The 114,742-nt window shown below is 60.3% G+C and carries 105 protein-coding genes and 3 pseudogenes (2 of these 108 cut by a window edge); 46 read left to right on the top strand and 62 right to left on the bottom strand.

The window, feature by feature from the left end; translation table 11 throughout:
• The 10 genes and pseudogenes from AGR2A_RS23690 to aztA all read right to left on the bottom strand — a co-directional run.
• Window positions 1–1,166: pseudogene (locus AGR2A_RS23690) on the bottom strand (TRAP transporter large permease); it reaches 115 nt to the left of the window's first position.
• A 3-nt stretch (window positions 1,167–1,169) separates the two neighbouring features.
• Window positions 1,170–1,721 (bottom strand): TRAP transporter small permease, encoded by a 552-nt coding sequence (locus tag AGR2A_RS23685; RefSeq protein ID WP_072492974.1) that lies wholly within the window; start codon window positions 1,719–1,721, stop codon window positions 1,170–1,172.
• 129 nt (window positions 1,722–1,850) lie between these two features.
• Entirely contained in the window at window positions 1,851–2,846 is a 996-nt protein-coding gene (locus AGR2A_RS23680; protein ID WP_072492975.1) for a DctP family TRAP transporter solute-binding subunit, read from the bottom strand.
• A 22-nt stretch (window positions 2,847–2,868) separates the two neighbouring features.
• Window positions 2,869–3,771 (bottom strand): NAD(P)-dependent oxidoreductase, encoded by a 903-nt coding sequence (locus tag AGR2A_RS23675; protein ID WP_072493415.1) that lies wholly within the window; start codon window positions 3,769–3,771, stop codon window positions 2,869–2,871.
• 12 nt (window positions 3,772–3,783) lie between these two features.
• A complete protein-coding gene (locus AGR2A_RS23670) occupies window positions 3,784–4,086 on the bottom strand; it encodes a putative quinol monooxygenase (RefSeq protein ID WP_034497555.1) in 303 nt (100 codons plus the stop codon).
• Window positions 4,087–4,103: 17 nt separating this feature from the next.
• Window positions 4,104–5,462: an NAD(P)H-dependent oxidoreductase gene (locus tag AGR2A_RS23665; protein ID WP_072492976.1), complete on the bottom strand. Its 1,359-nt coding sequence runs from the start codon at window positions 5,460–5,462 to the stop codon at window positions 4,104–4,106.
• Window positions 5,463–5,720: 258 nt separating this feature from the next.
• Window positions 5,721–6,734, bottom strand: coding sequence for a LacI family DNA-binding transcriptional regulator (locus AGR2A_RS23660; RefSeq protein ID WP_006700382.1), 1,014 nt, complete (start codon window positions 6,732–6,734; stop codon window positions 5,721–5,723).
• 357 nt (window positions 6,735–7,091) lie between these two features.
• Window positions 7,092–8,117 carry a zinc ABC transporter substrate-binding protein AztC gene (aztC, locus tag AGR2A_RS23655; protein WP_072492977.1) on the bottom strand — a complete coding sequence of 342 codons (1,026 nt, stop codon included), beginning with the start codon at window positions 8,115–8,117 and terminating at the stop codon, window positions 7,092–7,094.
• A 27-nt stretch (window positions 8,118–8,144) separates the two neighbouring features.
• Window positions 8,145–9,011, bottom strand: a complete 867-nt coding sequence (gene aztB, locus AGR2A_RS23650; RefSeq protein WP_072492978.1) for a zinc ABC transporter permease AztB — start codon at window positions 9,009–9,011, stop codon at window positions 8,145–8,147.
• Window positions 9,004–9,816, bottom strand: coding sequence for a zinc ABC transporter ATP-binding protein AztA (gene aztA, locus AGR2A_RS23645; RefSeq protein ID WP_004445037.1), 813 nt, complete (start codon window positions 9,814–9,816; stop codon window positions 9,004–9,006). Before aztA ends, aztB begins: the two co-directional genes overlap by 8 nt.
• Window positions 9,817–10,155: 339 nt before the next feature.
• Here aztA and zigA point away from each other — a divergent pair, with 339 nt between their 5' ends.
• A complete protein-coding gene (zigA, locus tag AGR2A_RS23640) occupies window positions 10,156–11,361 on the top strand; it encodes a zinc metallochaperone GTPase ZigA (protein WP_072492980.1) in 1,206 nt (401 codons plus the stop codon).
• A gap of 157 nt (window positions 11,362–11,518) precedes the next feature.
• Here zigA and AGR2A_RS23635 read toward each other — a convergent pair whose 3' ends face one another.
• The 3 genes from AGR2A_RS23635 to AGR2A_RS23625 form a co-directional block, all read right to left on the bottom strand.
• Entirely contained in the window at window positions 11,519–11,956 is a 438-nt protein-coding gene (locus AGR2A_RS23635; RefSeq protein ID WP_072492981.1) for a YqaA family protein, read from the bottom strand.
• Between the two features lie 96 nt (window positions 11,957–12,052).
• Complete coding sequence (locus tag AGR2A_RS23630; protein ID WP_037093066.1) at window positions 12,053–12,322, bottom strand: hypothetical protein; 270 nt, start codon at window positions 12,320–12,322, stop codon at window positions 12,053–12,055.
• Window positions 12,319–13,434, bottom strand: coding sequence for a CobW family GTP-binding protein (locus AGR2A_RS23625; RefSeq protein WP_167378242.1), 1,116 nt, complete (start codon window positions 13,432–13,434; stop codon window positions 12,319–12,321). Before AGR2A_RS23625 ends, AGR2A_RS23630 begins: the two co-directional genes overlap by 4 nt.
• Before the next feature lie 328 nt (window positions 13,435–13,762).
• Here AGR2A_RS23625 and ugpB point away from each other — a divergent pair, with 328 nt between their 5' ends.
• The 4 genes from ugpB to AGR2A_RS23605 all read left to right on the top strand — a co-directional run bounded on the left by ugpB (window position 13,763) and on the right by AGR2A_RS23605 (window position 17,944).
• The gene (gene ugpB / locus AGR2A_RS23620) at window positions 13,763–15,073 is read left to right on the top strand and encodes a sn-glycerol-3-phosphate ABC transporter substrate-binding protein UgpB (RefSeq protein WP_185933334.1); all 1,311 of its coding nucleotides are present in this window, start codon (window positions 13,763–13,765) and stop codon (window positions 15,071–15,073) included.
• A 69-nt stretch (window positions 15,074–15,142) separates the two neighbouring features.
• Window positions 15,143–16,024, top strand: coding sequence for a sn-glycerol-3-phosphate ABC transporter permease UgpA (gene ugpA / locus AGR2A_RS23615; protein ID WP_004445049.1), 882 nt, complete (start codon window positions 15,143–15,145; stop codon window positions 16,022–16,024).
• Between the two features lie 10 nt (window positions 16,025–16,034).
• On the top strand, window positions 16,035–16,883 hold the full coding sequence (gene ugpE, locus AGR2A_RS23610; protein ID WP_004445050.1) for a sn-glycerol-3-phosphate ABC transporter permease UgpE: 849 nt from the start codon (window positions 16,035–16,037) through the stop codon (window positions 16,881–16,883).
• Window positions 16,883–17,944, top strand: a complete 1,062-nt coding sequence (locus AGR2A_RS23605) for a sn-glycerol-3-phosphate import ATP-binding protein UgpC (RefSeq protein WP_072492983.1) — start codon at window positions 16,883–16,885, stop codon at window positions 17,942–17,944. The genes ugpE and AGR2A_RS23605 overlap by 1 nt, the downstream gene beginning before the upstream one ends.
• Before the next feature lie 59 nt (window positions 17,945–18,003).
• On the opposite strand, the gene AGR2A_RS23600 is transcribed toward AGR2A_RS23605, so the two are convergent.
• From AGR2A_RS23600 to odc2, 9 genes and pseudogenes are all read right to left on the bottom strand, one after another.
• Window positions 18,004–18,747, bottom strand: a complete 744-nt coding sequence (locus AGR2A_RS23600) for a class I SAM-dependent methyltransferase (protein WP_072492984.1) — start codon at window positions 18,745–18,747, stop codon at window positions 18,004–18,006.
• A gap of 312 nt (window positions 18,748–19,059) precedes the next feature.
• Window positions 19,060–19,503, bottom strand: a complete 444-nt coding sequence (locus AGR2A_RS23595; RefSeq protein ID WP_004445058.1) for a glyoxalase superfamily protein — start codon at window positions 19,501–19,503, stop codon at window positions 19,060–19,062.
• 208 nt (window positions 19,504–19,711) lie between these two features.
• Window positions 19,712–20,410, bottom strand: coding sequence for an OmpW/AlkL family protein (locus tag AGR2A_RS23590; RefSeq protein ID WP_004445064.1), 699 nt, complete (start codon window positions 20,408–20,410; stop codon window positions 19,712–19,714).
• 277 nt (window positions 20,411–20,687) lie between these two features.
• Window positions 20,688–20,996 (bottom strand): annotated as a pseudogene (locus AGR2A_RS23585) (MFS transporter); the annotation flags it as partial.
• 305 nt (window positions 20,997–21,301) lie between these two features.
• The gene (locus tag AGR2A_RS23580; RefSeq protein ID WP_072528851.1) at window positions 21,302–22,468 is read right to left on the bottom strand and encodes an IS110 family transposase; all 1,167 of its coding nucleotides are present in this window, start codon (window positions 22,466–22,468) and stop codon (window positions 21,302–21,304) included.
• A 69-nt stretch (window positions 22,469–22,537) separates the two neighbouring features.
• Window positions 22,538–23,536, bottom strand: a pseudogene (locus tag AGR2A_RS23575) (MFS transporter); the annotation flags it as partial.
• Between the two features lie 87 nt (window positions 23,537–23,623).
• Window positions 23,624–24,025, bottom strand: a complete 402-nt coding sequence (locus AGR2A_RS23570; RefSeq protein WP_034496674.1) for a MarR family winged helix-turn-helix transcriptional regulator — start codon at window positions 24,023–24,025, stop codon at window positions 23,624–23,626.
• Window positions 24,026–24,168: 143 nt separating this feature from the next.
• Complete coding sequence (locus AGR2A_RS23565; RefSeq protein ID WP_072492986.1) at window positions 24,169–24,738, bottom strand: GNAT family N-acetyltransferase; 570 nt, start codon at window positions 24,736–24,738, stop codon at window positions 24,169–24,171.
• A 191-nt stretch (window positions 24,739–24,929) separates the two neighbouring features.
• Window positions 24,930–26,063, bottom strand: coding sequence for an ornithine/lysine decarboxylase (gene odc2 / locus AGR2A_RS23560; protein WP_004445074.1), 1,134 nt, complete (start codon window positions 26,061–26,063; stop codon window positions 24,930–24,932).
• A gap of 537 nt (window positions 26,064–26,600) precedes the next feature.
• Between odc2 and AGR2A_RS23555 the strand changes: the two genes are divergently transcribed.
• Entirely contained in the window at window positions 26,601–27,494 is an 894-nt protein-coding gene (locus tag AGR2A_RS23555) for a LysR family transcriptional regulator (RefSeq protein ID WP_004445076.1), read from the top strand.
• A gap of 240 nt (window positions 27,495–27,734) precedes the next feature.
• On the opposite strand, the gene AGR2A_RS23550 is transcribed toward AGR2A_RS23555, so the two are convergent.
• The 9 genes from AGR2A_RS23550 to AGR2A_RS23510 form a co-directional block, all read right to left on the bottom strand.
• A complete protein-coding gene (locus tag AGR2A_RS23550; protein ID WP_080823386.1) occupies window positions 27,735–28,688 on the bottom strand; it encodes a substrate-binding domain-containing protein in 954 nt (317 codons plus the stop codon).
• Window positions 28,689–28,760: 72 nt separating this feature from the next.
• Entirely contained in the window at window positions 28,761–29,762 is a 1,002-nt protein-coding gene (locus AGR2A_RS23545; RefSeq protein WP_004445079.1) for an ABC transporter permease, read from the bottom strand.
• A 50-nt stretch (window positions 29,763–29,812) separates the two neighbouring features.
• On the bottom strand, window positions 29,813–31,336 hold the full coding sequence (locus AGR2A_RS23540) for a sugar ABC transporter ATP-binding protein (protein WP_072492995.1): 1,524 nt from the start codon (window positions 31,334–31,336) through the stop codon (window positions 29,813–29,815).
• Between the two features lie 201 nt (window positions 31,337–31,537).
• Window positions 31,538–32,158 (bottom strand): TetR family transcriptional regulator, encoded by a 621-nt coding sequence (locus AGR2A_RS23535; protein ID WP_072492996.1) that lies wholly within the window; start codon window positions 32,156–32,158, stop codon window positions 31,538–31,540.
• A 100-nt stretch (window positions 32,159–32,258) separates the two neighbouring features.
• Entirely contained in the window at window positions 32,259–35,393 is a 3,135-nt protein-coding gene (locus tag AGR2A_RS23530; RefSeq protein ID WP_004445085.1) for an efflux RND transporter permease subunit, read from the bottom strand.
• 11 nt (window positions 35,394–35,404) lie between these two features.
• Window positions 35,405–36,595, bottom strand: coding sequence for an efflux RND transporter periplasmic adaptor subunit (locus AGR2A_RS23525; protein ID WP_080823466.1), 1,191 nt, complete (start codon window positions 36,593–36,595; stop codon window positions 35,405–35,407).
• 267 nt (window positions 36,596–36,862) lie between these two features.
• A complete protein-coding gene (locus AGR2A_RS23520) occupies window positions 36,863–38,368 on the bottom strand; it encodes a sensor domain-containing diguanylate cyclase (protein WP_072492998.1) in 1,506 nt (501 codons plus the stop codon).
• 170 nt (window positions 38,369–38,538) lie between these two features.
• Window positions 38,539–39,363 carry a bifunctional allantoicase/(S)-ureidoglycine aminohydrolase gene (locus AGR2A_RS23515; protein WP_072492999.1) on the bottom strand — a complete coding sequence of 275 codons (825 nt, stop codon included), beginning with the start codon at window positions 39,361–39,363 and terminating at the stop codon, window positions 38,539–38,541.
• An 89-nt stretch (window positions 39,364–39,452) separates the two neighbouring features.
• Complete coding sequence (locus AGR2A_RS23510; RefSeq protein ID WP_006700367.1) at window positions 39,453–40,499, bottom strand: class I SAM-dependent methyltransferase; 1,047 nt, start codon at window positions 40,497–40,499, stop codon at window positions 39,453–39,455.
• Between the two features lie 314 nt (window positions 40,500–40,813).
• Between AGR2A_RS23510 and AGR2A_RS23505 the strand changes: the two genes are divergently transcribed.
• Window positions 40,814–42,808: a putative bifunctional diguanylate cyclase/phosphodiesterase gene (locus AGR2A_RS23505; RefSeq protein WP_064263419.1), complete on the top strand. Its 1,995-nt coding sequence runs from the start codon at window positions 40,814–40,816 to the stop codon at window positions 42,806–42,808.
• Between the two features lie 26 nt (window positions 42,809–42,834).
• On the opposite strand, the gene AGR2A_RS23500 is transcribed toward AGR2A_RS23505, so the two are convergent.
• The 11 genes from AGR2A_RS23500 to AGR2A_RS23445 all read right to left on the bottom strand — a co-directional run bounded on the left by AGR2A_RS23500 (window position 42,835) and on the right by AGR2A_RS23445 (window position 53,626).
• Complete coding sequence (locus tag AGR2A_RS23500; protein WP_072493000.1) at window positions 42,835–43,911, bottom strand: Ldh family oxidoreductase; 1,077 nt, start codon at window positions 43,909–43,911, stop codon at window positions 42,835–42,837.
• Between the two features lie 116 nt (window positions 43,912–44,027).
• Window positions 44,028–45,074, bottom strand: coding sequence for a LacI family DNA-binding transcriptional regulator (locus AGR2A_RS23495; RefSeq protein ID WP_072493001.1), 1,047 nt, complete (start codon window positions 45,072–45,074; stop codon window positions 44,028–44,030).
• Between the two features lie 196 nt (window positions 45,075–45,270).
• A complete protein-coding gene (locus tag AGR2A_RS23490) occupies window positions 45,271–46,056 on the bottom strand; it encodes a TIM barrel protein (RefSeq protein ID WP_072493002.1) in 786 nt (261 codons plus the stop codon).
• 8 nt (window positions 46,057–46,064) lie between these two features.
• Window positions 46,065–47,075 carry a Gfo/Idh/MocA family protein gene (locus AGR2A_RS23485; RefSeq protein WP_072493003.1) on the bottom strand — a complete coding sequence of 337 codons (1,011 nt, stop codon included), beginning with the start codon at window positions 47,073–47,075 and terminating at the stop codon, window positions 46,065–46,067.
• A gap of 10 nt (window positions 47,076–47,085) precedes the next feature.
• Complete coding sequence (locus AGR2A_RS23480) at window positions 47,086–47,982, bottom strand: sugar phosphate isomerase/epimerase family protein (RefSeq protein ID WP_064263424.1); 897 nt, start codon at window positions 47,980–47,982, stop codon at window positions 47,086–47,088.
• Window positions 47,983–48,028: 46 nt separating this feature from the next.
• On the bottom strand, window positions 48,029–48,937 hold the full coding sequence (locus AGR2A_RS23475; protein WP_072493004.1) for a sugar ABC transporter substrate-binding protein: 909 nt from the start codon (window positions 48,935–48,937) through the stop codon (window positions 48,029–48,031).
• Window positions 48,938–49,088: 151 nt separating this feature from the next.
• Complete coding sequence (locus AGR2A_RS23470; RefSeq protein WP_131258881.1) at window positions 49,089–49,271, bottom strand: hypothetical protein; 183 nt, start codon at window positions 49,269–49,271, stop codon at window positions 49,089–49,091.
• A gap of 280 nt (window positions 49,272–49,551) precedes the next feature.
• Window positions 49,552–50,580, bottom strand: a complete 1,029-nt coding sequence (locus tag AGR2A_RS23465) for a LacI family DNA-binding transcriptional regulator (protein ID WP_004445104.1) — start codon at window positions 50,578–50,580, stop codon at window positions 49,552–49,554.
• 430 nt (window positions 50,581–51,010) lie between these two features.
• Window positions 51,011–52,216: a 3-oxoadipyl-CoA thiolase gene (gene pcaF / locus AGR2A_RS23455; protein ID WP_072493005.1), complete on the bottom strand. Its 1,206-nt coding sequence runs from the start codon at window positions 52,214–52,216 to the stop codon at window positions 51,011–51,013.
• Between the two features lie 10 nt (window positions 52,217–52,226).
• Window positions 52,227–52,922, bottom strand: a complete 696-nt coding sequence (locus tag AGR2A_RS23450; protein WP_072493006.1) for a CoA transferase subunit B — start codon at window positions 52,920–52,922, stop codon at window positions 52,227–52,229.
• A complete protein-coding gene (locus tag AGR2A_RS23445) occupies window positions 52,919–53,626 on the bottom strand; it encodes a 3-oxoacid CoA-transferase subunit A (RefSeq protein ID WP_037092253.1) in 708 nt (235 codons plus the stop codon). Before AGR2A_RS23445 ends, AGR2A_RS23450 begins: the two co-directional genes overlap by 4 nt.
• 138 nt (window positions 53,627–53,764) lie before the next feature.
• Between AGR2A_RS23445 and AGR2A_RS23440 the strand changes: the two genes are divergently transcribed.
• Window positions 53,765–54,526 (top strand): IclR family transcriptional regulator, encoded by a 762-nt coding sequence (locus tag AGR2A_RS23440; RefSeq protein WP_072493007.1) that lies wholly within the window; start codon window positions 53,765–53,767, stop codon window positions 54,524–54,526.
• Here the strand turns inward: AGR2A_RS23440 and AGR2A_RS23435 are convergent.
• A complete protein-coding gene (locus AGR2A_RS23435; RefSeq protein WP_072493008.1) occupies window positions 54,496–55,419 on the bottom strand; it encodes a helix-turn-helix domain-containing protein in 924 nt (307 codons plus the stop codon). The genes AGR2A_RS23440 and AGR2A_RS23435 overlap by 31 nt on opposite strands.
• Before the next feature lie 117 nt (window positions 55,420–55,536).
• On the opposite strand from AGR2A_RS23435, the gene pobA reads away from it, so the two are divergent.
• A complete protein-coding gene (gene pobA, locus AGR2A_RS23430) occupies window positions 55,537–56,709 on the top strand; it encodes a 4-hydroxybenzoate 3-monooxygenase (protein ID WP_072493009.1) in 1,173 nt (390 codons plus the stop codon).
• Window positions 56,710–56,907: 198 nt separating this feature from the next.
• Here pobA and pcaQ read toward each other — a convergent pair whose 3' ends face one another.
• Window positions 56,908–57,849: a pca operon transcription factor PcaQ gene (gene pcaQ / locus AGR2A_RS23425; protein ID WP_072493010.1), complete on the bottom strand. Its 942-nt coding sequence runs from the start codon at window positions 57,847–57,849 to the stop codon at window positions 56,908–56,910.
• A gap of 93 nt (window positions 57,850–57,942) precedes the next feature.
• On the opposite strand from pcaQ, the gene pcaD reads away from it, so the two are divergent.
• The 11 genes from pcaD to aroQ all read left to right on the top strand — a co-directional run bounded on the left by pcaD (window position 57,943) and on the right by aroQ (window position 66,539).
• Entirely contained in the window at window positions 57,943–58,740 is a 798-nt protein-coding gene (pcaD, locus tag AGR2A_RS23420) for a 3-oxoadipate enol-lactonase (protein ID WP_072493011.1), read from the top strand.
• Window positions 58,741–58,743: 3 nt separating this feature from the next.
• Window positions 58,744–59,178 carry a 4-carboxymuconolactone decarboxylase gene (gene pcaC, locus AGR2A_RS23415; protein WP_072493012.1) on the top strand — a complete coding sequence of 145 codons (435 nt, stop codon included), beginning with the start codon at window positions 58,744–58,746 and terminating at the stop codon, window positions 59,176–59,178.
• Entirely contained in the window at window positions 59,175–59,915 is a 741-nt protein-coding gene (pcaH, locus tag AGR2A_RS23410) for a protocatechuate 3,4-dioxygenase subunit beta (protein WP_072493013.1), read from the top strand. The genes pcaC and pcaH overlap by 4 nt, the downstream gene beginning before the upstream one ends.
• A gap of 2 nt (window positions 59,916–59,917) precedes the next feature.
• On the top strand, window positions 59,918–60,538 hold the full coding sequence (gene pcaG / locus AGR2A_RS23405) for a protocatechuate 3,4-dioxygenase subunit alpha (protein WP_072493014.1): 621 nt from the start codon (window positions 59,918–59,920) through the stop codon (window positions 60,536–60,538).
• Window positions 60,539–60,606: 68 nt separating this feature from the next.
• Entirely contained in the window at window positions 60,607–61,695 is a 1,089-nt protein-coding gene (locus tag AGR2A_RS23400) for a 3-carboxy-cis,cis-muconate cycloisomerase (RefSeq protein ID WP_072493015.1), read from the top strand.
• Window positions 61,696–62,036: 341 nt separating this feature from the next.
• Window positions 62,037–62,705, top strand: coding sequence for an amino acid ABC transporter permease (locus AGR2A_RS23395; RefSeq protein WP_004445120.1), 669 nt, complete (start codon window positions 62,037–62,039; stop codon window positions 62,703–62,705).
• Between the two features lie 12 nt (window positions 62,706–62,717).
• On the top strand, window positions 62,718–63,368 hold the full coding sequence (locus AGR2A_RS23390; protein WP_004445121.1) for an amino acid ABC transporter permease: 651 nt from the start codon (window positions 62,718–62,720) through the stop codon (window positions 63,366–63,368).
• Window positions 63,369–63,410: 42 nt separating this feature from the next.
• Window positions 63,411–64,250, top strand: coding sequence for a transporter substrate-binding domain-containing protein (locus tag AGR2A_RS23385; protein ID WP_004445123.1), 840 nt, complete (start codon window positions 63,411–63,413; stop codon window positions 64,248–64,250).
• Between the two features lie 13 nt (window positions 64,251–64,263).
• Window positions 64,264–65,025 carry an amino acid ABC transporter ATP-binding protein gene (locus AGR2A_RS23380; RefSeq protein ID WP_004445125.1) on the top strand — a complete coding sequence of 254 codons (762 nt, stop codon included), beginning with the start codon at window positions 64,264–64,266 and terminating at the stop codon, window positions 65,023–65,025.
• Window positions 65,026–65,229: 204 nt separating this feature from the next.
• Window positions 65,230–66,099 carry a shikimate dehydrogenase gene (locus tag AGR2A_RS23375; RefSeq protein WP_034497559.1) on the top strand — a complete coding sequence of 290 codons (870 nt, stop codon included), beginning with the start codon at window positions 65,230–65,232 and terminating at the stop codon, window positions 66,097–66,099.
• The gene (aroQ, locus tag AGR2A_RS23370; protein WP_004445128.1) at window positions 66,096–66,539 is read left to right on the top strand and encodes a type II 3-dehydroquinate dehydratase; all 444 of its coding nucleotides are present in this window, start codon (window positions 66,096–66,098) and stop codon (window positions 66,537–66,539) included. The genes AGR2A_RS23375 and aroQ overlap by 4 nt, the downstream gene beginning before the upstream one ends.
• Here the strand turns inward: aroQ and AGR2A_RS23365 are convergent.
• Complete coding sequence (locus AGR2A_RS23365) at window positions 66,511–67,206, bottom strand: TetR/AcrR family transcriptional regulator (RefSeq protein WP_004445131.1); 696 nt, start codon at window positions 67,204–67,206, stop codon at window positions 66,511–66,513. The genes aroQ and AGR2A_RS23365 overlap by 29 nt on opposite strands.
• Window positions 67,207–67,327: 121 nt before the next feature.
• Between AGR2A_RS23365 and AGR2A_RS23360 the strand changes: the two genes are divergently transcribed.
• Window positions 67,328–69,229: a bifunctional sugar phosphate isomerase/epimerase/4-hydroxyphenylpyruvate dioxygenase family protein gene (locus AGR2A_RS23360; protein ID WP_072493418.1), complete on the top strand. Its 1,902-nt coding sequence runs from the start codon at window positions 67,328–67,330 to the stop codon at window positions 69,227–69,229.
• A 63-nt stretch (window positions 69,230–69,292) separates the two neighbouring features.
• On the opposite strand, the gene AGR2A_RS23355 is transcribed toward AGR2A_RS23360, so the two are convergent.
• Window positions 69,293–69,595 carry a putative quinol monooxygenase gene (locus AGR2A_RS23355; protein WP_080823464.1) on the bottom strand — a complete coding sequence of 101 codons (303 nt, stop codon included), beginning with the start codon at window positions 69,593–69,595 and terminating at the stop codon, window positions 69,293–69,295.
• Between the two features lie 480 nt (window positions 69,596–70,075).
• On the opposite strand from AGR2A_RS23355, the gene AGR2A_RS23350 reads away from it, so the two are divergent.
• From AGR2A_RS23350 to AGR2A_RS23330, 5 genes are all read left to right on the top strand, one after another.
• Window positions 70,076–71,896 carry an ABC transporter ATP-binding protein gene (locus AGR2A_RS23350; RefSeq protein WP_072493017.1) on the top strand — a complete coding sequence of 607 codons (1,821 nt, stop codon included), beginning with the start codon at window positions 70,076–70,078 and terminating at the stop codon, window positions 71,894–71,896.
• Between the two features lie 41 nt (window positions 71,897–71,937).
• On the top strand, window positions 71,938–73,473 hold the full coding sequence (locus AGR2A_RS23345) for an ABC transporter substrate-binding protein (protein ID WP_022562725.1): 1,536 nt from the start codon (window positions 71,938–71,940) through the stop codon (window positions 73,471–73,473).
• Between the two features lie 76 nt (window positions 73,474–73,549).
• A complete protein-coding gene (locus tag AGR2A_RS23340) occupies window positions 73,550–74,473 on the top strand; it encodes an ABC transporter permease (protein WP_004445138.1) in 924 nt (307 codons plus the stop codon).
• A 6-nt stretch (window positions 74,474–74,479) separates the two neighbouring features.
• Window positions 74,480–75,328, top strand: coding sequence for an ABC transporter permease (locus AGR2A_RS23335; protein ID WP_004445140.1), 849 nt, complete (start codon window positions 74,480–74,482; stop codon window positions 75,326–75,328).
• A gap of 5 nt (window positions 75,329–75,333) precedes the next feature.
• Window positions 75,334–77,067, top strand: coding sequence for a M14 family metallopeptidase (locus AGR2A_RS23330; RefSeq protein ID WP_072493018.1), 1,734 nt, complete (start codon window positions 75,334–75,336; stop codon window positions 77,065–77,067).
• A gap of 26 nt (window positions 77,068–77,093) precedes the next feature.
• Here AGR2A_RS23330 and AGR2A_RS23325 read toward each other — a convergent pair whose 3' ends face one another.
• The gene (locus tag AGR2A_RS23325) at window positions 77,094–77,468 is read right to left on the bottom strand and encodes a hypothetical protein (RefSeq protein WP_072493019.1); all 375 of its coding nucleotides are present in this window, start codon (window positions 77,466–77,468) and stop codon (window positions 77,094–77,096) included.
• 340 nt (window positions 77,469–77,808) lie between these two features.
• Here AGR2A_RS23325 and AGR2A_RS23320 point away from each other — a divergent pair, with 340 nt between their 5' ends.
• The 11 genes from AGR2A_RS23320 (at window position 77,809) to AGR2A_RS23270 (ending at window position 90,643) form a co-directional block, all read left to right on the top strand.
• Window positions 77,809–78,981 carry an ABC transporter substrate-binding protein gene (locus AGR2A_RS23320; RefSeq protein WP_072493020.1) on the top strand — a complete coding sequence of 391 codons (1,173 nt, stop codon included), beginning with the start codon at window positions 77,809–77,811 and terminating at the stop codon, window positions 78,979–78,981.
• Between the two features lie 90 nt (window positions 78,982–79,071).
• Window positions 79,072–79,935 carry a branched-chain amino acid ABC transporter permease gene (locus AGR2A_RS23315; RefSeq protein ID WP_004445147.1) on the top strand — a complete coding sequence of 288 codons (864 nt, stop codon included), beginning with the start codon at window positions 79,072–79,074 and terminating at the stop codon, window positions 79,933–79,935.
• Between the two features lies 1 nt (window position 79,936).
• Window positions 79,937–80,944: a branched-chain amino acid ABC transporter permease gene (locus AGR2A_RS23310; RefSeq protein ID WP_004445148.1), complete on the top strand. Its 1,008-nt coding sequence runs from the start codon at window positions 79,937–79,939 to the stop codon at window positions 80,942–80,944.
• Window positions 80,941–81,705, top strand: coding sequence for an ABC transporter ATP-binding protein (locus AGR2A_RS23305; protein ID WP_004445150.1), 765 nt, complete (start codon window positions 80,941–80,943; stop codon window positions 81,703–81,705). Before AGR2A_RS23310 ends, AGR2A_RS23305 begins: the two co-directional genes overlap by 4 nt.
• Window positions 81,686–82,402, top strand: a complete 717-nt coding sequence (locus AGR2A_RS23300; RefSeq protein ID WP_004445152.1) for an ABC transporter ATP-binding protein — start codon at window positions 81,686–81,688, stop codon at window positions 82,400–82,402. The genes AGR2A_RS23305 and AGR2A_RS23300 overlap by 20 nt, the downstream gene beginning before the upstream one ends.
• A gap of 273 nt (window positions 82,403–82,675) precedes the next feature.
• On the top strand, window positions 82,676–83,491 hold the full coding sequence (locus tag AGR2A_RS23295; protein ID WP_004445154.1) for a MurR/RpiR family transcriptional regulator: 816 nt from the start codon (window positions 82,676–82,678) through the stop codon (window positions 83,489–83,491).
• Window positions 83,492–83,696: 205 nt separating this feature from the next.
• Window positions 83,697–85,613 (top strand): bifunctional 5-dehydro-2-deoxygluconokinase/5-dehydro-2-deoxyphosphogluconate aldolase, encoded by a 1,917-nt coding sequence (locus AGR2A_RS23290; RefSeq protein WP_072493021.1) that lies wholly within the window; start codon window positions 83,697–83,699, stop codon window positions 85,611–85,613.
• Window positions 85,610–87,436, top strand: a complete 1,827-nt coding sequence (gene iolD / locus AGR2A_RS23285) for a 3D-(3,5/4)-trihydroxycyclohexane-1,2-dione acylhydrolase (decyclizing) (RefSeq protein WP_072493022.1) — start codon at window positions 85,610–85,612, stop codon at window positions 87,434–87,436. Before AGR2A_RS23290 ends, iolD begins: the two co-directional genes overlap by 4 nt.
• Before the next feature lies 1 nt (window position 87,437).
• Complete coding sequence (gene iolE / locus AGR2A_RS23280) at window positions 87,438–88,346, top strand: myo-inosose-2 dehydratase (protein WP_072493023.1); 909 nt, start codon at window positions 87,438–87,440, stop codon at window positions 88,344–88,346.
• Window positions 88,347–88,551: 205 nt separating this feature from the next.
• Window positions 88,552–89,364, top strand: coding sequence for a 5-deoxy-glucuronate isomerase (gene iolB, locus AGR2A_RS23275; protein WP_072493024.1), 813 nt, complete (start codon window positions 88,552–88,554; stop codon window positions 89,362–89,364).
• 151 nt (window positions 89,365–89,515) lie between these two features.
• On the top strand, window positions 89,516–90,643 hold the full coding sequence (locus AGR2A_RS23270) for a Gfo/Idh/MocA family protein (protein ID WP_072493025.1): 1,128 nt from the start codon (window positions 89,516–89,518) through the stop codon (window positions 90,641–90,643).
• 162 nt (window positions 90,644–90,805) lie between these two features.
• Here AGR2A_RS23270 and AGR2A_RS23265 read toward each other — a convergent pair whose 3' ends face one another.
• The 3 genes from AGR2A_RS23265 to AGR2A_RS23255 form a co-directional block, all read right to left on the bottom strand.
• The gene (locus AGR2A_RS23265) at window positions 90,806–91,768 is read right to left on the bottom strand and encodes a 2-hydroxyacid dehydrogenase (RefSeq protein WP_072493026.1); all 963 of its coding nucleotides are present in this window, start codon (window positions 91,766–91,768) and stop codon (window positions 90,806–90,808) included.
• A 339-nt stretch (window positions 91,769–92,107) separates the two neighbouring features.
• Window positions 92,108–93,130 (bottom strand): LacI family DNA-binding transcriptional regulator, encoded by a 1,023-nt coding sequence (locus tag AGR2A_RS23260; RefSeq protein WP_003505469.1) that lies wholly within the window; start codon window positions 93,128–93,130, stop codon window positions 92,108–92,110.
• Window positions 93,131–93,264: 134 nt separating this feature from the next.
• Entirely contained in the window at window positions 93,265–93,774 is a 510-nt protein-coding gene (locus tag AGR2A_RS23255) for a MarR family winged helix-turn-helix transcriptional regulator (RefSeq protein WP_022562734.1), read from the bottom strand.
• Window positions 93,775–93,853: 79 nt separating this feature from the next.
• On the opposite strand from AGR2A_RS23255, the gene AGR2A_RS23250 reads away from it, so the two are divergent.
• From AGR2A_RS23250 to AGR2A_RS23235, 3 genes are all read left to right on the top strand, one after another.
• Window positions 93,854–94,654 (top strand): creatininase family protein, encoded by an 801-nt coding sequence (locus AGR2A_RS23250; protein WP_072493027.1) that lies wholly within the window; start codon window positions 93,854–93,856, stop codon window positions 94,652–94,654.
• A gap of 113 nt (window positions 94,655–94,767) precedes the next feature.
• Entirely contained in the window at window positions 94,768–95,886 is a 1,119-nt protein-coding gene (locus AGR2A_RS23245) for a CobW family GTP-binding protein (protein WP_072493028.1), read from the top strand.
• A 481-nt stretch (window positions 95,887–96,367) separates the two neighbouring features.
• Window positions 96,368–97,360, top strand: coding sequence for a WD40 repeat domain-containing protein (locus AGR2A_RS23235; RefSeq protein WP_034496759.1), 993 nt, complete (start codon window positions 96,368–96,370; stop codon window positions 97,358–97,360).
• A 221-nt stretch (window positions 97,361–97,581) separates the two neighbouring features.
• Here AGR2A_RS23235 and AGR2A_RS23225 read toward each other — a convergent pair whose 3' ends face one another.
• From AGR2A_RS23225 to AGR2A_RS23215, 3 genes are all read right to left on the bottom strand, one after another.
• Window positions 97,582–98,763, bottom strand: coding sequence for an MFS transporter (locus tag AGR2A_RS23225; protein ID WP_072493030.1), 1,182 nt, complete (start codon window positions 98,761–98,763; stop codon window positions 97,582–97,584).
• A 291-nt stretch (window positions 98,764–99,054) separates the two neighbouring features.
• A complete protein-coding gene (locus AGR2A_RS23220) occupies window positions 99,055–99,702 on the bottom strand; it encodes an outer membrane protein (protein ID WP_072493031.1) in 648 nt (215 codons plus the stop codon).
• A gap of 517 nt (window positions 99,703–100,219) precedes the next feature.
• Entirely contained in the window at window positions 100,220–100,507 is a 288-nt protein-coding gene (locus AGR2A_RS23215) for a hypothetical protein (RefSeq protein ID WP_004433441.1), read from the bottom strand.
• A 251-nt stretch (window positions 100,508–100,758) separates the two neighbouring features.
• Here AGR2A_RS23215 and AGR2A_RS23210 point away from each other — a divergent pair, with 251 nt between their 5' ends.
• The 3 genes from AGR2A_RS23210 (at window position 100,759) to AGR2A_RS23200 (ending at window position 103,749) form a co-directional block, all read left to right on the top strand.
• The gene (locus tag AGR2A_RS23210) at window positions 100,759–101,958 is read left to right on the top strand and encodes a hypothetical protein (RefSeq protein WP_072493032.1); all 1,200 of its coding nucleotides are present in this window, start codon (window positions 100,759–100,761) and stop codon (window positions 101,956–101,958) included.
• Window positions 101,959–102,064: 106 nt separating this feature from the next.
• The gene (locus AGR2A_RS23205) at window positions 102,065–102,706 is read left to right on the top strand and encodes a DUF1007 family protein (RefSeq protein WP_004445173.1); all 642 of its coding nucleotides are present in this window, start codon (window positions 102,065–102,067) and stop codon (window positions 102,704–102,706) included.
• Complete coding sequence (locus AGR2A_RS23200) at window positions 102,700–103,749, top strand: nickel/cobalt transporter (protein ID WP_004445176.1); 1,050 nt, start codon at window positions 102,700–102,702, stop codon at window positions 103,747–103,749. Before AGR2A_RS23205 ends, AGR2A_RS23200 begins: the two co-directional genes overlap by 7 nt.
• Here AGR2A_RS23200 and AGR2A_RS23195 read toward each other — a convergent pair.
• From AGR2A_RS23195 to AGR2A_RS23180, 4 genes are all read right to left on the bottom strand, one after another.
• Complete coding sequence (locus tag AGR2A_RS23195; RefSeq protein ID WP_006700244.1) at window positions 103,740–103,988, bottom strand: hypothetical protein; 249 nt, start codon at window positions 103,986–103,988, stop codon at window positions 103,740–103,742. The genes AGR2A_RS23200 and AGR2A_RS23195 overlap by 10 nt on opposite strands.
• Window positions 103,975–104,667: a GNAT family N-acetyltransferase gene (locus AGR2A_RS23190; protein ID WP_072493033.1), complete on the bottom strand. Its 693-nt coding sequence runs from the start codon at window positions 104,665–104,667 to the stop codon at window positions 103,975–103,977. Before AGR2A_RS23190 ends, AGR2A_RS23195 begins: the two co-directional genes overlap by 14 nt.
• A gap of 323 nt (window positions 104,668–104,990) precedes the next feature.
• Window positions 104,991–105,686 (bottom strand): tellurite resistance TerB family protein, encoded by a 696-nt coding sequence (locus AGR2A_RS23185; RefSeq protein ID WP_072528502.1) that lies wholly within the window; start codon window positions 105,684–105,686, stop codon window positions 104,991–104,993.
• Between the two features lie 108 nt (window positions 105,687–105,794).
• Entirely contained in the window at window positions 105,795–106,433 is a 639-nt protein-coding gene (locus AGR2A_RS23180) for a 2-dehydro-3-deoxy-phosphogluconate aldolase (protein WP_072493036.1), read from the bottom strand.
• A 171-nt stretch (window positions 106,434–106,604) separates the two neighbouring features.
• Here AGR2A_RS23180 and AGR2A_RS23175 point away from each other — a divergent pair, with 171 nt between their 5' ends.
• The 3 genes from AGR2A_RS23175 to AGR2A_RS23165 all read left to right on the top strand — a co-directional run bounded on the left by AGR2A_RS23175 (window position 106,605) and on the right by AGR2A_RS23165 (window position 109,221).
• Complete coding sequence (locus tag AGR2A_RS23175) at window positions 106,605–107,093, top strand: CYTH domain-containing protein (RefSeq protein ID WP_004445188.1); 489 nt, start codon at window positions 106,605–106,607, stop codon at window positions 107,091–107,093.
• A complete protein-coding gene (locus tag AGR2A_RS23170) occupies window positions 107,077–107,985 on the top strand; it encodes a CHAD domain-containing protein (RefSeq protein ID WP_072493037.1) in 909 nt (302 codons plus the stop codon). The genes AGR2A_RS23175 and AGR2A_RS23170 overlap by 17 nt, the downstream gene beginning before the upstream one ends.
• A 291-nt stretch (window positions 107,986–108,276) precedes the next feature.
• Complete coding sequence (locus tag AGR2A_RS23165) at window positions 108,277–109,221, top strand: rhodanese-related sulfurtransferase (RefSeq protein ID WP_004445192.1); 945 nt, start codon at window positions 108,277–108,279, stop codon at window positions 109,219–109,221.
• A 102-nt stretch (window positions 109,222–109,323) separates the two neighbouring features.
• On the opposite strand, the gene AGR2A_RS23160 is transcribed toward AGR2A_RS23165, so the two are convergent.
• The 5 genes from AGR2A_RS23160 to AGR2A_RS23140 all read right to left on the bottom strand — a co-directional run.
• Window positions 109,324–111,567: a bifunctional diguanylate cyclase/phosphodiesterase gene (locus tag AGR2A_RS23160; RefSeq protein ID WP_034496788.1), complete on the bottom strand. Its 2,244-nt coding sequence runs from the start codon at window positions 111,565–111,567 to the stop codon at window positions 109,324–109,326.
• A 195-nt stretch (window positions 111,568–111,762) separates the two neighbouring features.
• Entirely contained in the window at window positions 111,763–112,542 is a 780-nt protein-coding gene (locus AGR2A_RS23155; RefSeq protein WP_006699526.1) for a MetQ/NlpA family ABC transporter substrate-binding protein, read from the bottom strand.
• A 33-nt stretch (window positions 112,543–112,575) separates the two neighbouring features.
• Entirely contained in the window at window positions 112,576–113,244 is a 669-nt protein-coding gene (locus AGR2A_RS23150; RefSeq protein WP_006699527.1) for a methionine ABC transporter permease, read from the bottom strand.
• The gene (locus AGR2A_RS23145) at window positions 113,234–114,274 is read right to left on the bottom strand and encodes a methionine ABC transporter ATP-binding protein (protein WP_072493038.1); all 1,041 of its coding nucleotides are present in this window, start codon (window positions 114,272–114,274) and stop codon (window positions 113,234–113,236) included. Before AGR2A_RS23145 ends, AGR2A_RS23150 begins: the two co-directional genes overlap by 11 nt.
• A gap of 367 nt (window positions 114,275–114,641) precedes the next feature.
• A protein-coding gene (locus tag AGR2A_RS23140) for an NAD(P)H-dependent oxidoreductase (protein WP_004445205.1) crosses the window boundary here: on the bottom strand, window positions 114,642–114,742 show its 3' end. 529 nt of this gene lie beyond the right edge of the window; the window shows 101 of its 630 coding nt (coding positions 530–630); the start codon falls outside the window, past its right edge; its stop codon occupies window positions 114,642–114,644.

Below are 114,742 nucleotides of genomic sequence, written 5' to 3'. Positions count from 1 at the left end.
TCGATCTTCATGTTCGCGACCTGGGCTGCGGCAAACAGGCAGACCCCGACTGGCGGCGTCACCAGCCCGAGCGTCAGCGTCATGACAGTGACGATCAGGAAATGGATCGGATCGATACCGAGCGCTTCGACCGGCGGCATCAATACCGGAATGAGGATGAACATGGCGGGGATCGCTTCCATGAAAATGCCGATGATCAGCAGGAACACGAAGATCACGAGCATGCCCGTCATCGGCCCGAGGTTCATCGCCTTCAAGAGTTCGGCGACCTGTTCCGGCAGGCCGTCAAAGGTGAAGACCCAGGCAGCCAGCTGCGAAGTGGCGGCGATGAACAGGATGGTTCCGGAAATGCGTGCCGTCGAGATGAGGATTTCCGGCAGTTCGCGCACCGGCAGCGTGCGGTAGACGATGACGCCGAGCACCGCGACATAAACGACCGCGATGGCAGCGGCTTCCGTCGGCGTGAACAGGCCGCTGGCGATGCCGATGATGAGGATCAGCGGGGTGAGCATCGGCAGGATGGCGCGAAGTCCGGTGATGACAACCAGACGGAAGTTGAAGGGGGTCGGCGGGTTATATCCGTAGTGCACGGAATAGAAGTGATTGAAGACCAGGAAGGCGAAGGCGATGAAGAGGCCGGGCACGAGGCCCGCGATCAGCAATGTGCCGATGGACACGTTGGCGATGGAGCCGGCAATGACGATCAGGATCGACGGCGGAATGATCGAGGAGAGCGTGGAGGTGCAAAGCGTCATGCCGACGGCATAACCCTTCGGGAAGCCATGCCGCTCCATCGCCTTGATCTCGATGGCGCCGACAGAGGCGATGTCGGCGACGGACGAGCCGGAGACACCGGAAAAAATCACCGAGGAGATGACGTTGACGTGACCGAGGCCGCCGGGCAACTAGCCCACCATGGCCTCGGCGAAATCGAAAATGCGCTCCGCAACACGCCCCCGCTCCATGACGGTGCCGACGAGGATGAACAGCGGCACGGCGACGAGCAGGAAGGAGTTCATGGACGAGAACATCGTCTGCGACAGCAGGTCCATCGGCATGGAGGTAAAGAGCCAGAGCGTGCCGACGCTGGCGAGCGCCAGCGCAATGGCAAGCGGTACACCGAGCATGCTGAGACCGAAAAAGGCGACGAGAAGAAAGACCGACATGGATCAATGTCCTGCTGAAATGGAGATGTCGGCGTGTGCGATCTCGTCCGCCGGCAGGCCAAGCTCGGGAAGCGCGATGAGCTCCCGGCGGCTGCACAGCGATTCGACGATGGCGAGCACGGCGATGATGGCGGAAACCGGCAGAACGATGCCGATGGTCCACATCGGGATGGGAAGCGTGGCGGCGGTTTCGTTCATCATGACCTGCTGGCGCACCATGGTCAGGCCCGTCCAGCCCATCATGCCGAAGAAGAACACGGATGAACCGACGTAGATCGGCACCGCGAGCCGCCGGAAGAAGCGGTGAAACAGCACGAGAAACACCACAACACGGGCGCTTTCAACGGTGCGGAAGCCGGCGGCGAGGCCCAGAAACACCATCCAGATAAAGAGAAAGCGGGTCGCTTCCTCGGTCCAGGGGAGAGGACTGCCGATGAGGCGGCCAATGACCTGGAGGAGCACGACGATGAGAATGCCGGCGCAGGCCGCGCCTGCGGCCACATCGGCGATGAGTCTTACGATGGTGCCGAGCACCGAAGGTTTCGTATCGTTCATGACAATACCCTTCCACTGCTGAAACCGGATATCCGGTAAAACGAATGCCACCCTGCCCTCACGGCAAGACGACCCTGCCTGACATTTGGGAAGGCCGGATCGAAACCCGGCCGTCCGTTTGCGGAAAGGTCAGTTCGTCTTGAGGAACGCCTGCGTCTTGTCGAAGAAGGCCTGATCCTTCACCAGAGCGGAGAATTTCGCCGAAAGGCCGGCCGCCACGGCCACGAAAGCCTTGCGCTCGTCATCGGTCAGCGCGTTCACCTCCATGCCGTTCTTTTTCAGCGTTTCCAGTGACTTGTCGATATCGGCAGCGTCGTTCTGCGCCTTCCAGGCCTCCGTTTCCACGGCAGCCTCCTTGAGCGCGGTCTTGAAGTTCTTATCAAGACCTTCAAAACGGGCAGGATTCATGCCCAGCACCCAGGCGTCGGCGATGTGGTTGCTGATCGTCAGGTATTTCTGCACCTCGTAGAGCTTGGCGCTGACCGGCACATTGACCGGATTTTCCTGCCCGTCGACCACCTTGAGCTGGAGGGCATTATAGACTTCGGCAAAAGCCATCGGCGTCGGGGCGGCCCCCATGGCGCCGAAGAATTCAACCCAGAGCGGATTGTTCGGCACCCGCAGCTTCATGCCCTTCAAATCGGCTGGGGATTTGATCGGCGCCCTCGAATTGGTGATCTGGCGCAGCGGCCGTGACCAGAGATCGAGCCCGAGAATGCCGATCTTGCTCAGATCGCTGGAAAGCTCCTTGCCGAGATCGCTGTCGAGATAGACCCGGAGCTGGTCGATATCGCGGAACTGGTAGGGAATGGCGATAGCTGTGAATTTCGGGTTGAACGTCGCGTAGAGCGATGTCGAATTCAGGAGCATGTCAAGCGAGCCGCCGGCCAGCTGCTTGACGCCCGCCGAAGGATCGCCGCCATAAAGCGTACCGTTGGGGAATACCTTGATCTTGAGTTTGCCGTCGGTCTTTTTTGAAACCAGTTCCGCGAACTTGTTGGCGGAAAGCGTGATTTCGGAATTGTCTGCATCCGGCGTCGACAGCGTCAGCGTCTCGGCCCGTGCAATCGATGCGACCAGCATGGTGGCGGCAAGGGCCAGCCCGTAAAGTTTTGAAATTTTCATGTGTTCCTCCCTTTGTTGTGTCTTAAACAGTTTCGAGCGTTCCTCCGAACGCATTCATGCGCTTAATTTCAAGGATCACACCGCTGTGATCAAGCTCGCCCGCGCCATGCTCGACCATGGAGCGAAACAGCCGGTCAACCTCCTCGCTGACCGGTAATGTCAGGCCGCGGCTTCTGGCGAAGGCCAGCGCCGTGGACGTATCCTTGACCTGATATTTCGCCGGCCCGCCGGGGCGGAAATCGCCCTCAACCATGCGTTTTCCGTGCTGACGGAAGACGGTGGAATCGGCAAATCCGCCAAGCAGGGCGTGGCGCACCTGTGCCGGGTCCGCTCCCCCTTCTTCCGCAAGGGTGAGAGCTTCGGCAACGGCGCAGATTGTCGAGGCGACGATCAGCTGATTGGCAAGCTTGGCCAGAGAGCCGCAGCCCACCGGCCCTACGTGCGTGACGCGGCCAAGACAACCGAGGAGCGGCCGCAGCGCATCCACATCCCGCTGTTCACCCCCGGCCATGATGGCGAGCGTTCCTTCGATCGCTCCCTTTTCACCGCCGGACACGGGCGCATCGACATATCTGACGCCGCATGCCATGGCGGCTTCAGCCTGTTCCATCGCAATTTCAACGGGAATGGAACTCATGACCAGCAGAACCGCACCGGGCTTCATGGCTGAAACGATGCCCGGCGAACCGAGCAGAACATCGTTGCAGACCGGCCCGGAACTCAGCATGCAGAGCACCACATCCGCTTCGGCCGCAGCCTCGGCAGCCGTTACGGTCGGCTGGACGCCCTTCTCCGCCAGAACCGCAGCCTTGTCGGCACTGCGGTTCCAGGCCTTGACGGAAAACCCGGCCTCTGCCAGGCGCGCCGCCATGGGTGCGCCCATGATACCCGTACCGATAACGGCGACCTGGCGGATGTCTGCCATCGTTTCCATCCTTCAAAGCCATTGCCGGTTCAGGAAGCGCACCGGCAGTTCTTCTTCGATAAGCGCCGGAAACGCCTCGCGGAAGCGGTCGAGATGCGGTGTCTTCAGGTGGTCGTCAAAAGCCTGTTTGTCGTCATAGACCTCGTAGAACACCACATTGTTTCCCGTTTCCGGCCGCACCACGTCGAATTGCCGGCAACCCGGTTCATCACGAACCGAATGGGTGGCGTCATCACGCGCAGCGTCGAGAAAGGCCTCCATCGCGTCGGGCTTGACCCGAAATTCCGCTATCACCACGAAGGCCCCCTTCGACATGTCCTGATCCCCGCCCGTCACGCCGCAGCGTCCTTTTGCGGGCGGAAGCGGTTTTCCATGTCCTGACGCAGCTTCACCACGTCGAGATCGTTGACCAGCTCCACATCGTCGAAGCTGACGATCTGGTCTTTCCTGATGGCGCGCTTCAGCTTGACGTTATGGGCGAGGCCGATCGGCAGCGCTTTCATGTCCAGGCTGCGGGTCGCTGGAATGGCGTTCGCCCAGACCGCATAACCGCCCTCACCGTCCAGCATTTCGCCGGGCTGCATGTCCTTCTTGGCGGTGGCGACGGCATCGCCGCGGAACTCCTTCGAGCAGCCGGTTGCCTCGTTTCGCAATACGGCAGAGAGCACGCTGATCGAGGTTTCGAGTCCGATGATATGGAACGGACGCCACATGGAGGCATACCAGCCGGACGGATCGGTCAGCAGGCCATATTGCTTGAAGCAGGCGCGGGCATATTCATTATGCGCCTTGAACGTGACGAAGACGCCGTAACGGATGTTGTTGAACACCTCGCGTCCATCCGGCTCCTGGCTCGCGGCGATATCCACCAGGCCTGAACGGGCCATGCGGCCGCCATCGGCGGCGGGACGGAAAACACGGGCGAGATCGTGCAGGCCGGCGGGCGGGAAAGCCAGACCGTCATCCGGGCAATCCAGCCCCGTACCATTGGCGACAGCCGCCATTTCGATGGCTGCCTTGGTGCCATCGGTGAAGGAATTATACATTTTCGGATTGAAGTCGCCCTTGGCCACTTCCTCGTCCGTCCAGCCGAAATAACCCCAGACCGTGTCCGGCGTCGAATAACGGTAACGCGGCTCGAAGTTCATGCCCTTGCCGGCGGAAACGACCTCGAAGCCGGTGGCGCGCGCCCAGTCGACAAGCTCGCAGATCAACGCCGGCTGGTCGCCGTAACCCATGGAATAGATCAGGCCCTTGGCGCGGGCCTTTTCGGCAAGGATCGGGCCGACCATGACGTCGGCTTCGACATTGACCATGACGACGTGTTTGTTGTGGTCGATGGCACCCAACGCGTGGCGGGCACCGGCCAGCGGATGGCCGGTGGCCTCGATGACGCATTCGATCTCACCGCAGGCGAAAAGCTCGTTCACGTCGTCGGTCACATAGGTCTTGCCGCTCTTCAGCGCCTCGGCGCAGCTCTTCGCATCGTAGCGTTCCTTCGGCCAGCCGACGCGATCCAGCGATTCCTTCGCCTTTCCGACATTGAGGTCCGCAACGGCGACCATGTGGAAACCGGCGATGCGCTGCGCCTGCGCCAGCACCATGGAGCCGAACTTGCCCGCGCCGATGAGACCGACGCGGACAGGCCTGCCGCCGGCCGCACGTTCTGACAGAAGAGAATAGAGGTTCATGTTTCATCATCCTTCGCTGGGGAAATTGCTGGCGAGAATGTCCAGTCAGCCCGGCGAAAACCATGCGATACCGCGGCTGCGAGGCTCCCCTCACGGCACTGGAGACTTGGCAATCTGACGTTCCTCCCGAAGCCCGGCACACCTGTGCGCCGGCTCTCGCGGTCGCCTCCCAAAGCAACCTTGAGAACAGAGTAGGAGCGTTCAAATATTAGTTCTATTTAGAGAATCACATTTTTATTTTAGTTTTTCTAACGATCCTCAGGCCGATTTCCGCAGCATCAGATCGGCGCTGAGCAGGATGCGCTCCCGCATTCGGGTGGCATCGTCTGCCTCCTCGTTCAGTTTCTGAAACAGCAGCTCGATCGACAGCCTGCCGATCTCGTTGTAGTTCTGCGCCACGGTGGTGATGGGCGGGCAGGCATAACGCGCCAGCGGATGATCGTCGTGGCCAGCGACCCTCAGATCGTAATCGGCGCCGTGGCCGACCCTGATGCCCTTCTGAAAAGCCGCGGCGATGACGCCGAAGGCGATGCGGTCATGGGCGCACAGGATCGTCCGCGACGGCAGAAGCGTGCGCCGTTCCAGAAGCCGGCCTGCTTCCTCGAAAGCAAACCGTTCAAACTCCCATGTGATGTCGCCCGGGACGTTAATCACATGTGGCTCGAAGCCGAGCTGTTGCATGGCCTCCACATAGGCCGTGCGACGCGTGGCGGCATTGGTATTGACCTGCGGCATGTCGAAGAAACAGGGCGGTTCTCCCGACCGGCAGAGATAATCCACCATCAGTCCCACGCTCTGCCGGTTATCTGTGCCGACAAAGGCAGACGTCTCGTCGAGTGGCGAATCGACATAGACGATCGGGACAGTGGCCGCGAGTTGCTCTAGCGTAGCGCGATGGGATTTGACGCCAAGCGGCGCGATGATGGCACCCGCCACGTTCATCGACTTGAAGGTGCGGATGGCGCGGTCTTCGATTTCGGGCTTGCCGTCCGATGAAAGCACGAAGGCCAGAAACCCGGCTTCGCTGGCGATGAGCTCGATACGGCTCGTGAGCGCCATATAAAAGGGGTCGGTGGAACTCGGGATGATGATGCCGATGATGTTGGAACGGCGGCGGTTGAGGTTGACGGCGAAAATGTTCGGCCGAAACCCGGATTTCTTCAGCGCATCCTCGATGGCATCCCGCGTCTTCTTGCGGACCGAGGCCGGATCATTGAAGTATTTCGAAACGGTCGGGCGGGAAAGGCCGACAAACTCCGAAAACTCCTCCATCGTCCTGATAGATTTGGCCAAAGTGCTTGCCCCCATGAACGTCACAGGTGGCACTTTACATCGACGGGCCTTCGCACGAAAAGCCGGTCCGATGCGGTTATCAACGGCCAAACGATCAATCGGCCGCAAATTAGAGTTTTATAGTGGCCGGATCGGACAACTCGAAAGTTCCGGTCCGTCCCTGCCAGGGCGAAAAGTCGACGGGGGTCGCCGGCCAGAACCGATGGCAAGCTCGAGCTCAGGCTCGGTCAGGCCGTTTCATCACGCCGACGACAGCAGGGCGATCCCGGCCTGAATGACATGAGCGAAATCGGGGTGGCCGAAGCCACCCTGAAACTTTTCGGCTGAACGGCGGTCTTATTGCCCGAGTACAGCGGCCGAGATGGTCTCGATATTGTGGTTGACCATGTCGATATAGGTCGCGGCCGGGCCATCGGCCGTGGAAAGCGCGTCGGAATAAAGCGTGCCGCCAACCTTCAGGCCGGTTTCGCTGGCGATCTGGTCGATCAGCCGCTTGTCGGTGATGTTTTCGACGAAGATGGCCGAAGCCTTGTCGTGTTTGACCTGGTCCACCAGCTTGGCGACATCGGCGGCAGAGGCTTCGGACTCCGTCGAGATGCCCTCCGGCGCGAGGAAATTCAGGCCATAGGCATGCTCGAAATAACCGAAGGCATCATGCGACGTGATGATGACGCGCTTCTCCGGCGGGATCGCGGCGATCTCCGTCTTCACCTTCTCGTTCAGAGTGGCAAGCTTGGCGACATAGGCGTCGGAATTCGCGGTATAGGTAGCGCAGCCGGGTTTGTCGGCCTTGCAAAAGGCGCCGGCTATGTTCTTCACGTAGATTTGGGCATTCTTGATGGACTGCCAGGCATGGGGATCGTACTCGCCGTGATGGTGATGTCCTTCATGGCCATGGTCGTGATCGTGGGCGTCAGCCGTTTCGTGCTTGTGGCCGGCTTCCCCGGTCTTGTGGTCGTGAGCCTCCTCTTCCTCGGCCTCAGGATGGGCGTGGCCGGCGGGCTCGTCGGAAAGCCTGAGCGGCTCGACACCCTTGGTCAGCTCGACAACTGGCGCCTTCGTGCCGCTCGTTTCAATCAGCCGCTTCAGAAAGCCTTCGAATTCCAGGCCGTTGACCAGCACCACATCCGCCTTGCTCACGGCGACAGCATCGGCAGGGCGCGGTTCGTAGACATGGGCATCGCCATCCGGCCCGACGAGCGTGGTGATCTCCACACGATCCCCACCGACATTTTTCGCGAAGTCGGCGATGATCGAGAAGCTGGCGACGACCTTCAGTTCGGCGGCGGAAGCCTGCGCCGTCAGAACCGGAGAGAGGGAAAGAAGACTGGCGCACGTGGCTAAGCGGAAGGTTTTGAACATTGGATTCTCCTGTTTCAAAGGCTGTTTTCAGGCCGCGCGGTGGCGGCCGGAACCGAGAAGATCGATGAGCACGCCGCGCGTGCCGAAGAGGATGGAGAGCGCATAGACGGCACCCGCCGAAAGGATGATAGCCGGGCCCGATGGCAGCGACGCGTGATAGGACAGGACAAGACCCGCAAAGCAGGACACCATGCCGATGCCGATGGAAATGAAGCACATGGGCGCGACGCGATTTGACCAGAAGCGGCTGGCGGCAGCCGGCAGCATCATCAGCCCGACTGAAAGCAGCGTCCCCAGCGCCTGAAAGCCACCTACGAGATTGAGCACGACGATGCCGAGGAAGAGGAAATGCACCGGGCTGCCCCATCTGCTGACCGAGCGCAGGAAGAGCGGATCGAGGCATTCCGCCACGAGCGCGCGCCAGAAGGTGATCATCGCCGCAAGCGTAATGACGCAGATGCCGCCGATCAGTCCGAGCGCCTCATTGTTCAGCGCCAGCACCGTGCCGAACAGAACGTGCATCAGGTCGACGCTGGAGCCACGCCATGAGACGAGCAGCACGCCGAGCGCCAGCGAAATCAGATAAAGCGCGGCGAGAGAGGCGTCCTCCTTCTGAACGGTGAAACGCGACACCGCGCCGGCCCCCAGCGCGACCACGAGGCCAACGACGAGCCCGCCAATCGTCATCGGCAGAATGTCCAGCCCATAAAACAGAAAGCCGACAGCAGCGCCCGGCAGGATGGCGTGCGACATGGCATCCCCCGTCAGGCTCATGCGGCGCAGCATCAGAAAAACCCCGACGGGACCGCAGCTGACCGCGAGGATCAGCGCACCGGCAAGCGCACGCTGCATGAAGACATACTGGATGAAAGGATCGATGAAGATATCAGCCATGGCTATTCGAATTCGCGTGGAAGTGGGCGTGGGCGTGCGGCGGCGCCGCCGGATCCGGAGGGAGCGGAGGGGAAGCCGGCGCGCACCAAGGCGCGTTCGCCTCCCACGCCTCATGGAAATGTCGGGCCTGACGAAGATTTTCCGCCTGCAGGACTTCAGCCGTTGGACCAAGCCCGACCAGCCTTCGCGCCAAGAAAAGCGTCTGGGGAAAATGCTGCTGTACGAGCTGGTGATCGTGAAGTACGGCCAGAACGGTGCGCCCTTGCGCCACCCATGCCTTGATCAGCACCAGCAGGTCGGTCACCGTGCGCTCGTCGACGGCATTGAAGGGCTCATCGAGCAGAATGAGCTGCGCATCCTGCAGCATGGCCCTTGCAAAAAGGGCACGCTGCATCTGGCCACCCGAGAGGGAGTCGATATTTCGCCTTTCAAAACCGGACAGTCCGACCGCTTTCAGCGCTTGGTCGATCGCCGTCCGATCTTCGGAACGGTGTCGTCCGAGCAGGCCGCGTCTCGGCCAGAGACCGAGGGCCACAAGGTCTCGTACTTGAGCGGGAAAGGACCGGTCCAGCTCCGACTGTTGCGGCAGATAGGCGACGGAGATCGCCGGACTGACCCGACATTCGCCGCCAAGCGGCTTCAAAATGCCGGCAATGCCTTTCATCAACGTGGATTTTCCCGAGCCGTTGGCGCCGATAACGGCGGTAAGCGAGCCGCAGGCAATACTACCATTGAGATGGTGCACCGCCGCCCGGCCGGCATATCCAAGGGTCAGATTTGAGAAGATAAGGCACGGATCGTTCATCGATCCCTCCGGAAGCAGGATGTCATTCGATGACCCTTGATATGTAATGTTATTACATTCGTCAAACGAATATGTAATGAAATAACATTTACTGGTGGAGGCGGACTGGCACGCTGTCACCTCCGGCGGTAGGCCGTTGCTGGCAAACGGCGAATTATTCATCCGGACGCGTAACCACCACGCTCATGCCGAAGGCAATTTCTCGCTCACCTGTTGACATGCCCCGTATATGTAATGTTATTACATTACATATGGTGACGATGCGCGCCGGATCGTTTCCCAATGCCCCGATGTGCCCGCCGAGGTCCACTCGAAACACGTTTACAAAACGAGGTCCAAATGTCGAAAAAACTACCCGTCACCGTGCTTTCCGGCTTTTTAGGCGCTGGCAAGACGACGCTTTTGAACCACATTCTCGCCAATCGCGATGGTTTGCGCGTGGCCTTGATCGTCAACGACATGAGCGAGATCAATATCGATGCGGCGCTGGTTCGTGACGGCGGGGCCAATCTCTCCCGAACCGAAGAGCAATTGGTGGAAATGACCAATGGCTGCATCTGTTGCACCCTGCGTGACGATCTTCTCAAGGAAGTGCGGGCGCTGGCGGAGCAGGACCGTTTCGACTATCTGCTGATCGAATCGACCGGCATCGCCGAGCCGCTTCCCGTCGCCGCGACGTTCGATTTCCGCGACGAGAATGGTCGCAGCCTTTCCGATGTTGCCCGGCTCGACACGATGGTGACGGTGGTGGACGCCGCCAATCTTCTCAACGATTACGGTTCATCCGACTTTCTGGCCGACCGGGGCGAAACGGCGGGTGACGGCGACAACCGCACCATCGTCGATCTTCTGGTGGAGCAGATCGAATTCGCCGATGTCGTCGTGCTCAACAAGATCGGCACTGCAACGCCAGAGGAGCGGGATGCCGCCCGCAAGATCATCATCGGGCTGAACCCCGATGCAAAACTCATCGAGGCCGATTTCGGCAAGGTGGCGCTGAAGGAGGTTCTGGGCACTGGCCGCTTCGATTTCGCCAGGGCCGAAGAACACCCTCTCTGGTTCAAGGAATTGCATGGTTTCAAGGACCACATTCCCGAAACCGAGGAATATGGCATTCGCTCTTTCGTCTATCGTGCCCAAAAGCCTTTCGACCCCGTGCTGTTCCAGCGTTTCATCGATCGCGCCTGGCCGGGGGTCGTGCGCGCCAAGGGTTTTTTCTGGCTGGCGACGCGGCCGCGTTATGTGGGAGAGATCAGCCAGGCCGGCGCCCTGGTTCGCACCGGCAAGATGGGTCTCTGGTGGTCCGCCGTGCCGAAAGAGCAATGGCCGCGCGAAAAGCAGTTCCTTGATATGATGAAGCCCTATCTCGACCCGGTCTTCGGCGACCGCCGGCAGGAAATCGTCTTCATAGGTTCCGATCCAATGAATGAAGCCCGCATCCGCGCCCAGCTCGATGCCTGCCTGATCGACACGGATGCCTTCACGCCCGATGCCTGGCGGCACCTGCCCGATCCTTTCGCCAGCTGGGACCGGCAGGCGGCTTGAGCGGTAGCTACCGATGCAGAGCAGCCGCGAACCCTCACCCCGGACAAGGTCCGGGCACAGCGCGGTCAAGTTCTTGATCGCGAAAAACTCTTTTCACGGCGCAGACGCGCCGTGGCTGGATATGCGGGATCCAGTCCGGCATGACGGAGGAGAGGCTTCATGAAAAATTCAACGTCACCAGCGCGACCACCACGTATCGCCCGACCTTCGCGATGGTGACCAGCAGCAGAAACACCGGCAGCGGCTCTTTCATGATGCCGGCCGCAACCGTTAGAGGGTCCCCGATGATCGGCGCCCAGCTGAGGAGCAGGGACCATTTGCCGTAACGCCGGTACCAGTTCTGCGCCCGTTGCAGCGCAGCCTCCCCGACCGGAAACCAACGTTCATGTCGAAAACGTTCGATGCCACGGCCAAGCAGCCAGTTGGCGAAGGACCCGGCGACATTGCCGACGCTCGCCACGACAACCAGCAGCCAGACGGGCTGGGATTTCAGAAGAATGAGCCCCGCAAGCGCCGCCTCCGACTGCATGGGAAGGATGGTCGCCGCAATGAACGCCGTCAGAAACAAACCCGCATATACAGCCAGATCGGCCATTCCGTGCCCTTCATCATCCGCGAATCCCATCGCTGTCCCTGAAGTGGCGATAAGGGCCGCGGCGGTCAAGCGGCTCTGCCGCGTGGAGGCGGGTTCTCAAGCTGAATTCGCGGCAATGGCGCGCACAATATCGTCATGATCCACCGCGAGAAGCGCCTTGTGGATGGATAATTGCCGGGTCGTACCGGAAACGGCGAGGATGACGATCACCGTTTCCCGTGGCGGGCAATCCGGCAGCGCGCAGGAAAGCTCGCTGACGGTAATACTGTCCTCCGGCTTGAGTTGCAGCAAATCGCGTGACCATTGCTTCAGAATACGGGCGTGCGAGATGATCGCGGAGCCACTGCGTGCAAGCGGATTGTTCATGCCCCGCCCTTCCGCCTTGCCTGCGCGGCCAATGTGTCGAAAAGCTCGCGAATGGGCTTTTGCGGCATGTCCATGCCGATCAGCACGATACGTGTCGAACGATCTTGATCCGGCCAGCGCTCCAGGCGGGTAAGCGGATAAAGCCGATGCTGCACCGCGTGGGCGACAACCGGTCGCTCCGGATCATCCGTCGCCCCGAAAATTCCCTTGAGCCGCAGAAGAAGGGAATGCACATTGCTGGTGACGAGCTCGAGAAAAGTCACAATCGCCTGGGGGTCAAAAACCCCGTCAAAGGTGAGATTGAAGGCCTCGACCCCGACGCCGTGGCGGTTGATATCGTGCTGATGGGCCGCATGAAGGCTCAGCCTGTCGGCCGCGAGCCATGCAGGCGCATCCTCCGGCTTGCCACACAACGAATAATCCGATGCGTTGAACAACGACATCAGATCGAAATCGGCTGCATTGCGATCATGAAACGAGGCTGCGGGATTGAGATCGGCGAGGCTTTCGCGGTACAGCGCCGCGTCATCGGCCAGATCGGTCTTCGTCAAAACGATGTGGTCGGCAAAGGCAAGCTGTTTCCAGCCCTCAATGAAGCTGTTGAGCATCGGCGGGCCCGAGACAACGTCGAAAGCCGTCACCACGCCCGAAAGATGAAAATGCCGGGCGACGATGTGATCCCGCAGGCCCAGCGCCGGTGTGCCGCCGGCGATGAGGCTGTTGATGATCGGCGCAGGATCGGCAAGACCGGTGGTTTCGATGACAACCCGCGAGACATCAGGCATTACCCCTTCCAGAATGGCCTGATGCAGTTCGTAAAGCGAGGTGCGGATATCGCTCGTGGCGGTGCAGCAGATGCAACCCGTCGTCGTTCTGAAATATCGTTCGGACCCCGTCCGCACCAGACCGTGGTCGATGGGCACCGAGCCGAATTCGTTGACGATCACGGCCGCATCCCGCATGGCCGGCTCAGCCAGAAGCGCGTTCAGCAAGGTGGTCTTGCCTGCACCGAGAAAGCCGGTAAGCAGGGTAACCGGCACCGTTCGCAATGATGGCAGGCCAGCCAAATCGTCCCTGCGCTCAACCGCCTTTTTACGCTTCAATCCGAACACATCCACCTCTTCGCCCGCACAAATTCACAGCAATGCAATACGTAATGTAATAACATATCAATGGCAACTATTGGATTTCGACAGGACGGAATCCAGCGGAGACACGCGCCGGTGGCCAAGCGCATGAAAAAACCGTGGAACGAAGGAAATGGAATAATAAATCCGTTTCCTTCACTTTCGTTTTAATCGTTCCACGTTCTATTGCATTTTCGTTAGAGTTCGCTTTTAATCGGCAATGCTAATACAGAAAAGATCGCCCGCAGCCATATCGAGGAGGATAGGCTGCAATTAAGGGGCTGTATCTTTTACTGTTTTCATAATGGGAGGAATCGCCTTGAAAAAACTCAGCTACCGCCTTGCTGCGGCATCCGCGCTTTCGTTTTTTGTCACATCGAATGCATATGCTGTGACGGAGATCCAGTGGTGGCACGCCATGACCGGCGCCAACAACGAAGTCGTGGATTCGCTTGCCAAGGAATTCAACGACAGCCAGAAAGACTACAAGGTCATGCCCGTCTTCAAGGGCACCTATCCCGAAACCCTGAACGCCGGCATCGCCGCCTTCCGCGCCAAGCAGGCGCCTGCCATCATTCAGGTCTTCGATGCCGGCTCCGGTGTCATGATGGGTGCTGCGGGCGCCATCAAACCGGTAGCGGACGTGCTGAAGGAAGGCGGCTACACCTTCAACAAGGATGAATATCTGGCAGGCATCGTCGCCTATTATTCCAAGCCTGACGGCACCATGCTGTCCTTCCCCTATAATTCGTCCTCGCCGATCCTCTATTATAACAAGGATATCTTCCGGAAGGCCGGCCTCGATGCCGCCAACCCGCCGAAGACCTGGCCGGAAGTTTTCGATGCCGCCAGGAAGATCAAGACCAGCGGTGCCGCGCAATGTGGTTTCACCTCCACCTGGCTGACCTGGATCCAGACCGAAAACTTCGCCGCGTGGAACAACGTCTCCTATGGCAGCAATGAAAACGGTCTCGGCGGCACCGATGTGAAGCTCGCCGTCAATGCGCCGCTCTTTGTCGAGCATTTCCAGGCGATTGCCGATCTGGCGAAAGACGGTGTCTTCCGTTATGGCGGCCGCACTTCGGAAGCCAAGCAGCTCTTCATGTCCGGCGAATGCGGTATTCTGACCGAATCCTCCGGCGGCCTTGGAGATATCATCAAGACCGGAATGAATTACGGCATCGGCCAGCTTCCCTATTATGAGGGCCATGGCCCGCAGAACACCATCCCGGGCGGCGCCAGCCTCTGGGTCTTCGGTGGCAAGAGCGATGCCGAATATAAGGGCGTAGCGGAATTCTTCCACTTCCTCTCCCAGACCAAGATCCAGTCTCGCCTGCATCAGGTCTCTGGCTATATGCCGGTCACGATCGCGGCCTATGAGGAAACCAAGAAATCCGGCTTCTACGACAAGAACCCCGGCCGTGAAACGCCGCTGCTGCAGATGATGGGCAAACCGCCGACAGAAAACTCCAAGGGTGTGCGTCTCGTGAACCTGCCGCAGGTACGCGACATCATGAACGAGGAGTTCGAGGCGATGCTGGCCGGCAAGCAGGATGCGAAGGCAGCACTCGACAAGATAGTCCAGCGCGGCGACGCGGCCATCAAACAGGCCGCCGGCAATTAAACGATCCCCTGCCCCGCCCGCATCCTCTGACAGATGCGGGCGGCATTTCCATGTCATCAGGAGATCGCCGTGCAAAGCGTCGTATTCCCCAACAAGATCCTGCCCTATCTGCTGGTCGCCCCGCAGATCATCCTCACGGTGATCTTTTTCTTCTGGCCGGCCAGCCAGGCGCTCTATCAGTCCACCATGCGCGAGGATGCCTTCGGGCTGAACAGCAATTTCGTCGGCCTGGCGAATTTTTCCGCGGTACTTTCTGATGAAAGCTACCTCAACTCGCTGCAGGTCACCGTCGTTTTCAGCATCCTCACTGCGCTTGTCTCCATGGGGCTGGCGCTGCTGCTGGCAACGGCGGCAGACAGGGTGGTGCGCGGCAAGGGCTTTTACCGCACCATGATGATCATGCCCTATGCCGTCGCGCCGGCGGTGGCCGGCATGTTATGGCTTTTCATGTTCAATCCGGCCATGGGAACCTTCTCTTATATCCTGCGTCGCAACGGCATCATGTGGGACCCGCTGCTCAACGGCAATCAGGCCATGCTGCTCGTCGTCGCGGCGGCTGCGTGGAAACAGATCAGCTACAATTTCCTATTTTTTGTCGCGGGCTTGCAGGCAATTCCTAAATCATTGCTGGAGGCCGCCTCCATTGATGGCGCGCGCGGTTCGCGGCGCTTCTGGACCATCGTTTTCCCTCTGCTTGCGCCGACCACCTTCTTCCTTCTGGTCGTCAACACGGTCTACGCCTTCTTCGACACCTTCGGCATCATCCATGCGGTGACCGGCGGCGGCCCCGCAAAGGCGACGGAAACGCTGGTTTACAAGGTCTATAATGATGGCTTCGTGAACCTCAATCTCGGCTCATCCGCCGCGCAATCCGTGATCCTGATGGTGATCGTCATCGCGCTCACCGCCTTCCAGTTCCGCTTCGTCGAGAAGCGCGTGCATTACGGCTGAGGACGTCCTGATGATTGAAAATCGCCCCATCGCACGCGTGATTGCCCATCTGATGCTGGTGCTCGGCATCATCATCGTGGCCTTTCCGATCTACTACACCTTCATCGCTTCCTCGATGACGTCGAACGACATCATCCGGCCGCCCATGTCGCTGCTGCCAGGCGGCCATCTCGGAGAAAACTATACCGACGCCATGGTTGGCGGCGTGGAAAGGGTCGTCGGCGTCAGCCTCGAACGGCTGCTATTCAATAGCTTCGTCGTGGCGCTGGCCATCGCCATCGGCAAGATCATCATCTCGTTCCTGTCCGCCTTCGCCATCGTTTTCTTCCGCTTTCCCTTCCGCATGGGCTTTTTCTGGATGATCTTCATCACGCTCATGCTGCCGGTGGAAGTACGCATCCTGCCCACCTACAAGGTCATCGTCGATCTGGGCCTCATCGACACCTATGCGGGGCTCACCCTGCCGCTGATGGCTTCAGCCACGGCGACCTTTCTCTTCCGGCAGTTCTTTCTGACAATTCCCGGCGAAATGGTGGAAGCGGCGCGTATCGACAATGCGGGTCCGTTCCGTTTCATGCGCGATATCCTGCTGCCGCTGTCGAAAACCAATATCGCGGCACTTTTCGTGATCCTCTTCATCTACGGCTGGACGCAATATCTCTGGCCGCTGCTCGTGACCAACGACGCAAAGATGAACACGATCATCATCGGCCTCAAGCGCATGGTGGATTTTACCGATGCCTCGACGCCCTGGAATTACGTGATGGTGACGGCGATCCTCGCCATCATCCCCCCTGTTATCGTTGTGGTGCTGATGCAGCGCTGGTTCGTCAAAGGTTTGGTGGAGACCGAGAAGTAATGGCAAAAATTGCGCTGAAAGACGTCCGCAAGGTTTATGGCGGCAATGTCGAAGCCATCAAGGGCGTATCGATGGACATCGCCGATGGCGAAATGATCGTGCTCGTCGGTCCCTCCGGCTGCGGAAAGTCCACCCTGCTGCGCATGATCGCCGGTCTGGAAGGTATTTCCGGCGGCCAGATCGTCATCGGCGACCGCGTCGTCAACGATCTGGAACCCTCAGACCGCGACATTGCCATGGTGTTCCAGAACTACGCGCTCTACCCGCATATGACGGTGCGCCAGAACCTTGCCTATGGCCTGAAGAACCGCAACACGCCGAAGGAGGAGATCGAGCGGCGTATCACGGAGGCGGCCAAGGCTCTCGAAATCGAGCAATTCCTGGAGCGCAAGCCGCGCCAGCTTTCCGGCGGCCAGCGCCAGCGTGTGGCCATGGGCCGCGCCATCGTGCGCAAGCCCGCGGCATTCCTGTTCGACGAGCCGCTTTCCAACCTCGACGCCAAGCTGCGCGTGCAGATGCGCGTCGAAATCCGCCGCCTGCAGCGCTCTCTCGCCACGACAAGCGTTTACGTGACCCACGACCAGATGGAAGCCATGACGCTCGCCGACAGGCTGGTGGTGCTGAATGCCGGCCGCATCGAGCAGATGGGCACGCCGATCGAGCTTTACGAAAAACCGGCCACGACCTTTGTCGCCACCTTCATCGGCTCGCCCTCGATGAACCTGCTGAACCACGGGACGGCGACGGCCAACGGCTCTTCCGGTTGGTCGGTGATGGAAAGCACCGCACTGCTGCAGGGTGCTGCCACGCTCGGCATCCGCCCGGAAGACATCATCCTTGCCAGTGAGGCCCCCACCGACGCTGCATTTACCGGCACCGTGCAGGTGGACGCCGTGGAACTGGTGGGTGCGGAAAGTTACGTGCACGGCTCCTTCGCCGACGGCACCACCATCGTCTTCCGCGTCCACGGCCGCTCGCAACTGCGCATCGGTGAAACGCTGAAAATCGCCGCCCAGGCAAAGGATTTCCATCTGTTCGATTCGGCGGGGAAGCGGATTTAAGCCACTGCGGGATGCCATTACTGCGACGTCCAGCATCTAAGTAATGGCGTCCCGTCGTGTTAGCCGCCCTTTCTCGCCGTGAAATGAAAGGTAAGGACATCACCTTGATAATGCTCGGAAAGCAAAACGTCCTTCATTCCGTTCCGACTGAACGCCGCGAGGATGGCGATAGGATCATATTCCGACATTCGCATTGAAAGTGTATTCCAGCCTTTTCCACGCAGGAATCTGTATGTTGCCGCCAGCACTGGCACATTGTGGCGCAGGTGATAGCGTAGGCGGTCTGACAAGCGGCGTTCAGGCCGTTTGACGCTCGCCTGGAGAATGGCGACACCGTTGGGGCCGACCTTAGACAGCAACTTGTCGATCAGCATCACTCCCCTCCTGGCATCTACGTGCTGGAGAACGATATAGCTGAGGACGAGGTCAAATTCGCCCGAAGCGTGACTTAAATCGTCGTCTGAAGGGACCATTTCGACATTTTTGACACTGTATAACTGGCAATTCTTAACGGCTTCGGCACGCATGTCTGGAGATAGTTCAACGCCGATTACGGTTTCAAAACGGGACGCAAGCGGTATGCTCATTCGAGCCACCCCGGCACCGAACTCAAGAACACGTCCTTTACCCAACGGCCCGAAATACTGTTCCGCACGACCCAGCATCCAAGAGACATTGGCTTCCCCGGTTGCGAAGAATTCCCCCTTCGTTGCCTCGATATTTGAAGTGTGAAATCGGTCTTCGGAATACACGCCGTAATATGGGTTTTTCCTGCCCCATTCCAGCCACTGCGTATCGCTCATAAAATCCCTCAAACATAAGCAGACAATAATATTTATATATCAACTATTCAATACAATAACAGATATTACTTTGCAAAACAAATATATCAACAATAAATTCTATCAATAAAACACAAGCACAACCAAAAAATATATTATATATACCCGGACGAGCACTGACGTGTATTAAGGGGCGACGTGGAAAGACGCGGTGAAGCAAACATCGCAAATTTCGACTGAACCCCCTTTCAGTTTTGAAATGAAAAGGGGTTCAAAAGCCTGACATCCCGTGCTTCGCCTCCATGAACGGCGACCAATCAAGGGAGCGCCAACCTACCAGACGAGTTCCACCTGCGGCCGGCCATTGGAAGTTTTTTCAAGGGTGCGGCCTGAGGTATCGACATTGCAATGAACGCGCTGGCGGAAAGCGGAGAAGCTTTCGAAGGTCACGACATCCACGGGATCATCGAGATGCAGGGTCAGCCGGTAACGTTCGGGATCGCCGCCGAGCGCCTGCACGCCCAGAACGGAGGCCACGAAAGGCTGCCCGAGGTAAAAACCTTCCACCCTGGAGCCCAGAAGATAGGGATTGAAGGCGGGACGATTTCCCGCGGCGGCATGTAGCGTATTCCAGTCGCGGAAGCCATATTGCGCGGCGATGAGTTCCAACGCCTTTGAATGGGTGATTGACTGCCCCTCATCCTCAAGAGCGGCACGCAGGCGCTTTGCCTGTTCTTTCAGCCCCTCAAGTGCGGGAAGCGGTTTGGACACGTTCATAACGGTTCTCCAACATGTGCATGCCGAATGTTCCGAAGGGGGTCCGCGTTGCCATCGACGACATGCAAAACATGGGATGACCGTTATCAAGAAATGAGCTTCACCAGGGGCGCAAACGCGCCTGCGGACGGCCGGGGCTCTTGCCCGTGGCCGTCCCTATAGCCCAGAAAGCGCCGCCCGTCAAAGGCCGCGCTTCATCGACCTACTGTCAGAAACGATAAGTGATACCCGCGCCAATCAGCCACGGATCCAGCTTGGCCTTGCCGCTGATCGGCGTGCCACCGAGTTCCGCCGTCCAGTCGGTCTTGAGGAAGATCTTCTTCACGTCGAAGTTCACACCCCAATGCTCATCCAGCATATAGTCGAAACCGACCTGCACCGCAGCGCCCAGCTTGTTCTTGACGTCGAGATTGCTGAAACCGGGCTTTTCCGTCTGGTTGTAGAACAGCGAATAGTTCACGCCCGCGCCGATATAGGGCTTGAAAGCGCCGAAGTCGGTGAAGTGATATTGCAGCGTCAGTGTCGGCGGCAGCAGCCAGGTCTTGCCGACCGGAGTGCCGGCCAGCACGCCCTCGCCATTGATTTTGGCATAGGTGGTGCCGAGAATGAGTTCGGCGGCGAAGTTATCGGTGAAGAAATAGCTGATGTCGAGTTCCGGGATTACGGTATCCGAATAGGACAGGCCAGCCCCTGGCACACCGTCGACACTCCCGCTGTCATTGGTGATGACGCCGAGGCCGCGCACGCGCAGCATCCACGGGCTTGCCGCCGCAATCGCTTCCTCCGCAGTCGGAGCCGGCGCCGCCTGGGTCATATCAGCGGCTATCGCATCGGCAGACCCGAGCATGGCGGCAACGCCAATCGCAACACTGGCAAGCAAGGCGTTGTTTCTGTTTCTATTCGTCATTCCATCTCTCCTATAGCGCACCGCAGCCGGGCAAGTCCCCGGAACCGGCTGATGACGGCGGGCCTTGCGAATCTTCGCCTGCCGCAACCGCTTGGGAGCCACTATGACGAAGGGTGACGCAGGCCGATTGAGATGGATCAAACCGGGATGCCCTTCATGTATGGAAGCGATGAACCGGCAAGCATTGTGACAATTACGCAACAATGCCGCCCGGCGACCTGCCTACGAAGTCGGAATACGGAGAAGGCCACATGCGCAGGCCTCCCCCCTCTGTATATCACGCCGTCTGCGGCGTCAGGGTCGCGGAGCCCGGCTTTCGCAGCAGCAGAACCGAGACGGCGGCAATCATGCACATCAGACCGGCAATCTGCAGCGCAGGCATATAGGTATCGAAGTCGCTCTTGAAGAAACCGGCGCCAAAGGCGGCGGTGGCTGCCCCCAGCTGATGGCCGGCAAAGACCCAGCCGAAAACAAGACCGGCCTTTTCACGGCCGAAGTTTTCCGCGGCAAGCTTCACCGTCGGCGGCACGGTCGCTACCCAGTCCAGCCCGTAGAAGACGGCAAAGACCGAAAGCTCCACGAAGCTCACATGAGGATTTCGTCGTCAAGATCAATCATCGTTTCATAGCGTGCCCCTTCGATTTCGTATCGAACCCATGGTCTGAGCCACCTTGCTTGACGCGGCACGTTTCCTTCACCGGTTCAAACTCACATACGGTCGCCGTTTTGTCCGGCAGCACCATTATCCCGCTTGCGTAGCGGCAAGGCTCAGGAGAACGGGACCAATCTAAAGCGCGGCATTTGAAGCCCGACTTCGAGGCGGTTCGCTCACCTGGATCCGCCAGGAGTGATCAGTCCTGGAAGATTGTGTGTTCGGCAATTTTTTGGTTGTCAGGCGGTCTTCATGACAGCCCCCTCGATGAGAACACCCGCAGTGACAAATTTCCACAGTGCGATAAGGAGTTTGCGCGCCAAGGCAACTATCGCGGCTTTCTTTAAGCGTCCACCATTCGACTGAACCCGATCCACAAACCAACGGCTGAGCGCTGATGCTGGCTGATTGCGTAGCCACAGCCACGATAGTTGGATCATCGTAGTGCGCAGCCGAGGGTTCCCTGCCTTTGAGACACCCTGCTCGTGGTCGATGGTCCCGCTCATCCATGGGGTTGGTGTCAAACCGGCATAGGCGGCAATCTGCCGCCTATTATCAAAATGCCGGGACAGGGCTTCGGTCCAAAGAACGGCGGCAAATTCAGCGCCAACACCCTTCAAGGACAGCAGCATCGCTGCGGGCGAGGTTGCCTCAACCGCTGGCTGGTCCTCCATCGATAGAAGAGAATTACGCTCGCTCTCCACTGCAGCGATCTGCTCTAGCAGCAACTCGAGACGGTCGAGTTCCCGATTGATTTGAGCCTTCAAGTGTTTCGGTAACTCACGCCCATCTCCAGTCTGAAGCTCCTCCAGCCGCTGACGGCGATCTTTACGGAGCGGCTGATAGCCGCTGACGCCTTGAGTAAAGAGTAGCCCCTTCACGCGATTGACATGCCTGACCCGCTCAGCAATCAAAACTTTGCGTTCCCGGCAAATCCGACGCCGATCTTCGTCACTCGGATCTGGCGCTCTGACCATCGCACATACGCGTGGCTCGCCGCGCTTGAACGCGAGCAATGTGCGCGTCAGAGCCTCTCCATCGATCTTGTCGGTCTTAGCACGCCGACGTCGACGGGAAGTCGCGATCGAAGCTGCGTCGACGACGTAACTCTCGATGCCGTGAGCCTCCAGCACGCGGTGTATCCAGAAGCCGTCCAATCCTGCCTCCTGGATCGTTACGATGGGAAATAATTTCCCTGTTCTCAATCGCGCCTTCTGCTGTAGCTGCTCAAATCGTTCCAGCAACTCGGCTACATTGCCACCGGCCACTACATGCTTCGACATCTTCTCGCCGCTGCCTGGCGACAACGAAGTGATCAACCAGGCCGATCGGCTCAGTTCCAATGACACAAAAATTGCGCCAAGATCGATGCGGACAGCGGTCGGTTGAATGGATGCAGGTTCCATAAACTGCTCCTCCTGAGCGAGTGTTTAGATGCAACCTCACTCTGCCAGAGCGGCGGCCGCTGTTCACTCCTCATGGGATCTGAAGCCTGAGAATGAGAGGTAAAGCAAGGACAGCCCGCGCAGACCGTAGAACCAGAACAACATGAAGCGATTGTCGAACCGGTCGGAAAGCCAACCGGCGAAGATCGTGCCGAAGAAGTCGAAAATGCCGATCACCGCCAGCGTTCCCGCCGCTGTTACCGCAGCCATGCCGAAATCGCCGCAGATCGAGATCCAGTGTGTCTGGATGAGACCGTTGGTCGAAAGTCCGCAGACGAAAAACGTGCCGAACAGCACCCAGAAGACGGGGTTGCCCGAGACGCTTTTCAGCGTCAACAGCGGCGATGCCAGCGTGGCGAGGAGATTGTGGTCCTGCTTGACCGGCTTTGTCACCACCGTCTCGCCATAGGCCGGCAAACCGACATCAGCGGGGTGGTCACGCATCAAAAGCAGGACGAGGACCATGGCGGTGGCAATCACCGCAACGGACAGGGTCAAGGCGGTTCGCCAGCCATAGGCTTCCGTCAGCGCCGCCAGCAGCGGCAGGAAAACCAGCTGGCCGGTGGCGTTGCTTGCCGTCATCAGGCCGATCACCAGTCCCCGGCGCTTGGAAAACCAGCGTGTCGCCACGGTGGCGCCCAGCACCAGGGCAGTCATGCCGGTGCCGACGCCGATCACCACGCCCCAGAGCAGCAGCAATTGCCACACCTCAGTCATGAAAAACGAGGCGACAATGCCGCCCATGATCAGGGCAAGCGCGGTGGAAACCACCTGCCGGATGCCGAAATGGTTCATGAAAGCGGCGGCAAAAGGACCAAGCAGACCGAACAGCACAAGCCTGACGGCCATGGCCGAAGAAATATCGGCGATATCCCAACCGAATTCCTGATGCAGCGGCTGGATCATCACCCCCGCAGATCCCATCGCACCGGCGGTGGCCAGCATGGTGAGAAAGGTGGTCGCGGCGACGAGCCAGCCATAGTGCAGATTTCTGCCGGCCATCCAGCTGGCGAGGCGTGTGGAGAGCATGTTCGAATTCCCTTTCCGGCGGCCGCGGCCGATATTTTACGGGTATATACCCACATTGCGGGCAGATAACCGCATATGCCCAAAAAACTACAGGGCTGCGAGCAGTTCCTGCAATTGTGCTGTCTTCTCGGGCCCAAGCCGGGCCTCGATTTCATCCTGCACTCCATCCCAGAGCGGTGCGCCCGCTTTGAGGATCGCGTGCCCTTCTTCCGTTACGGTCAGCATCGCTTCCCGCTGATCCTCGCCGTGACCAATAGCGACCAGACCCATCCGCGCCAGCACCTTGGCATTACGGCCAACGGTGGAGCGATCCAGTTCCACCCTTGCAGCCAGGTCGGTCAGCGAGACCGGCGCAACGCGGTTGATGTTCCGCAGCAGGCTGAACTGACCGATGTTGACACCAAGCGGCGCCAGCGCCTCGTCATAATAGGACGAGACCTTGCGGGATGCTTTGCGCAACAGAATGCAGTGGCAATGGCTGCTAGACATGATACCGGGTATATACCCGTAGATAGTCGCGCGCAAGACCTGCCACAGGAATTGTCGACCGCCGCAGGGCCTCGCACTCGCGCGAAGCGCAAACAATAAACCCCGGCTTTAGGCCGGGGTCTGATATCATGAGAGAGTTCGTCTCAGGCGGAGAGCCGTCGGCCGCTCGCGACGAGCATTCCCGCCGCGCCTTCCAGCCAACCAGATTTCAACTCCAGCGCCAGGAAACGGCTGCGCTCGAACGGGCCGGGCATGATGAGATGCTGGGCCTTGTCGGCGAAAAAGCCGAAACGCTCGTAATAGGGGGCGTCGCCAACCAGAAGAATGGCGCCATGGCCCCGCCTGGTGGCCTCGGTAATGGCGGCGCGCATCAGCGCCGAGCCGATGCCCTTGCCCTCATGGGCGGCATCGACGGCAAGCGGGCCGAGCAGCAGCGCTTCGACGGCGCGGCCTTCGCGGGAGATACCGGCTTCGACGTTCCACAGGCGCACCGTGCCGATGACATGGCCGTCCTCATCGCGGGCGACGAGCGCCAGGCCTTCGGCGGGAACGCGGCCGGCGCGCAGCTTTTCGGAAGACTTGCGGCGGCGTCCGGCGCCCATGGCGCGGTCCAGCAGGTTTTCACGGGCAACGACATCGCCCGGATTTTCCTGATCGACATGAAATGTCTGCGGTGTGAAAAATGCCCGTACCGAATTCAAAAGAGCGGCCATCCTTGGCCTCCCGTCACACAACCGCCCACACGCGGCCCTTGATGAAAATTGGTGGAGCCGTTCCGGCCCGCCGACACGCTTTCCTCGGCTGGAAGAGGTGCAGCAAGCAGGGATTTGCGCAACAGCAAAATCGGCAGGGCCGGAACGGAAGCTTGGTCGAGACGCCGCCCTTTCAGCGGACGGCGCTCGGATCAGATGACGTAGGCCTTCAGCGGCTCGAAACCGTTGAACGCGACCGCCGAATAGGTGGTCGTGTAAGCGCCCGTGCCTTCGATCAGAACTTCATCGCCGATGGTCAGCGAGACCGGCAGCGGATACATGTTCTTTTCATACAGCACGTCGGCACTGTCGCAGGTAGGGCCGGCCAGAACGCATGGCTCCATCTCGTCCTGATCGCGCTCGGTGCGGATCGGGTAACGGATCGCCTCGTCCATCGTCTCGGCGAGACCGCCGAACTTGCCGATGTCGAGGAACACCCAGCGGTGGTTGTCATTGTCGGATTTGCGCGACACGAGAACGACTTCCGCCTTGATGACGCCGGCATTGCCGACCATGCCGCGGCCCGGTTCGATGATGGTCTTCGGGATCTGGTTGCCGAAGTGCTTGCGCAGCGCCGTGTCGATGGCCTGGCCGTATTCTTCGGCAGCCGGAACGTCGCGCAGGTACTTGGTCGGGAAACCGCCGCCCATATTGACCATCTGCAGGTGGATGCCCTGTTTGGCAAGCGAAGCGAAAACGCGCTTGGCATCGGCCAGTGCCGCATCCCATGCGTCAAGGTTCATCATCTGCGAACCGACATGGAAGGATACGCCGTAGGACTCAAGACCGAGCTGATGGGCGTAAACCAGAACGTCGACAGCCATCTGCGGTACGCAGCCGAACTTGCGCGACAGCGGCCATTCCGCACCTTCGCCATCCGTCAGAACGCGGCAGAACACGCGCGCGCCGGGAGCCGCACGGGCAACCTTCTCAACTTCCTCATGGCTGTCCACGGCGAAGAGATCGATGCCGAGCGCATGGGCGCGCGCAACATCGCGTTCCTTCTTGATGGTGTTGCCGAAGGAGATACGGTCGGAAGTCGCACCCGCATCGAGCGCCATCTGGATTTCAGCCACGGAGGCGCAATCGAAGTTGGAGCCGAGCGAAGCAAGCAGCTTCAGGATTTCGGGAGCCGGGTTTGCCTTCACGGCATAATAGATCGCGCTGTTCGGCAGGGAGTGCCGGAACGCGTTGAAATTGTCGCGCACGACGTCGAGATCAACCACGAGGCAAGGGCCTTCGGGACGTCGGGTCTTGATGAAGTCGAGAATGCGTGCAGTCGTCATCGATGTATTCCCTGTTAAACCGGCTCCGGAAAAATCCGGAGGACAAAGGACGCTCGAGATATGCATTCGAATCAGCCGGTGGAGGCGCAGAATCGATAGCATACGCTCAAGGCGCGAATGTGAACGACGCCCTGCCAGAGCATCATTCGGCTTTGTCTGCCATGGATTGGAGGGAATGACCCGACCGCACTTCAGGCAATGATGGTGTGCCTCTTTAGTACCCCGGCTGATGGAGAGCCGGCAGAGAACCAGAAAGGCCCGCACCGTCGTTGCTTCGTATGTCCTCGCATTTTCCGGTTGGCCGGAATAGCGACTGGAGGGGTTAGTTCCAGGTACCTTACCTAAATCCTCACCACATCGAGGAATCGGCGGACACACATGGGCACGTGCGACTTTGGGCAGCACGGGAGATAAGAATATTCGCCGTCATAATCAAGAGGATTTTTTCACCATATAGCGGAATTTTTCAGCAGCGATTTTAAGGTTGAACAGTCAGGATGCAGCGTTCAATTATATGGAACAAACTGGAGGGTTTTCATGGACACGCTGACGCGCATCCGCGCCTTTATCGATGTTGTCGAAGCGGAGGGGTTTTCCGCTGCGGCGCGCAAGACCGGGCGCTCCAAGGCGCTTCTGTCCAAATATGTGCGGGAACTGGAGGACGATCTCGGAGCGCTTCTCTTAAACCGAACCACGCGGCAGTTTTCGCTGACGGAAGCCGGGCACACCTATTACCGCACAGCGTCCGACATTCTGAAGGAGATCGACAATCTCGCCGACCTTGTTCGGGAAAAGAATGCCGATCTGAAAGGAAAACTGCGGATCTCCGTTCCACGCACTTTCATCGACGCGGAGGTCGGCCAGAGCCTCATCGACTTCGCCAAGGAAAATCCGGAACTGTCGCTCGAGATCGTCGCGGAAGACCGATTCGTCGACCTGATCGAAGAAGGCTTCGATCTCGCGATCCGGATCACCCGGCTGGAGGATTCGGGCCTGATCGCCCGCAAGCTTTCCGATTTCCGGGTCTATGCGGTGGCGACGGCGGATTTCGTCGCGCAACACGGGCCGCTCGATGGTCCGCAAGATTTCTCCCGCGTTCCCTTCATCATCGACACCAATACGCGTTTTCATAATACGGTGCGGTATCTGGAGCCGGATGGCGGCTCAAATTCGGTCGCCATCAGCGGCCCCATCGAGGTCAACAGCCCACAGGCGACCCTGCGCGCGGCGCGTGCCGGCCTCGGAATCGCCATGGTGCCTGACTTTATCGCCCGGCCCTACATCCAGTCCGGAGAACTGGTGACGCTGTTCGACGATTATATTTCCAAGGACCGCGGCATTTATGCGGTCTATCCGCATCGTCGCTACCTGCCCGCCAAGGTGCGCAGCTTCGTGGATTATCTCTCGGCGTGGTTCAGGAAGAACGGGTGAAGGCGGCATTCGCCGAGCGTCCTTCCGTCATGCCGGACTTGATCCGGCATCCAGCCACGGCGCGTCTGCGCCGTGAAAGGACTCTCCCGCGATCAAGGACTTGATCGCCCTGGACCCCGGATCAAGTCCGGGGTGACGGAGTGGGGATGCAGCCGTCTCGCCAAATCCAAACCTAGGCAAAACTTTTAGCAGCATCGACGCCCGCCTTGCAGCGGGCGTCGCATGGCAGAAGCCAGCTCGTCAGAACGGCGAATCCGGGAAGTAGAACTGCTCGGCATTGTCCTTGGTGATCAGCGTCGCATCGAGGATGTACTCACCCGCGACCGGCACCTGATCGTAGAAATGCCCGGCCGTCAGCTGCATGGCGGTCGCCACCATCGCCGGCGGATAGAGCACGTCGACCGGCACAAGCTTGTCGCCATCCATGACCTTCTTGACCATATCCTTGGACCCGGCGCCCGCGACGATATACTGGATATCGGTGCGTTTGGCCTGCTGGATGGCTTCCAGCACGCCGATCGCCATATCGTCATCCTGACACCAGACCACGTCGATCTTCTTGTACTTGGTCAGATAGTCCTGCATCACACGGAAGGCGTCGTCGCGGTTCCAGTTGCCGTACTGGCGGTCGAGAACCTTGACATTCGAGCCGGCGATACCCTTGTCGAAGCCATCCTGGCGCTGCTGGTCGATCGGGATCGGCAGGCCGCGAATGACCACGACTTCGGCATCCGGCGTCGTCTTCTTGATGTATTCGCCGGCCACCTGGCCGAGCGCCGGGTTGTTGCCGGCCACATAGAGATCGCGGATAGAATTGTCGTTGACACTCGGCGCGCGGTCGACGAGCGCGACGAAGGTGCCCTTGTCCTTGATCTCCTTGATGGCGTTGACAAGCGGATCGGGATCGGACGGCAGCACGACCAGCGCGTCGAGCCCCTGCACGGCCAGATCCTGCAGCGCATTGGCCTGGTTTGCGGCGTCCGGCGATGTCTTGACGATGACGTTGAGACCCGGATGCTCCTTCATCAGAAGCTTCGCCACACGTTCGGCATGGTAGACCACGCCCGCCGTCCAGCCATGGTCGGCCGCCGGAATGGACACGCCGATCGTGACCTTTTTGTCCTGCGCGTGGGCCGAACCCGCCAGCACCGTTGCCAGCGCGGCAAAGGCCACGCCGATGAATTTATTACGCATAGTCTCTTTCCTCCCAAGACCGGGGCGTTCCTCCTCCAGCCGCGCCTGCCCCACATGGCGCGGCGTGACACCTTACCTGCGGCTGAGCGAGCGCTGCACCAGCATGGCGATGATGATGATGGCCCCCTGAATGGCGCCGATCAGATATTCGCTGACGAAGTTCGACAGGATCATGATGTTGCCGACGATCTCCAGAATGAAGGCGCCGCAGATCGTGCCCCAGATGCGCCCTACCCCGCCGCGCAGCGCCGTACCGCCGACGACGACGGCCGTAATCGCCTGCAGCTCCCACAACATGCCTGTCGTTGCCGAAGTAGACGCGAGGCGCGGAACGTAAAGCAGCACCGCAACGGCGACGCAGAGCCCCTGTACCACATAGGCGATGGTGCGAACCCGGGCGACCGGAATGCCGGAATAACGCGCAACATCCTCACTGGAGCCCACCGCCGTCAGATGCCGCCCGTAGCGGGTACGGTAAAGCACGAAGGCGGCTATCGCAGCCGTGACGAAGATGACGATGACCGGCACCGGCACGCCCAGAACATTGCCGAAATAGACCGGGCGATAAAGCGTCTGGATTTCCGGGTTGCGCAGCGTGATCGCGCCGCCCTGCGACAGCCAGGTCGTCAGCCCGCGATAGATACCCATGGTGCCGAGTGTGGCGATGAAGGGTTCGATGCGGCCGATGGTGGTGATGAGCCCGTTTACCAGCCCGCAGGCCGCGCCGATGGCGAGCGCGAGCGCCATTGCCGCAAGAAGCATCAGCAACGGGCTCGCTATCGCGCCGCTGTTCATGAAGAGGATCATCAGGCTGGCCACGAAAGCAACCATGGCGCCCACCGACAGGTCCAGCCCACCTGACGTGATGACATAGGTTGCGCCCAGCGCGATGATGGCGATGAAGGCGCTGCGGGTGATGACATTCAGCAGATTGTCGATACCGATGAAATTGGGATTGGCGATGGTGCCGAGAACCAGCAGCAGTGCCAGCGCCACGAAAGGCGCGACGGCGCGCAGGTCCCAGTCCTTCGAGGTCTTCGGCGTTTTGCCGTTATCAAATGCGGCCTCAGTCATATTTCCCCTCAGTTTCTTTTGTCAGGCCATGTTTCCCGGAAAGCGGGCGCTCAGGCGGGTTCCTGCGTGTGAACACCCGTCGCTAGCGCCACGATGTCGTTTTCAGTCATGCGCTCCCCCGTCACCTCACCGACAATCCTGCCCGAACGCATCACCAGAATGCGGTCGCAGATGCCGATCAGCTCCGGCATTTCCGAGGAAACCACGATGATCGACCGTCCCTCATCCGCAAGCCCGGCGATAAAGCGGTAAATCTGCTCCTTGGTGCCGATATCGATGCCGCGGGTCGGCTCGTCGATGATGACGATGGACGGGTCGAGCAGCATCATCTTGGCCAGCAGCAGCTTCTGCTGGTTGCCGCCGGAAAGCTGGCCCGCCAGCAAGTCCTTGCGTCCTGTGCGAATGTCGAAGTCGCGCACTGCAGCATCAAGCGCGGCCGTTTCCCGGCCGGTGTCGATCTGGAACAGACGGCTGAATTTTTTTAGCGACGCAAGCGTGAGATTGACCCGCAGATCCTTGGTGAGCAACAGTCCCTTCCCCTTACGGTCTTCGCTGAGGTAAACGATGCCGGCCCTGAGGCTGTCCTCCGCCTTGGCGAAGTGCACCGTCCGGCCAAGGTGACGCACCGTCCCACGCCCGGTCCGCAGGCCCAGCACGCCCTCCATCAGCTCCGTCCGGCCCGCCCCCACCAGCCCGGCAAAACCGAGGATTTCGCCTCTGCGCAGGCTGAAACCGGCATCCTGCGCATAACCGGGAACGTTAAAATTCTCCACCTCAAGAACAGGCTCGCGCTCGCCGCCGGCGTTCCGGTCGGGATAGAGTTTCGCCACATCGCGCCCCACCATCAGCCGCGCCATATCGGCCGGCTCCAGCTCCGAGGCCGGGTGAGAGGCGACCAGCCGGCCGTCGCGCAGCACGGTCACGCGGTCGGCGATTTCCTTCACTTCCGGCAGGCGGTGCGAGATATAGAGCACGGCCACGCCTTTCGCGCGAATATCGCGGATGACGTTAAGCAGCGCCTCGGTTTCGATAGGCGTCAGGCTGGCCGTCGGTTCGTCAAAAATGACCAGCCGATGTGGCACGAGCAGCACGCGCGCAATCTGCACCAACTGCCGCTGGGCGATAGACAGGCTGCCGACGATGGCATCGGGGTCTATCACGCCGCCCAGTTCGGTGATCGCCCTGCGGGCGCCGTCGCGCATGGCACGATCGTCCACCACCGGGCCCTTGCGCAGTTCGCGGCCAAGGTAGATGTTCTGCGCCACCGTCAGATCAGGCGCGAGCAATATTTCCTGATGGACGAGCACAATACCGCGATGTTCGGCATCCACCGGCCCGCTCAGCGTGACAGGGTCGCCGTCGACACGGATCTCACCGCCCGAGGGCTTTTCATTGCCCGCCAGCAGTTTCATGAGCGTCGACTTGCCGGCGCCGTTCTCACCGATGATGGCATGCACCTCACCGGCCCGCACGTCTATCTCTATGTCCTTCAGAACCTGAACCGGTCCGAAAGATTTCGATAACCCGACCGTCCGGACAAGTGCCGGTTCCGCAGTAACCTCAGCAATAGCCATGCGCCCTCACCGACATCCGGTGCGAACGGGCGGCTCCTGCCCTTCGATTGTCCTTGAAGTGACCATGAGCGAACTCCTCCCAAAGCTCGGAGAAGAAGCTAGCGTTGGTTTTGAGGTACGTAAAGCAAATTTCGCTTGTCTGTTAGAATACACTGAAATGTGAGGGCCGTCCGGTGGACGGGGAGCCCGCAAAACGCCTCACTATGCAGGGGAACGCTGGAAGCCTTTCATGAGGCGATGTACCGCTTCGGCGCCGTCGCTGGCCAGATCGAATCGTTTGCCGAACAGCAGCCAGTCGGAGCACATGCCCTTCAAAAGCCAGTAAAGCGCGCCAAGCGCGGATTCCGCGGTCCAGTTGTCGTTAAACGCGCCTTCCGCCTGCGCCCGCTCGAAAGCCGCCTCCAGCCGCTCCTTGTGGTATCGATCCAGCTCCTCCTGCGCATGAAGCACGGGCGCGAACTCATCGGAATAATTGGTACGAAGACTGATCGTCATGATGCGCTGGCGCTGTTCGTCGCCCGCCAGGAGCGCCAGCCATTTGCAGGCCGCTTCTTCTATCCTGGAGAGCAGCGCCGCACCCTTGACGTCGGGATCGCCGAAATCGAGCAGGTCGGATTCCGGCAGCGCCACCGATTGGTAAAGGCCGATGAAGAGATCGGTCTTGCTGGAAAAATGCCAGTATATCGCCCCGCGTGTGACCCCGGCCGCGGCCGCCACCTCGTCAAGCGAGCTGTTGGCAACGCCCTTCTTGAAGAACACCCGCTCGGCAGCGGCAAGGATCGCCTGACGCGTCTCTTCTGCCTCGGCCTTGGTACGGCGCATTCCGTTATCTCCTTCCACTGCCGGCACGGCGCTTCCGCACCGTGCCTTTCCTCAATGCCGGGGCGTCATGACATGACGGTGTCCCGGCTTTCCCTCGATGTTATTCCGCCGGTGAAACGGCGTCAGCAGCAATCTCGTTCTCCTTCTTCCGATCCCCGAAAATCTTCATGACGAAAACAAAGAACACGGGAACGAAGAAGATCGCGAGGATCGTCGCCGAGATCATGCCGCCGAGAACACCGGTACCGATGGCATTCTGGCTCGCGGCGCTCGCGCCGGAGGCGATCGCCATGGGCAGCACGCCGAGCGAGAAGGCGAGCGACGTCATCAGGATCGGCCTGAAGCGCAGATGCGCCGCCTCCACCGTCGCATCATAGGTGGATTTGCCCTCTGCCCGCAAATCCTTGGCGAATTCGATGATGAGGATCGCATTTTTCGCGGAAAGGCCGATGATGGCGACGAGGCCGACGAGGAAGTAGACATCGTTCGGCATGCCGCGCAGCATCACCGCCGCCACCGAGCCGATGACCCCGAGCGGCACCACCAGCATGACGGAGAGCGGAATTGACCAGCTTTCGTAAAGCGCTGCGAGCAGCAGGAAGACGAACAGCACGCTGAGACCGATGAGCGCCGGTGCCTGCGAACCCGACTGGATTTCCTGCAGTGACTGGCCGGTCCATTCGAAACCGAAACCGCCGGGTAATTCGCGCGCCAGACGTTCCATTTCGGCAATGGCATCACCGGAGGAGTAACCCGGCGCCGCCTGGCCACCGATACGGATCGCCGGATAGCCGTTATAACCGACCACCTGAGAAGGACCGCGCACCCATTCCACCGAGGCGAAAGAGCTGATCGGCACCATGCCGCCATTGGCGTTGCGGACGTTGAGGTTCAGAAGATCCTCGGTCTTCATGCGCTGGCCCTGTTCGGCCTGCACCGTCACGCGCTGCATACGGCCGGCATTGGGGAAGTCGTTGACGTAGGACGAACCCATATTGGCCGAGATGGTGGCGTTGATATCGCTGAAAGTCACGCCGAATGTGTTTGCCTTCTCACGGTCGATGACGAGATTGACCTGCGCCGCATCCGGCATGCCTTCGATGCGAAGGCCGGCAAGGATAGGGCTCTGCCGCGCCGCGGCCATCAGCTGCGCGCCGGCGGCGCTCAGCGCCGTCTGGCCCGCTCCGGACCTGTCCTGCAGGCGGAAGGTAAAGCCGCTGGAGTTGCCGAGACCCTGAATGGGCGGTGGCGACAGCGCGAAGGACATTGCGTCCGGCAGGCCCCAGAGCTTGCCATTGATCCGGGCTGAGATGGCCGCTGCAGAATCCTCCGGTCCACGTTCGCTCCAGTCCTTCAGCGTCGCGAAGGCGAGGCCGGCATTCTGGCCGGAACCGGAGAAGGAGAAGCCCGACACGGCGATGACGCGTTCAACCGCCGGCTCTTCCAGGAAGATCTTTTCGATCTGCTGGATGGACTGCAGGGTGCGGTCGCTGCTGGCTTCCGCAGGCGCCTGGATGTCCACGATCAGGTAGCCCTGGTCTTCGTTCGGCAGGAACGAGCTCGGCAATTGCATATAGGCCCAGCCGAGACCGACCAGCAGCGCCGCATAGATCACCATGAAGCGGCCGGAGCGCTTGATGATGCCGCCGACCGAAGACGAATATTTGTGCGACGCCTTGTCGAAGTTGCGGTTGAACCAGCCGAAGAAGCCCTTCTTTTCATGATGCCCGGCCTTGATGGGCTTCAGGAAAGAAGCGCACAGCGCCGGCGTCAGCGACAGGGCCAGGAAGCCGGAGAACAGGATCGACACCACCATGGTCAGGCTGAACTGCTGGTAGATGATGCCGACGGCGCCGGGGAAGAAGGCCATGGGCACGAACACGGCCGTCAGCACCAGCGTGATGCCGATGATCGCGCCGGAAATCTGGCCCATTGCCTTGCGGGTCGCCTCCTTCGGCGACAGATGCTCTTCCGCCATGATGCGCTCGACATTCTCAACGACGACGATCGCGTCATCCACCAGAATGCCGATGGCGAGAACCATGGCGAACATGGTCAGAACGTTGATCGAGAAACCCGAGACATACATGACGGCGCAGGTGCCGAGCAGCGCCACGGGCACCACCAATGTCGGAATGATGGTGTAGCGGATGTTCTGGAGAAACACGAACATCACCACAAAGACGAGGATGATGGCCTCGATCAGCGTGTGAATGACCTTCTCGATCGAAATCTTGACGAAGGGGCTGGTGTCATAGGGAATTTCATACTCTATGCCCTGCGGGAAATAGCGCGACAGCTCCTCCATCGTGGCGCGTACGCCCTCCGATGTCTGCAGCGCATTGCCGGTCGGCGACAGCTGCACGCCGATGGCGGCGCTCGGCTTGCCGTTCAGGCGGCTTGAGAAGTTATAGCTTTCCCCGCCCACTTCCACTCGCGCGACATCGCGCAGCCTGACGGAAGAACCATCCGGGTTGGCGCGCAGCACGATGGAGCCGAACTCTTCCGGCGATGTGAGCTGACCCTGCACGTTGACGGTCGCAGAAATCTGCTGGCCAATCGGGTTTGGCGATGCACCGATGCGGCCGGCGGCGACCTGCGAGTTCTGCGCCTGGATGGCGCCGATGACGTCGCTCGACGTCAGGCTGAGGCCCAGCATCTTGTCCGGATCCATCCAGATGCGCATGGAGCGCTGGGTGGCAAAGAGCTGCGCGCTGCCGACGCCGGGAACGCGGCGCAATTCGCCGAGCACGTTGCGGCTGAGATAATCGCCGAGACCGATGGCATCGGTATTGCCGTCGACGGAGGTGAGCGCCACCATCATCAGAAACGAGGTGCCTGCCTGTTCCACGCGCAGGCCCTGCTGCGTCACTGCCTGCGGCAGGCGTGGCTCCACGCGTGCGATGCGGTTTTGAACTTCGACCTGCGCCTCACCGATATTGGTGCCTGGTTCAAACGTGACGTTGATCGAAATGCGGCCGGAAGCCTCCGATGTCGACTCGAAATAGATCAGGCCGGGAACACCGTTCAGTTCCTCTTCTATCGGGCGCGTGACGCTCTGGTAGATATCTTCCGGCGCAGCGCCGGGATAGGTCGTGGAGACCGAAATCTGCGGCGGCGCCACATTCGGATATTGCGCAATAGGCAGCATGGGAATGGCGAGCAGGCCCGCCAGCATGATGAAGATGGCGACGACCCAGGCAAAAATGGGCCGATCGATGAAAAAACGTGCCATGAAATCGGTCCTTATTGCTTCTGGGCCGGAGCCGCGCTCTCGCTACCTGCGGCAGCGGCGACATCGGCCTCGTCGGACCAGGGTTCAGGCTTCACCTTGGCTCCCGGGGCGGTCTTCTGGAAGCCTTCGGCAACAACGCGGTCGCCATCCTTCAGCCCTTCCGAAATCACCCAGCGGTCACCGATGGAACGGCCGACGCTGACGCGCCGCTGCTCGACCGTATCTTCGGCGTTGACGACAAGCACGCTCGCCTGACCGCCGGCATCGCGCTGAACCGCCTGCTGCGGCACCGCGAATGCGGCCTTCTGAATGCCCTGCTGGATCTGCACGCGGACATACATGCCCGGCAGCAGATCGCCGTTCGGGTTGGGAAATTCGCCGCGCAGCGTTACCTGGCCGGTGGTCTCATCCACCGCCGCCTCCGAAAACAGCAGACGGCCGGGCTGCGGGTAACGGCTGCCTTCATCGAAGAGCAGATTGACTTCGGCTTCATTCGGACCGGTCATCAGCTTGCCGTCCTGAAGCGCCTTGCGCAGCCGAATGAGATCGGCCGCCGGCTGGGTGAAGTCGGCATAGATCGGATCAAGCTGCTGGATCGTCGCCAGGTTTTCAGAGCCGGTCGCGCTGACGAGCGCGCCTTCCGTAATACGCGCGCGGCCGATCCGGCCGCTGATCGGGGCTTTGACATCGGCATATTGAAGATTGAGCTTCGCTTCCGCCAGGCCTGCTTCGGCCACCGCCACCTCGGCATCGGCCTGCGCCAGCTGGGCAATGGCATTGTCGAATTCCTGCTGCGAACCAACGTTGGAACGGCGCAGCTGCTGCTGCCTGTCGGCCGTCTGGCGCGCCTGAAGCTGCGCGGCCTGCGCCCGGCGCAACGTGCCCTCGGCGCTGTCGACGCGCACCTGGAACGGGGCGGGATCGATGCGGTAGAGGACATCGCCTTCCTTCACCAGCGAACCCTGCTCGAACACGCGCTCAACGATGATGCCGGAGACACGCGGGCGCACTTCCGCAAGTCGCGTCGGTGCAATGCGGCCCGGCAGGTCGTTGGTTATCGGCAGCTCTTCCTGCTTTACGGTCACGACCTTGACTGCACCAGGCGGCGGCGCGCCGGGGGCAGACGCCTGCTCGTCGCTACATCCGACCACAACGATGCCCGCCAACAACACCGCCACGATCTGCCCCAGTCTTTTCGCCATTCTGCGCTCCGAATCCATGAAAAAGGCCACATTTACATACATACTAAGACGTATGTAAATTTCTGACAATAGAATTGTTGCAGCGCAAAACCGACTCACGCGCTTGTGAAGCCGCGCGAGACGGCGTGGAAACACGGCCTGCATTCGCAAGAGCATCGGGAAACGGAAGGGGGCCGGGACCCACGACGGCGCGGGTCCCGCCTTGGGCCTTATGGCCGGAAGATCAGAAATAATTGCGCGAGCAAGGGTCGATGACCCGACTTTCCCTCAGGACAAACGCTTCAGCGAGCTGGCTTCCGGCTGGGGGCCGGCATTGGTCTTGTCGTTATTGTCGGCAGATCTGTTACGCAGCGCCGCGTAATAGGCATTTTTCTGCTCGTACATATTCATATCGGCGCGGCGCACCAACGATTCCATCGTCTCGCCTGCCTCGCTGGTCGCCACACCCAACGACAGGCTGAGCGGTGCGCTGGAATAGAACTGGTTGTTGATCTTCAGCAGCTCATAAACGGTTTCGACCATGGCGGCGGCCACCTGCTTGTCGGCGCCGGGAAGAAGAATGGCGAATTCGTCGCCGCCGATGCGGGCTGCATGGTTCGGCGCAGTCACCACGCCGTTCAGCACCTCGCCCATGCGTCGCAACAGGGCGTCGCCAGCATCGTGCCCCAGCTTGTCATTCGCGTCCTTCAGGCCGTTGAGATCGATCACGATCGCCGATACGGGCCGCAACGCGCTGCGCTCCAGCCTGTTCAGCTCGTCGGAATAGAAGGCGCGGTTGTGCAGCTTGGTCAGCACATCGTGCTTGCCGAGATATTCGAGGTAGGCTTCGGCTTTCTTGCGCGCGGTAATATCCGTCAGCGCCACCTGCACCAGAGACCAGTCCCGCTCATACCCGGGAAAAACCGAAAAATGCAAAAGCAGATGCCGCTCGGAACCGTCCAGCGCGTAGTTCACCACCTCGCGGTGATGGCTGAGATTACCGTTCCAGAGTTCCATCAGCTGTTCGCGGAACGGCTTTTCCATCTCGTCGCGGAAAATATCGCCTAGCCGCTGCAGCAGAACCTGCCGGTCCGGCGCACAGAACAGGTCGAGCGTCGCGCGATTGACGTCGATGACGCGGATTTCGCTCATGCATTGCCGCACGAATTCCGGATGCACATCCATGAAGACCCGGAAATCGATGATGCCGCGCTCCCTGACCTCCTCGATCAGGCGCCTTACCCGGCTGAAATCCTCCACCCACAGGGACACAGGCGAATGTTTGAACATGCCCTCGGCATAACGCCGGTTGAGCAGCTCCTTGCGGCGGGCCTCCTCCCGCTCCGTCACATCCTCGGTGGTCAGAAGCAGCCGGTCGAGCGTGTCCTCGTGGCCGGGTATCACCGCGCCGCGCAACTGAATGTCCAGCCGCTTGCCACCGATCGAATAATTGACAGCATTGCTGGTGAATTCCGTCTTGCCGGCCCAGAGTTCGGAAAGCTCGTTCACATGGCTCTCTAGCATGTCATCGCGAAAGATGCGGTGCAGATTGTCAACGAGATGGTTCTGGTCGTGGGCCTCGAAGAGTTCCAGCGTCCTGGCGTTGACCTGGATGACGCGGATCTTCTGCGAACAGGCCGCCACCCTTGTCAGATCGCCCAGAAGAAACGCCCTGAGATCCTCTACGCCCTCCGCCCGCCAGATATCGAACTGGCGCTTTACCTCGCTGAAATCCTCGATCCACATCGCCACGGGCGCAAGATTGAAGACATTGGCATCGATCGTCTCAGTCATACGGGCAAGTCTTCTCAAGGATAGGTGCAGGCGGATCACCAAACGGAGCGGCGCAGCAATAGCCGCCGCCTACGGGAATTTATTAGGGATATTCGATCCAAAGCAAGCATTTATCGCGCAAACCGCCGGATTGCGCGACAATTCATGGTTTTTTACAGACCGCAGGCCCGTTACCATAGCTTCACGTGTCGGTTTACATCCTTATAGAGCAGATAGCGGAATCGGCCCGGCCCGCCCGCATAACACGCCTGCGGGCAATAGGCGCGCAGCCACATGAAGTCGCCGGCCTGCACCTCCACCCAGTCCTCGTTCAGCCGGTACACGGCCTTGCCTTCGAGAACATAGAGGCCGTGTTCCATGACATGGGTTTCCATGAAGGGAATGGTCGCGCCCGGCTCGAAGGTGACGATGTTGAGATGCATGTCGTAACGCACGTCATCAGGATCGATGAAACGGGTCGTCGCCCATTTGCCGTCGGTGTCCGGCATTGCCGAAAGGGCGGTCTCGTCTTCATGCGTGAAGATCGCCGGCGGCGGCTCCAGCCCGTCTACGGCCTGAAACGCCTTCCGCACCCAGTGGAATTTGACCGGCGCCTTGCCCGAGTTACGAACGTGCCAGCGGCTGCCGGCCGGAAGGAAAGCGAAGGAGCCCTCCCGCAGCTCATGCCGGGCGCCCTCGAATTCCACGGTCATCTCGCCATCGACGACGAAGATCGCCGCCTGCGCCCTTGCGTCCGGCTCCGGACGGTCGCTGCCGCCGCCGGGCTGCACTTCAACGATGTATTGCGCGAAAGTCTCGGAAAAGCCGGTCATCGGCCGGGCGATGATCCAGGCACGCGTGCCGGTCCAGTGGGGCAGCACGCTTGTCACGATATCGGACATCACGGTCTTGGGGATGACAGCATAGGCGGTCTTGAATACAGCCTTGCTCGACAGGAGTTCCGTCTGCCCGGGCAGACCGCCCATATCCGAATAATATCTCTTCATTTCAGCCATTCCATTCTGCAATGCATTCGGCGCGGATTCTTAGGCCCGCGACGAGGTTTAAGCAAATGGTTATTGGCAGGAAGACGGGTCGAAGGATGTCATGCCTTCTTACGCATCGTCGCGTAGACGATATTGTGGTTCTCGCCGAAGAACACCTCAGCCTCGATGCTGTCGGGATCGGCGCTGGCATTGACGATCCGCCACATATCCGCCTTCGAGCGCAACAGCAGCGCCCAGTTCATGAAGGTTTCCATGTAGCCGTCCACAACGATGTCCTCGGAGAAGTTGGCGAAGAGGAACATGCCGCCGGGTTTCAGCATCTCCATGCAGCGCCGCGTGAGTTTGATCGCCACACGGTCGTTCAGGTAGTCGTATAGACCGGCTGCGTATATCAGATCGAAAGTGCCGAGCTCCTGCGTGCGCAGGACGATATCGCGCACCGAGCCGTCGATCGCCTCGATGCAGGTGCCGGCGAAATCGCGGGCAACGGAACCGACGCTCAAGGGGTCCTGATCGAGCGCCACCCAGCGCCGCAGCCTGCCCTCCTTCAGCGCCGCGGAAGCATCCGCCTCGCGCAGATGTCCGGACGCTATGGTGAGGATTTCGGTATCTTCACCGTGCCGGGCCGCCGCTTCGTCGACAAAACGCGTCAGCAGATCCCGTCGCTCGCGCACCGCCACGGAAGAACTGGCGTCCTTCGTATAGTCGTAAAGATCACGCCCCAGCGGCGTCGCATTCTTCACCAGACCGGCAACGCTTTCGTGGCCATAGATAAAATCCAGCAATTGCGCATCGCCGGAATAACCCCGCGGCTTGTCGAACGACCAGCGCGTGAACGGATCCTGCAGAAAACGCTCCGACACGGGGTGATTCTGTATGATGGGGATCAGTTCAGCCCACACGCTTGAGTGGAGTTTTTCTCGCAACCCATGCAGCGCCCCCGCCGTTCGATGTATTATGTCATGTGCTGAAATACCATTATCGAACTGCTGCTGTGCCAATTCGAGAATGATGGCAATTTCTGCTTTTGCAACTGCGAACTGCTCATCGAACGTTTTCGTTTTGCGTGCAAAAATCTCTTTTGCGACAGTATCCGGGGTGATCAGACTTGCCCCATCCAGATTTTTCTTCTTTACCCGCACCACTTCAGCCTCCAGTGTTAACACATTGTTAACTATACGTTTCTGGGACACCGAAGGCCACTCGATTTCGATTTTTGCGCGGTGTAGGGATAGATTAGTAAATTAGCGTATTTTTTTGGTCACACTCTCGGGTGGCGGCTGGGAGGATAGGCGGTTTAGTGAAACTTAATGTTGCGAACGTATGATGCGTTCTTCCTTTCCATGGTCTCAATCCGCTTTGGCAGAGATCGACAGGAACCCGAACTGGGTGCGACAGCACACGGAAAAGTGGAATAAGCAGTTACTTAATAAGTATACGCAACACTATGGGAAAGTGCATGAAGCACACATTGGGAGAGGTGAGTGGACAGCAAGACTATCGGCGGCCGGACTCCCGGTTTTCTGATGAACTTCTTGCCCTTTACCAGCAGGAAGGCGAACGCAGCCGCCGGGGTTCTATCCGTCGGGGCCTGTGGACGGCTGTCTTCATTTATCTTCTGTTTGCCGCTTCAGACATCGTTCTGATACCCGACGTCGCGTTTTACACCATTGTCGCACGTTTCGCGGTCGCCGTATCAGCGCTGCTGACACTGGAAATCCAGCTGCGCCGGGGAGCCAGCACCGCAGCGCTCGACCTCACCTGTGCGACCGCCCTCGTCATGGGTTATATCGGCTGGCTATTGCCATCGCTGCTGACCGACAATATCGAAAACATGTCCTATTACATGGTTTTCGGGGCGATCTTCATGATGGGCGCCAATCTGTTTTTCACTTTCAGATTCCATCTGTCGCTGGTGTCATCGGGCATCATTCTCGTCACCTATTTTCTGGCGGCGACGCAGTTTCCTGAAGACGCTTTCTACAAATTCGCTTTCGGCACCTTCTATATCTCCTGCTTCGTCTTCACGTCTTATGTGAACTGGAACCTGAACAGGGAACGCTACCATGTCTTCGTCAACGGGCTGGAAGCGAAGGCCCAGCAGAAGGCGGCGGATGAGCGTGGCCAGGCGCTGCTGCGTCTTTCCAACACCGATTCCCTGACCGGGCTGCAGAACCGCCGCGCCATCGATCACCATCTGCGCCTGTTGTGGGATAACTGGATGAAGAAGGAAGAAGGTTTTTCCGTATTCCTGATCGATGTCGATTTCTTCAAGAAATACAACGACCGTTATGGCCACCAGGAAGGCGACAAGTGTCTCGTGACCGTGGGTAATGCCTTGCAGGATGCAATCATCCAGCACGGCGCCTCGATCGGCCGTTATGGCGGCGAAGAATTCATCGTGCTGGCGCCATTCAAGTCCAAACAGCAGGTTGGCGAGCTCGCCGAAACGATCCGCCATACCGTGGAAAGCCTGTCCCTCGCACATGACCAGCGCCGTGACGGCACCTTCATCGTCACTGTCAGCATCGGCGCCTCCTTCACCCGCCCCAATCCGGACGGCAAGCTGGAGAAGATCATCAACGAGGCCGATCGCGCACTTTATATCGCCAAGGGCAATGGCCGCAATTGCATGAAGCTGTTCGATCCCGACGATCCGCAGACCAGCGACGAAACGGAAAACATCGCCGCTCTTCTGAAGATCGCAGTTGCGGAGAACCTTGTTTCCCTTGTCTACCAGCCGATCTTGAACATCTCGACCAATGAAACGACAGGCGTCGAGGCGCTGATGCGACTTCGCCTGCTGGATGGCAATTCCGTCGCCCCCAGCATCTTCATCCCGATCGCCGAGCGTACCGGCACGATCATGGAACTGGGCCTGTGGACCATCAAGACGGTCTGCAAGCACATATTGGCCGATGACAGGGTTGATGTCGTCAGCGTCAATGTGTCACCCATGCAATTGAAGAACCCTGGGTTCGCCACGTCCGTCGCGGCCATTCTCGTGGAAGCCGGTATTGCCGGCAACAGGCTCGCCTTCGAAATCACCGAAGGCCTGGACATGGAAATGCATTCGGATGTGCTGCGTTGCCTGAACGACCTGAAGACGCTTGGCATCAAAATCTGGCTGGATGATTTCGGAACGGGTTTCGCCGGCCTGTCATGGCTGCGCATGACGGATTTCGATACCGTCAAGATTGATCGTTCCTTCCTGCATGACAGCAAGACCCCACGCGGACGGGCGATGCTGCAGGACATGATCCGCCTCATTCGCAATCGCGGCCATAAAATTTTGATCGAAGGCGTGGAAACCGAGGAACAGCTGAGGCTCGTGCGCCAGATGGAAATCGATTACGCGCAGGGCTATTACATCGGCCGCCCGGTCGTGGCGGAAAGGCTGGGGCCCGCAAAAGCACCCTATCCGCGCCCCAGCATGCTTCTTCGTCCCGCCTGAGCGGGCGCTGCGGTAATCGATGAAGCTTAGTGATAAGCGGGCGGGCTGACCGAAAACCTTGCCGCCATTTCCGAAAAGGCCGCGCGGGTGACCGGATCGACCGGCGCTCCTTCCCTTTCCCGCTTCGCCGCCACCGCCCATTCGCGATCGCCAGGCGCCATGACCTTGCAATCCTCGCGAACGGGGGAACCCCGCAGCACTTCGAGATAGCGCTTCATGCCCTCGGCAAACGCGTCGCGCTCAAGGAAGGCTTCCGGTTTCAGCGCCAGAACGAAGGCGCCAAGCCCGCGCGGCGTGGAGAAATCCGGCCCGCCCATCGGGGCGATATCGAAGCTCAGCTTCATGCCGGTCAGAACCGCACTGAAAATCTCCACCATTCCTGCCAGCGCCGCCCCCTTGAAGCCGAATTCGCCGCCGACGGGGGCAAGCATTTCCGCAGCATTCGGATCCCTTGTATCGACGCCGTCACCATCCGAGGCAACGCCCGCAGGCAATTGCTGTCCGAGGCTGCGGTAAAGCAGCACGCGATTATAGGGCACCGCGCTGGTCGCCATGTCCAGCAGCCACGGCAGGTCATCCGCTGTAGGAACGCCGACGGCAATCGGGTTGGTGCCGTGAAAGCGCATGGCGCCATCATGCAGGCGCACGAAACTGTCCGAATTGCAGAATGTCAGGCCGATATAGCCCTGCCGGGCCGCCTCCAGCGCATAAGCCCCAGCCGGTCCGAAATGCGAGGAATTCCTGATCGCCACCGCGCCGATGCCAAATTTTTCCGCGAGCGCCATGGCGTTTTCCATGGCCGCATAGGTGGCGCGGGCGCCGTGGGCGTTGTCCGCATCCACCGTCTCCACCGCGCCGAAGCCGGAAACGCGGCTGATCTGCGGCCGCGGATTGAGACGCCCGCCTTCAAGTGCGGTGACATAATGAGCGAGCAGGCGCACACCGTGGCTGTCAACGCCAAGCCGCGTGCCATGCATCATGGCGCGGGTCGCCGCATCGGCCGTCTCGTCATCCGTACCGGCAGCGAGGAAAACGGCGCGGCAGAACCGATCCAGCTCATCCAGCCTCGCCAGAGCAGGGACGTTTTCATTGCTGTGCGACATGCGGGGAACCCTCCCGATTCCAGAATCCATGCCGCACAGGCTATTCATGGGATAGGTTTTTGCAATCGAATATCACGTGGAAAACGTCGATCGGCGCGGCGGCGGCGGAAAGCGGCCTATTTGCGCGGCGGGGCGATACTGCCCCTCAGCACCAGCCGGCAACCGAGTTCCAGCCGGTGCGCCGGCCGGGTGTGATCGGCCGCCACCAGCCGCTGCTCCAGCAGCGACAGCGCCGCCCCGCCCAGCCTGTCGGCGGGCAACTGGATGGTGCTGAGAGGCGGTGTGCTGAAGGCAGCTGGCATGATGTCATCGAAACCCAGCACCGAAACATCCTCGGGCACCCGGATGCCGGCCTCCCCCAAGGCCTTCAGACAGCCGAGCGCCAGATTGTCGGCGGCGCAGAAAATCGCGGTGGCGTTTCGCAGCGGTCGCTGCTCGGCAAGCAGACGGCGGATAGCCACCTCCCCCCATTCGGGCTCGTAGCTCTCGACCTCGATGACCATATCGGCCGGAACGGCAAGGCCCGTTGCAAGGAATGCATCGTTATAGCCATCATGGCGACGGCGGATCGTCGTGCGGCCCTTCCAGGTCACATGCACAATATTGCGATGCCCGAGCGACAGCAGATGCTCGATGCCGAGGCGAGCGCCGAACCGGTTCTCCGCCGTTACCGTATCGACGATCATGGCCGGATCTTCGCCATTAATCAGCACCACGGGCTTGCCGAGCGCGGAAAGCGCCTCGACCAGCTGCGGCCTGTCGTCATTCAGAACCACGACACCGTCCACATTATCTGTCCTGACGGCTTCGGCAACCGCCACGGGGTCGAGCCGGCTCGTTGCACTGACATAGGGAACGATGCGGATCCCGCGCCGCTCGCATTCGCGGCGGAAGCCGTTCAACATTGTCCAGCTGACCATGTTGAGCTCGCTCTGCGGTGCCGCGTCATTGGTCATGGCCAGCAGGACGACACGCAAGGTGGCGATGGTCGCCTTCTGGCGCCGGTTTTCGAGATAACCAAGCGACCGGGCGGCTTCCAGAACCCGCTCGCGAACCTGCGTGGTGAGCGGTGCCGTGCCGTTGATCGCATGCGAAGCCGTGCTCAGCGAAACATTCGCCTCCCGCGCGACGTCCTTAAGCGTCGTTTTCCTGTCTATTTTCATAAAAGGGAATTCAACCACTCTTCTTCGGACGGCCCTGGCGGAAAGACTCACGCAATCGATCTGAAGAATAACCGCGCCGGTCTGCTGCTCTCTCGTTAGCGGAGACTACAGCATCATCCGTAAATGCGGAATTGATTTCTCCGGCTTTGGCGATCGTCCGGTTGCCGCCCGCGCTTCACCGCGGGCGGCAGCGCGGTCAGAGCGCGCCGGCGATGTGGTCGATGCTGGCTTTCACGGCAGCGGCCGGGTCCTTCAGGTCATGAACTTCCGTCGCAAAGGGCTCGAAGCTGTAGGGCCCCTTGTAACCGGCGGCCTCCAGCGCCCTGATCTGGGCGATGTTCTCCAGCCGGTCGGCACCATCCACCAGGACGCGGTGGGCATCCAGCATGTCGGCGACGGAGACGGCGGGGTCGGTAACGCCGGAAATGTGGACGAGACCGGTGCGTTCGGGGAAAAACGCCGTTTCGCCCGCGAGGTGATGGTGGAAGGTGTCGTGTACCAGCCTGTAGACATCGCCGCCGCCGGCCACGTCAATGGCTCTCACCGCCTCGGTCTTGGTGCGCAGCGAGGAGACCGGGAAGCCGAGCGGTTCGACAAGACCGGTAAGGCCTTTCTCCTCAAGGATCGGCTTCATGGCCTTCAGCGCCGTCACGAGATCGTCGAAGGAAACCGCCCTGCCGTCATTGAGCGGGCACATGACCAGCGCTTTTGCACCGCTCGCCGCGGCGTAATCGGCCATGGCGACGGCGCGCTGCGGCAGGTCGCCCGACCAGACGTTGAAGGGATAAAGCGCGTTGATGGAGATGATCGTCACGCCGGCCTTGTCGGCCGCCGCCTTCACCTGCGCCGGTGTCACCGTACCGACAATATCCGGCAGGTCGTTGCGGATCTCGACTTCGGTGAGGCCGAGTTCGCGCGCGGTCTGGAAGAAGTCCTCGAGCGAAAGCGCCGGGGCGGTGATGTGGTTGATGGCAAAACGCATGAAAGACCTCACTGATAAAGGGCGGGACGGGTGGGAAGCCTGATTGCGACGGCTGCGCCGTCCGTTTCCTGCGCGGCGACGCAGGCATCGGAGGTGATCGCGGCCACGTAGCCGTCCCAGGAATTGGGGCCGGAGGCTGTTCCCTTCGCCGCCGCATGGATGAAGTCCTGCAATTCGACGTCGTAGCTGGCGATGAAACGATCCTTCCAGTCGGTGAGAATATCGTTCTGCAGCTTGGCGCCGAGCCGTGTCTGTATCGCCATCGGCTCCGGCAGGCTCGCAATGCCGTCCTCGCCGACCACCTGGCACTGTATGTCGTAACCGTAGTGGCAGTTCACGAAGATTTCGACGTCGATGATCGTGCCCCTGGCCGTTTCCAGAATGACGATCTGCGGGTCCCTCAGCTTTGCATGGCTGCGGGCGGCGGCACGTGGAAAGAGAACCCGGGCCGACACATAGTCGTCATCGAGCAGCCAGCGCAGCACGTCGATCTCATGGATCATCGTGTCGTGGATTGCCATGGGCGTCACATACTGCTCCGGAACGGTCGGGTTGCGATGGGCGGCATGGACCATGATCGGGGCGCCGATCATGGTGTCCACGGTCTTTTTCAGCGCCACGTAACCGGCGTCGTAGCGGCGCATGAAACCCACCTGCACCAGCCGTTTGCCATGCGCCACCTCAGCATCGACGATCCGCTTCGCGCCCTCTGCCGTCGTCGCCAGCGGCTTTTCGCAGAAGCACGGCTTGCCGGCGGCGATGGCCGCCAGCACATATTGCTCATGCGTCGCGCCCCAGGAAGTGACAAGCACGGCATCCACATCAGCTGATGCGATGAGCTCCTCGCCGGTGGCGAAAATGGCGGCATCAGGGGCGATGTCTTTTTTGACCGCCTCGGCCGAGGCGCGGTTGACGTCGCTCAGCGCAACGACCTTCGCACCGCCCAGAACCTCATTGATACGTCGGGCGTGATCGCGCCCGATGGCACCGGTGCCGATGACACCAATTTTCACAGTCATCTGAAAAACCTCATTTCCAGTATTTGGCGACATATCGCCGGGTTTCGCTGAGCATGAAACGCGCGCTTTCATCGACACGATCTTCCCAGGCAAAGACGCAGTTCGACAGCACACCGTCGAATTTCATGTCGGCCAGCGTGGCGAAGAATATCTCCCAGTCGATCTCGCCTTGGCCGAAATCCGTGTGCTGGTGCACCCTGACTTTGGCGCCGGGCGGATTGACGATGTAGCGCAGCTGCGACGATTTGGTGTGGTCATAGGTATCGGCAAGGCGCACATGCACCAGATGGCCTTCGGTCGCGCGCAGGTTGGCAACCATGTCCGGACCGTAAAAGAAGGTGTGAGGCGCGATGAAGGAGGCCTTTACCGCCTTGGAATTGATGGTCTTGATGATGTCGATGGCCGGCGCGATTTCCTCGATCCAGTCTTCGGGATGCGCCTCCAGCGACAGCACCAGCCCCTCCCGCTCGAGGATCGGCACCAGAACATCCATGGCGCGGAAGAACTGCGCTTCGCAGGTTTCCGGACGGTGCAGGCCGGACCGGTCGTTGAGGCTGCGCTCCGGCGAGCCCCCACGGCCGAATTCCGAAACGAACATCGGGCACTCCATCTCGACCGCAATCTCGATGGCGCGTTTCCAGTTGTCGATCGCTACCTCCCATTCGTCCGGATACGGGCTCGCCCAGCGATACATGGGCTGCAGCGTGGCAAGGCCGACGCCGTGATCCCTCAGGGCTTTTTTGAATTCGGCGACGCGCTCGGGATAGACCTTCGGTCGCGTCCACCAGGACAGAAAATCCGGACGGGGTGAAAGTTCGACATAGTCGTAACCGAGCTCTGCGACCTTGCGGCAGGTCTCGGCCAGCGAAAGATGCCGGAACATGTGGGGATCGAGCGTATGTTTCATGGCTGTTTCCAGTCGGTGGGATAAGGGACGGGGCCGAAGCCCCGGCTCATTTGGCATAGGCGGACATGTTTTCCGGCGTGACGAGTTCGAAGGGCACCCAGAGCGTCTTTTCGGTGCTTTGACCGGCAGCGGCCTTCACCGCCGTCTGAACGGAGACCTCGCCCTGCTTCGTCGCATTCTGGTAGACGGTGATATCGAGATCGCCCGCCTGCATCGCGGCAAGTCCATCGGGTGTCGCGTCAATGCCGGCAATGACGACGTCCTTCATGGATACGCCCGCTGCCTTCAGCGCCTGCACGGCGCCAATCGCCATTTCATCGTTGTTGGCGATGACCGCATCGAACTGTATGCCCGCCGTCAGCCAGGAGGAAACGAGGTCCTGTGCCTGCGTGCGGCTCCAGTTCGCCGTCTGCTTTTCAAGGATTTCGATCTTGCAGTCCGGCTTGGAGAACACCGTTTCCACGTCCTTGGTGCGCACCAGCGCCGCATGGTTTTCCAAAGGGCCCATCAGAATGGCGGCCTTGCCCTTGCCGCCCATCAGCTTGCAGGCGGCTTCGGCTTCCATGGTGCCGGAATCAAGTTCATTGGAGCCGACAAATGCCGTGCCGTCAGGCAGCCCGGTTTCCAGCTCAGCCGGCGGATGGTTCACATAGACAAGAGGAATTTTCGCAGCGGATGCGGCCTTGGTGATCGCCGAGGTAGCGTCACCATCGACGGCGTTGACAATGATCGCATCGACGCCATTGGCAATGAAATTCTGCACCTGGTTCAGCTGCTTTGAAGGATCGAGCTGGGCATCCTCGACCAGAAGCTCGATGGTCTTGTCGCGCCCGGCCTCAGCCCTTATGCCGTTGAGCAGGATCGTCAGAAACGGATTGTCGAAAGACGTCAGCGAGACTGCAATTCGGGTCTCGGCCAGAGCCGGTGTCGCGAAGATACAGAGTGCCGTCGCCATCAATAGTTTTTTCAAGGTTTCCTCCCGCGGAAATCGCTGCTGATTGCATTGTCCAGTTTTTACCGTAGCCGGTCGTGCCCGGCTGCGGCGCGTCAGGCCCCTCCGGCGGCACTCCCCCGGGAGCGCAGAAGCCGGCAGGCACGGCCATGGCTCAATTCCCGGCCTGATGGTTTTTGAGATTGGTGGGCGTTACCAGCTCGAAGGGCACGAAGACCCTCCTGTCTGCCGCAGCGTTTCCGGCAGGTTTCAGCGCCATCGAAACTCCAACGGCCTGCACCGGCGCGCCCGTCGTCCGCATGGTCGCGAAGGCTGCATTGGCGAAATGTCTTTTCATCTCGTTCCCCCTCCAAACCTTGAAAAGAACCGGCCGCACCATCGCGCTCGAAGTGCGCCGTCACGGCTTTCCGGAAAAAGCTGCCCCCGCGCCGCGAAGGAATATCCGCGGCGTCAAGCAACCCCGACGTAATCTCATGCTGTGAAGGTCGGCCTCCTGTCCGCTCCACAGGCAGGCAAGATTTCCTAGTCCGGTCACCACGTCAACGCGTCAGCAGCAGGCAAAACCATCAAGCATGATAGAAACGGGCGGACGCGATATGATGTAATCTATCAAACCATCAGAGGCTTTCAGGAACCCAGAGATGGGCAGGAAGGAAACGCTGTCCCGGCGTCTCCGCCATGCCATGTTCGATAGTGTGAACCATGGTTGCGATGAGATCGGCGCACAATTCGCGTAGCGGGGTCTGGAACACGCCGCTGATGCTGCCTTCCAGCAGTGCCTGGCGGGACACGGGGGTCAGTTCGTTGACAAGGCAGACAATGGGTTCCTGCCGCTTTTCGTGTTGAAGTGCCTCGATCACCCCTTCCATGCCGCCGCCCACGCAATAGATGCCGACGAGATCCCTGTGCTTGGCGATAGAGTCCATCACGAGCTCATAGGTTACGCGTCGCGTTTCCAGCGTGATCAGGGCATCCATAACCTCAAATTCCGGCGCATATTCACGCATGTAGCTGCGAAAGCCGGTTTCGCGCAGCGAGTGACCATGAAACCGGTGACCGCCAAGCAGCAGAAGCACCTTGCCCTTGCTGCGCGCCAGTCGTGAGATCATCCACGCCGCTGTGCGCCCCACCTTCATGCTGTTGACACCGAGATAAGCTTCCCGCACGCCCTGGGCAAAATCGGAAAGCAGCGAGAATGTCGGAATGCCCTTGATTTTCAATGCCTCGACGGCGGCCGTGACATCGTGGTGGTCCGGCCCGGTAGCGGCCACCGCCTGTACCCGGCCCTTCATGCCCATAAGCAGCGCCGCAAGCTCCGCCGGCTCACCGGATTGCGCAAATTCGATGCGCAGATTGACGTGGCGATCCCGGATATTGCGCGCCGCAAGCTCCAGCTCGTCGGCAAAGGTCTGATAAAAGGCGTGCCGCTCCTTGCGCAGAATGATGCCAAGGCCATAGGAAGGCATATCCGCCAGCATGCGCTGACGAATGATGTTGGTGGCATGAAAGCCGATCTTCTCCGCGGCCTCGAACACACGCCGCGAGGTTTCCTCCCGCACCGGCAGGCGGCCGTTCAGCACCCGGTCGACCGTAGCGACGCTGACGCCGGCGGCCTTTGCAACATCGGTAATGGTCGGACGTTTCATGCGGGTGCCCCGTAGACGGAAAGATTCCTGTCATATCTCGCAAAACATGTCACGGATCATGATCGAATCCAACATGTGCAGAGGGATAAGAGCGTGGAGTACTTTATCAGGGAATAATCGACCGGGGCCTGCATCGCAGGGCCGGCTTGCTTGGCCCAGCACGCGTCCTCCCCTCATCTCTGTGCTTGTCACAGAGATCCAGCCAGCCCAAGTCTTTGGGCTGAGGGATTGTTTTGCCGCGCAGACGCGCGTCGGCTGGATTCCTGTGACAAGCACAGGAATGAGGGGGCTGGGATGTGTCAGAGCGAAAAAATCACCTGCCGAGTAACCTGAATGGCCACTGTCACACCAAGGAAGATGCGGCAGCGGGCATTCGACCGGTTTACGGCGGCATTAGCACCGTTATCACGATGCTGAAGCCGTTATCCCGTCAGATCCGCTCCAGCGCGACGGCGATACCCTGCCCGACGCCGATACACATGGTGGCGAGCGCCAGCCGCTTGCCCTTCAAGGAAAGTTCGAGCGCCGCCGTGCCGGCGATACGCGCACCGGACATGCCGAGCGGATGGCCGAGCGCGATGGCGCCGCCATTCGCATTTACCCGCGCATCGTCATCGGCAATGCCGAGCTGGCGCAGCGTCGCGAGGCCCTGGCTCGCGAAAGCCTCGTTCAGCTCGATCACATCGAGCTGTTCCTGCTTCAGCCCGAGCCGCGCCAGAAGTTTGGCGGAGGCCGGAGCCGGGCCGATGCCCATCACGCGCGGCGGCACGCCGGCAGCGGCGCCACCGAGGATACGGGCGATGGGAGTGAGGCCATATTTCTTCGCAGCCTCGGCTGACGCGATGATAAGCGCGGCCGCACCATCATTGACGCCAGACGCATTGCCCGCCGTTACCGTAGCGCCCTCGCGCTTGTTCACCGGCTTCAGCTTAGCCAGTGCTTCGAGGCTTGTGGCCCGCGGATGTTCGTCCTTCGAGACGACAAGTGGATCGCCCTTGCGCTGGGGGATCGTTACCGAAACAATTTCCCTGTCGAGCCGGCCATTGGCCTGCGCATCCGCTGCCTTCTGCTGACTGCGTACGGCGAAGGCATCCTGATCCTCGCGCGAGACCTGATAATCGACCGCGACATTGTCACCGGTTTCCGGCATGGAATCGACGCCATATTGCGCCTTCATCAGCGGGTTGACGAAACGCCAGCCGATGGTGGTGTCGTAGATTTCGGCATTGCGCGAAAAAGCGCTCTCCGCCTTGGGCAGAACGAAGGGCGCGCGGCTCATGCTTTCGACACCGCAGGCAATGATCAACTCCGCCTCGCCCGATTTGACGGCACGGGCGGCAGCAATGACGGCATCCATGCCGGAACCGCACAAACGATTGATGGTCGTTCCGGTTACCGACACCGGCAGGCCGGCGAGCAGCAACGACATGCGCGCCACGTTACGGTTATCCTCACCCGCCTGATTGGCGCAGCCGAAGATCACATCCTCGACGGCTTCCCAGTCGATGGAAGGATTGCGTTCCATCAGCGCCTTCAGCGGCACCGCGCCGAGGTCATCCGCCCTTACGGAAGAAAGCGCACCGCCAAAACGGCCGATGGGCGTGCGGATATAATCGCAGATATAGGCTTCGGTCATCGGTGTTTCCTCACAGTTCCGGTGCAACGAGATCGGCAACCGTGCCATCCACATGAAGCGGCGCGCCAGTCATGGCCTGTAGCTCTTCAAACGTCATTGCCGGCAATTTTTCACGCAGCACGAAGCGGCCGTCCACCACGTCGATCACCGCATGGCTGGTATAGATGCGGGTGATGCAGCCGACGCCCGTTAGCGGGAAGGCGCATTTCTCAACCAGCTTCGGCTCGCCATTCTTGGTCACATGTTCGGTAATGACGAAGACCTGCTTGGCCCCATGCACCAGATCCATAGCCCCACCGACGGCCGGCACACCCTTGGAGCCGACGCGCCAATTGGCGAGATCGCCATTCTGGGCCACCTGATAGGCACCGAGGATCGCCACATCCAGATGTCCGCCACCCACCATGGCGAAGCTGTCGGCATGGTGGAAGAAGGCCGCACCCGGCTTCAGCGTCACGGCTTTCTTGCCGGCATTGATGAGGTTCCAGTCCTCCTCGCCTTCCGGCGGTGCCTCACCAAAATTCAGGATGCCATTTTCGGTATGGAAGATCGCCTGACGGCCGGGTGGCTGGTAACGCGCCACCATTTCGGGAAAGCCGATGCCGAGATTGACGTAGGCGCCATCCTCGATGTCCTGCGCCGCACGCCAGGCGATCTGGGCGTTGGAAAGCTTGATGTCTTCGCGGGTGTCGATGGTCTGGGTCATGCGTAGGCTACTCCCGCGCGAATGAGGACTTCTTCCTGTTGCGGATCGGGAATTTCCACGACGCCGTTCACGAAAATACCCGGCGTCACGACATGCTCCGGATCGATCTCGCCGGCGGCGACGATCTTCGAGACCTGCGCAATGGTGGTCTTTGCGGCCATGCACATCAGCGGGTTAAAATTGCGCCCGGCCTTGTTGTAGGTGAGGTTGCCATAGGTGTCGCCAAGCTCGGCCTTGACGATGGCAAAGTCGGCCTTCAGCCAGCGCTCCTGCACGTAGGAGCGGCCGTCGAATTCCGCGATTACCTTGCCTTCTGCCAGTTCCGTGCCGAAGCCTGTCGGGGTGTAGAAGGCCGGAATACCGGAACCGCCAGCGCGAATGCGCTCGGCAAGCGTGCCCTGCGGCACCAGCTCCAATTCGATTTCGCCGGCCAGATAGCGATCGGTGAAGGCGCGCGGATCCGAAGAACGCGGGAAGGAGCAGATCATCTTCTTGACCATGCCCGCATCGATCATCGCGGCGATGCCGATGCGGCCGTTGCCGGCATTGTTGTTGATGACGGTAAGGTCCTTCGGTCCCTTGTCGATCAGTGCGTGGATCAGCTCGATCGGCGCGCCGGAGCCGCCAAAACCGCCGATCATGATCGTCGCACCATCGCCGATGCCAGCAAGCGCCTCTTCCGCGCTCTTGATTGTCTTGTCCATTCTCAAAACCTCCATCCAGCCGAGCGGATGGACCGGCAGGGCTGCTTGGCCATGAGGTAAAGCTGAAATTGCCTCGACGGCAAGGATTTTGTGCGTTATATGATTTTTGTTCGTATATCGCACAAATGGAGCGTAGCCATGGCCGTCAGTGAAAGAGACATGATGGGCGGTCTCGCCAAGGGATTGCGCGTGATCGAAGCCTTCAGCGCCGAGCGGCCGCGCCTGTCCATCTCCGATGCCGCCGAGATCGCCGGACTGGACCGCGCCACCACACGCCGCTGCCTGCTCACGCTATCGGAGCTTGGTTATGCCGCCTATGACGGCAAATTCTTTACCGTCACGCCGAAGGTGCTGCGGCTCGGAACCGGCTGCCTCGCCACCATGCCGCTTCCCAAAATCGTCCAGCCGCTCATCGATCGCCTTTCGGAGGAGATCGGCCAGAGCACCTCCGTCTCTATCCTGGACGAAACCGAAATCGTTTATGTGGCCCGCGCCGCCCAGCAGCGGGTTATGTCCATTGCGCTGATGCCGGGGTCGCGCCTGCCCGCCTATTGCACCTCGATGGGCCGTGTTCTTCTTTCCGCTCAGCCGCCCGAACGCCAGCGCGACATTCTCGAAGCCTCCCGGCTGGTCGCCCGCACGGAAAAAACCATTACCGATATTCAGGCCTTGCTCACCGAAATCGAGGTGACCGGCCATCGCGGTTACGCGTTGATCGATCAGGAAGTCGAAATCGGCCTTCGCTCCATCGCCGTGCCGCTGAAAAGCGTGCGTGGCCAAACGGTTGCCGCGCTGAATGTCGGGCTCGCCGCCTCGGTCGCTTCGATGGATGATCTGGTGGAGCGATATTTGCCCGCCCTTCTGTCCGTTCAGCGGGAACTGGCGAGGATGCTGGTCTGAAGCGGCATCTGCCGCGCGCCGGTATCGCCCATCTTGCGCTGCTCGGCGAGCCGCCAGGCCCGCGGCGTCATGCCGGTTTCCCGCCTGAAGAAGCGGTTGAAATAAGCGGGATCGGCAAATCCAAGACCCTCCGCGATCATCTGTACGCTGGAGACGGTGAAGACCAGTTCCTGCTGGGCGATCTCGATCTGGCGCTTGGCAATCAGCCGCTGCAGGCTGAGCCCGGAAACGGAACGGACAAGCCGGTTAAGGTGCGTTTCCGAAAGGCCGAGCTTCCTCGCATAAAACCCGGCTTTCTGCGGCTCGCGGATATGGCGGGCGATCAGTGACAGCAACCGTTCGAAACGCTGCTCCGCCAGGCCCTCACCGCTTGTTTCCAGAAGCGGCCGCGCCGCCCGTGAAAGAAGCGCGACGACGGTCGCAAGCTGGCCTTCTATCATCGCGTCGCGACCGATCTCACGGGCCTCATATTCCGCGGAAATCCGTTCGAACCCGCTGCGCACTCCTTCTCCATCGGCAAAATCCTGCAAGGGCAGAAGCACCGGTTGGGAGAAATTCCGCAGCAGAAGCGCCTGCACCGATGCCGGCAGCGCGCCCTGCAGCATAGTGACGATCACGCCGCCGATATCGGGGGAAAAACGGAAGCCGTGTTCGAAACCGGGCGGCACGATGATGGCGACCGGCGGGCGGATTGGCTCGATGCGGCCATCCAGCAAGGCATCGCCCTCGCCGCCAAAAATGTACAAGATTTGCAAAAAAGCAGAATGGCGATGCAGGCCGATTTCAAAGCGATGCAGGCTGCTCCGCGAAAAAAGCGTCTCGCAATGGAAGCGAAAATCGCTGCCCTGCGCGGCTTCCTCACCATAGAGCCCTTCATTGGCAGTCCCCCGCATCTCCGCTCCCTCCTGCGCCCGATGGTCGGATTGTGCAATTTACGGACCGGAAAGTCCATTGAGCTTCCGGCAACGCTTGGTCAATTTCTTGACTGGAGACAAGTTCGGGAGGAAACAATGCGTACACAGGTCGTCATCATCGGCTCCGGTCCATCGGGGCTGTTGCTTGGCCAGCTTCTGGCGAAAGCCGGTGTCGAGACCGTCATTCTCGACCGCGTCAGCAAGGAATACATTCTCGGCCGCGTCCGCGCCGGCGTGCTGGAAGAAGGCACGGTACAGCTCATGGAAAAGGCCGGCGCGGATAAGCGCCTGCGCCGCGAGGGTCTGCCGCATGACGGTTTTTCGCTGACCTTCGACGGTCGCGACCATCGTATCGATCTATTCGATCTGACCGGCGGCAAGCGTGTGATGGTCTATGGTCAAACGGAAGTGACCCATGACCTGATGGATGTGCGCGAAGCGGCCGGCCTCTCGACCATCTACGATGCATCTGATGTCGAGCCGCATGACTTCGATGGCGAAAGCCCTTATGTAACCTATCAGAAAGATGGCGTAACCCACCGGATCGATTGCGATTTCATTGCCGGCTGCGATGGTTTCCACGGGGTGAGCCGAAAATCCGTGCCGCAAGGCGCGATCAGGGAATTCGAGAAGGTCTACCCCTTCGGCTGGCTCGGCATTCTGGCCGAAGTGCCGCCGGTCAACCACGAACTCATCTACGCCAATCATCCGCGCGGTTTTGCGCTCTGCTCCATGCGCTCGCATACGCGCAGCCGTTATTACATTCAATGTTCGCTCGAGGACCGGCCTGAAGACTGGAGCGATGAACGTTTCTGGGATGAAATCCGCCGTCGCCTGCCGGAAAACCATGCGGATGCAATGGTGACCGGCCCCTCCTTTGAAAAATCGATCGCGCCGCTCCGTTCCTTTGTCAGTGAACCAATGCGGTTCGGACGGCTGTTTTTAGCGGGGGATGCCGCCCATATCGTGCCGCCAACGGGTGCCAAGGGCCTGAACCTTGCCGCCAGCGACGTACATTATCTGAGCGAGGCGCTGATCGAGTTTTATCGCGACAGGTCTGAAGCCGGCATCGACGCCTATTCGCAGAAGGCGCTTTCCCGCGTGTGGAAGGCGGTGCGCTTCTCCTGGTGGATGACGACGATGATGCATCGTTTTCCCGATACGGGGGATTTCGGCCAGCGCATTCAGGAGGCGGAACTGGATTATCTCGTCCAATCGCGCGCCGCTTCCACCGCGCTTGCGGAAAATTACGTGGGGCTTCCGTATTAGGGCTGCCCCAGACACGCGGCTTTTATCTCTACCGTTTCCACACCCGTCACCCCGGACCTGATCCGGGGTCCAGCGCGATCAAGTCATTGATCGCAAAAGGACTCTTTTCACGGCGCAGACGCGCCGTGGCTGGATTCCGGCTCAAGGCCGGAATGACGGAGGACAGGTTCTCAGACTTTTCCGACCCTCACCCTCATCTCAAGAACCAGCCTCCGCCCTCCCATCCAGCAACTCGCCCGCCGCCTCACGTATGGCCTGCATCAACAGCGAAAGCGGCAGCGAGGGCTGTGTATCTGCCCGGACCGTCAGTCCCACCGGGCCGCTGGTATCGCCGGTCTCGACCGGCAGAATTTCGAGGATGCCATCGGCCACATCCGCCGCCACGACACCCTCCGAGATGATCCAGATCGCGTCGCTGGTGCGCAGAAAGGCGCGGCCGAAGGCGTCGGATACGGTTTCGATGCGGATCGGCAGGGCCGGAACACCGTTGGCGATCAAAAACTGTTCCACGACAGGACCGATGACGGACTGCCGTGTGGGCATCAGCACCGGATATTCATGCAGGTGATCGAACACCGAAACACCGGGCGACAGAAGCGGGTGGCCAGCCCGCACCACGAAGCGCACCCTTTCCGAATAGAGATGCTCGAAGGAAAACCCGGCCATCTTCTGCGGCGCCGCGAGACGGCCGACGACGAGATCGAGATCGCCGACCCGCAGCTGCTCCAGCAGAACGGCGTTTTCGCCCGTCACGATCTTCACCGGGCTGCCGGTCTTTTCCGCCAGAAAACCGGCCATCGCCTTCGGCATGATGCGGACCGAAACCGTGGGCAGAGCACCCACCCGCACCGGGGGACCGGCGCGCGCCGCCTCCTGCGAAACCGAATCGACCGCCTGTCGCAACGCCGTCATTGTCGCGCCGGCGTGGCGCAGGAAAACCTCGCCGTAGCGGCTGATGCGAATGCCGCGACCTTCCCGGTCGAATAGCGAGACACCCAGAATCTCTTCCAGTTCCCGGATCGTTTTTGTCACCGCCGGCTGGCTGACATGCAGGATTTCGGCGGCGCGGATAACGCTTTTCTGCCGCGCAACCTCCACGAAGGTCTGCAGGTGGCGGAACTTGATACGCTGGTCGACCATCGCTCGTATAATCCAGTGGTTATGATTTTCATCGATAATGTCATTTTACTTAACCGGAACCCGCTTGCAATATCCCCGGCAGGAGGAGCCATCATGCATTTTCTGCGCTGCGGCGAGACCGTGATCCATTATCGCGTCAAGGGATTGGACAGCGGCAAGCCGGTCATCGCCTTCATCAATTCGCTCGGTACGGATTTCCGCATCTGGGATGCGGTGATCGAAGTGCTCGGCGATGACTATGCCTACGTACTGCACGACAAGCGTGGCCACGGGCTTTCCGATATCGGTCGCCCACCCTATTCGATCGACGACCATGCCGGTGATCTGATCGCGCTGCTCGATCATCTCGGCGTGAAAAGTGCCGTCATCTGGGGACTGTCCGTCGGCGGCCTGATTGCCCAGGGGCTTTATGCCCGCCGGCCCGATCTCGTCCGCGCATTCGTGCTCAGCAATACCGCTCACAAGATCGGCACGGCCGACATGTGGAACGCCCGCATCGACAAAATCTCTGCAGATGGCCTCGGCTCGCTGGTCGATCCCGTCATGGAGCGCTGGTTCACGCCCGCCTTCCGCACGCCTGACAATGCCGCCTATGCCGGCGCGCGCAACATGCTGTCGCAACAGCCGGAAGCCGGTTACAGCGGCACTTGCGCCGCCATCCGCGATGCGGATTTTACCGCGGCCGCCGGGCGCATTGCCGTGCCGACCCTTTGTATCGTGGGCGATCAGGACGGCTCGACACCGCCGGAACTGGTAAAATCGCTTACGGACCTCATTCCCGCAAGCCGCTTTGTAACAATCGCCGGCTGCGGCCACATTCCCTGCCTTGAACAGCCACTCGCCTACGCGCAGGCCGCGTGCATTTTTCTCAAGACCTTGCCGGAGCATTGACCGATGGCGGAACAGAACAACAAGAACGAACGTTTCGAACAGGGCATGAAGACCCGTCGCTCCGTGCTGGGAGATGCCCATGTGGACCGCGCCCAGACCGTGACGACGGGCTTCGACCAGCCTTTTCAGCAGCTCATTACCGAAGGCGCCTGGGGCACCGTCTGGTCCGGCAATCAATGGACGAAACGCGAGCGCTCGATGGTCACCATCGCCCTTCTTGCGGCGCTGGGCCAGGACGAAGAACTTGCCATGCATGTGCGCGCCACCGTCAATACCGGCGCAACCGAGGCGGATATTCGCGAGGCGCTGATGCACGTGGCGATCTATGCCGGCGTGCCTGCCGCCAATCATGCTTTCAAGATTGCCAAGCTTGCCCTGGCCAGCATGAAAGCCGATAGTTCCCTTGATAAAACTGGCGATGGGGAGGAGACGAAATGAGCAACCAGCCACCAGAAACCGGGCCTTTCTTCGCGCGCAACCGCGATATTCACCCGCTGGCCTATGCGCCCGGCTACAAGACCTCGATCCTGCGCTCGCCGCAACGCGCCCTGATTTCGCTTGAAGGAACCAAGAGCGAGATCACCGGTCCCGTTTTTGGCCATGGCATGCTGAATCCGCTGGATAACGATCTCATCCTCAACTATGCCCGCCCCGGTGAAATGCCGGTCGGCCCGCGTATTCTCGTTCACGGCCGGGTGCTGGACGAGCGCGGTCGCGGCGTCGACGGCGCGCTGGTGGAATTCTGGCAGGCCAATGCCGGCGGTCGCTACCGCCACAAGAAGGAAAGCTACCTCGCCGCCATCGATCCGAATTTCGGCGGCGTCGGCCGCACGATCACCGACGAGAACGGCTATTACTGGTTCAAGACCATCCAGCCGGGCGCCTATCCCTGGCCGAACGGCGTCAATGACTGGCGGCCGGCCCATATCCATTTCTCCATCTTCGGTCACGGTTTCGCGCAGCGCCTCATCACCCAGATGTATTTCGAAGGCGATCCGCTGATCTGGAAATGTCCGATCGTCAAGACGATTCCGGACGAGGATGCAATCAAGCGGCTGATCGCGCCGCTGGACATGAATGCGACGCTGCCGATGGACATGCTGGCCTATAAGTTCGATATCGTGCTGCGCGGTCGCCGCTCCACCCTTTTCGAAAACCGCATGGAGGGCAACTGATCATGGTTCAGCCGCTCAACTATTTCAAGGAAACCGCCTCGCAGACGGCAGGCCCCTATGTGCATATCGGCTGCACACCCAATTTCGTCGGCATCGAGGGCGTGTTCGAGAAGGATCTCGGTTCCGGCCCGCTTTATAACGACAAGGCCCGCGGCGAGCGCATCAGCGTGCGCGGCACGGTCTATGACGGCGCCGGCATGCCGCTCAAGGATGCGCTGATCGAGTTATGGCAGGCCGATACCGACGGCTATTACAACAGCCCGAGCGAAACGCGCGGCAAGGCCGATCCGAATTTCATCGGCTGGGGCCGCTCGCCCGGTGACATGGATACGGGCGAATTCGTCTTCGAAACCATCAAGCCCGGCTCGGTGCCGTTCCGCGACGGTCGGCCGATGGCGCCGCACATCACCTTCTGGATCGTCGCGCGTGGCATCAATATCGGCCTGCAGACCCGTATGTATTTCCCGGAAGAACAGGAGGCCAATGCCGCCGATCCCGTTCTCGCCCGCATCGAGCAGAAAAGCCGCATCGCCACGCTTGTCGCCAAAAAGGAAGAAGGCAACGTTTATCGTTTCGATATCCGTCTGCAGGGCGAAGGCGAAACCGTGTTTTTCGATATCTGACGCATATCGCGCAAAAGTGTGCAGCGGTTTTGCGACAACGATATGCGCAAAAGAAAGCGAGACGGACGATGAGCCTTTCCCCCTTCGAGCACCCTTTCCTCTCAGGCCTTTTCGGCGACAGCGAAATCGTCGAGCTGTTTTCGGCAAGGGCGGATATCGACGCCATGATCCGTTTCGAAGCGGCGCTGGCGGAGGCGGAGGCGGAGGCTGGCATCCTTGCGGATGAGGTGGCACAAGCGATTGTCTCAGGCCTGTCGGACTTTGCCGCCGACATCACCGCCCTTCGCCACGGCGTCGCAAAGGACGGCGTTGTGGTTCCCGAACTCATCCGGCAGATGCGGGCGGCGGTCGCCGGCAAGGCAGCGGACAAGGTGCATTTCGGCGCGACCAGCCAGGATGTCATCGATACCAGCCTGATGCTGCGGCTGAAAATGGCGGCGGAAATCATCGCCATGCGGCTCGGACGTCTCGTCGATACGCTGGGAGATCTCGCCTCCCGCGACGGCCACAATCCGTTGACGGGCTACACCCGCATGCAGGCCGCGATCGGCATCACGGTCGCCGAACGGGCGGCAAGCTGGATTTCACCGCTGGAGCGCCATTTGCTGCGGCTCCAAAGCTTCGCGCAGACCGGTTTCGCCCTGCAATTCGGCGGCGCGGCCGGCACGCTCGAAAAGCTCGGTGACAATGCCGCAGCAGTGCGCATCGATCTGGCAAGGCGCCTCGGCCTTGCCGATCGGCCACAATGGCAAAGCCAGCGCGACGGCATCGTCGAATTTTCCGGTCTGCTTTCGCTGATCACGGGCACGCTCGGCAAGTTCGGGCAGGACATCGCGCTCATGGCCGAACTCGGCACGGAAATCCGCCTCTCCGGAGGAGGCGGTTCCTCGGCCATGCCGCACAAACAAAACCCGGTCAATGCCGAAACGCTGGTGACGCTCGCGCGCTTCAATGCCGTGCACATATCGGCGTTGCACCAGTCGCTTGTGCACGAACAGGAAAGGTCCGGCGCGGGCTGGATGCTGGAATGGCTGTCGCTCCCACAAATGGTGACGGCAACGGGAGCCTCGCTGCTGATCGCCGAGCGGTTGGCGGGGCAGATAGACAGGTTGGGTGCAGGCGAAAACGAGCCTCAGGGCGATCGCCATCTTCCATAGACCAGGGCTTCCAGGAACTGCCAGACGGGCGGCCGGTGGCGACATGGTGACGTGCGGAAAGCGCTTGCGCTCCTTTGCATTAGCCATTGATAAAAAAGACTTTATCGGGAATTTCAAAAAATAAAAAAACCGCGGTAACGCCGCTTTTTAACCGGATATGGCGCTTGACACAAAAATGAACTAACTGGTACAAACATTAAGATTAACGAGACGCCGCCGACGAGGGTTCGAAGCCCGCAGCGGCAAAAATCGACAAATGGAGGGCTTTGGCGCCGCACGGTTCCAGAGCGATGCGGACAAGGCGCAAAGCCTGTCCGGACCCGAAGGGGTTGGGAGGAAGAATGTCTTACAGTCTCGATTTCTCAGCGGTCATAGACCGGCTGCCCGAGCTGCTTTTAGCCTGTCTGGCGACGATCGGCCTTGCCATTGCCGGCATGTCGCTTGCCACCGTCATCGGGGTTCTCGGGGTTGTCGCCCGACGCTCGCGGTTCCGGCTGCTGCGCGGCATCGTCATCGGCTTTGTGGAAGCCATCCGCAATACGCCGTTTCTGGTGCAGATATTCTTCATCTTCTTCGCCCTGCCGCAGATCGGCATCAAGCTCAATCCCACCGTCACCGCCATCATTGCGCTGGCGCTGAACGGTGGCGCCTATGCCATTGAAATCATTCGAGGCGGGGTCGATTCCATCCCCAAGGGCCAGGTGGAAGCGGGCCTCGCGCTCGGCCTGCACCGGGCGCAGATCTTCCGCCATATCATCCTGAAGCCGGCGTTGCGCGCGGTCTATCCGTCACTCACCAGCCAGTTCATCATGCTGACGCTGACGACGTCGGTCTGCACTTCGATCGCCGCTTATGAGCTGACTTCGGTCGCGCAGAAGATCGAGGCGGATACGTTCAGGTCCTTCGAGGTCTATTTCTCGATCACGCTGCTTTATCTCGTCATTTCCTCGCTGATGATGGCGGTCTTCTCGCTCATCTCCCGCCTTTCCTTCAGCTATCCGGTCAAGTGAGGAGAAAAGACAATGGCATCCATCGGTCCCAACGAACTCTTCTTCCTGCTGCAGGGCCTGAAATGGACCCTTGCGCTGACCATCATCGGCTTTATCGGCGGCGGCATTTTCGGCCTTTGCGTGGCGCTCGCCCGCGTTGCGGACAGCCCGGCAATCCAGCGGGCAAGCACGGCCTACATCGCCATCTTCCAGGGCACGCCGCTCCTGATGCAGCTTTTCGTCGTTTATTACGGCGTGGCGCTCGCCGGCCTCAATGTCGATGCCTGGATCGCCGTTGCCATCGCCTTCACGCTGCATGCCAGCGCCTTTCTGGGTGAAATCTGGCGCGGCGGCATCCAGGCTGTGCCGAAGGGGCAGACGGAAGCGGCCAATGCGCTCGGCCTGCATTACGTCTCACGCATGAAGGATGTGATCCTGCCGCAGGCCCTCAAGATTTCACTGCCAGCCACCATCGGTTTCCTCGTGCAGCTCATCAAGGGCACCTCGCTTGCGGCGATCGTGGGTTTCGTCGAGCTCTCCCGCGCCGGACAGATCGTCTCCAACCAGACGTTCCGCCCGCTCACCGTCTTCGCCCTCGTCGGCATCATCTATTTCCTGATCTGCTGGCCGCTCTCCCTGTGGGGCGCCGGCGTCGAAAAGCGGCTGCAGGCCGCGTCCCGTTAAACGTCAAAACCATCTCATCAGCTTTGTAAGGAGGAGCAAAAGATGAAAACCACCAGCATGAAATTCTCGCGTCGCGCCCTGCTCGCGCTCGCCGCGGCAACGGTTGCGCTGCCTTTCGTGACACCGGGCGATGCTTTCGCCGGGACCGTTGAAGAGGCAAAGGCCAAGGGCAAGGTCGTCATCGGCATTCAGGGTGACAATTCGCCCTGGGGCTTCGTGAATTCCAGCGGCGTGCAGGATGGTCTCGATGCCGATATCGGCAAGGCCTTCGCGGACTATCTCGGCGTCAAGGCCGAGTTCGTGCCGCTCGCCGTCGCAAACCGCATCCCGGCGCTGCTGACCGGCAAGGTCGACGTGCTCTTCGCCACCATGGCCATGACCGCCGAGCGCGCCAAGAGCATCCAGTATTCGAAGCCCTATGTCGGCAACGTGTTTTCCGTCTATGCCCCCAAGGACAAGAAGATCGCCGGTTACGATGATCTGACCGGCATCAATGTCGGCGTGCCGAAGTCGAGCGCCATGGACACGGCGATTACTGCCGGTGCCGGCTCCAAAGCCAATATCCTGCGCTTCGATGACGACGCCGCCAATATTCAGGCGCTGATATCGGGCCAGGTCGAAGCCGTGGGCGGCAACATGTTCTACGGCGACCGGCTGAACAAGGCCGCCGAGGGCAAGTACGAATCAAAGTTCGAACTGACGACCATGTATAACGGCGCCGGCACCCGCCCGGGCGAGAAGGACTGGAACGAAACCGTCAACGCCTTCCTCGACAAGATCAAGTCGGATGGTCAGCTCGCCAAGATTTACGACAAATGGATGAAGCGCGAAGTGCCGGCCTTCCCGGACAGCCTTCCCGACATCCCCTTCACCGTGAAGTAATCTGGAGGTTTCCATGCCGCAATCCGCCGCCGCACAGGTTCCGCTTATCGCCCTTGAAGGGGTCGGAAAGTGGTATGGAGCCTACCACGCGCTTAAAAATGTCAACATGACGGTTCGCAAGGGCGAGAAGATCGTTCTTTGCGGCCCGTCCGGTTCGGGCAAATCCACCCTCATTCGCTGCATCAACCATCTGGAGGAGATCCAGGAGGGCAAGATTACGGTGGAGGGAACCATGCTTTCGGATTCCAGCCGCGCCATCGATGCGGTTCGGCGCGAAGTGGGCATGGTGTTCCAGAGCTTCAATCTCTTCCCGCACAAGACCATCATGGAAAACTGCACGCTGGCGCCCATGCGGGTGAAAGGCCTGTCGAAGGCCGATGCGGAGGCGACGGCACGCAAATATCTGGAGCGCGTGCGCATTCTCAACCAGGCCGACAAGTACCCCGCCCAGCTTTCCGGCGGCCAGCAGCAGCGCGCGGCGATTGCGCGGGCGCTGTGTATGGAACCGAAGGCGATGCTGTTCGACGAACCGACCTCGGCCCTCGATCCGGAAATGGTGAAGGAAGTGCTCGACACCATGATCGGTCTTGCCCGCGACGGCATGACGATGATCTGCGTCACGCATGAAATGGGTTTCGCCCGGCAGGTGGCCGACCGCGTGGTCTTCATGTCGGAAGGCGAGATCATCGAGGAAGGCCCCCCGGAGGAATTCTTCCGCGATCCCAAGCACCAGCGTACCCGCACGTTCCTTGGCGAAATTCTCGCCCATCATTGAGGTTCGCGCTCCGCGGGGGAATTCTTGGCGACCTCCCCCGCAGAGACAGCGTCATCCCCGGGACAGGCCCGGGGATCCATGGAGCCAGCGGATGACAGATCCCCGGGATCAGGCCCGAGGATGACGACGGCGAGGTTTCAACACCTCGCAAGCAACCCGAAGGCAGGCGATGCCCGCCGCCGAACAGATGAACGACCCGAGATCATGACAGACAAAACCGCATTCAAGGTCGGCCTGATAGGCGCCGATATCCAGCTATCCAAGTCACCCGCGCTGCATATGCGCGAGGGAGCAGCCCATGGTCTCGACTATTCTTATGAGCTGGTGGATGTCTCCGCACGCAAATTGCCCCTGAGCGCCCTTCCCGATCTGCTCGACGAGCTGGAGGCGCGCGGTTTTGCCGGCACCAATATCACCCACCCGTTCAAACAGGCCGTCATCGCGCATCTGCACGAACTTTCTGACGACGCCCGCATGCTTGGAGCGGTCAATACCGTCGTCTTCCGCGACGGCCGCCGCATTGGCCATAACACCGACTGGTACGGCTTTTACGAAAGCTTCGTGCGCGGCCTGCCGGATGCAAAGCGTGATCGGGCGCTGCTGGTCGGCGCAGGCGGCGCCGGCGTTGCTGTCGCCCATGCCGCCCTGAAGCTCGATATTATGAGACTCGATATTTTCGATCGCGATTTGCCCCGGGCCGAGCGCCTGGCGAGCGAACTCAACGACCGCTTCGGAGAAGGGCGCGCCTTTGCCGTTGGCGACCCCGCCGCTTCCCTGCCCTTTGCCGATGGCCTGATCCACGCCACGCCAATGGGCATGCCCGCCCATCCCGGCATGCCGGTTTCGGCCGCCCTGATCGAACAACGACACTGGGTGGCCGATATCGTCTACATGCCGCTCGTGACCGAGTTGCTGGCAACGGCGGCGAAAAAGGGCTGTCGCACCCTGCCCGGCGGCGGCATGACGGTGTTTCAGGCCGTTGGCGCATTCCGCCTCTTCTGCGGCCGCGAGCCGGACGCTGCGCGCATGACCGCACATTTCACCGAGCTGTGCATGGCGGAGGGGGTGGCATGAGCCTTTTCACCATCCTCAACGGCCCGAACCTCAACCTGCTCGGCCAGCGCCAGCCGGAAATCTACGGCTATGAAACGCTCGCCGATATCGAGTCCCGTTGCCGCGGGATCGCAGAAACCGCCGGCCACGAACTGTTTTTTGCCCAGAGCAACCGGGAATATGAGCTGATCGACTGGGTTCACGAAGCCCGCGGCAAATCCGCAGGCATCGTCATCAACCCCGGCGCCTTTACCCATACGTCGGTGGCCATCCTCGATGCGCTCAATGCCTTTGAGGGGCCGGTGATCGAAGTCCACATTTCCAACATCCACAAACGCGAGGTCTTCCGGCACCACTCCTATGTCTCGACCCGCGCCGAAGGCGTGATCGCCGGCCTCGGCATCGAAGGTTATGACGTGGCGCTGCGCCACCTCATCGGCCGTCTTTCGCGCTCGTCGTGATATGGGCGGGCGTCAGCACATAACGCAGCACCATGTCGCTGACATGCCGCGACAATGTCTGCTGTCCCGCATCGGTGAACAGGCTGTCGCCGAAGATGAACGAGAACGTCGTGACGTTCGAAACGTTGAAAAAGGACAGCGCGCTGATCTGCCAGTGCAATTCCAGCGCATCGATGCCCTCGCGGAAGACGCCGCTCTGCTGGCCTCGCAGCAGCACGCTTTCCAGCGCATCGATGGCCGGACGGTTGAGCTGGCGGATCGTTTCGGAGGACTGCATGTGCCGGCCGTGATGGATGTTCTCGATCATCACCATGCGAATGAAAGCGGGATTGCGCCTGTGGTGATCGAAGGTGAACCGACAGAGCTTGTCGAGCGCCGCAGCCGGTTCCAGATCATCGAGCTCCAGATCGCTCTCGCCGCCGCGCACCTTGGCATAAGCCTCCTCCAGAACGCGCTGGTAAAGGCTCTCCTTGTCGGTGAAATAATAATAGATCATGCGCTTGGACGTGCGCGTGCGCGCCGCTATTTCATCGATGCGGGCGCCGGAGAGGCCGTTTTGCGAAAACTCTTCCATGGCCACCGAAAGAATGTCGCGGCGAACTCCTTCCGGATCACGCTTCGCCTGCCGGCTTTCTCGGGTCGCGTTCAAAGTCGCAGTTTTGGTCATCATCCATTCCATCGGTGGGGCGGCGGCCTGCGGTCACGCCCTGTTTATTAACCAATCAGTACATAAGGCTGAAAAGGAAGGCAATATGGCGAGCTATGACACAGCAGGACACGGCATGCCAATGCGCACATCCATTGCAACCGTATCGATCAGTGGCGAATTCCCCGAAAAGCTGGCGGCGATCGCCAAGGCCGGCTTTTCCGGCGTGGAGATTTTCGAAAACGATTTCCTGACCTATGACGCCTCCCCGCGCGAGGTAAAGGCACTGGCTGCCGACCACGGACTTGATATCACCCTGTTTCAGCCGTTCCGCGACTTCGAGGGCATGCCGGAGCCGCACCGCGCCCGCGCCTTCGAGAGAGCGCAGCGGAAATTCGACATCATGGGCGAACTCGGCACAGATCTGATGCTGATCTGCTCGAATGTCTCGCCGGTCTCGCTCGGCGGCATAGACCGCGCCGCCGCCGACTTCCATCAGCTGGGCGAACTCGCCGCAAAACATGGCGTGCGCGTGGGTTACGAGGCGTTGGCCTGGGGCCGTCACATCAGCGATCACCGCGATGCCTGGGAAGTGGTGCGCCGTGCCGACCACGCCAATGTCGGCATCATTCTCGACAGTTTCCACACGCTGTCGCGCAAGATCGATCCCAATTCCATCCGTTCCATTCCCGGCGACAAGATTTTCATCGTCCAGCTGGCCGATGCGCCGCTGATCGACATGGACCTGCTCTACTGGAGCCGCCATTTCCGCAACATGCCGGGAGAAGGCGATCTGCCTGTCGTGGATTTCATGCGCGCCGTGGCTGCAACCGGTTATAGCGGCCCGCTGTCGCTCGAAATCTTCAATGACCAGTTCCGCGGCGGCTCGGCCCGGCTGCTCGCCGAGGACGGCCACCGCTCGCTCGTCAACCTGATGGATCAGGTGCGCCGTCTTGAGCCGGATATCAGAATCGACGTGCCCGCCATGCCGGACCGGGTTGAGACGCGGGGCGTGGAGTTCGTGGAATTCACCACGGCGCCGGAAGAAAAGAACAATCTGGAGGCGCTGCTCGCCACGCTCGGTTTCGAGAAAACCGCACATCACCGCAATCGCGATGTCGACCTCTACACCCAGGGCGATATCCGCATCGTCATCAATACCAGTGATGGCGGCGACAGTTTCGCCGGGGCGTCCTATTCCATCCACGGCACCAATGCCTATGCATTCGGCCTCAAGGTCGATGACGCCAAAGCGGCGCTGGCGCGTGCTGAAGCGCTGGGTGCGCCCACCTTCGCCGAGCCGCGCAAGACGGGCGAAGTCGCCGTCCCGGCCATTCAGGGCGTGGGCAACGGTGTCATTTATTTCCTCGACGATTCGCCGGCGCTTGCTTCCATCTACGACAATGAGTTTGCGACAGTCGGCGACAATAAACCAGCTGGCGATGCCGGGCTGAAGAGGATCGATCATCTTGCGCAAACAACGCATTACGATGAAATGCTGACGTGGCTTCTGTTCTACACCTCGCTGTTTTCTACCCGCCGCACACCGATGATCGATGTGGTCGATCCGGGCGGGCTGGTGCGCAGCCAGGCGATTGAAAGCGTACCCTCACCGCATTTCCGCCTGACCATGAACGGCGCCGACAATCGCAAGACCTTCGCCGGCAAATTCCTGGCTGAAGGTTTCGGCACCAGCATCCAGCACATCGCCTTCGCCACCGACGATATTTTCGCGACGGCCAGGGCGATGCAGGCACGTGGCTTCCACGCCCTGCCGATCTCGCGCAATTATTACGACGATCTGGAAGCGCGTTTCGGTCTGGAGCCGGAATTTTCCGATGCTCTCCGGGCCGCCAGCATCCTTTATGACCGCGACGACAATGGCGAATATTTCCAGATCTACAGCCGCACCTTCGGCGAAGGTTTCTTCTTCGAAATCATCGAAAGGCGCGGGGCTTACGGCGGTTATGGTGCCATGAACGCCCCCTTCCGCATCGCCGCGCAACGACGCCTTGCGCCGCCGGTTGGCATGCCGAAGGAATAGGTCTCGGCAGCGAAATCCGAACAGGCTGCAGCCGGCAGGAATGCCGCTGCGGCCTGTTCTCATTTATTCCAATGTCGTTATCTCGTAATCGCGTGGAATGGCGGAGGTCGCCATAAACCACTCCGACGCCCGCGTCCGCCGCTGATGAAAATCAAAGGCGGCACGATCGGCAAAAAGCTCCTCAACCCGCCAGATCAGGGGATCGTCTGTCTCGGATACCTCGAAGGAAATGCAGCCGGGTTCCTCTCTCGTCAGACGAAGATGTTCAGGAAGGTGGCGCCGGACCAGATCGACATCATGCTTGGACAAGCATCGTAGAAAACCCCTCAGCCTGACTGCGCCCGCCCTATTGTTCATGCACGGCATTCCCATTCCTCTTCGTTCTTCTCAGCGTTTTTAGTGGCGCTACACGCGGAATACACGCCTCTTTGCGAAGCATTGTGCAGGAACACGCGCTCAAAATCGGTGCATATGCGTATTTGTAGAGCAGTACACAAAAATTGTTCAACACTATGGACATGATTGTTCTGTTTTGTTAGCTTTTTCCATAAAACAAGGGCGGGGGAGAATAAGGTTTCATGCGCATTGTCGAATTGGCATCCGGCGTGTCGCGTCGGGTGGCTGCCATGGATTTGACCGGTACGGCTTCGGCGGCACTGCGGCTATTAATGCGGGGCATCGCTTGTCGCGCGGCTCCCTGTGAAAAAGCATCCTGAAGATGCAATCTCACCCGACATTTTCGATATTCCCGCCCGGCGTTGCGCGTAGCTCGCCTGCCCATCGCCCTTTTCTTTTTCCAGACCACCGCGCCGCTTCACCGGCGCAGGCCACGCCGGAGACACTGACATGACTGCCGCAAACGCAAACGCCCTGCTGTCCGTCGAAGGCCTGAGCGTCGAGTTTGGCAACAGCCGCGTCGTGGACGATATTTCCTTTCGCGTCGAGCCCGGCCGCACGGTGGCGATCGTCGGCGAATCCGGATCGGGAAAATCGGTCACATCGCTCTCCACCATGCGCCTTGCGGACATGATGGGCGCGACCTATCCGACAGGCAAAATCCTGTTTGAAGGCAGGGACTTGCTGAAGGCCTCTCAGAAAGAGATGCGCTCGATCCGCGGCAAGGAGATCGCCATGATCTTCCAGGAGCCGATGACCTCGCTCAACCCCGTCTTCACCATCGGCGACCAGATCTGCGAAGTGCTTGTGCTGCATGAAAAGATGGGCAAGCAGGCAGCGATGGCAGAAGCACAGAAGCTGCTTGAAATGGTGCGCCTGCCCGATGCCGCCGAGCTTCTGAAGCGATACCCGCACCAGCTTTCCGGCGGCATGCGCCAGCGTGTGATGATTGCCATGGCGCTCGCCTGTCGCCCGAAGCTTCTCATTGCCGACGAACCGACGACGGCGCTTGATGTGACCATTCAGGCGCAGATCCTCAACATCATGCGCGACCTGCAAAAGAAGCTCAGGATGGGCATGGTCTTCATCACCCATGATATGGGCGTGGTGGCGGAAATGGCCGATGACGTCGTCGTCATGTGGAAGGGCAAAAAGGTCGAGGAAGGTCCGGTCAAGGATATCTTCGCCAATCCGCAGCACCCTTACACGCGCGCCCTGCTTTCCGCCGTTCCGCGCCTTGGCAGCATGGAAGGTGAAGAGTTTCCCAAGCGCCTGCCGCTCACGGTGCTGCAGGATGGCCAGCCGGTCGTGATCGGTGAAGAGCGCGTGCAAAATACCGCGAAATACGACCAGAAACCGCTTCTGTCGGTCAAGGACCTGTTCGTGCGCTTCGATATCCGCAAGAACCTGTTCGGCAAGGCAACGCACCGGTGCAGCGCCGTGCAGAAGGTCAGTTTCGATATTCATGCCGGCGAAACGCTTGCGCTGGTGGGAGAATCCGGCTCTGGCAAATCCACTATCGGCCGCACCATCCAGCAGTTGCAGTCGGCCATCTCGGGCGAAATAACCTTCAACGGCCGCAGCTTTGCACAGATGTCGGCGGCGGAACGCTTCCGCATGCTTCAGGAAGTGCAATATATCTTCCAGGACCCCTTCGCCTCGCTCGATCCACGCAAGACGGTCGGTTTTTCGATTGCCGAGCCGATCAACACCCATGGTTTGATCAATGATCAGAAGGCCGTAAAGCGGCGGGTGGATGAATTGCTGGAGCGTGTGGGCCTCTCCTCCGAGCACGCCGCGCGGTATCCGCACGAGTTTTCCGGTGGCCAGCGCCAGCGTGTCTGCATTGCCCGCGCGCTCGCTTCCGATCCGAAGCTCATCATTGCCGACGAGGCGCTGTCGGCGCTCGATGTTTCCATTCAGGCGCAGATCATCAATCTGTTCATGGATTTGCAGGCCGAGCGCGGGCTCGCCTATCTCTTCATCAGCCATGACATGGCTGTCGTGGAAAAGATGAGCCATCGCGTCGCCGTGCTTTATCTCGGCCAGATCATGGAAATGGGCAGCCGCCGGCAGGTCTTCGAAACCCCCACGCATGATTACACCCGCCGGCTGCTATCGGCCGTGCCGGTGGCCGATCCGACCATCGAGCGCCGCATTGCCATGATCGAGGGCGAAATTCCCAATCCCGTGCGCCGTGTCGGCGATGAGCCGGCCATTCTCGCCCATGAGGAAATCAATCCGGGCCACTTCATCGCGAAGAGCGCCTGAATAACAACCAGAACCACAACCATCTGAAGAGGAACAGGTAGATGACAATGATCAAGAAGGGGATGACGACAACGTTCGTCGCGCTTGCCATGGCCGCCACGGCCTTGACCGCCGCACCGGCTCTTGCCGCCGGCAAGATGACCATTTCCAGCCCGCAGGATCCGGGCAGCTGGGATCCGATCGACACCTTCCTCGTTCAATGGGCCGCTGTCGCCACCAACATCTTCGATGGCCTCACCTATCGCGGCCCGGACCTGAAGGTCGTGCCCGGCCTCGCCGAATCCTGGGAAGAGCTGGATGAGGGCAAGCGCATCCGCTTCAAGCTGCGCCAGAACGTCAAGTTCCACAATGGCGAGCCCTTCAACGCCGCCGCCGTCAAGTTCACCTTCGAGCGCCTTCTTGGCGAACAGGGTGCCAAGGGCCCGCAGCGCTCCAACTATGTCGCCATCGAAAGCGTCGATGTCATCGACGACTACACCGTCGACATGAAGCTGAAGGCGCCGGATCCGGTTCTGCTCACCAAGCTTGCCGGTTATGGCGGCATGATCGTGCCGCCGAAATATATCCAGGAAAAGGGTGAGGACAACTTCAACCTCAACCCAATCGGCACCGGCGCGTTCAAATTCGTATCCTATGCACCGAAGACCAACATCAAGCTTGAAGCCAACCCGGATTACTGGGGCGGCGCACCGAAGCTTTCCGAACTGGAATACCGCTTCATTTCAGAGCCGGCGACCGCCGTTGCCGAATTGCAGGCAGGCCGCGTCGATCTCGTCATTCCGCCCACCATCCCGATCGGCATGATCCCGGTCATCGAAGGCGATTCCAAGCTTCAGATCGTCAGCGTTCCCGGCCCGACGGTCGACGCGCTGCGTTTCAACACCCGTGACGGCATCACCGCCGATCCGAAGGTCCGCAAGGCCATCATCATGGCCGTCGACCGCGGCACGATCGTCAAGTCGATCCTTGCCGGCCAGGCATCGGAAATCGCAAGCTTCCAGAGCGCGCTGTCCTTCGGTTACGACCCGGAACTGAAGCCGCTGCCTTACGATCCTGAAGGCGCAAAGAAGCTTCTCGCGGAAGCCGGCGTCAAGCCGGGTGCGGCGCTCCAGATCGACATCCGCGGCAATGACGCGACGATGAACGAAGTGGCGCAGGTCATTTCCAGCTACCTCTCCATGGTTGGCATCACCGCTACCATCAAGCCCTATGAAACCAACGTTCTGCTCAACGACATCATTCCGCAGGGCAAGACCGGCGCGATGTTCCAGCAGAAATGGGGCGGCTGGACCTTCGATTACGATAACACCGCCTATTCCATGTATCACTCGGGTGAAAAGTGGAACCCCTATGACAAGGACGAAAAGCTGGACAAGCTCTTGGAATCCCAGCGTCCGCTGACGGACCGCGCCGAGCGCGAAAAGATTCTCAAGGAAATCGGCAGCTACACCGCCGAACGCGCGCTGGAAATCCCGCTCTACAACACCAATGCCATTTACGGCATCAACAAACGGGTCAAGGGTTTTGTCGCACCGCCTGACAATCGCCTGAAACTGACCGACGTTACCGTCGAATAATCAGGCTGGTTTCTGATCAACACACCTTGCCCGCCGCAATGCGGGCAAGGCCGGGTCTCTCTTCAAGGTAAAAAACGTGGCCGGTTTCCTCATCAAGCGATTGCTGCAGGCGATTTTTGTCGTCATCGCCATCACCCTTCTCGTTTCTTTCGCCATCCGCCTGACGGGTGACCCCGCCGTCACCATGTTCCAGGGCGGCGGCAGCATGACGGAAGATGATCTGGCGCGCATCCGTGCGGCGCTCGGCACCGACCGGCCGTTCTTCGTGCAATATTTCAGCTTCCTGAAGGGCCTTCTGACGCTCGATTTCGGCCGCAGCTTCACCGGCAGCACGCCGGTCTCGCGCCTGATCGCCGATGCCCTGCCCGCCACGCTGCTCTTGGCCTTCATCTCCATGGCGGTGTCGATTGCGCTATCCATCCCGCTCGGCATCAAGGCCGCAACATCGCGCGGGAAGACGGCCGATCAGGTGATCCGCATCTTCTCGCTTATCGGCCTTTCCTTCCCGAATTTCTGGCTGGCCACCATGCTGGTGCTGCTGTTCTCCATCACGCTCGGCTGGCTGCCGCCAAGCGGCATGGGCGGTTTTGCGAGCTACATCATGCCCGCGGTCACCATGGGTGTGATCCTTACTGCCACCAATGTACGCCTTGTGCGCACGGCAATGCTCGATACGCTGCGTTCTCAATACGTCATGGTGGCGCGCGCCAAGGGGCTCAGTGAAAGCAAGGTTCTCTACAAACATGCGCTGCGCAACTGCGCCATTCCGCTCATCACCTATTTCGGCCTGCAATTTGGCGGGCTGCTGGGCGGTATCGTCGTTATCGAGCGTGTCTTCAACTGGCCGGGCCTCGGCACGCTCGCCTTCGACGCGGTCGGCGCGCGCGATTATCCCGTGCTTCAGGCCGTCATCACCGTGCTGTCGCTGATGATCGTCGGCATCAACCTTCTGGTCGATATCGCCTATGGGCTTGTCGATCCGCGCATCCGCACGGAGTAAGTGACGATGGCTGCCAAAACCTCGCGTCTCGCGCGCTTCACCAATCTCGAATTCGTCCTCGGCGCGTCGCTGACGACAATCATCTGCCTTGCCGTCATCTTTTCCGATGTGCTGTTTCCTGGCGGGGCCGACAAGATCGACCTGATGGCGCGCCTTGCCAAACCCTTCGCCAATGCCGCCCATCCCCTCGGCACCGATCCGCTCGGGCGTGATGTGCTCGCCCGCGTCGTCGCAGGTGGCAAGATTTCGCTGCTGGTCGGTTTCACCTCGGTCATCGGTGCTGTCATCTTCGGCGTCGCGGTTGGGCTTGTCGCCGGTTACTATCGCGGCTTCTGGGATATGCTGGTCATGCGCTTTGCCGATATCCAGCTCGCCATGCCCTTCATCCTGCTCGCCATCACCTTCATCGCAATTGTCGGCGGCAGTCTCACCAACACCATCATCCTCCTGATCGTCTCGCAATGGGTGCAATATGCCCGTCTCGTGCGCGGATCGGTGCTGACGCTCAGGGAGCGGGAATTCATTCTTTCCGCCCGCGCCATCGGCGTGAAAGACTGGCGCATCATCCTTCAGCACCTGCTGCCGAACCTCATCGGCCCGGTCATCGTGCTGATGACGCTCAACGTCGCCAACAACATCCTGCTGGAAAGCAGCCTCACCTTCCTCGGTCTCGGCGTTGATCCGACAATTCCGAGCTGGGGCGGCATGCTGGCGGATGGGCGTACCTATCTGCAGACGGCATGGTGGGTTAGCGTCTTTCCCGGCCTTGCGATTCTTCTGACCGTGCTTGGCCTCAACCTTCTCGGCGACTGGCTGCGCGACAGCCTCGACCCAACAGGCAGAACCTCGAGGTAACCGTGATGAGCCAGATTTTCGACCAGACCTTCGAACGCACGCTGGACGCGCTTGTCGCCAAAGCCGAGCCCGGCCAGTCCTTCGAGGCATGGACCTTCGATGACGCCAAAAGCCGCCGCGAGACTGAAGAGAGGCTGAAGAAAAAAGGCATCTGCGCCCGCATCCGCAGCGCCTACAAGCCGCTTCTCTTCACCTTTCTGGAAGAGATCAATCTGGATGGCGTCGACGCCATCGAAGTGCGTTACCCGGTGCACGAAAACGCCCCCTCCAACCGTTTCCGGCTGGAGGCCTATCCGCTGGCGGCGCTGGTGGGCGATGCGAAGCTGGATTTCATCGCCCGCGAGGACGGCAGTTTCCATTATGAGGTGACGCTGAGCCGCCGTGGCAAGACGGAAACTCTGAAGGTTCTGGCTCCGAACCGGGTTCATACCGATATCGTCGGCGAAACCAATGTCTCGCCAACCGGCTGGTTCCGGCTTGCCGGTGATGCCTCGGGCGAGCGACTGGAGACGGATTACGAACAGCTTTTTGAAGCGGCAATCAGTGCCGTCGCCAACCACGGCTGGGGCGATGAAGAGCCCTATTTCGAGGAACTGAACATCCGTGTTACCCATCCGGCAGAAGATCTGCCTCTTTCCGTTGGTGATGAGGTCGTCAGCCTGCGCGAAGCGCTGCACGAGGATTTCTATTTCTCGCTGCTGGAGTTCTTTCAGAAAAAATCCGGCCGACCGCTGGGTGACCGTGGCCTCAAGCCCGGCCAGATCGTACCGGAAATCGTCAGAAGCGAAGGCGAGATCACCCTTCACATCGAGACCCGCCCGCTCACAACCGCCTTCCTCGATGGCGGCGAGCAACCGATCGATGAGGCGTGCGAACCGGTTGCGGCAGGCCAGCTCGCAGGGCTGCTTGAGGAAATCGGCGGCGAGGCATTCCAGGCGCGCTCCCGCTCCGGCCGCGTCCTTTCCGCCCGTTATGTCGCCGGCAGCGATGCTGCGGTGATGATCAGCGGCGGCCAGCACCCCAACGAGACGACGGGCATCGTCGGCGCCATCCGCGGCGCCCGCAAACTCGCTGATCGCAAGGGCGCGCATTTCACCATCTCGCCGCTGGAAAATCCTGACGGTTACGCCCTGCATCAGCGTCTGCGCGTCGATAATCCGCGCCACATGCATCATGCGGCGCGGTACACCGCCCTTGGCGATGACCTCGAATATCGCACGCCGGAAAATTCGGCTGCGCATCTGAACGAGAAGGAAATCCGCTTCAAGGCGCAGGAAATGAGCGGCGCCAGCCTGCATGTGAACCTGCACGGTTATCCCTCGCATGAGTGGACCAGACCACTGTCAGGTTATGTGCCGCGCAATTTCGCCATGTGGACGCTGCCGAAGGGTTTCTTCCTCATCATCCGCCACCATGCGAACTGGGAAAGCCGAGCGGAAGCCCTGCTGGACAAGGTAACCCGCCATCTCGGCGCCATTCCCGGCCTGCTCGACTACAATAACCGCCAGATCGCGCTTTATGAAATCCACGCCGGCGAAACCGGTTTCCGCATCATCAACGGCTTTCCGTGCCTGTGGTCCATCGATGACCGCCACACCGTGCCGATGACGCTGATCACCGAATATCCCGACGAAACCATCTATGGCACGGATTTCATCACCGGCCACACCGCGCAAATGGAAACGGTGCTGTCCGCCTACGATGCCTGGCAGGAAATCCTGTCGCCGCAAGTGGCCTGATACGGCAACCGCCCCGGGCGGGCGGTTCACTTCCCCGGCGTTGTCGCAGCCAGTTTCTGATCGCGCTGTTGTTGCAGCAGCTTCTTGCCTTTGCTGGGAATATGCAGGTTGGCGGCATCAAGCTTGTTATATCCCGCCTGGATAATATCGAGATCGGCCACATGGCCGATGGCGGCCAGTTTGTACATCACGTCGCCAACGGCCACGTCGATGGTCGGTGCAGGTGACGACACGGCGTCCTTGACGGCCGCTTCCACATCCTCCATCGCACCACCCATGGCATGATAAAGCGTCAGCGCCTTGCGCAGAAATGCTTCACGACGCTCGATCCGGTTGTTGAGCCTGTTTTCTCCAACGCGATTGCGCATCAGCTCAACAGCTTTATTCTGATATTCGCCCATCAAGACACCAAATAACGTTCTAAATATGCTTGGGGAGACTACGAAAAATCCCCTTAGAACTGGTTAAAGCTCTGGTTGCGGGGCGGCCGGTCGCGCGGTTGCAGGCGACATTTGCCCCGAACTGTTTGACCGCGAAGACCAAGGCCGATGCGGAGCTGAAAAAGGGGCAGGCGCCGGGCTGATTTCCCGATCCGATATGGGCAAGGCGTCAAAGACGCAGTATTGATAACCGTCAGGTTATTTATTACCCCCCTTATTTCATTTTACTTTGATATTCTTAATCATCAATCTGGCAGCCTGGACCGGTGGATGGGAGCCACAGGCGAATTTGGAGGAAACCATGAAATTTCGGATCACCGTGGCGATAGCGGCCATCTGTTTCAGCTCTGCCGCTTATGCAGAAACGATCAAGGTGGGCGTTGTCGGCCCGTTCTCCGGCCCGTTTGCGCTGCAGGGCAAGAACTTCAAGGCCGGCATCGATGCCTGGTTTGCCCTTCACGGTAACAAGGTCGGCAATGACACGGTCGAGGTCGTCTATCGCGATGTGCCGCAGGCCGATCCGGCGCAATCCAAGGCACTGGCGCAGGAGCTGGTGGTGAAGGAAGGCGTGCAATATCTTGCCGGCTTCTATTTTACCCCTGACGCCATGGCCGTCACACCCCTGCTGAAGCAGGGCAACGTGCCGATGGTGGTCATGAATGCCGCCACCTCGGCCATCGTGACCAAGAGCCCCTATGTGGTGCGCACGTCGTTCACCACCTGGCAGACTTCCACCCCCATCGCCAAGGTGGCCTTTGACGGCGGCGTGAAGAAGGTCATCTCACTGGTCAGCGATTATGGCCCGGGCGTCGATGCCGAAAATGCTTTCAAGGCGGCCTTCACCGCTGCCGGCGGCGAAGTGGTTGAAACCATCCGCATGCCGCTTTCCACCAATGATTTCAGTCCCATCATGCAGCGTGTGAAGGATTCCGGCGCACAGGGTGTTTTCGCCTTCCTGCCATCGGGCCCGACCACGCTCGGTTTCGTCAAGGCCTTCAACGACAACGGCCTGAAATCCGCAGGCGTCAAGCTCTTCGCGCCTGGTGATCTGACGCAGGAATCCGACCTGCCGGCGCTCGGGGAAGCCGCACTCGGCATGCAGACGACCTTCCATTATGCCATCTCGCATGATTCATCCGAGAACAAGACCTTCGTGGAAGCCGCAACCAAGGCAATCGGCAATCCGAAGGAACTCTCCTTCCCTTCCGTCGGCGCCTTTGACGGCATGTATGTCATCAGCAAGATGATCGAGGCCACTGGCGGCAAGCAGGATGCGGAAAAGGCGGTTGAGGCAGTCAAGGGCCTTTCCTGGACAAGCCCGCGCGGCCCGGTCAGCATCGACCCGGAAAGTCGCCACATCACGCAGAACATCTATCTGCGCGAAGTAGCGAAGGCCGATGACGGCAGCTATTACAACAAGGAAGTCCAGACCTTCGAAAAACAGGGCGATCCGGGTCTCGCCGCCGCGAAGTAACGGCCAGACAGGACAATATTGCCGGGCCGCCAGTGGCGGCCCGTTTCCGGCCCGGACGGGCATTGCAGCACCGGGAGGAGTTTCTTCATCATGCAGACGGTCTTCAGCATCCTCATCGATGCGCTTGCCTATGGCATGGTCCTGTTCATCATATCCATCGGCCTTTCGGTCACCATGGGGCTGATGCGTGTGGTCAATCTGGCGCACGGCGCTTTCGCCATGATCGGCGGTTATCTCGCCTCCTATGCCGCCCACGGACTGGGTCTCGGTTATGCGGCTGCGATCCTCGTCGCCATCGTCGGCACCATCGTCATCGCCATACCGCTCGAACGTTTCCTTTATCGCCGCATCTATGGCGCGCCGGAACTGACACAGGTGCTGATGACTATCGGCATCACCTTCTGCATCATTGGCATCGCGAACTTCGTTTTCGGCCCGACGCTGAAGACAATTCCGCTGCCGCAGCAGCTGGCCGGCCCCACCGATCTTGGCTTCCGCACCATCGCCACCCACCGCATCTTCGCCATTGCCTGCGGTCTTGCCGTGGCCGGCGCGCTGTGGTTCACCTTTGAAAAGACCGCCTTCGGCATCAAGCTGCGCGCGGCGGTCGATAATGCCGCCATGGCCGCAGCCCTCGGCGTGCGCACCGAAATCATCTATGCCGTCAGCTTCGCCATCGCCGTCGGACTAGCCGCCATGGGCGGCGTCATCGGCGCGGAACTGCTGCCGGTGGAACCCTATTATGCCCTGCGCTACATGGTCACCTTTCTGGTCGTGGTTTCCGTTGGTGGCGCGGGCTCCATTCCCGGCGCGTTGATCGCCTGCCTGCTGCTCGGCGCCATCGATACGACCGGGCGATATCTTGCGCCCGAATATGGCGAATTCTTCTTTTATCTGGCGGTCATCGTGATCATCACGCTGTTCCCGCGCGGCCTTCTTGGAAGGGCGAAATGAGATGGCGGTGCTCATGAACGACGTGACTGAAACGGCAGACATTCCGAAGGCGCGCTCACCGCTGCGCGCGCTCGCGGGGCCGCTCCTCATCATCGCCGCCGCTGTTGCCGGTTATTACCTGTTTCCGGATAATCTGGCACTTCTGACACGCATCATAGCCATTGCGCTTCTGGTGCTGTCGATCGATCTCGTCACCGGTTATTGCGGCGTCGCCACGCTTGGCCATGCCGCCCTCTTCGGCGCCGGCGCTTATGCCGCCGGCATCGCCGCCGCCCATTTCGAAATCACCGACCCGCTTCTCATGACCGCCATCGGCGCGGCTGCGGGCGGCGTGGCCGGGCTGCTTTCCGGCGCGGTGCTGCTGCGTGCCCACGGGCTTCCACAGCTTGTGCTATCCATCGCCGTCATCCACCTGTTCCACGAGGCGGCGAACAAGGCTTCAGGCTGGACCGGCGGCAGCGACGGTCTTGCCGGCGTTTCGCCGGACGCGCTGTTCGGCACCTTCGAATTCGACCTCTTCGGCCGCACCGCCTATATCTATGGTGTCTGCCTGCTGCTTGTCGTCTTCCTCGCCCTAAAGGTGGTCGTCAATTCACCCTTCGGCATGTTGTGCCGCGGCGTCAAACAGGACAGCATCCGCATTCAGGCCATGGGCGGCGCCGTCAATGGCACAATCCTGAAGATGTTCGTTATCTCAGGCATCGTCGCCGGCATTGGTGGTGCGCTCAACGCCATCTCCACGCAGGTCGTCGGCCTGGACAGCCTCAGCTTCACGCTATCGGCCGAGGGGCTGGTCATGCTGGTGCTCGGTGGCGCGGGTTCCCTTTACGGCGCGCTGATCGGCACCGTCACCTTCATGTGGTTTGAAGACGTGGTTTCCGCCGCCAACCCGTTTCACTGGCTCACCATTGTCGGCCTGCTGCTGATCGCCGTCGTGCTCTTCGCGCCGCGCGGCCTTTATGGCGCAGGCGAACAGATCATCGCGCGTCTCCGGGGAGGTCGCAAATGAGCGCCATTTTCGAAGTCTCCGGCCTGCAGAAAAATTTCGGCGGCCTCGTCGTCACCAACAACGTCTCGCTGTCGCTTTCGCCGGGAGACCGGACGGTACTCATCGGCCCCAATGGCGCCGGCAAGACGACCTTTGTCAATCTCGTCACCGGCAATATCAAACCGTCAGCCGGCACGGTGCGCATCGCCGGCGAGGATGTGACGGGCCTTAGCGCCAGCCAGCGCGTGAAACGCGGGCTCGTACGTTCCTTCCAGGTTACCAGGCTGTTTCAGGACATGACGCCAGAGGAGCACGTGGCGCTCGCCATTCTCCAGCGTGAGGGAAAGACCGGCCGGATTTTCGGCCGTTACCGTGCCATGCCTGCGGTGATGGGCGAAGCCCGCGACATTCTCGGCACGCTTGGCCTCACGGCCCTCGCCGAAACAAAGGTGCGCGAAATCGCTTATGGCCAGCAGCGGCTGATCGAGATCGCGCTTGCCATGGCGCTTCGCCCGAAAATCCTCTTGCTCGACGAACCGGCCGCCGGCGTGCCTTCCACGGAAACCGCGCGTATCGAACAGGCGCTTGACCGGCTACCATCCGACCTCGCGATCCTGATGATCGAACACGACATGGATCTGGTCTTCCGTTTTGCCAAGCGCGTCGTCGTTTTGGCCGCCGGCGCCGTCATCTTCGACGGTTCGCCTGATGATGTCACCAGCAATGCGGAAGTCCGCCAAGCCTATCTGGGAAGTTACGCCGATGCCCGCAGCGCCGCTTGAAATCGTCAACCTCACGGCCGGTTATGGCCCGACGAGGGTCATCGAGGGCCTGTCGCTTTCCGTGCCATCGGGCTCGCGTTTCGCCGTGCTCGGCCGCAACGGCGTCGGCAAGACAAGCCTCTTCGCCACGCTGGCCGGCCAGACGAAGCGTTTTTCCGGCGATATCCGCATCGGGGGGCAGGAGATTGGCACCCTGCCAAGTGCTGCGCGCGCCAAGGCCGGCCTCGGTTACGTGCCACAGACCCGTGACGTGTTTCCGACGCTGACGGTGGAGGAAAACCTGTTCGTGGGCCTCAAGGGGCGACCGAAATCGGCGATCGAGGAAGCCTACACGCTGTTTCCGCGCCTCAAGGAGCGCCGCCGCAATCTCGGCTCGCAACTTTCCGGTGGCGAACAGCAGATGCTGTCCACCGCCCGCACCATTCTCGGCCAGCCGCGGGTGCTGCTGCTCGATGAACCGCTCGAAGGCCTCGCCCCCGTCATCTGCGAAGAGCTGATGGCCGCCTTCTCCAAGCTCGCCCAATCCGGCGAAATGACCATTCTTCTCGTCGAACAACGCATCCAGATGGCCATCGACTTCGCCGACCACGCCATCATCATGGAACGCGGCCGCATCGTCTGGGACGGACCGTCGAGCGAACTGGTGGAGAACCCGGATATTATCGATACGCATCTAGGCGTGGGTGGGCTGCACTAAGCCAACGCATCGCCATTGCGCGTTCATATATAATCTCCGTCATACCGGCCTTGAGCCGGCATCCAGCCACCCCAAGTCTTTGGGGTGAAGAGACCCTTCGCGCCGCGCCGACGCGCGTCGGCTGGATTCCGGCTCGAGGCCGGAGCGACGGAGGGTGACCGATCATACAAAGCCCCCGCCGTGTCATTTGCCCTTCCTCCGAAAAACCCAATGGAATAAAAATTCCATTGCAGTTAAAGTGCACACGATTTCAATCTGCACCAGGGAACGACAATGACGGCAATCGAGGCGCCAGACTCCGTAAAGGCTTTTGAGGAGCGGCTGCTCCAGGTGGCGGAGGGTTTGCCGAAACGATTGCGGCAATGTGCCGATTATGTCGCCTCCAATCAGGATCGAATCGCCGTTTCCACCGTCGCCGAAATGGCTGAAGGCGCCGGCGTGCAACCCTCGGCCTTCATGCGGTTCTGCCAGATCATGGGTTTTTCCGGATTTTCGGAAATGCAGCGCCTGTTCCGTGATTCCTATGTCGGCGGCTGGCCGGATTATGCCACGCGGCTCGATCATCTGCGCGAAAAGGGCGATGAAAGCGCGTCCGGCCTGCTTGCCGAATTCGTGGAAGCCGGCCGCTCGTCGCTGGAAATGCTGCTGAAATCGGTCGACACCCGACAGCTTGATGAGGCGGTTTCCGTGCTGGCCAAGGCGCGCACCGTGCATATCGTCGGCCTGCGGCGGTCCTTCCCCATTGCCAGCTATCTGGCCTATGCCTTCGAGAAGATGAAGGTACCGGCGGTTCTGCATAGCGCCGTGGGCGGGCTCGGCAATATCAGTGCGATTTCCCGCGACGACGCGCTGATCGCAATCACCTTTTCCCCCTACTCCACCGAGACGCTGGAACTGGCGGAAACGGCCCGCGCCAAGGGCGTTCCGGTTGTCGCCATGTCCGATTCCGCCGTCAATCCGCTAAGGAAATCCGGCGCAACGCTGCTGACGGTTACAGAGATCGATTTCGGCGCTTTCCGCTCCCTTTCGGCCACGCTCTGTCTCGCCATCACGCTGGCCGTGGCTGTGGGAACACGCAAGACGGCCTGAATATTTTTATTGAAAACGGAAAAAATAGAATTTATGATCCAAATTCATGAAACGGACATTCCACGACTGTCCTTCTCGTGACGGGCCATGTGAGCGGAGGAGGCTCACCGGAGCGGGGATGGCAATAGCTGGCGGCATGGTTGCCTGATCCGCTCGACACATATGAGGCAGACCGCGCCAGCGTGCGGTGCTAAGGAGGAACCTTTTGAAAAAACTTGATCTCATCACGATCGGGCGCTCGTCTGTTGACCTTTATGGGTCGCAGGTCGGTGGCCGTCTGGAGGACATGGCCTCCTTTGCCAAATATATTGGCGGCTCTCCCACGAACATCGCAGCCGGTGCTGCGCGGCTTGGCCTTAACAGCGCCGTCATCACCCGTGTCGGCGACGAGCACATGGGCCGCTTCATCCGCGAACAGCTGGTGCGCGAAGGCGTTGACGTGCGCGGCGTGAAAACCGACCCGGAGCGCCTGACCGCGCTGGTGCTGCTCGGAATTCGTGACCAGAACCAGTTCCCGCTGATTTTCTATCGCGAAAACTGCGCCGACATGGCGCTGAGCGAAGACGATATCGATCCCGCCTTCATTGCCGAGGCGGCCTGCGTCTGCGCCACCGGCACGCATTTGTCGCATCCAAGAACGGAAGCGGCGGTGCTGAAGGCCCTGAAACTCGCCCGAGAAAATGGTGCAAAAACCGCGCTCGATATCGATTACCGCCCCAATCTCTGGGGTGTGGCCGGCCATGGCGATGGCGAGAGCCGTTTCGTGGAATCGCAGAAGGTCACCGCCAAGCTGCAATCCACCCTGCATCTCTTCGATCTGATCGTCGGCACGGAAGAAGAATTTCACATTGCCGGCGGCTCGACAGATACGCTGGCCGCACTGAATGCCGTGCGCAAGGTTTCGAATGCCACGCTGGTGTGCAAGCGCGGCCCGATGGGTGCTTCGGTCTTCACCGGCGATATTCCCGCAAGCCTCGATGACGGGCAGACGGGCGAAGGTTTCCCGATCGAGGTCTTCAATGTTCTGGGCGCTGGTGACGGCTTCATGGCCGGACTGTTCCGCGGCTGGCTGCGCGGCGAAGACTGGCCGACGACGCTGAAATACGCCAATGCCTGCGGCGCCTTCGCCGTCTCCCGCCATGGCTGCACGCCCGCTTATCCAAGCTGGGAAGAGCTGCAATATTTCTTCAAGGCCGGCATTCGCAACAAGGCGCTGCGCAAGGACGAGGCGCTGGAGCAGGTGCACTGGTCCACCAACCGCAAGGGCGATTGGGAGACCATGCGCGTCTTCGCTTTCGACCATCGCATGCAGCTGGAAGCGATCGCCGACGAGCTTGGCGTCAAGCATGAGCAGATCGGCGCCTTCAAGAAGCTTTGCCTCCAGGCCGCGCAAAAAGTTTCCGGTGTTGAGCCGGGCTATGGCATTCTCTGCGACGGACGCCTTGGACGTGACGCGCTGTTTGCCGCCAGCGGCTCCGGCCTCTGGATCGGCCGTCCGGTGGAATGGCCGGGCTCGCGCCCGCTGACACTGGAACCCGATCTCGGCAAGGACTTTGGCGGGCTCGCCGAATGGCCGCTCGAAAATGTCGTCAAGGTACTTTGTTTCTATCACCCCGATGACACGGATGAGATGCGCGCTGCGCAGGAAGAGACCGTGATACGGCTGTTCGAGGCCGCACGGCGCAACCGCTTGGAAATGCTGCTGGAGATCATTCCCTCCAAGGTCGGCCCGACCGACGATCTGACCGCCGCCCGCATCATCGAGCGCTTTTACGAGATCGGCGTTTACCCCGACTGGTGGAAGCTGGAGCCGATGAAAACCACCGCGGCATGGAAAAATGCCTGCGACGCCGTTAACCGCAACGACCCTTACGTGCGGGGCATCGTCGTTCTCGGTCTCGACGCACCGCAGAGTGAGCTGGAAGAAAGCTTCCGCCTTGCGGCTGGCTTCGATCTGGTCAAGGGTTTCGCCGTTGGCCGCACGATTTTTGCCGACGCCGCCCGCGGCTGGCTCTCGGGCAAGATGACCGACGAGGAAGCGGTCAAGGATATGGCGCAGCGCTATACCAGCCTGTGCCGTATTTGGGATGAGGCGCGCGCCAAAAAGGGAGAGGCAGCGTGAAGACAGTAAGATTGACGGCTGCGCAGGCCATGGTTCGTTACCTGGCCGCGCAGATGAATGAACATGGCGAAACATATATCGCCGGCATGTGGGCGATTTTCGGCCATGGCAATGTCGCCGGCATCGGCGAAGCGCTTTACGGCATCCGCGACGAGCTGCCGACCTATCGCGGCCAGAACGAGCAGTCCATGGCTCATGCGGCCATCGCCTATTCCAAGCAGCTGCGCCGCCGCCGCGCCATGGCGGTCACCTCGTCCATCGGCCCGGGTGCCGCCAATATGGTGACGGCGGCAGCGCTGGCGCATGTCAACCGCCTGCCCGTCCTGCTCATCCCCGGCGATGTCTTCGCCAATCGTGGCCCGGACCCCGTGCTGCAACAGCTCGAAGATTTCGGCGATGGCACCATGACGGTGAATGACTGCTTCCGTCCTGTCAGCCGCTATTTCGACCGCATCATGCGGCCGGAACAGTTGCTCACTGCCCTCCCCCGCGCCATGCGCACCATGACGGACCCTGCCGATTGCGGCCCAGTCACGCTCGCCTTCTGCCAGGATGTGCAGGCGGAAGCCTACGACTATCCCGAAAGCTTCTTCGAAAAGCGGGTCTGGCGCCAGCGCCGCCCCGAGCCCGACGTGGTGGAATTCGAAGAGGCCGTCGCGGCGCTGAAGGCCGCGAAGAATCCCATCATCGTTGCTGGCGGCGGCGTTCATTTCGCCGGCGCAACGCAGACGCTGAAGCGCTTTGCCGAAACCCACTCTATCCCCGTCGTCGAAACGCAGGCCGGTAAATCAGCATTGGCTTGGGATCACGATCTCAATTTCGGCCCCGTTGGCGTTACCGGTGCCGAAAGCGCCAATATCATAAGCGAAAAGGCCGACCTGGTCTTTGGCGTCGGCACCCGCTTTCAGGATTTCACCACCGGCTCCTGGGCGCTGTTCAAGAACCCGAACCGCAAGATCCTGGCGCTCAACGTCCAGCCCTATGACAGCGCCAAGCATGATGCGATCAGCCTGACGGCGGATGCCAAAATCGGGCTTGAAAAACTCTCCGCGGCCCTCGGCGCTCACCGTTTTGCAGCGCCGGATGCCGGCCTGAAGGCAGCATGGTTCGAAAAAGCCGATGCCGATACGGCGGCGCCCGGCGAGGAACACGCAAACAGCCTGCCTACCGACATGCAGGTCATCGGCGCTGTCCAGCGCCAGTCGCGGGACAATACCGTCGTCATGTGCGCCGCAGGCACCATGCCGGGCGAGTTGCACCAGCTGTGGAAATCCAAGCTGCCGCTCTCCTATCACATGGAATACGGCTTCTCCTGCATGGGTTATGAGGTCGCCGGCGGCCTCGGCATCAAGATGGCGGAACCGGAACGCGACGTGATCGTCATGGTCGGCGATGGCTCCTACATGATGATGAATTCCGAGCTTGCCACATCGGTGGCAATGGGCGTGAAGATCACGCTCGTCATCACCGACAACAGGGGTTACGGCTGCATCAACCGTCTGCAGATGGAAACCGGCGGCGCGGAGTTCAACAACCTCTACGCCCATACCAACGTCAATCCGATCGCCATCGACTTCGTTGCCCATGCCGGCTCGATGGGAGCGGATGCACGCAAGGTTTCCACCATCGCTGGACTGGAAGAAGCCCTCGCGGCGGCCCGCGCATCCAGCCGCACGACAGTCATTGTCATCGATACCGACCCCTATCCGACCCCGCGAGCCGGTGGCCACTGGTGGGATGTCGCGGTGCCCGAAGTTTCCGACCGCGCCGAAATCGGCCCGGCGCGCGCCCGTTATGAAAACCATGTCAAGGAAAGACAGTAAGATGATCCGTTACGGCACCAACCCCATCGCCTGGTCCAACGACGACGACCGCACGCTGGGCGCCCATATCAGCCTGGAACAATGCCTTGATGAAACCGCCAAGATCGGTTTCGACGGCATCGAAAAGGGTCACAAATTCCCGACCGACCCGGAAGGCCTGAAGGGCGTGCTTTCGCCGCGCGGCCTCTCCTTCGTCTCGGGCTGGCATTCGCTGAACCTTCTGACCGACGATATCGAATCCGAAAAGAAGGCGATGCAGCAGGCGCTTGACCTTCTGAAGGCCATGGGCTCGAAGGTCATCATCGTCTGCGAGACCTCCAACGCCATCCACGGCGCGGACAACACGGCGCTGGTAGACCGTCCGCGCCTTGCGGCCGATGACTGGGCGAAATTCGGCGCAGGCGTGGAAGCGCTGGCCGCCTTTGCCGCAGAACAGGGCGTCACCCTCGTTTATCACCACCACATGGGCACGGTGGTCGAGAGCGAAGACGAGATCGACCTTCTGATGCAGCACACCGGTCCGAAGACGCATCTGCTGCTCGATACCGGCCATTGCCTGTTCGGCGGCGGCGACCCCGTTCGCGTCGCGCAGAAATACATGGGCCGCGTTGGCCATATCCATGCCAAGAACGTGCGCCCGGTCATTGCCGATCAGGTCCGCAATGAGCGGCTCTCCTTCCTCGAAGGCGTTCGCCGCGGTGTCTTCACCGTGCCGGGCGATAGCGAAGGCGGCGTCAACTTCCCGCCCGTGCTGAAAGTGGCGGCCGAGCATGGCTATAGCGGCTGGCTGGTGATCGAGGCCGAGCAGGATCCTGACGTGCGCAACCCGTTCGAATATCAGAGCCTCGGGCTGAAATCGCTGAAGGCGTTTGCGCGCGAAGCGGGGCTGGACAAGGCTCAGGCCGCTTGAGCTGAGCCAAGGAAGGCGGGTGACCTATCCCACCCGTCATACCGGCCTTGAGCCGGTATCCAGCCGGCCCAAGTCCTTGGGCTGAAAAAGTCTTCGCGCCGCGCAGACGCGCGTGAGCTGGATTCCGGCTCAAGGCCGGAATGACGGCAGGGCGCGAAACTACCGAACGACATGTTTGTGCTACACACGAAAAAGGAACGACACCATGACCTCACTTCTGCGCAAGCCGGTCGCGACAGGCGGCAAGGTGCACGATATCACGCCCCAAAGCGCGGATTGGGGTTATGTCGGTTTCGGTCTTTACCGACTGAAGCCGGGCGAGACGGCAGCCGAAAGCACCGGCGACACGGAAGTCATCCTCGTCCTTGTCGAAGGCAAGGCAACGATTTCCGCTGGCGGCAAGGATTTCGGTGAACTCGGTGACCGCATGAATGTGTTCGAGCGCAAGCCGCCGCATTGCGTTTATGTTCCGGCCGGTTCCGAATGGTCGCTGACGGCCACAACGGATTGCACCGTCGGCGTCTGCACTGCTCCCGGCGAAAAAGGCAGCCGCGAGGCGCAGCAGATCGGACCTGACGGCGTGCAGCTGACGGAACGAGGCAAGGGCGCCAACACGCGATACATCTTCCCCATCGCCATGGAAGAACGCGACGTCGCCGACAGCCTGCTGGTAACGGAAGTCTTCACACCCTCGGGCAACTGGTCTTCCTATCCGCCGCACCGGCATGACGAGGATAACTACCCCGGCATGACCTATCTCGAAGAAACCTATTATCATCGCCTCAACCCGGCGCAGGGTTTCGGTTTCCAGCGCGTCTTCACCGAAGACGGTTCGCTTGATGAGACCATGGCGGTATCCGATGGGGATGTCGTGCTGGTGCCAAAGGGCCACCACCCCTGCGGCGCGCCCTATGGTTACGAGATGTATTATCTGAACGTGATGGCGGGGCCGATGCGCAAATGGCGCTTCAAGAACCACCCGGATCATGACTGGATTTTCAAGCGCGATAATCCGTAACGCATTTCGGGCAAACATCGCCGCCTCCCCATCCCTGTGACAGGCACAGGAATGAGGGAGTGCGCGAAGACACGTCTTGAGACTGTCTTGGCACACAACAAACGCAATTAACGAATTGTATTAATTCAAATAATTTCGGGAGGAGAACACCATGACCGCTCTTGGCGTGGGCCTAATTGGCACCGGTTACATGGGCAAATGCCACGCGCTGGCGTGGAACAACGTCACGAGCGTCTTCGGCGATGTGGAACGCCCCCGCCTCGTGACGCTGGCGGAAGTCAACCCCGAGCTTGCCGCGAAGAAAGCCGCAGAGTTCGGTTTTGCCCGCTCGACAGGCAACTGGCGCGACCTGCTTTCCGATCCCGAGATCGACGTGATCTCCGTCACCACGCCCAACGCCTTCCACCCGGAAATGGCGATTGCCGCGCTTGAGGCCGGCAAGCATGTCTGGTGTGAAAAGCCGATGGCGCCCGCCTTTGCTGACGCGGTGAAGATGCGTGATGCCGCCCGCCGGTCCGGCAAGGCGGCGGCGATGGGTTACAACTACATCCAGAACCCCGTCATCCGCCACATCCGCCGCCTGATCGACGAAGGTGCGATCGGCAGGGTCTATCATGTACGTGCCGAAATGGACGAGGACTTCATGGCCGATGCCACCCAGCCCTTCTACTGGAAGAGCGAGGCGTCCTCCGGTTATGGCGCGCTGGACGATTTCGCCGTGCATCCGCTATCGCTGCTTTACGCCCTGTTCGGCCACGCACAAAGCGCCATCACCGATATGGTGAAACCCTATGAAACACGCCCGCTTGCCGGCGGCGGCGAACGCGCGGTCGAGACTCATGATCTCGCGAGCGTTCTCCTGAAACTAGAAGGCGGCATTTCCGCCGTGCTCATCGCCAACCGTTCCGCCTGGGGCCGCAAGGGGCGCATCGCCATCCAGATTTATGGCTCTACCGGCTCGATCCTGTTCTATCAGGAACGGATGAACGAGTTTCAGCTCTACACCACGGATGGACGCCCGGAAGAGCAGGGTTTCCGAACCATCCTCACCGCCCCGCACCACAAGCCCTACGACCGCTTCATCCCCGCCCCCGGCCACGGTCTCGGCTTCAATGACCTGAAGGTCATCGAATGCCGGGAACTGATCGCGGCCATTGAGGGCAAGAAGGCCCACATAATCGATTTCGAGGAAGGGTTGAAGATCGAGCGCAGCATTCACGCCATGGCGCGTTCTTTTGCCGAAGGGCGCTGGGTGGGAAGCGCGGAGATCGTGGAATAGAACGCCCACAACGGGCGAAAACGTCTCCTCCGTCATGCCGGACTTGATCCGGCATCCAGCCACGACGCGTCTGCGCCGTGAGAGGAGTCTTTCGCGATCAAAGACTTGATCGCGCTGGACCCCGGATCAAGTCCGGGGTGACGGTGCGTGGAGGTTCCGACCTTACTCCTTAACTGGCGTCTCCGGCACCGGCGTCAGCACCTTGCCGTCCCGGAACCAGCCGAGAATATTGTCGGCCACCAGATCGGCCATCGCATTGCGCGTCGGGATGGACGCAGAAGCGACATGCGGCAACAGGGAAACGTTTGGTAGCGACAGGAAGGCCTCCGGCACCTTCGGTTCGGCATAAAACACGTCGAGACCGGCAGCACCCAGCGCACCACTTTTGAGCGCCTCAAGAAGCGCGTCCTCATCGACGCTGGAGCCACGACCGACATTGATGAAAACGCCCTCCGGCCCGAGCGCGGTCAGGATGTCGGCATTGATCGCCTTGTGCGTCTCCGGCGTGCCCGGCACGATGCAGATCAGCGTATCGACGGCCTCAGCCATCTCCTTCAGCGAAGCGTAATAGGTGTAGGAGAGTTCGTCGCGCTTGCTGCGGGTGTGATAGCCGATCTCCACCTTGAAAGGCTCTAGCCGCTTGGCGATTTCCTGGCCGATGCGGCCCATGCCGAACAGGCCAACCTTGCGGCCGCGCAGCGAAAACGGCGATAGCGCGAACGGGCCTTCGCCGACCCACTTGCCAGCCCGCAGCCAGGTTTCGGCCTGATAGAGACGTCGCACGGTATTGATCAACAGCGCAATCGTCGTATCGGCCACTTCGTCATTCAGCACATCAGGCGTGTTCGTCACCACGATGCCACGCGTGGCGGCGTGTTTGGCATCAACGCCATCGTAACCCACGCCGAAATTGGCGATGATCTCGAGCTTCGGCAGCCCGTCGATCCATTTGGCGTTGACGGCGCCGGAAACGGCAATGGCATTGATGCGCTCCGCCGCGCCGTCAGGCAGAACCGGCTCTGCGCCGGCGGGTGCCGTGACAATCTCGACCTTGCCTTCGAGGCGTTCGAGAACGCGCGGATTGATCTTGCCGGGAACGAGAACGACGGCCTTTTTGTCAGACATAAGCGGATATTCCTCCTGATAACATTCCAATAGCAGGAGAGGGTTGCGGGCAAACTACCCGCCATCCTGCTCCATCGGGCCGCGATCTTTTCAAACAAAGACGGCCGTGAAAAGGGCAATAAGGGGATGCTATGGGGGCAGACGGAAGTTTCATGCCGATTTTTTTAAGCGCCCCTCACCGTCATGCCGGACTTGATCCGGCATCCAGCCAGCCCAAGTCCTTGGGCTGAGAGAGGCTTTTCACCGCGTAGACACGCGGTGGCTGGATTCCGGCTCAAGGCCGGAATGACGGAAAGCTGCAATGCACAGAACGCGCACCATTTCCCATCGTCTGAAGCCTCACACCCGCGGCCGCACCGGCCCGGTCGATTGCCGGATACGCATTTCCGGCTTGATGAGGTGAATGCCGTCAGGTTCATGGCTGCCCGCCAGCCTGTCCAGCAGTGCGCGGGCCGCCAGGCGCCCGACCTCGGCCTGGCCGTTGGAAACCGTGGTCAGCGCCGGGGTGGCGATGGCAGCTTCCTCCAGGTCGTCGTAGCCGGTCACGGAGATATCGACACCCGGCACCAGACCGGCGCGGGAAATACCGTTCATGAGACCGATGGCGACGAGATCGTTCCAGCACACGGCGGCGGTCGGCTTCTGCGGCAGCGACAGGAAATGCACCGCCGCCTCGAAACCGCCCTGCTTGGAGCGCGGGCCGGGAATGCGCAGGTTCGGGTCGACCTCGATGCCGGCCTTGCGCAGCGCATTGACGTAACCCTGGTAACGATCACGGCCCGTGGAAGTCTGGTCCGTGCCGCCGACCATGGCGATGGTGCGGTGGCCGAGGCTGATCAGATGGTTGGTGGCGAGCGAAATGCCGTAGCTGTCGTCGCCGCGATAGGTCGGCATATCAACGCCATCCATGGAACGGGCCACCAGAATGGCAGGCATGCCGTTTTCTTCGGCGAGCGTCATGTCCTCGATCGGCGTGCCGATGGCCGGCGACATGATGATGCCGTCGGAGCCGAGCTGCAGCAGCGTCTCGATGAAGGTGCGCTGCTTTTCAACCGAATCATAATGGTTGGACAGGATGAAGGTCTGGCGGCTGCGGTCCAGCTCGCTTTCAATGGCTTTCAGGATTTCGCCATAGAAGGGGTTCATCACGTCATGGAACACGACACCAACAATGCCGGAGCGCGAGGTGCGCAGGCTGGCGGCGCGGCGGTTGTAAATGTAGCCCAGCGCCCGCGCCTGTTCCTTGATCTTGTCCCGCGTATCTGCGGCGACCAGCGGACTGTCGCGCAATGCAAGGGAAATGGTGGCGGTTGAAAGGCCGAGACTTTCGGCGATGGTAGACAGTTTGACCTTTTGGGCCACGGCATTCCTCCCCAAACGCGTGTCAGTGACGGATGGCTCCGTTTAAATCGCAATTAAACAATTTAAACAAAATCCGCAACCCGTTTAAGGAATAACCGCAAAACAGATGGTTCTTTTAAAAATTTCAGCAAAAATTATTGAAGATTGGCGTCTATGGCTTTCAAGAGTTTAACAATGTTGCGAACATCCTTGGCCGAAAGGCCTTCGATAGCTCTCGCGCCACAATTGGCGATGGAAACGTTGATGTGCTCGACGCTTTTCAGGCCCGCTTCGGTCAGCTTCACCAGCGTCACACGACCGTCCCCGTCGTCACCGCTGCGTTCCACGAAACCCTGGGCTTCCATGCGGCCAATGGTGCGCGTCATGGTTGGCGCCTTGACACCCAGCTTCTGCGCGATTTGCCCCGGCGTCAGGCTGCCTTCCTGCGCCAGCGCCAGGATGACGCCGTCCTGTCCGGCATAAAGCCCGCTTTCGGCGAGGCTGTGGCTGAGCGCGGTACGCATGGAGCGGGCGGCCTGGGTTATCGATTGCGCCAACTCCTCCGGGTTGAAGTTTTCATCCCTCTTTTTGGCGTCCTTGACCTTCTTGCCGCCCTTATCCTTCTTGGCGCTTTTGTCCTTGTTCCCGGATTTGTCCTTGCTCATACGCGAGTGCCTTTTACCCTGTGGCGGAACCGATATATGTTGCTGGAAATCCTTACCGAATGCTCGCGCGGACTGCCAGATGCCAAACTCATACACGCATTATCACGACGAAAACGTAACAGACCCTCATCTTCACGCAACAGGCGCAATTTCCGTGCTGCCGCTCGGCGCGCATGAACAGCATGGCCCCCACCTGCCCTTCGAGACCGATACTCTGATTGCTGAAGGCATCGTCGCCCGCCTTGCCGCCGCCTTGCCCGGTCATCTGCCCGTCTCCTTCCTGCCAGCGGAGCCGGTCGGATATTCCATCGAACACATGAATGTGCCGGGCACGAAGACGCTGCGATACGATGAGGCCATCGAGCGCTGGCTCGGCATCGCCGAGTTGGAACATAAAAGAGGTGTGCGCAAATTCGTGATGCTGAACGCCCATGGCGGCAATTCACCGCTGATGACCATCGTCGCCACCGAGGCCCGCGCCCGTTTCGGCATGCTGGCGGTCGCCACAAGCTGGACCCGTTTTGGCGTGCCGGCCGATATCGTGAAGCCGGAGGACAAGGCGGTTGACATTCACGGCGGCGACATCGAGACATCGGTCATGCTGGCACTTCACCCCGAATGCGTGGCAATGGAAAAGGCCGCGAATTTCCCCTCCCGCCAGAGCGATTTCGCCAGCCGCTTCAAACACCTGCGCGCCTATGGTCCGCACGCATTCGGCTGGCTGATGAGCGACCTCAACCCTGATGGCGTTGCCGGAAACGCCGCCGCCGCGACAGCGGAAAAGGGCGAAAGGCTGATTTCCCACGCCGTAAAAGGCCTTGTCGAACTGCTTGAAGATATCCACACTTTTGACATAACGTTATTTCATAACAAAATTTGAGTGAGATGGCCGGATTCGGCCAAAATCTCTTTGAACTGCCGGAGCGTCGCGCCTATATGGACGACGACACATCTTCCTGAGGCCATCGGGCCTCTCTCCACGCGGGGTTTTCCATGACCGAAACAGCAACAGCCAAGCCCATTCCAGTCACCGTCCTGACGGGTTATCTCGGCGCCGGCAAGACGACGCTTCTCAACCGCATTCTCTCCGAGAACCACGGCAAGAAATACGCTGTCATCGTCAATGAATTCGGCGAGATTGGCATCGACAACGATCTGATCGTCGAATCCGACGAGGAAATCTACGAAATGAACAATGGCTGCGTGTGCTGCACGGTGCGCGGCGACCTGATCCGCGTCGTGGAAGGCCTGATGCGCCGCCCCGGCCGCTTCGACGGTATCATCGTCGAGACGACCGGTCTCGCCGATCCGGTGCCCGTCGCCCAGACTTTCTTCATGGATGACGACGTGCGCGCCAAGACCGAGTTGGATGCGGTCGTCGCCCTCGTTGATGCCAAGCACCTGCCAATGCGCCTGAAGGATAGCCGCGAGGCCGAAGACCAGATCGCCTTTGCCGATGTCGTTGTCGTCAACAAGACCGATCTCGTTTCGCCGGAGGAAGTTGCCCGCATCGAGGATATCGTGCGCGCCATCAATCCTTCCGCCCGCATCTACAAGACCACCCGTTCCGGCGTCGATCTCGCCCGGGTTCTCGATCAGGGCGCCTTCAATCTGGAACGCGCGCTGGAAAACGACCCGCATTTCCTAGAGCACGGCCATGACGACCACGTCTGCGGCCCTGATTGCGATCATCATCATCACGATCACGATCACGACCATCATCATCATGACCATGACCACGGGCATCATCACCACGATCATGACCATGGCCACGATCATCACCACCATGGCGCGGTTTCGCCGATCCATGACGTGACGGTACAGTCGGTTTCGCTGCGCGGCGGCGAGATGAACCCCGAGCGGTTCTTCCCGTGGATCCAGAAGGTCACCCAGACCGACGGCCCGAATATCCTTCGCCTCAAGGGCATCATTGCCTTCAAGGGCGATGCCGAGCGTTACGTGGTGCAGGGCGTGCACATGATCATCGAGGGCGATCACCAGCGCCCGTGGAAGGAAGATGAAAAACGCGAAAGCCGCCTCGTCTTCATCGGCCGTGAGCTGGACCGCGAGAAGCTGGAAAAGAGTTTTAACGCCTGCCTCGCCACGGCTTGATCTTATCCTTCCGTTACCCCGGTCCTGAGCCGGGGTACGGCTGCGTTCGTCATCCGCCGACGCGCGTTCTTCGACACCGTACACGGCAGTTGCAAATCATTGACGCTCCGGTGCTCTCGGCTCACCCCCCTCCGTCCTGCCGGACATCTCCCCCTCTAGGGGGGAGATCGTTCCGTGGCGAGGTTTCGCACCTCTCGACGGTCGAGAATGAAGTGAGAAAAGTGCGTCTTGCCGATCTCCCCCTTGAGGGGGAGATGTCCGGCAGGACGGAGGGGGGTGAGCCCGGAGCACCGGAGTCTCAATAATTTTCAACCGCTGTGCAGGGATGATTCCTCTACCGCAAAGAATTCTATCTCCTTGATTTCGCGAATCGTCCGAACGTAAAAGCGGTTCCGCTTTTGCCGGAAATGCTCTAGAACCATGCCAGCCGGCGGGAATGACGCCCCGCCAATCAGACACAGATACGAAAGACCAATACCCCATGCCGACTGTTGCCCCGCTTGATATCGAAGGCCACGTGGTCTCGACCCATTTTCTCGGCGACATTCCCCTGTTTGCCACCGCCGCCGGCACCATTCACCGGCTCGATGGCGGCGAGAAGGTGACTGAGGCGCATGACGGGCTCTTGACCTGCATTCGCGACCCCTACAGCGCCACGCTGCTTTCCGGCGGCGAAGACGGGCGTGTGCTGCGCATCGGCCATGATGGCAGCCTCAGCGAAATTGCCAACGTGCCGCGCAAATGGGTGGGCGTCGTTGCCGGCGGGCCACAGAAGGCGGTTGCTTATGGTGTCGGCAAATCCAGCTTCGTGCGGCTGCCGGACGGTACGGTCAAGGAATTCAAGGAAGAGCGCACGGTGGAGGCGATCGCGTTTGCGCCCAAGGGCCTGCGCATTGCCGTTGCCCGTTATAACGGCGTGACATTGCATTGGGTCGCCACAGCAGGCGACCCGGTCGATCTCGAATGGAAGGGTGCGCATACCGGCGTCACCTTCTCGCCCGACGGCAAGTTCCTCGTCACCACCATGCAGGAAAATGCCCTGCACGGCTGGAAGATGGAAGCCACCAAGGGCGGCATGGAGGCCCGCCATATGCGCATGACGGGTTATCCCGCCAAGGTCAAATCCGTTTCCTGGTCGGCAAAGGGCAAATGGCTCGCCTCATCGGGCGCACCGGCCGCCATCGTCTGGCCCTTCTCCGGCAAGGATGGTCCGATGGGCAAGGCCCCGGAGGAACTCGGCACCCGCGCCAACATCATGGTCACCAATGTCGCCTTCCACCCCGTGGAAGATGTGCTCGCCATCGGGTTCATCGACGGCATGATCCTCGGCGTGCGCCTCGCAGATGGCAAGGAAGCCCTGCTGCGTCGTCCCGGCAAGGGTGCGATCACATCCATGGACTGGAGCGCCACCGGCAAGCTGCTCGCCTTCGCTTCAGAAGCGGGTGATTGCGGGATTATAGACATTTCGGCTTGAGGGCTGGCCGCCCGCGAGACGGCCGCTTATTCCACGGCCAATCTCGCTGCCTCATTCCTGTGCTTGTCACAGGAATGAGGCAGCCCAAGTCCCTGGGCTGAAAGTAGCCTCCCGTCGCGCAGACGCGCGTCGACCGGAATCCTGTGACAGACACAGGAACGAGGGTCGTCCGCAATGTCGCCGCCAAGCCTTTGTGCAGGATTGCTGCCCCCTGCAATACGCTACTCTCCCACCTGCCGCCGCGTGAGGAACAAGAGCAGCAAAGCCGCGCCCGCACCGACGGAGGCGAGCCGGATCGAGGCCCCGAAGCTGGCATATTGCGATACGAACCCCATTAGCGGCACCGCAAACAGCGCAGCGAGAAAAATCGAGTTCATATAGAGCGCCGTTGCCCGCGCCGTGCGTCCACGGGCAAAGCCCTGCACGAAGGTCAGACAGGTGCCGGCGAAAAGGCCGTAATAGGCACCCTCCATCGCAGCCCCCACCAGCATTGCGGGCAGGGTCGTGACCGAAGCGATGATGTTGAAGGCGATTATCGCCGTTATCGCCGCGCCGCTCAGCAGCAGCCGTGGGCTGATCCGGCGCATGATGCGCGGCGCAAGAAGAATAAGCAGAACTTCCATGGCGCATTTGACGCTGAGCGACAGGCCCGGCGCATAGTCCGGCAACCCCACTTCACGCACCAGAAACACCGGCAATGCCGAAGCGCAGAGCGCATGGGCGAAAGACATGCAGAAACTGGCCGCGGCGGCGAGAAGCAGCGGCATATTGCGAGGTGTGTCGCCCTCGCCCTGCGGCCGCCGTTCCATCGGGCTTGTCTGGTTCAACGGCACGACGACGAGCGCAAGACCGCCCCAGATGACGGCCATCAGCATGGCATTCACGAATACCGCCTTCGCACCCGCAAGGTCGAAGATCAGATAGGCGGCGGCGGGGACCAGCATCCATGCCAGCGACACCATCGTCCGCAGGAAGGCATTATAGGCGGCCGTGTCCAGCCCCTTCACCCGGCCATGATACCGACCGTAACTGAAAATGAGCGTGCTTGCGGCGTTGGAAAGCCCCATGCCGGTCGCCGTTACGGCCACCAGCAGCGCCATATGCCCAAAGCTTGCCGCCGCGGCCGCGACAAGAGCGCCGCACACCGAAAACAACAAAAGCGGCTTCACCCGCATCCCGGCATCAACGCGCTCACCATAAACGCGGCTTGCGACAATCGAAGCCAGCGCCGCCGTCACACTGTAAAATCCGACGGTGGCCGGCGGATGACCAAGCACCTGAATGATGTAGAAGCCGATAAATGGCACAACGGCGGCATTGGTGCTGCCGGCAATGAAGACCAGCAACGCGATCATATAGGCCTGGCGATCAAAAGCGCCCGGCAAAGTGCTTTTTTGTTGCATGGGAATCGTCTGAAGGCTGGCAAGCGGGGGTGGCACCCACCATCACATCAAAACGCTCCGCTGTTCAAGCCTGCACGCAACACGGGATGCCGTTTCGTCGCTGGAAGTAGACGAAACCTCTTCTCGCCACTCAGGATGTCTATCGCCCACGGCTCGACCTGCTTCAGCGGAAAGCAAGTGTCGTTCGATTAAGGGCACCTGCCCGGAGATGTTCTCGCCACCGGGCAGATTATGGATTGATGCTGCTTGACTGTCGCCCCGACGCGTTCGGCAGGGACGAACAACCGCCAATCAGAACTTCACGCCGAGACCGACGTTAACAACGTGGTCGCTGAGCTTTCCATCGGCAGAGAGGTTCTGGATAGTATAGGTTTTTTTGCCGAAATCGTTGTAGCGATATTCGAGACGGCCGAATATGTTGTCGGTGAAGGCATAATCGATACCCGCACCAATCGTCCAGCCATTCAGCGTCTCGCTCGTGTTGCCGAAAGGCGTCTTGATCTTGCTGTTTGTGGCGGTGTAACCGCCGGCGGTGTAGATCAGCGCGCGGTCGATGGCATAGCCGGCACGCAGACGTGCCGAACCGTTCAAGCCCGAGGACACCTTGCTGAGCTCGATCGTCTTTTTGCCCCAGGCGTAACCGAGGTCGCCCTCGACACCGAGAACAACTGACGGCGCCACTTCTGCATTATAACCGGCAAAGCCCGCGAAGCGACCGCCATCAAAACTATGCTTTTCGGTGTCACCGTCTTCCGTGGCTTTCAAACGGTTCCAGCCATAGCCACCGGAAACACCGGCGTAAAAACCATCCCAGGAAAAGGCAGGCGCAGCGTCGCTGACAGCAGGCGCCGCCGGAATGTCGCTAACGGCATCAGCAGCAATGGCTGCGCCGGAAAGAACGCCAAGTGCGGCGAAAACTAGAAATGATTGTTTCAACATAAATTGCTCCTTCAAAACTGCCCTACCCGCCACGAAGCGGGCCTCGAACATAGCCGCCGCCGAAATCACGGTCACAAACGACTAGTCGGGGACACGTTCTAATTGAAGCATCCAAACGTTAAAAACAAGTAACAATGACGCCAAAACCAAATAATAGCAAATTATATTGTATATTTCTACATTATAACTTTGTATTTCATTTAAAGTAAAATTAGAATATCTAAACATAAATACACCGGATGCACGCATCTTTCTAAGGCACTTCAAGGATCGGCGAGCGCGACGACGCAGCTGGATCATCCTCAAAAAAACGGAGCCCGAGGGCCCCCTTCAGTCATGCGATGCGCCGTTTGTTCTTGCCGGAAATACCATGCGTCACACACACGCAACTCTGGGCTCGTTACCGGCTTATGCGCTTCGCGCATCGTCTGCGTCGAAAATCCCTGATGATCTTCGAGCTGTCCCGTCAGAGCGGGATGGCGAAAGACAATGGTTTCGCCATCCCTTTCTTCATTCCTCAGTGCCGGCGCTTCTTGCCGCCGTCATTCTTGTTGTCGATGACATCGACGGACGTCTTGTTGCCATTCAGCACGCCGTTCAGGATGCCGGTCTTGTTGCCATTCAAAATCCCGTTATTGGACAGGATGCCACTGACACCGAGATCGATGCTCGGCGAAACCACGACAAGGGCGCCGCCCTTGTTGCTGTTGCCGGACAGGATGCCACCCAGAAGACCGCCCGCATTGGCCTGACCAACGGAAGCGACAGTAAGAATAGCGGCTACACAAGCGAACTTTGCAATCATTTCTCTCTCCTCTTTTGTTTGATCACGCCATCTGGCGTAACTGAACTGTATGTTTAGAGGATTCTAATTCAAGCAAAGGCTAATATTACAATAAACGATTAACACTAATACTGGCGATTTTAATCAAATACTACATATCTCGCCTCCGCCCGTTCGCTCCTTTTCCTAACAGTATCGGCAGGCGTCTTTGGCGGAGACAGTAAAACCGGGCAGGAAACTTTATTAACCATCCAAATATAAGATATTGCTTAATTAGCGACCGGAGATGCAAATGCGGCTGGGGGGGATATATCGCGCTTGTTCTCGGGCTTGCCTGCGCCTGCCGCGGGTGGGCGGGAGAAAAGGCCGATGAGCACACCATCATCTACAAATCCGGCATCTCCTATGACAGAAATTATTTCGCCGACACCAATCGGCTGAGCGCCATTTCGCTGCGCGCTGGCTTCGGGCTCACGGGCAAGATCGCGCTTGAAGGGGCGGAACTGCGTTACTCGCTCGAGCAGGAAGAGGTTCGCCTTCCCCGTTACCGTTTTGCCAATGAGCATAACACCATCGCGTCGCTGGGTTTGACCAGACGCTTTTCCGAAAAGCTGGAATGGGCTCTTGAGTTGCGTGGCACCCGCAGCGATGCCGGCGATATTTTCCTGCACCTGCCGGAAGAAAATATCGGTTACAGGCAGCTGGATCACAAGCTTGAAGCCTCCTCCCAGCTTGGCATCCTCGCCCTTGGCGGCAAGAACAAGCTGACGGCCAGCCTTGCCAGCCTGATGAAAGGCGAGGCGCGATTCCGCCCGGCCTATTTCATCCCCACGCGTCTGGAGGCCAATGAGGCGCTCCTGTCGCTGAAGGCGGAACATGAACGGCCACTCGCCGGCGGTGAGGCTGGCATCACGATCGCCTATGACCGCATTCTCGTGCCGGAAGGGCAGCAGGAAAAATATGAGCGGTTTCCGGCCCATACGCTGCGCGGCTCGCTTGCTTACGGCTACAGGTTCTCGAACCGTCTCGCAGTGCTTGCCGAAGCTGGGCTGACCTCCATTTCCGGAGACGAGATCAGCGACAAGGTGAAGCGCACCCGGCCTTATCTCCGGGCGGAAGCCGAGCTGAAGGCCACGGACCGCATCGCCTTCGGCGTGGGCTTCTCGCAGGATTATGCCCTGTTCGATCCCGACGACCCGATCGCCGAATTTCATCGTCGCTGGCAGTTCGTCGTGAAAAGCAGGCTGGCCGAGAAGGTCGGCCTGGACCTCGCGCTGCAGCAGGTCCACAAGGACTGGATCTATTACAATTACGATACCAGCGAGCGCCGGCTGGTCGCCACCCTCTCTTTCGATACCGGCAAGAACAGCAAGCTGGAGGTGGAGTTCAACCGCCTGCTGCATGACGAGCGCGATACTGACCTTGCCTATGATGGCTCGAGCGTCACCTCGCGTTTCAGCGGCACCTTCTGAACTCCGTCTCAACCTGCGCGAAGGTTCGGACGCATCGGGTCGAAATTCGGTCCCAATTTCTGCTAGAGTCACACCTTCCAGATTCGACGGCAGGACAGACCGGATAATGTACAGACGATTTTTGCTTCTCGCGGCCGGCCTCGCCTGCATCCCCGTCGCCGCCTCCGCCCATCCGCATATCTTTGCCGAAGCCCGGATGGAAATCGTCGAGGGACCGAACCGGACCATCCAGGAAGTGCGCAACATCTGGCGTTTCGACGAGATGTTCTCAGCAAGCGTTGTGATGGATTACGACAAGAACAGCGATCTGAAACTCGACAAGGACGAGCTGGCCGAAATCGGCAACACCGTGCTGGAATCGCTGGCCGAATATTCCTACTACACCTTCATCACCGCTGACGGGAAACCGGTGGAGTTCGGTAAACCCGACGCCATTCATGTGGATTACAAGGACCAGCAGATTCTGATGTTCTTTTCCGTGAAACCGCTCAAACCTCTGGCGGTGAAGGGCAGGCTCAGCTTTGGCGCGTGGGATCCGACGATGTACACGGCGATCGATTTCGCCAAGGACGGCGATATCGCCACCGAGGGCAAGGATTTGAAGGCCTGCAAGCAGCATGTGGTGCGCCCTGATCCGGACGAGGTGATCTCCCAGAACCAGAATACGCTCACCGATGCCTTTTTCAACGATCCCACCGGTACAGACATGACCAAGCTCTTTGCCACGCGGCTGGAGGTCACATGCTGAGCCGCCGGGTCGGCCTGCTTGCCGTCGTCATCGGCTTCATTGCCGTGGCCGGCGCGGCCCATGCGCAATCGCCGCTCGGCATAGGCTCGGCCGAACCGTCCTTTTCCGTCGGCGGGCCTTTCGCCCCGTTGATGCAGTGGATCAACGTGCACCAGCAGATGTTCTACCGGGCGCTGACCGGCGCGCTGAAGGCGATGCGCGAGGACAGCTGGGCGCTCGGTTCGCTGATCGGCCTCTCCTTTGCTTATGGCGTGTTCCATGCGGCCGGTCCCGGCCACGGTAAGGCGGTCATCTCCTCCTACATGATCGCCAATGAAACGCAGCTGAGACGTGGCATCGTCATCTCTTTCGTCTCGGCGCTCATTCAGGGCGCTGTCGCGATCGGCCTTGTCGGCGCGGCCTGGCTGGTGCTGCGCGGCACCTCAATTACCATGACGAAAGCGACACAGGCGATGGAAATCGCGAGTTTCGCCATGGTCGCCCTGTTCGGCGCATGGCTGCTGGTGCGAAAACTCTGGTCGCTGCGCATCCGGCGCGAGCCGGCCACCGTTTTCGCTGTGGCGGGTGAGGCACCGGCAGCAAGAACCACCGGCATGGGCACGGGGCTGCGGTTTCAGGGCAAACCGGTTTTTGCAGATCACGCCCATGACGGCTCGGGCGACCTCTGCACCGCCTGCGGCAAATCCCATGCGCCCGATCCGATGCTGCTGAGGGCAAAGAACTTCAGTCTTCACGAGGCATGGTCAGCCATCATCGCTGTAGGGCTCAGGCCTTGCTCGGGGGCTATCATCGTCATGAGCTTCGCGCTTTTGAACGGGCTTTATCTTGGCGGTGTGCTCTCCGTCCTTGCCATGTCGCTCGGCACCGCCATCACGGTCTCGGTCCTCGCCATCATGGCGGTCTCCGCCAAGGGTCTGGCCGTGCGTTTCGCCGGCCCCGGCAGCCGCAGGGCGGCCGGCATCAGCCACGCGATCGAAATCGCCGGTGCGCTCTTCGTCTTGCTGATGGGCCTGATGCTGCTCGGCGCGTCGCTTCAGTTCTGATCGTTATGGCGGCGCTGGTAACGCGCCCGCAGCCAGAACAGCAGGAAAAAACAGAGCACCGCCACCGTGCCGAAGGCGGCCGCCAGCCAGGGCGAATAATCCCCGAGCCACAACATGATTTTAGGCATGATGAAGAATATCAGCCCGAAGCCGAGGATGATGAGCACCGCGGCAATGGCAGGCGACCAATCCTTCCTGGCGGTTGGCGTCTCGGACTTTGGCTTTTCAGGCGTTGGCATGGGCAAGCTCCGCGCGAATATCCTCAAGCTTGCGCTTCTGCGTGCCGTCAGCTGTAAAATTGTCCGGTGAAAGCCAGGCCTCGAAGGCCCTGCCGATCAGTGGCCATTCGCCGTCGATCATGGAAAACCACGCCGTATCGCGATTTTGCCCCTTCGAGATCATATGCTGGCGGAAGACGCCTTCGAAGGTGAAGCCATAACGCTTCGCCGTCGTCTTGGAGGGCTCGTTTTCGTTGTGGCATTTCCACTCGTAACGGCGATACCCCAGGTCCTCGAACACATGCTTTGCCATAAGGTAATGCGCCTCGGTGGCAAGCGGGGAACGTTTCATCTTCGCCCCATGGGCGACGGAGCCGACTTCTACCACGCCATTGGCGGGATCGGGCCGCATGTAACTCGCCATGCCGACGATTTCGCCCGTTGTGTTTTCGACAAAGACCAGCGTCACCCAGTTAAGCTTTTCACCAGCGCCAACAAGCCAGTCACCAAAGGCATCCGCATCGGGAAAGGCGCTTTGCGGGAAATATCTGAGCAGCGCATTGGTGCCCTCGCCGCCAAGCGCAGCCCAGAGTTTTTCCAGATGTTTGTCGCGATCGAACGGTTCCGCCGTTACATAACGGCCTTTCAGCACCACCGGCTGCGGCGCCGGACATCCCTTGAATTCTCTCAGATCGCGCATTCTCTTCCCCATTTGCTGGGAGAAGGATTAGGGCAAGCCGGGCGGGATGACAACAGTGGATGTGGGGGTGGGATGCGGTGATCTCGGCGGGGCGCTTATCATCCTCGGTGGGCGTGGCTCACCCCCCCCTTCTGCCCTGCCGGGCATCTCCCCCTCAAGGGGGGAGATCAGCGGGAGGCCCTACCGCCGCTTCAATCGCAAATGTCGAAAGAGGTGAGATGTAGCCGCTTGTCGATCTCCCCCCTTGAGGGGGAGATGCCCGGCAGGGCAGAAGGGGGGTGAGCCACACGCTCAAACCTTCACGCCCAAGCCCAAACGCCAACCTACACCTTCGCCGCCACCACCGTCGCCTCGATGTGATCCACCAGCGCATCCGGCAACCCAAGCCGCCCGGCAAGAAGATCGAGATACCCCCGCTCCGCCCGCGTATCGGCCTCGATGGCAAGCCGCGAGGCGGTATAAAGCTCCACCTTCTGCTCTTCCGTGCGGGCAGCGGCCACCAGCGCGTCGATGTCGAGCGGATCGGCCAGTTCCTTTTCGAGGAAACGCTCGGCTTCGCTATCGAGGCCGGAAACCTGCACCTTGTCCATGATATTGGCGCGCTCTTTCTCATCGATATGCCCGTCCGCCTTGGCCGCCGCAATCATGGCCTGGATGAGCTTCAGCGCGAAATCATTGGAAAGTGCCGGCGACTGCGGATGGAAAGCGGAATCGGCGGGCGGAGCGAGAAGTTCCGGCTCTGGTTTCGGCGCGGCTTCCGGCGCCTGTCCTGACTTGTAATTCTTGTAGGCGAGGTAACCGAGGCCAGCGATGGCGGCGACACCGCCGATGGTGGCGACGTTGCCGGCGAGCTTGCGGCCGGTTTTGGTGCCCAGGATTACGGCGGCGAGAGCACCGGCCTTGAGGGGATTGTTCTTGGCGATATCGGCGGCCTGCCCGGCTCTGTCACGGACGCTTCCCGAAAGGCCCGGCACCTGCGAGCCGAGGAATTGTTCAAGAAGCTTCTTGGCGTCGAACATCAAAATCTCCTGTAGAGGTCAAATCTACAGGGGAGATAGGAAGCCGTAGGCCGATTATAAATGTCAAACCCGCTCACGCCTTCGTGAACGGGTTTGACAGGAGATAAATCAGCCGCGCAGCGCAGCAGCTTCGGCGGCAAGCTTGGTGATGCCCGCCCAGTCACCCGTCGCCACCAGTTCGCGTGGGGCAACCCAGGAGCCGCCGACGCAGACGACGTTCGGCAGGGAGAGATAGTCGTTGGCGTTCTTGAGCGATACGCTGCCGGTCGGGCAGAAGACGGTGCCGGCGAGCGGCGAAGACAGCGCCTTTAGGTAAGGTGCGCCGCCAGCCTGTTCGGCCGGGAAGAACTTCAGCACCTTGTAACCCTCGTCGCGCAGCGCCATGACTTCGCTGGCAGTGGCGGCGCCCGGAAGCAGCGGCACCCTGGAGCTGCGCGCGGCTTCCAGCACGCTCTTGTTGATGCCTGGGCTGACGATGAAGGTGGAACCGGCTTCGGCAGCCGCCTCGAAATCCTTCGCATTGAGAATGGTGCCGGCGCCGACATTGGCGCCTTCCACTTCCGCCGCAACAGCACGGATGGCGTCCAGCGCGGCCGGCGTGCGCATGGTGATCTCGATTGCCTTCAGACCGCCAGCGACCAAAGCACGCGCAAGCGGCACGGCGGAGGCGGCGTCATCCACGATCAGCACCGGCACGACCGGCTGAAGTTTCAGGAGGGAGAGAAGTTTTTCGGAGTCCTGGGCCAAGATGAGCCTCCTTGCGCGATTGAAACGATTGAAATCCCGTTTACCGATTAGCCTGCCCCGGCTTTGATGTCGAGGCATGGCAAGGCCATTTTTTGCCCTGATACTTCAATCAATTCGCTTCTTCATCAAGCCGTCTTGCGATAGTCTGGCGCACCAGTTTGCGGAGACAGCATGGCCAAGGAAATCGAACGGAAGTTTCTTGTTGCAGGCGGTGAATGGCGCGATGAGGTAACGCATAGCATGGCTTTCCGGCAGGCCTATGTCGCCTCCATGGAAAATCGTTCGGTCAGGGTGAGGATCGTCGACGGGCGTGACGCGACACTCACAATCAAGATCGGCGCAAGCGCCCTCGTCCGCGACGAATATGAATATCCCATCCCGCTGGAAGATGCCGAGGAACTGATGGCCAGCGCGCCCGGCGTGGTGATCGAGAAGACGCGGCACACGGTTGATCACGGCGGCTTCACCTGGGAGATCGATGTTTTCGAAGGCCGATATAAGGGGCTTATCGTGGCGGAAGTGGAGATGGATGACGAAAATGCCGATCCGGATCTTCCTCCCTGGCTCGGCAGGGAGGTAACGGGCGACAGGCGCTTTTCCAACCAGTCCCTCGCCACGGACGACCAGAGCGGAGACCTGTCGGATGCCTTTCAGAATTGATCCGAAAAAGCCCTTTGACGATGAAATCCGCCGCGCCGGCCTGGAATTGATCGAAGACACGGTCACCATCCTGCGTGACCGTCCGTCCGGCCCGCACGAGGCCGTGCACGATGTGCGCAAGCGCTTCAAGCGGCTGCGGGCCCTCTACCGCCTCATCCGAAAGGCGGCGCCGGATTTTAGCCGAGAGGAAAATGCCCGCTTCCGGGATATTGCCCGTTCGCTCGCCTTCGCCCGTGATGCGACGGCATTGGTGGAAACGGCGGAATATCTGGAGGCTTTCGCGCTCTCCGATACACAGGGTGAGGCGCTGCGGTCCATCACGGCGATGCTGCGCGCGCGTCGGGATCATGCGGTGAAATACGAGGCCGCTCTCGACGAGGCGATTTCTGCGGCCATCACCGGCTGCGAGGCGGGACGTGAACGGCTGAAGACGCTATCGCTGCCGGATGAGCTCAAGGACAGCGCCCGGCTGCTGAGGACAAGCTGGGCGCGGCAGAGGAAACGGGCGCGACAGGCGCTGGCCGATTGCCACGAGCAGGCCGATGTCGAGCATTTCCATGAGTTGCGCAAGGCCGGCCAGACCTACTGGATGCATCTTGGTCTGATGAGGCGTATCTGGCCGTCCGCCATGCGCGCCAAGCGCGCCGATACCAAGCGACTGGTCGACATTCTCGGCCACGAACACGATCTCTCGGTTCTCGCCGCCGTGGCCGACCGCGAGCCCGACCGCTTTGGCAACGGCGAACGGCTGGCGCTGCTGCTCGACGCCATCATCGAAAGGCAGCAGGCGCTGCGTGCCGAAGGCCTTGAACTGGCAGATGAGGTCTTTTCCGAATCTGCCAGCACGGAAAGCCGCATCGTCGGCCTGCTGTGGCGGCAGGCGGCGAAGTAGGCCAAACGCCACTTTCGGCGCTCGCTCACCTCCGTCATTCCGGCCTTGAGCCGGAATCCAGCCAGCCCAAGGACTTGGGCTGAAAAGACTTGTCCCGCCGCGCAGACGCGCGTCGGCTGGATTCCGGCTCAAGGCCGGAATGACGGAGGCGGCATTGCGACATCCCGTTGCCTGCACACGGCAGCAGGAATGACAGGAAGCCCACAAATCCTCCCGATTGACGATTTTCAAAATACCCGAACCCACCGATAAATATTGCTTTGCGGCCGCCGTCGCTGTATTTCACCGGCCATGACCGACACGACCATTCTCCCCCGCCCGGAAGTCTCTGGCGATTTCCTTGTGGCCGCGCTTTATCATTTCGCCCGCCTGCCGCGGTTCGAGAGCCTGCGTGAGCCATTGTTCGAGCTCTGCCAGAAGAACGGCGTCAAGGGCACGCTGCTGCTGGCCGCCGAGGGCATCAACGGCACGATCGCCGGCCCGGATGCAGGCGTTCACGCCGTGCTTTCCTTCCTGCGCGCACAGCCGGAATTTTCGGCATTGGAGCACAAGGAAAGCCGCGCCTCGCACATGCCTTTCGTGCGGCTGAAGGTGAAGCTCAAGAAAGAGATCGTCACGATGGGCGTGCCTGATATCGATCCGAACCGGATCGTCGGCACCTATGTCGACCCGCGCGATTGGAACGAATTGATCTCCGACCCGGACACGATCGTCATCGATACCCGCAACGATTACGAAACCGCCATCGGCGTCTTCAAGGGTGCAGTTGATCCGAAGACGAAAACCTTCCGCGAGTTTCCGGACTGGGTGAAGAACAATCCCGGCCTGCACAACAAGCCGAAGATCGCCATGTATTGCACCGGCGGCATCCGCTGCGAAAAGGCCACGGCCTTCATGAAGGAGCAGGGCTTCGACGAGGTCTATCACCTCAAGGGCGGCATCCTGAAATATCTGGAAGAAGTGCCGGAAGAAGAAAGCCTGTGGGAGGGCGCCTGCTTCGTTTTCGACGAGCGTGTGTCGGTGGTGCATGGCCTGGCCGAAGGCGACCACCAGCTGTGCCACGCCTGCCGCAACCCGATCACCCCGGAAGTGCGCCTGTCACCCAAGTTCGAGGAAGGCGTCTCCTGCCCGAGCTGCTACGATGAGCGCAGCGAAGAAGACCGCCAGCGCTTCCGCGACCGGCAACAGCAGATCGACCTGGCAAAGAAGCGCGGCGAGCGGCATCTGGGGCGGTAAGCCCAGGTAGCTATAGGACTGTATCTAAATTTGGATAGAGCGGCGCCGCGTGTTTCTTCTCCCCGCCGGGGAGAAGAAACGAGAAGCGGCACGTCGAGAACCTCACGCCCCCGCCCGCAGCGCAAAGAGCGGCGCATCCTGCCCGTCCAGCATGGCGGTGATCTCTTCCGCCGCGACCGGTTTTGAGAACAGGTAACCCTGCAATTCGTCGCAGCCGCACAGATGCAGTATGGCCGCCTGCTCTTCCGTTTCCACGCCTTCGGCCGTGACCGGAATGTCGAGGGATTTCGCCAGCGCCACGGTCGCCTGCAGCATTTCCAGCGAGCGGCCTCCCTTGTCGAGCGCCATGATGAGCGAACGGTCGATCTTCATCCTGTCGAAGCCGAAGCGACGCAGATAGCCGACGCTGGCAAAGCCGGCGCCGAAATCGTCGAGCGCGATATGCAGGCCGAGCTGTTTCAGCTTGTCTATTGCCGCACTTGCCCGCTCCGGGTGCTGGATGAAATAACCTTCCGTCATTTCCAGCCGCAGCCTTTCCGGCGGCGTCTTCGTTGCATCCAGAATATCCGCGACATGGCCGGAAAAGGCCGGATTGCGGAACTGCACGGGTGAAATATTGACCGACAGTTTGATGGACGGCCATTGCTGTGCTGTCTCGCAGGCCTTGCGCAGCACCAGCAGGCCGAGCCGGTCGATGAGACCGCTCGTCTCGGCAGCGGCGATGAATATGTCGGGCGGGACGAAGCCATATCCCGGCCTTTGCCAGCGGGCCAGCGCCTCCACCCCGGTAATGCAGCGCGTGGCGGCGCTGACGACCGGCTGATAAACCACCTGTATCTCGTCGTTCAAAATGGCGGAGCGAAGATCGGCCTCGAGCTGCAGTTTTTCCTCGCGCAGCGCATCCATTTTCAATTCGTAGGACACGTAACGACCGCGGCCGTTTTCCTTGGCCTGATACATGGCCATATCCGCGCGGCGCAGCAATTCCTCACCATTGATGTCCCCCGCCCGCGAGATCGACGTGCCGATGCTGCAGCCTATACTTGCCACACGCTCGCCTATGCTGAAGGGTTCGGTGAAGAGTTCCAGCAGTGACATACAGAGCTTGCGGCCTTCCACCCACACGTCGTCGCCCTGAATGGCGATGGCGAATTCGTCGCCGCCGAGCCGCGCCAGAACCGCGCCTTCCGGCACCAGCACCCTGAGCGCCGCCGCCACGCCCTTGATGAGCCGGTCACCCGCCGCGTGGCCGTAGGAATCGTTGATTTCCTTGAAGCCGTCGAGATCGAGATAAAGCAGCTTGATATCCGTCTTGTCGTGGCTTGCCCTGGCGACCATGCGGTCCAGCCTCGCGAAGAGACCGGCGCGATTATTGAGGCCGCTCAGCCGATCGCGCAGAGCTTCTTCCCGCGCCGCCGCCTCATCCGCCTTCAGACGATCGAGCGTGGCCGAACCGATAATGAGCAGCACCAGAAAGAACGTGCCGGCGATACCGAGCGCGGTAAAGACGACCGGCCGCGCCTCATGAAAACTGACATCTCCGGGCAGGTGCGACCGCCAGACGAGCCGTGCCAGCACCTGCCCCAGCGGATTGACGATATCCACGTGGTTGGCGGCCGTTCCCTCGCCATATTGCAGCTCCAGGCCCTCGATCACGTAGTTGCGGGCGAGTTTGTGGACCGTCGCCTGGGTGAGATGACGGGCAAAAACCAGATAGCGCCGCTCCGCGCCGACCGGCGGCAGCGCTCCCGATTTGAGCCGCACCAGCGCAACACCGGCAGCGGCGATACCATCCCCGGTTTTGACGAAACCCGTGACCTGCGAGGTGACGCCGGGACGCATGGACCGCACCCGTTCGATCATTTCCGGAAGGCCGGCGGCGAAATAGGTGCCGGGCACCCATTTCGCCGGCTTGCCATTCTGATAAGCCATACGGACCTTGTCATCCTCGTCGATGATAACGGCAGTATCGAAAAGATCGTTATTGGCCGTCATGTCGCCGTAATTGCTGGCCACCCAGTCGAAGCGATCAGGAGCATAGACATATTCGGCGGCATCGTCCCAGGCGGCGTAATCGTTGAGCGTCGCACCAAGCTGTTCGCGAAAAGTGACGAGAGCTCCCGCCGTCGTCTCGCGTGAACGGGCACTGTCGAGCAGATTGGCCTTTTCCCGGACCTGACTGAGAGCGGAGAGGACGAGCGCCGTAACGATGAGAAGCACCAGCGCGAAGGTGGACAGCACAACGCCGACGGCGGTTCTGCGCCCGACCGGCAAATAGTCCCCAATGTTGCGCGGCGCAATCCGCATAAAATCCCCTTCGAAAGCATCATCTTGCGAAGGAAACATTCAAAAGCCGTTAAGCCGCGCCGTAACACCGACCCAAAAAACAACGGGTACAAAACGACAGTCCGACCGGAAATCTGAAAAATCCTTTCTGAAAGAACGGAAGTTTTTCAGGAAAAGTGGATTTGCGCCCGTCCGTAAAACAAAAAACCTCCCCCGCGCGCGGGAGAGGTCATCATTTTCATCGTGATGGAGCGATTACCAGGACGGGATAACCGTGCCGTTATACTTCTCCAGAATGAAGGCCTTCACTTCCGGGCTGTGGTAGGATTCCACCAGCGTCTTCACCCAGGGCTTGTCCTTGTCCTGCGTGCGAACGGCGATGACGTTCGCGTAAGGGGACTTTTCGCTTTCGATGGCGATGGAGTCCTTCTTCGGGTTCAGGCCGGCTGCCGTGGCATAGTTGGTGTTGATGACCGAAGCGTCGGTATCGTCAAGCGAGCGCGGCAGCTGTGCGGCGTCGAGTTCGACGATCTGGATGTTCTTCGGGTTTTCGGTGATGTCGGCAGGCGTTACCTTGAGGCCAGCTTCTTCCTTGACCTTGATCAGGCCCTTGGAAGCAAGAACCAGAAGGGCGCGGCCGCCATTGGTGGGATCGTTCGGAATACCGACCGTCGCGCCATCCTTCAGCTCGTCAAGGCTCTTCACCTTCTTCGAATAAACGCCCATCGGGGTGGTGATGGTGGTGCCGACGCTGACGAGATCGAACTTGCGGTCAGCGATCTGGTTGTCGAGGTACGGCTGGTGCTGGAAGGAGTTGGCCTGCAGCTCGCCGTCGTTCAGCGCCTGGTTCGGCACGACATAATCGGAGAACTCGACGATATCGATATCGAGGCCCTTGGCGGCCGCGATCTTCTTCACCTGTTCCATGATCTGCGCGTGTTCGGCGGGGGTGACGCCGATCTTGATCGTCTCGGCCAGCGCCTGACCGGCGGTGAAGAGAGCGGCGAGCGATGCCGCGAGGATGAGTTTCTTCATGGGTGTCTCCTTGGGTTGTTATTATGAACGCAGTTAATTCTTCCGTGTACGCTTGTCGAAGCTGCGCGCCAGCCGGTCGCCGGCGCTCTGCACCAGCTGCACTAGCACGATCAGCACCAGAACCACGGCCAGCATCACGTCTGGCATGAAGCGCTGGTAACCGTAGCGGATGCCGAGATCGCCCAGCCCGCCGCCGCCGACCGCACCGACCATGGCCGAATAACCGATGAGGCTGACCAGCGTGAGCGTGAGCGCCAGCGTGATGCCGGGCTTGGCCTCAGCCAGCAGAACCTTGGTGACGATCTGCAGCGGGGTCGCGCCCATGGCGCGGGCAGCCTCGATCAGACCCTTGTCCACCTCGCGGATCGCCGCTTCCACCAGCCTGGCGATGAAAGGCACGGTCGCGACCGTCAGCGGTACGATGGCGGCACTGGTGCCGATCGACGTGCCCGCCACGAGACGGGTGAAGGGGATGATCGCCACGACAAGAATGATGAAGGGCGTGGAGCGCGCCGCATTCACGATGAGGCCGAGGATGCGGTTGGTCATGGGCGCGGGAAACAGTTCGCCCTTGCCGCTGGTGGCGAGGAAAACGCCCATCGGCACGCCGATGATGGACCCAACGATGCCGGAAACAGCAACCATGTGAAGGGTTTGCAACAGCCCTTTCAGCAGAAGGTTGAAGATCATATCAGGCGACATAACCGAGCACCTCCGTGTGAAGACCGGTTTCAGCATAAAAGCGATCGGCGCGCGCCGTAACCTCAGCCGAGGCCGGATAGGAGACGACAAGCGAACCGAAGGGCTCGCCGGAAATTTCCTCGATGGTGCCGGCGAGGATGTTCACATCGGGGCCGATTTCGGCGACGAGACGGGCCGTCAGCGGCTGGAAGGCCGTTTCGCCGAAGAACACCAGACGCACCAGAACACGATCGCCTTCCGCTGCCTGCGGCTTGAGACCAGAGGTAACCCAGTGCGGCAGCTTCACGCCGACAGAGGACGACAGCAGGCTGCGGGTGGTCTCGTGTTTCGGCGCTGTGAAGATATCGAAGGTGGTGCCTTGCTCAACGATCACTCCCCTGTCGATGACGGCCACCTGCGACGCGATGGTCTTTACCACCTCCATCTCATGGGTGATGAGCAGCACGGTCAGACCGAGTTCGGCATTGATGCGCTTCAGCAGTTCGAGAATGGATTGTGTCGTTTCCGGATCGAGCGCAGACGTTGCTTCGTCGGAAAGCAGCAGCTTCGGCTGGGTGGCGAGCGCACGGGCAATGCCGACACGCTGCTTCTGGCCGCCGGAAAGTTCCGCCGGATAACGCTTTGCCTTATCGGACAGGCCAACAAGATCGAGCAGCGGCGCAACCCGGGTCTCGATATCCTTCTTGCCCATGCCTGATATTTCGAGCGGCAGCGCCACATTGTCGAACGCTGTGCGCGAGGACAGGAGATTGAAGTGCTGGAAGATCATGCCGACGGAACGACGCAGCGTGCGCAGGCTCTTTTCATCGAGCGCCGCAACATCGACGCCATCAACGATCACTCGACCGGTCGAAGGCTTTTCAAGGCCGTTGGCGAGGCGGATGAGCGTGGACTTGCCGGCACCGGAACGACCGATGATGCCGGTGATGGAGCCTTTCGGCACGGCGTAATCGATACCGGCTAGGGCTGCGAAGCCGGGCTTGCCGCCCGTGCCGCCAAAGGTCTTGGTCACGCCTTCGAACGTGACCATCGGCTCCTTTGCCGCCCCTTCAGGGACCGCCTGTTCTTGGCGCGCGGGCGAGGCCGCACTGGATGGAAAACTCATTGTGAACTCTGGGAATGCGTGACGGATCGGGTCTCAAAAAATCCTGTTGCGGTGCTGAACCGCTCTCTTCATGCAGCCTTCGGGCACATTCGATAACAGCTGATTTTCCGGGTCATTTCGTCAGGCTTTCACTCAGAAATGCCGGGGATCGGCAATTCGATGGCGCATACTTGCCCGCACACGCCACCTTTTAACAGGGATGTTTTTTCAATTATCTGAAAAGAGAGGAAAAATCTACCGCAAAGCCGCGTGTGCAGCCCTGCGGCAGTCAAGATTTTGCGAGTACCTTGAATCAGACGCGGCTGACGAATTCTTCAGCGGGGCGGCGCACCTTCTTCAGGTTCACCAGCCAGTCGCCTTCCGGCTGGCGATAACCGAGCGGCAGGATGGTGA

This window comes from Agrobacterium genomosp. 2 str. CFBP 5494, from assembly GCF_900013495.1.
GTDB classification, from domain to species: domain Bacteria; phylum Pseudomonadota; class Alphaproteobacteria; order Rhizobiales; family Rhizobiaceae; genus Agrobacterium; species Agrobacterium pusense.
The sequence above is the reverse complement of the archived record's forward strand: the minus strand, read 5'-3'. Positions and strand labels throughout refer to the sequence as shown.

Bases quoted from the DNA above. Each gene is read 5' to 3' on its own strand.
- AGR2A_RS23355 (WP_080823464.1), bottom strand. From the start codon at position 69,595: ATGCCGTGCATGAACAATAGGGCGGGCGCAGTCAGGCTGAGGGGTTTT.
- AGR2A_RS23250 (WP_072493027.1), top strand. From the start codon at position 93,854: ATGCCAAACTCATACACGCATTATCACGACGAAAACGTAACAGACCCT.
- AGR2A_RS23225 (WP_072493030.1), bottom strand. From the start codon at position 98,763: ATGCAACAAAAAAGCACTTTGCCGGGCGCTTTTGATCGCCAGGCCTAT.
- AGR2A_RS23570 (WP_034496674.1), bottom strand. From the start codon at position 24,025: ATGTCTAGCAGCCATTGCCACTGCATTCTGTTGCGCAAAGCATCCCGC.
- pcaG (WP_072493014.1), top strand. From the start codon at position 59,918: ATGGTTCAGCCGCTCAACTATTTCAAGGAAACCGCCTCGCAGACGGCA.
- AGR2A_RS23605 (WP_072492983.1), top strand. From the start codon at position 16,883: ATGGCAAAAATTGCGCTGAAAGACGTCCGCAAGGTTTATGGCGGCAAT.
- AGR2A_RS23325 (WP_072493019.1), bottom strand. From the start codon at position 77,468: ATGGGCGAATATCAGAATAAAGCTGTTGAGCTGATGCGCAATCGCGTT.
- AGR2A_RS23545 (WP_004445079.1), bottom strand. From the start codon at position 29,762: ATGACTGAGGCCGCATTTGATAACGGCAAAACGCCGAAGACCTCGAAG.
- iolE (WP_072493023.1), top strand. From the start codon at position 87,438: ATGATCCGTTACGGCACCAACCCCATCGCCTGGTCCAACGACGACGAC.
- AGR2A_RS23470 (WP_131258881.1), bottom strand. From the start codon at position 49,271: ATGAAAAGACATTTCGCCAATGCAGCCTTCGCGACCATGCGGACGACG.
- pcaH (WP_072493013.1), top strand. From the start codon at position 59,175: ATGAGCAACCAGCCACCAGAAACCGGGCCTTTCTTCGCGCGCAACCGC.
- AGR2A_RS23200 (WP_004445176.1), top strand. From the start codon at position 102,700: ATGCTGAGCCGCCGGGTCGGCCTGCTTGCCGTCGTCATCGGCTTCATT.
- AGR2A_RS23435 (WP_072493008.1), bottom strand. From the start codon at position 55,419: ATGCGGGGGACTGCCAATGAAGGGCTCTATGGTGAGGAAGCCGCGCAG.
- AGR2A_RS23365 (WP_004445131.1), bottom strand. From the start codon at position 67,206: ATGACCAAAACTGCGACTTTGAACGCGACCCGAGAAAGCCGGCAGGCG.
- AGR2A_RS23665 (WP_072492976.1), bottom strand. From the start codon at position 5,462: ATGAACCTCTATTCTCTTCTGTCAGAACGTGCGGCCGGCGGCAGGCCT.
- AGR2A_RS23485 (WP_072493003.1), bottom strand. From the start codon at position 47,075: ATGACTGTGAAAATTGGTGTCATCGGCACCGGTGCCATCGGGCGCGAT.
- AGR2A_RS23525 (WP_080823466.1), bottom strand. From the start codon at position 36,595: ATGGCGAAAAGACTGGGGCAGATCGTGGCGGTGTTGTTGGCGGGCATC.
- AGR2A_RS23675 (WP_072493415.1), bottom strand. From the start codon at position 3,771: ATGGCAGACATCCGCCAGGTCGCCGTTATCGGTACGGGTATCATGGGC.
- pcaD (WP_072493011.1), top strand. From the start codon at position 57,943: ATGCATTTTCTGCGCTGCGGCGAGACCGTGATCCATTATCGCGTCAAG.
- AGR2A_RS23185 (WP_072528502.1), bottom strand. From the start codon at position 105,686: ATGTTCGACGCCAAGAAGCTTCTTGAACAATTCCTCGGCTCGCAGGTG.
- AGR2A_RS23440 (WP_072493007.1), top strand. From the start codon at position 53,765: ATGGCCGTCAGTGAAAGAGACATGATGGGCGGTCTCGCCAAGGGATTG.
- AGR2A_RS23165 (WP_004445192.1), top strand. From the start codon at position 108,277: ATGACCGACACGACCATTCTCCCCCGCCCGGAAGTCTCTGGCGATTTC.
- AGR2A_RS23500 (WP_072493000.1), bottom strand. From the start codon at position 43,911: ATGTCGCACAGCAATGAAAACGTCCCTGCTCTGGCGAGGCTGGATGAG.
- AGR2A_RS23155 (WP_006699526.1), bottom strand. From the start codon at position 112,542: ATGAAGAAACTCATCCTCGCGGCATCGCTCGCCGCTCTCTTCACCGCC.
- pcaF (WP_072493005.1), bottom strand. From the start codon at position 52,216: ATGACCGAAGCCTATATCTGCGATTATATCCGCACGCCCATCGGCCGT.
- AGR2A_RS23360 (WP_072493418.1), top strand. From the start codon at position 67,328: ATGCGCACATCCATTGCAACCGTATCGATCAGTGGCGAATTCCCCGAA.
- AGR2A_RS23450 (WP_072493006.1), bottom strand. From the start codon at position 52,922: ATGACCCAGACCATCGACACCCGCGAAGACATCAAGCTTTCCAACGCC.
- AGR2A_RS23190 (WP_072493033.1), bottom strand. From the start codon at position 104,667: ATGCGCGATCTGAGAGAATTCAAGGGATGTCCGGCGCCGCAGCCGGTG.
- AGR2A_RS23385 (WP_004445123.1), top strand. From the start codon at position 63,411: ATGAAAACCACCAGCATGAAATTCTCGCGTCGCGCCCTGCTCGCGCTC.
- AGR2A_RS23400 (WP_072493015.1), top strand. From the start codon at position 60,607: ATGAGCCTTTCCCCCTTCGAGCACCCTTTCCTCTCAGGCCTTTTCGGC.
- AGR2A_RS23535 (WP_072492996.1), bottom strand. From the start codon at position 32,158: ATGCGCCGTACCAAGGCCGAGGCAGAAGAGACGCGTCAGGCGATCCTT.
- AGR2A_RS23150 (WP_006699527.1), bottom strand. From the start codon at position 113,244: ATGTCGCCTGATATGATCTTCAACCTTCTGCTGAAAGGGCTGTTGCAA.
- AGR2A_RS23465 (WP_004445104.1), bottom strand. From the start codon at position 50,580: ATGAAACGTCCGACCATTACCGATGTTGCAAAGGCCGCCGGCGTCAGC.
- iolB (WP_072493024.1), top strand. From the start codon at position 88,552: ATGACCTCACTTCTGCGCAAGCCGGTCGCGACAGGCGGCAAGGTGCAC.
- AGR2A_RS23220 (WP_072493031.1), bottom strand. From the start codon at position 99,702: ATGTTGAAACAATCATTTCTAGTTTTCGCCGCACTTGGCGTTCTTTCC.
- AGR2A_RS23445 (WP_037092253.1), bottom strand. From the start codon at position 53,626: ATGGACAAGACAATCAAGAGCGCGGAAGAGGCGCTTGCTGGCATCGGC.
- AGR2A_RS23595 (WP_004445058.1), bottom strand. From the start codon at position 19,503: ATGAACGTGTCCAAACCGCTTCCCGCACTTGAGGGGCTGAAAGAACAG.
- AGR2A_RS23520 (WP_072492998.1), bottom strand. From the start codon at position 38,368: ATGACTGAGACGATCGATGCCAATGTCTTCAATCTTGCGCCCGTGGCG.
- AGR2A_RS23245 (WP_072493028.1), top strand. From the start codon at position 94,768: ATGACCGAAACAGCAACAGCCAAGCCCATTCCAGTCACCGTCCTGACG.
- AGR2A_RS23530 (WP_004445085.1), bottom strand. From the start codon at position 35,393: ATGGCACGTTTTTTCATCGATCGGCCCATTTTTGCCTGGGTCGTCGCC.
- pcaQ (WP_072493010.1), bottom strand. From the start codon at position 57,849: ATGGTCGACCAGCGTATCAAGTTCCGCCACCTGCAGACCTTCGTGGAG.
- AGR2A_RS23580 (WP_072528851.1), bottom strand. From the start codon at position 22,468: ATGGAACCTGCATCCATTCAACCGACCGCTGTCCGCATCGATCTTGGC.
- AGR2A_RS23195 (WP_006700244.1), bottom strand. From the start codon at position 103,988: ATGCCAACGCCTGAAAAGCCAAAGTCCGAGACGCCAACCGCCAGGAAG.
- AGR2A_RS23375 (WP_034497559.1), top strand. From the start codon at position 65,230: ATGACAGACAAAACCGCATTCAAGGTCGGCCTGATAGGCGCCGATATC.
- AGR2A_RS23475 (WP_072493004.1), bottom strand. From the start codon at position 48,937: ATGGCGACGGCACTCTGTATCTTCGCGACACCGGCTCTGGCCGAGACC.
- AGR2A_RS23670 (WP_034497555.1), bottom strand. From the start codon at position 4,086: ATGTCGAAGGGGGCCTTCGTGGTGATAGCGGAATTTCGGGTCAAGCCC.
- AGR2A_RS23390 (WP_004445121.1), top strand. From the start codon at position 62,718: ATGGCATCCATCGGTCCCAACGAACTCTTCTTCCTGCTGCAGGGCCTG.
- AGR2A_RS23330 (WP_072493018.1), top strand. From the start codon at position 75,334: ATGAGCCAGATTTTCGACCAGACCTTCGAACGCACGCTGGACGCGCTT.
- AGR2A_RS23515 (WP_072492999.1), bottom strand. From the start codon at position 39,363: ATGGCTGAAATGAAGAGATATTATTCGGATATGGGCGGTCTGCCCGGG.
- AGR2A_RS23305 (WP_004445150.1), top strand. From the start codon at position 80,941: ATGAGCGCCATTTTCGAAGTCTCCGGCCTGCAGAAAAATTTCGGCGGC.
- AGR2A_RS23295 (WP_004445154.1), top strand. From the start codon at position 82,676: ATGACGGCAATCGAGGCGCCAGACTCCGTAAAGGCTTTTGAGGAGCGG.
- AGR2A_RS23590 (WP_004445064.1), bottom strand. From the start codon at position 20,410: ATGACGAATAGAAACAGAAACAACGCCTTGCTTGCCAGTGTTGCGATT.
- AGR2A_RS23600 (WP_072492984.1), bottom strand. From the start codon at position 18,747: ATGAGCGATACGCAGTGGCTGGAATGGGGCAGGAAAAACCCATATTAC.
- AGR2A_RS23300 (WP_004445152.1), top strand. From the start codon at position 81,686: ATGCCCGCAGCGCCGCTTGAAATCGTCAACCTCACGGCCGGTTATGGC.
- AGR2A_RS23540 (WP_072492995.1), bottom strand. From the start codon at position 31,336: ATGGCTATTGCTGAGGTTACTGCGGAACCGGCACTTGTCCGGACGGTC.
- AGR2A_RS23495 (WP_072493001.1), bottom strand. From the start codon at position 45,074: ATGAAAATAGACAGGAAAACGACGCTTAAGGACGTCGCGCGGGAGGCG.
- AGR2A_RS23490 (WP_072493002.1), bottom strand. From the start codon at position 46,056: ATGCGTTTTGCCATCAACCACATCACCGCCCCGGCGCTTTCGCTCGAG.
- AGR2A_RS23550 (WP_080823386.1), bottom strand. From the start codon at position 28,688: ATGCGTAATAAATTCATCGGCGTGGCCTTTGCCGCGCTGGCAACGGTG.
- AGR2A_RS23335 (WP_004445140.1), top strand. From the start codon at position 74,480: ATGGCTGCCAAAACCTCGCGTCTCGCGCGCTTCACCAATCTCGAATTC.
- AGR2A_RS23265 (WP_072493026.1), bottom strand. From the start codon at position 91,768: ATGTCTGACAAAAAGGCCGTCGTTCTCGTTCCCGGCAAGATCAATCCG.
- AGR2A_RS23320 (WP_072493020.1), top strand. From the start codon at position 77,809: ATGAAATTTCGGATCACCGTGGCGATAGCGGCCATCTGTTTCAGCTCT.
- AGR2A_RS23630 (WP_037093066.1), bottom strand. From the start codon at position 12,322: ATGAACAATCCGCTTGCACGCAGTGGCTCCGCGATCATCTCGCACGCC.
- AGR2A_RS23635 (WP_072492981.1), bottom strand. From the start codon at position 11,956: ATGGCCGATCTGGCTGTATATGCGGGTTTGTTTCTGACGGCGTTCATT.
- AGR2A_RS23170 (WP_072493037.1), top strand. From the start codon at position 107,077: ATGCCTTTCAGAATTGATCCGAAAAAGCCCTTTGACGATGAAATCCGC.
- AGR2A_RS23345 (WP_022562725.1), top strand. From the start codon at position 71,938: ATGACAATGATCAAGAAGGGGATGACGACAACGTTCGTCGCGCTTGCC.
- odc2 (WP_004445074.1), bottom strand. From the start codon at position 26,063: ATGACGACTGCACGCATTCTCGACTTCATCAAGACCCGACGTCCCGAA.
- ugpE (WP_004445050.1), top strand. From the start codon at position 16,035: ATGATTGAAAATCGCCCCATCGCACGCGTGATTGCCCATCTGATGCTG.
- AGR2A_RS23175 (WP_004445188.1), top strand. From the start codon at position 106,605: ATGGCCAAGGAAATCGAACGGAAGTTTCTTGTTGCAGGCGGTGAATGG.
- AGR2A_RS23565 (WP_072492986.1), bottom strand. From the start codon at position 24,738: ATGGCCGCTCTTTTGAATTCGGTACGGGCATTTTTCACACCGCAGACA.
- AGR2A_RS23255 (WP_022562734.1), bottom strand. From the start codon at position 93,774: ATGAGCAAGGACAAATCCGGGAACAAGGACAAAAGCGCCAAGAAGGAT.
- AGR2A_RS23680 (WP_072492975.1), bottom strand. From the start codon at position 2,846: ATGAAAATTTCAAAACTTTACGGGCTGGCCCTTGCCGCCACCATGCTG.
- AGR2A_RS23505 (WP_064263419.1), top strand. From the start codon at position 40,814: ATGAAGCACACATTGGGAGAGGTGAGTGGACAGCAAGACTATCGGCGG.
- AGR2A_RS23215 (WP_004433441.1), bottom strand. From the start codon at position 100,507: ATGATTGCAAAGTTCGCTTGTGTAGCCGCTATTCTTACTGTCGCTTCC.
- AGR2A_RS23660 (WP_006700382.1), bottom strand. From the start codon at position 6,734: ATGGAGGAGTTTTCGGAGTTTGTCGGCCTTTCCCGCCCGACCGTTTCG.
- zigA (WP_072492980.1), top strand. From the start codon at position 10,156: ATGTCGAAAAAACTACCCGTCACCGTGCTTTCCGGCTTTTTAGGCGCT.
- pcaC (WP_072493012.1), top strand. From the start codon at position 58,744: ATGGCGGAACAGAACAACAAGAACGAACGTTTCGAACAGGGCATGAAG.
- AGR2A_RS23145 (WP_072493038.1), bottom strand. From the start codon at position 114,274: ATGGTCACGTTCGAAGGCGTGACCAAGACCTTTGGCGGCACGGGCGGC.
- AGR2A_RS23480 (WP_064263424.1), bottom strand. From the start codon at position 47,982: ATGAAACATACGCTCGATCCCCACATGTTCCGGCATCTTTCGCTGGCC.
- AGR2A_RS23380 (WP_004445125.1), top strand. From the start codon at position 64,264: ATGCCGCAATCCGCCGCCGCACAGGTTCCGCTTATCGCCCTTGAAGGG.
- AGR2A_RS23315 (WP_004445147.1), top strand. From the start codon at position 79,072: ATGCAGACGGTCTTCAGCATCCTCATCGATGCGCTTGCCTATGGCATG.
- aztB (WP_072492978.1), bottom strand. From the start codon at position 9,011: ATGGCTGATATCTTCATCGATCCTTTCATCCAGTATGTCTTCATGCAG.
- AGR2A_RS23310 (WP_004445148.1), top strand. From the start codon at position 79,937: ATGGCGGTGCTCATGAACGACGTGACTGAAACGGCAGACATTCCGAAG.
- AGR2A_RS23270 (WP_072493025.1), top strand. From the start codon at position 89,516: ATGACCGCTCTTGGCGTGGGCCTAATTGGCACCGGTTACATGGGCAAA.
- AGR2A_RS23685 (WP_072492974.1), bottom strand. From the start codon at position 1,721: ATGAACGATACGAAACCTTCGGTGCTCGGCACCATCGTAAGACTCATC.
- AGR2A_RS23160 (WP_034496788.1), bottom strand. From the start codon at position 111,567: ATGTTTCCTTCGCAAGATGATGCTTTCGAAGGGGATTTTATGCGGATT.
- aztA (WP_004445037.1), bottom strand. From the start codon at position 9,816: ATGAACGATCCGTGCCTTATCTTCTCAAATCTGACCCTTGGATATGCC.
- AGR2A_RS23555 (WP_004445076.1), top strand. From the start codon at position 26,601: ATGGACACGCTGACGCGCATCCGCGCCTTTATCGATGTTGTCGAAGCG.
- aztC (WP_072492977.1), bottom strand. From the start codon at position 8,117: ATGTTCAAAACCTTCCGCTTAGCCACGTGCGCCAGTCTTCTTTCCCTC.
- AGR2A_RS23350 (WP_072493017.1), top strand. From the start codon at position 70,076: ATGACTGCCGCAAACGCAAACGCCCTGCTGTCCGTCGAAGGCCTGAGC.
- AGR2A_RS23235 (WP_034496759.1), top strand. From the start codon at position 96,368: ATGCCGACTGTTGCCCCGCTTGATATCGAAGGCCACGTGGTCTCGACC.
- AGR2A_RS23395 (WP_004445120.1), top strand. From the start codon at position 62,037: ATGTCTTACAGTCTCGATTTCTCAGCGGTCATAGACCGGCTGCCCGAG.
- aroQ (WP_004445128.1), top strand. From the start codon at position 66,096: ATGAGCCTTTTCACCATCCTCAACGGCCCGAACCTCAACCTGCTCGGC.
- AGR2A_RS23205 (WP_004445173.1), top strand. From the start codon at position 102,065: ATGTACAGACGATTTTTGCTTCTCGCGGCCGGCCTCGCCTGCATCCCC.
- pobA (WP_072493009.1), top strand. From the start codon at position 55,537: ATGCGTACACAGGTCGTCATCATCGGCTCCGGTCCATCGGGGCTGTTG.